Annotated in this window: 100 protein-coding genes (2 of these 100 running past the window's edge); 46 read left to right on the top strand and 54 right to left on the bottom strand. The window is 38.2% G+C overall.

Translation table 11 applies throughout. The annotated features are described in order from the left end of the window. Together FEE95_RS09625 and FEE95_RS09630 are read left to right on the top strand one after the other, a co-directional pair. Positions 1 to 2,096: the 3' portion of a TonB-dependent receptor gene (locus FEE95_RS09625; RefSeq protein ID WP_138657733.1), read on the top strand. It extends 760 nt beyond the left edge of the window; 2,096 of the gene's 2,856 nt are visible here — the last part of the coding sequence; its start codon lies beyond the left edge, outside the window; the stop codon is at positions 2,094 to 2,096. A gap of 175 nt (positions 2,097 to 2,271) precedes the next feature. Continuing rightward, positions 2,272 to 3,204: a 3-keto-disaccharide hydrolase gene (locus FEE95_RS09630; protein WP_138657734.1), complete on the top strand. Its 933-nt coding sequence runs from the start codon at positions 2,272 to 2,274 to the stop codon at positions 3,202 to 3,204. 351 nt (positions 3,205 to 3,555) lie between these two features. Here FEE95_RS09630 and FEE95_RS09635 read toward each other — a convergent pair whose 3' ends face one another. After that, the gene (locus FEE95_RS09635; protein ID WP_138657735.1) at positions 3,556 to 3,822 is read right to left on the bottom strand and encodes a hypothetical protein; all 267 of its coding nucleotides are present in this window, start codon (positions 3,820 to 3,822) and stop codon (positions 3,556 to 3,558) included. Between the two features lie 470 nt (positions 3,823 to 4,292). Here FEE95_RS09635 and FEE95_RS09640 point away from each other — a divergent pair, with 470 nt between their 5' ends. Beyond that, on the top strand, positions 4,293 to 6,398 hold the full coding sequence (locus FEE95_RS09640) for a thioredoxin domain-containing protein (RefSeq protein ID WP_238474546.1): 2,106 nt from the start codon (positions 4,293 to 4,295) through the stop codon (positions 6,396 to 6,398). A gap of 119 nt (positions 6,399 to 6,517) precedes the next feature. Then, entirely contained in the window at positions 6,518 to 8,062 is a 1,545-nt protein-coding gene (locus tag FEE95_RS09645) for an alpha-L-fucosidase (protein WP_138657737.1), read from the top strand. Between the two features lie 56 nt (positions 8,063 to 8,118). On the opposite strand, the gene FEE95_RS09650 is transcribed toward FEE95_RS09645, so the two are convergent. Beyond that, complete coding sequence (locus tag FEE95_RS09650; RefSeq protein WP_238474547.1) at positions 8,119 to 9,282, bottom strand: SMP-30/gluconolactonase/LRE family protein; 1,164 nt, start codon at positions 9,280 to 9,282, stop codon at positions 8,119 to 8,121. Further along, on the bottom strand, positions 9,227 to 10,387 hold the full coding sequence (gene dgoD / locus FEE95_RS09655; RefSeq protein ID WP_138657739.1) for a galactonate dehydratase: 1,161 nt from the start codon (positions 10,385 to 10,387) through the stop codon (positions 9,227 to 9,229). The genes FEE95_RS09650 and dgoD overlap by 56 nt, the downstream gene beginning before the upstream one ends. Positions 10,388 to 10,570: 183 nt before the next feature. Between dgoD and FEE95_RS09660 the strand changes: the two genes are divergently transcribed. Continuing rightward, complete coding sequence (locus FEE95_RS09660; RefSeq protein WP_171037020.1) at positions 10,571 to 11,440, top strand: 3-keto-disaccharide hydrolase; 870 nt, start codon at positions 10,571 to 10,573, stop codon at positions 11,438 to 11,440. 1 nt (position 11,441) lies between these two features. Here FEE95_RS09660 and FEE95_RS09665 read toward each other — a convergent pair whose 3' ends face one another. Continuing rightward, entirely contained in the window at positions 11,442 to 12,326 is an 885-nt protein-coding gene (locus FEE95_RS09665; RefSeq protein WP_138657741.1) for a phytanoyl-CoA dioxygenase family protein, read from the bottom strand. A gap of 149 nt (positions 12,327 to 12,475) precedes the next feature. On the opposite strand from FEE95_RS09665, the gene FEE95_RS09670 reads away from it, so the two are divergent. The 9 genes from FEE95_RS09670 (at position 12,476) to FEE95_RS09710 (ending at position 22,726) form a co-directional block, all read left to right on the top strand. After that, positions 12,476 to 13,339 (top strand): AraC family transcriptional regulator, encoded by an 864-nt coding sequence (locus FEE95_RS09670; protein ID WP_138657742.1) that lies wholly within the window; start codon positions 12,476 to 12,478, stop codon positions 13,337 to 13,339. 163 nt (positions 13,340 to 13,502) lie between these two features. After that, positions 13,503 to 15,056 (top strand): alpha-L-fucosidase, encoded by a 1,554-nt coding sequence (locus FEE95_RS09675; RefSeq protein ID WP_138657743.1) that lies wholly within the window; start codon positions 13,503 to 13,505, stop codon positions 15,054 to 15,056. A gap of 145 nt (positions 15,057 to 15,201) precedes the next feature. Further along, positions 15,202 to 16,215, top strand: coding sequence for a zinc-binding alcohol dehydrogenase family protein (locus tag FEE95_RS09680; RefSeq protein ID WP_138657744.1), 1,014 nt, complete (start codon positions 15,202 to 15,204; stop codon positions 16,213 to 16,215). A gap of 6 nt (positions 16,216 to 16,221) precedes the next feature. Continuing rightward, on the top strand, positions 16,222 to 17,874 hold the full coding sequence (locus tag FEE95_RS09685; protein WP_138657745.1) for a UxaA family hydrolase: 1,653 nt from the start codon (positions 16,222 to 16,224) through the stop codon (positions 17,872 to 17,874). A gap of 9 nt (positions 17,875 to 17,883) precedes the next feature. After that, positions 17,884 to 19,332, top strand: coding sequence for a tagaturonate reductase (locus FEE95_RS09690; RefSeq protein WP_138657746.1), 1,449 nt, complete (start codon positions 17,884 to 17,886; stop codon positions 19,330 to 19,332). 1 nt (position 19,333) lies between these two features. Further along, positions 19,334 to 20,161, top strand: a complete 828-nt coding sequence (locus tag FEE95_RS09695) for an amidohydrolase family protein (RefSeq protein WP_138657747.1) — start codon at positions 19,334 to 19,336, stop codon at positions 20,159 to 20,161. Position 20,162: 1 nt separating this feature from the next. After that, a complete protein-coding gene (locus FEE95_RS09700; protein ID WP_138657748.1) occupies positions 20,163 to 20,954 on the top strand; it encodes an SDR family oxidoreductase in 792 nt (263 codons plus the stop codon). 89 nt (positions 20,955 to 21,043) lie between these two features. Further along, positions 21,044 to 22,375, top strand: a complete 1,332-nt coding sequence (gene fucP / locus FEE95_RS09705; RefSeq protein ID WP_138657749.1) for an L-fucose:H+ symporter permease — start codon at positions 21,044 to 21,046, stop codon at positions 22,373 to 22,375. Next, positions 22,376 to 22,726 (top strand): L-rhamnose mutarotase, encoded by a 351-nt coding sequence (locus FEE95_RS09710; RefSeq protein ID WP_138657750.1) that lies wholly within the window; start codon positions 22,376 to 22,378, stop codon positions 22,724 to 22,726. Here FEE95_RS09710 and FEE95_RS09715 read toward each other — a convergent pair whose 3' ends face one another. The 9 genes from FEE95_RS09715 to FEE95_RS09755 all read right to left on the bottom strand — a co-directional run bounded on the left by FEE95_RS09715 (position 22,727) and on the right by FEE95_RS09755 (position 42,316). Next, on the bottom strand, positions 22,727 to 24,385 hold the full coding sequence (locus FEE95_RS09715) for a sulfatase-like hydrolase/transferase (protein ID WP_138657751.1): 1,659 nt from the start codon (positions 24,383 to 24,385) through the stop codon (positions 22,727 to 22,729). A 10-nt stretch (positions 24,386 to 24,395) separates the two neighbouring features. Next, on the bottom strand, positions 24,396 to 25,502 hold the full coding sequence (locus FEE95_RS09720) for a twin-arginine translocation signal domain-containing protein (protein ID WP_138657752.1): 1,107 nt from the start codon (positions 25,500 to 25,502) through the stop codon (positions 24,396 to 24,398). Between the two features lie 14 nt (positions 25,503 to 25,516). After that, positions 25,517 to 27,043, bottom strand: a complete 1,527-nt coding sequence (locus FEE95_RS09725; protein ID WP_138657753.1) for a DUF1501 domain-containing protein — start codon at positions 27,041 to 27,043, stop codon at positions 25,517 to 25,519. Positions 27,044 to 27,066: 23 nt separating this feature from the next. Then, on the bottom strand, positions 27,067 to 30,309 hold the full coding sequence (locus tag FEE95_RS09730; RefSeq protein WP_138657754.1) for a DUF1553 domain-containing protein: 3,243 nt from the start codon (positions 30,307 to 30,309) through the stop codon (positions 27,067 to 27,069). 16 nt (positions 30,310 to 30,325) lie between these two features. Beyond that, positions 30,326 to 31,633 (bottom strand): Gfo/Idh/MocA family protein, encoded by a 1,308-nt coding sequence (locus tag FEE95_RS09735; protein ID WP_138657755.1) that lies wholly within the window; start codon positions 31,631 to 31,633, stop codon positions 30,326 to 30,328. A gap of 154 nt (positions 31,634 to 31,787) precedes the next feature. After that, on the bottom strand, positions 31,788 to 33,302 hold the full coding sequence (locus FEE95_RS09740) for a sulfatase-like hydrolase/transferase (RefSeq protein ID WP_138657756.1): 1,515 nt from the start codon (positions 33,300 to 33,302) through the stop codon (positions 31,788 to 31,790). Positions 33,303 to 33,305: 3 nt separating this feature from the next. Continuing rightward, positions 33,306 to 35,126 (bottom strand): arylsulfatase, encoded by a 1,821-nt coding sequence (locus tag FEE95_RS09745; protein WP_138657757.1) that lies wholly within the window; start codon positions 35,124 to 35,126, stop codon positions 33,306 to 33,308. A gap of 9 nt (positions 35,127 to 35,135) precedes the next feature. After that, a complete protein-coding gene (locus FEE95_RS09750; RefSeq protein WP_138657758.1) occupies positions 35,136 to 39,404 on the bottom strand; it encodes a hybrid sensor histidine kinase/response regulator transcription factor in 4,269 nt (1,422 codons plus the stop codon). A gap of 83 nt (positions 39,405 to 39,487) precedes the next feature. Beyond that, the gene (locus FEE95_RS09755; RefSeq protein ID WP_138657759.1) at positions 39,488 to 42,316 is read right to left on the bottom strand and encodes a glycoside hydrolase family 2 protein; all 2,829 of its coding nucleotides are present in this window, start codon (positions 42,314 to 42,316) and stop codon (positions 39,488 to 39,490) included. 256 nt (positions 42,317 to 42,572) lie between these two features. Here FEE95_RS09755 and FEE95_RS09760 point away from each other — a divergent pair, with 256 nt between their 5' ends. The 4 genes from FEE95_RS09760 to galK are packed head-to-tail and all read left to right on the top strand — an operon-like array spanning position 42,573 to position 47,839. Next, a complete protein-coding gene (locus tag FEE95_RS09760) occupies positions 42,573 to 43,910 on the top strand; it encodes a Gfo/Idh/MocA family protein (protein WP_138657760.1) in 1,338 nt (445 codons plus the stop codon). 18 nt (positions 43,911 to 43,928) lie between these two features. Continuing rightward, complete coding sequence (locus tag FEE95_RS09765) at positions 43,929 to 45,506, top strand: arylsulfatase (RefSeq protein WP_138657761.1); 1,578 nt, start codon at positions 43,929 to 43,931, stop codon at positions 45,504 to 45,506. A 34-nt stretch (positions 45,507 to 45,540) separates the two neighbouring features. Further along, complete coding sequence (locus tag FEE95_RS09770; protein ID WP_138657762.1) at positions 45,541 to 46,695, top strand: formylglycine-generating enzyme family protein; 1,155 nt, start codon at positions 45,541 to 45,543, stop codon at positions 46,693 to 46,695. Positions 46,696 to 46,714: 19 nt separating this feature from the next. After that, positions 46,715 to 47,839, top strand: a complete 1,125-nt coding sequence (galK, locus tag FEE95_RS09775; RefSeq protein WP_138657763.1) for a galactokinase — start codon at positions 46,715 to 46,717, stop codon at positions 47,837 to 47,839. A gap of 2 nt (positions 47,840 to 47,841) precedes the next feature. Here galK and FEE95_RS09780 read toward each other — a convergent pair whose 3' ends face one another. Continuing rightward, the gene (locus FEE95_RS09780) at positions 47,842 to 48,552 is read right to left on the bottom strand and encodes a LytR/AlgR family response regulator transcription factor (protein ID WP_138657764.1); all 711 of its coding nucleotides are present in this window, start codon (positions 48,550 to 48,552) and stop codon (positions 47,842 to 47,844) included. A gap of 418 nt (positions 48,553 to 48,970) precedes the next feature. Between FEE95_RS09780 and trxB the strand changes: the two genes are divergently transcribed. After that, the gene (trxB, locus tag FEE95_RS09785; RefSeq protein WP_138657765.1) at positions 48,971 to 49,939 is read left to right on the top strand and encodes a thioredoxin-disulfide reductase; all 969 of its coding nucleotides are present in this window, start codon (positions 48,971 to 48,973) and stop codon (positions 49,937 to 49,939) included. A 66-nt stretch (positions 49,940 to 50,005) separates the two neighbouring features. On the opposite strand, the gene FEE95_RS09790 is transcribed toward trxB, so the two are convergent. The 9 genes from FEE95_RS09790 to FEE95_RS09830 form a co-directional block, all read right to left on the bottom strand. After that, positions 50,006 to 50,455, bottom strand: coding sequence for a hypothetical protein (locus tag FEE95_RS09790; RefSeq protein ID WP_138657766.1), 450 nt, complete (start codon positions 50,453 to 50,455; stop codon positions 50,006 to 50,008). Between the two features lie 131 nt (positions 50,456 to 50,586). Then, entirely contained in the window at positions 50,587 to 51,627 is a 1,041-nt protein-coding gene (locus tag FEE95_RS09795; RefSeq protein ID WP_138657767.1) for an aminotransferase class I/II-fold pyridoxal phosphate-dependent enzyme, read from the bottom strand. Beyond that, positions 51,624 to 52,637: a dipeptide epimerase gene (locus FEE95_RS09800; RefSeq protein WP_138657768.1), complete on the bottom strand. Its 1,014-nt coding sequence runs from the start codon at positions 52,635 to 52,637 to the stop codon at positions 51,624 to 51,626. The genes FEE95_RS09795 and FEE95_RS09800 overlap by 4 nt, the downstream gene beginning before the upstream one ends. Before the next feature lie 288 nt (positions 52,638 to 52,925). Then, a complete protein-coding gene (locus FEE95_RS09805) occupies positions 52,926 to 54,026 on the bottom strand; it encodes a serine hydrolase domain-containing protein (protein ID WP_138657769.1) in 1,101 nt (366 codons plus the stop codon). A gap of 104 nt (positions 54,027 to 54,130) precedes the next feature. Continuing rightward, positions 54,131 to 54,862, bottom strand: coding sequence for a head GIN domain-containing protein (locus FEE95_RS09810; protein ID WP_138657770.1), 732 nt, complete (start codon positions 54,860 to 54,862; stop codon positions 54,131 to 54,133). A gap of 149 nt (positions 54,863 to 55,011) precedes the next feature. Next, positions 55,012 to 56,808, bottom strand: a complete 1,797-nt coding sequence (locus FEE95_RS09815; RefSeq protein ID WP_138657771.1) for a PspC domain-containing protein — start codon at positions 56,806 to 56,808, stop codon at positions 55,012 to 55,014. A 61-nt stretch (positions 56,809 to 56,869) separates the two neighbouring features. Next, positions 56,870 to 57,199, bottom strand: coding sequence for a PadR family transcriptional regulator (locus FEE95_RS09820; protein WP_138658582.1), 330 nt, complete (start codon positions 57,197 to 57,199; stop codon positions 56,870 to 56,872). A 179-nt stretch (positions 57,200 to 57,378) separates the two neighbouring features. After that, positions 57,379 to 57,897, bottom strand: a complete 519-nt coding sequence (locus FEE95_RS09825) for a nuclear transport factor 2 family protein (RefSeq protein ID WP_138657772.1) — start codon at positions 57,895 to 57,897, stop codon at positions 57,379 to 57,381. Beyond that, entirely contained in the window at positions 57,897 to 58,370 is a 474-nt protein-coding gene (locus tag FEE95_RS09830; RefSeq protein ID WP_138657773.1) for a DUF4870 domain-containing protein, read from the bottom strand. Before FEE95_RS09830 ends, FEE95_RS09825 begins: the two co-directional genes overlap by 1 nt. Before the next feature lie 189 nt (positions 58,371 to 58,559). Here FEE95_RS09830 and FEE95_RS09835 point away from each other — a divergent pair, with 189 nt between their 5' ends. From FEE95_RS09835 to FEE95_RS09850, 4 genes are all read left to right on the top strand, one after another. Beyond that, positions 58,560 to 59,015: a DUF4442 domain-containing protein gene (locus FEE95_RS09835; protein ID WP_138657774.1), complete on the top strand. Its 456-nt coding sequence runs from the start codon at positions 58,560 to 58,562 to the stop codon at positions 59,013 to 59,015. Between the two features lie 7 nt (positions 59,016 to 59,022). Then, positions 59,023 to 59,559, top strand: coding sequence for a hypothetical protein (locus tag FEE95_RS09840; protein ID WP_138657775.1), 537 nt, complete (start codon positions 59,023 to 59,025; stop codon positions 59,557 to 59,559). Between the two features lie 111 nt (positions 59,560 to 59,670). Next, entirely contained in the window at positions 59,671 to 60,468 is a 798-nt protein-coding gene (locus FEE95_RS09845) for a TIGR00266 family protein (protein WP_138657776.1), read from the top strand. A gap of 140 nt (positions 60,469 to 60,608) precedes the next feature. Further along, complete coding sequence (locus FEE95_RS09850) at positions 60,609 to 61,262, top strand: DUF2461 domain-containing protein (protein WP_138657777.1); 654 nt, start codon at positions 60,609 to 60,611, stop codon at positions 61,260 to 61,262. Positions 61,263 to 61,458: 196 nt separating this feature from the next. Here the strand turns inward: FEE95_RS09850 and FEE95_RS09855 are convergent, their stop codons facing one another. The 15 genes from FEE95_RS09855 to FEE95_RS09925 all read right to left on the bottom strand — a co-directional run bounded on the left by FEE95_RS09855 (position 61,459) and on the right by FEE95_RS09925 (position 77,686). Then, the gene (locus FEE95_RS09855) at positions 61,459 to 61,869 is read right to left on the bottom strand and encodes a GNAT family N-acetyltransferase (RefSeq protein WP_138657778.1); all 411 of its coding nucleotides are present in this window, start codon (positions 61,867 to 61,869) and stop codon (positions 61,459 to 61,461) included. 240 nt (positions 61,870 to 62,109) lie between these two features. Continuing rightward, on the bottom strand, positions 62,110 to 62,688 hold the full coding sequence (locus FEE95_RS09860; RefSeq protein ID WP_138657779.1) for a DUF6434 domain-containing protein: 579 nt from the start codon (positions 62,686 to 62,688) through the stop codon (positions 62,110 to 62,112). 21 nt (positions 62,689 to 62,709) lie between these two features. Next, on the bottom strand, positions 62,710 to 63,441 hold the full coding sequence (locus FEE95_RS09865; protein ID WP_138657780.1) for an NAD-dependent epimerase/dehydratase family protein: 732 nt from the start codon (positions 63,439 to 63,441) through the stop codon (positions 62,710 to 62,712). 123 nt (positions 63,442 to 63,564) lie between these two features. Further along, entirely contained in the window at positions 63,565 to 64,653 is a 1,089-nt protein-coding gene (locus tag FEE95_RS09870; RefSeq protein ID WP_138657781.1) for a serine hydrolase domain-containing protein, read from the bottom strand. A gap of 100 nt (positions 64,654 to 64,753) precedes the next feature. Beyond that, entirely contained in the window at positions 64,754 to 65,968 is a 1,215-nt protein-coding gene (locus FEE95_RS09875) for a serine hydrolase domain-containing protein (RefSeq protein ID WP_138657782.1), read from the bottom strand. Next, positions 65,969 to 67,504: an amidohydrolase family protein gene (locus tag FEE95_RS09880; protein ID WP_138657783.1), complete on the bottom strand. Its 1,536-nt coding sequence runs from the start codon at positions 67,502 to 67,504 to the stop codon at positions 65,969 to 65,971. It abuts the gene before it with no gap. Between the two features lie 27 nt (positions 67,505 to 67,531). Then, complete coding sequence (locus tag FEE95_RS09885) at positions 67,532 to 69,079, bottom strand: amidohydrolase family protein (protein WP_138657784.1); 1,548 nt, start codon at positions 69,077 to 69,079, stop codon at positions 67,532 to 67,534. A gap of 147 nt (positions 69,080 to 69,226) precedes the next feature. Beyond that, complete coding sequence (locus FEE95_RS09890; RefSeq protein WP_238474578.1) at positions 69,227 to 70,054, bottom strand: LytR/AlgR family response regulator transcription factor; 828 nt, start codon at positions 70,052 to 70,054, stop codon at positions 69,227 to 69,229. A gap of 78 nt (positions 70,055 to 70,132) precedes the next feature. Beyond that, on the bottom strand, positions 70,133 to 70,918 hold the full coding sequence (locus FEE95_RS09895) for a LytTR family DNA-binding domain-containing protein (protein ID WP_171037022.1): 786 nt from the start codon (positions 70,916 to 70,918) through the stop codon (positions 70,133 to 70,135). 19 nt (positions 70,919 to 70,937) lie between these two features. After that, positions 70,938 to 71,978, bottom strand: a complete 1,041-nt coding sequence (locus FEE95_RS09900) for a bestrophin family protein (RefSeq protein ID WP_138657787.1) — start codon at positions 71,976 to 71,978, stop codon at positions 70,938 to 70,940. Between the two features lie 3 nt (positions 71,979 to 71,981). Beyond that, positions 71,982 to 73,172 carry an enoyl-ACP reductase FabV gene (fabV, locus tag FEE95_RS09905; RefSeq protein ID WP_138657788.1) on the bottom strand — a complete coding sequence of 397 codons (1,191 nt, stop codon included), beginning with the start codon at positions 73,170 to 73,172 and terminating at the stop codon, positions 71,982 to 71,984. Between the two features lie 71 nt (positions 73,173 to 73,243). Further along, positions 73,244 to 74,812, bottom strand: coding sequence for a M81 family metallopeptidase (locus FEE95_RS09910; protein ID WP_138657789.1), 1,569 nt, complete (start codon positions 74,810 to 74,812; stop codon positions 73,244 to 73,246). Positions 74,813 to 74,827: 15 nt separating this feature from the next. Continuing rightward, positions 74,828 to 75,184, bottom strand: a complete 357-nt coding sequence (locus FEE95_RS09915; protein ID WP_138657790.1) for a TIGR04076 family protein — start codon at positions 75,182 to 75,184, stop codon at positions 74,828 to 74,830. Further along, entirely contained in the window at positions 75,177 to 76,586 is a 1,410-nt protein-coding gene (locus FEE95_RS09920; protein ID WP_138657791.1) for a Na+/H+ antiporter NhaC family protein, read from the bottom strand. The genes FEE95_RS09915 and FEE95_RS09920 overlap by 8 nt, the downstream gene beginning before the upstream one ends. A 2-nt stretch (positions 76,587 to 76,588) precedes the next feature. Next, complete coding sequence (locus FEE95_RS09925) at positions 76,589 to 77,686, bottom strand: aldo/keto reductase (protein WP_238474548.1); 1,098 nt, start codon at positions 77,684 to 77,686, stop codon at positions 76,589 to 76,591. Between the two features lie 54 nt (positions 77,687 to 77,740). Here FEE95_RS09925 and nudK point away from each other — a divergent pair, with 54 nt between their 5' ends. Continuing rightward, the gene (nudK, locus tag FEE95_RS09930) at positions 77,741 to 78,328 is read left to right on the top strand and encodes a GDP-mannose pyrophosphatase NudK (RefSeq protein WP_138657792.1); all 588 of its coding nucleotides are present in this window, start codon (positions 77,741 to 77,743) and stop codon (positions 78,326 to 78,328) included. Here the strand turns inward: nudK and FEE95_RS09935 are convergent. Continuing rightward, positions 78,325 to 79,593, bottom strand: coding sequence for a D-alanyl-D-alanine carboxypeptidase (locus tag FEE95_RS09935; protein WP_138657793.1), 1,269 nt, complete (start codon positions 79,591 to 79,593; stop codon positions 78,325 to 78,327). The two genes, nudK and FEE95_RS09935, sit on opposite strands and share 4 nt — an antisense overlap. Before the next feature lie 164 nt (positions 79,594 to 79,757). Here FEE95_RS09935 and FEE95_RS09940 point away from each other — a divergent pair, with 164 nt between their 5' ends. Next, positions 79,758 to 79,955 carry a hypothetical protein gene (locus tag FEE95_RS09940; protein WP_138657794.1) on the top strand — a complete coding sequence of 66 codons (198 nt, stop codon included), beginning with the start codon at positions 79,758 to 79,760 and terminating at the stop codon, positions 79,953 to 79,955. Positions 79,956 to 79,984: 29 nt separating this feature from the next. Here FEE95_RS09940 and FEE95_RS09945 read toward each other — a convergent pair whose 3' ends face one another. From FEE95_RS09945 to FEE95_RS09990, 10 genes are all read right to left on the bottom strand, one after another. After that, entirely contained in the window at positions 79,985 to 80,926 is a 942-nt protein-coding gene (locus FEE95_RS09945) for a LysR substrate-binding domain-containing protein (RefSeq protein ID WP_138657795.1), read from the bottom strand. A gap of 124 nt (positions 80,927 to 81,050) precedes the next feature. Next, positions 81,051 to 82,016, bottom strand: a complete 966-nt coding sequence (locus FEE95_RS09950; RefSeq protein ID WP_138657796.1) for an SMP-30/gluconolactonase/LRE family protein — start codon at positions 82,014 to 82,016, stop codon at positions 81,051 to 81,053. 74 nt (positions 82,017 to 82,090) lie between these two features. After that, positions 82,091 to 83,551 carry a TolC family protein gene (locus FEE95_RS09955; protein ID WP_138657797.1) on the bottom strand — a complete coding sequence of 487 codons (1,461 nt, stop codon included), beginning with the start codon at positions 83,549 to 83,551 and terminating at the stop codon, positions 82,091 to 82,093. 57 nt (positions 83,552 to 83,608) lie between these two features. Then, positions 83,609 to 84,976, bottom strand: coding sequence for an ABC transporter permease (locus tag FEE95_RS09960; protein WP_138657798.1), 1,368 nt, complete (start codon positions 84,974 to 84,976; stop codon positions 83,609 to 83,611). 4 nt (positions 84,977 to 84,980) lie between these two features. Then, positions 84,981 to 86,225 (bottom strand): efflux RND transporter periplasmic adaptor subunit, encoded by a 1,245-nt coding sequence (locus FEE95_RS09965; RefSeq protein ID WP_138657799.1) that lies wholly within the window; start codon positions 86,223 to 86,225, stop codon positions 84,981 to 84,983. Positions 86,226 to 86,451: 226 nt separating this feature from the next. After that, on the bottom strand, positions 86,452 to 86,640 hold the full coding sequence (locus FEE95_RS09970; RefSeq protein ID WP_138657800.1) for a hypothetical protein: 189 nt from the start codon (positions 86,638 to 86,640) through the stop codon (positions 86,452 to 86,454). A 99-nt stretch (positions 86,641 to 86,739) separates the two neighbouring features. Next, positions 86,740 to 88,062: a hypothetical protein gene (locus tag FEE95_RS09975; RefSeq protein WP_138657801.1), complete on the bottom strand. Its 1,323-nt coding sequence runs from the start codon at positions 88,060 to 88,062 to the stop codon at positions 86,740 to 86,742. A 329-nt stretch (positions 88,063 to 88,391) separates the two neighbouring features. Next, positions 88,392 to 89,135, bottom strand: coding sequence for a LytR/AlgR family response regulator transcription factor (locus tag FEE95_RS09980; RefSeq protein WP_138657802.1), 744 nt, complete (start codon positions 89,133 to 89,135; stop codon positions 88,392 to 88,394). A gap of 7 nt (positions 89,136 to 89,142) precedes the next feature. Beyond that, positions 89,143 to 91,125, bottom strand: a complete 1,983-nt coding sequence (locus FEE95_RS09985; protein WP_138657803.1) for a tetratricopeptide repeat protein — start codon at positions 91,123 to 91,125, stop codon at positions 89,143 to 89,145. Between the two features lie 235 nt (positions 91,126 to 91,360). Then, positions 91,361 to 91,780 carry a DUF2141 domain-containing protein gene (locus FEE95_RS09990; protein ID WP_138657804.1) on the bottom strand — a complete coding sequence of 140 codons (420 nt, stop codon included), beginning with the start codon at positions 91,778 to 91,780 and terminating at the stop codon, positions 91,361 to 91,363. 215 nt (positions 91,781 to 91,995) lie between these two features. Between FEE95_RS09990 and FEE95_RS09995 the strand changes: the two genes are divergently transcribed. Next, the gene (locus tag FEE95_RS09995; protein ID WP_138657805.1) at positions 91,996 to 94,158 is read left to right on the top strand and encodes a TonB-dependent receptor; all 2,163 of its coding nucleotides are present in this window, start codon (positions 91,996 to 91,998) and stop codon (positions 94,156 to 94,158) included. Positions 94,159 to 94,165: 7 nt separating this feature from the next. On the opposite strand, the gene FEE95_RS10000 is transcribed toward FEE95_RS09995, so the two are convergent. After that, positions 94,166 to 94,771, bottom strand: a complete 606-nt coding sequence (locus tag FEE95_RS10000; RefSeq protein ID WP_138657806.1) for a carboxymuconolactone decarboxylase family protein — start codon at positions 94,769 to 94,771, stop codon at positions 94,166 to 94,168. A 114-nt stretch (positions 94,772 to 94,885) separates the two neighbouring features. Here FEE95_RS10000 and FEE95_RS10005 point away from each other — a divergent pair, with 114 nt between their 5' ends. The 13 genes from FEE95_RS10005 to FEE95_RS10065 all read left to right on the top strand — a co-directional run bounded on the left by FEE95_RS10005 (position 94,886) and on the right by FEE95_RS10065 (position 107,137). Next, positions 94,886 to 95,779 (top strand): AAA family ATPase, encoded by an 894-nt coding sequence (locus tag FEE95_RS10005; RefSeq protein ID WP_138657807.1) that lies wholly within the window; start codon positions 94,886 to 94,888, stop codon positions 95,777 to 95,779. A 2-nt stretch (positions 95,780 to 95,781) separates the two neighbouring features. Further along, positions 95,782 to 96,951 (top strand): vWA domain-containing protein, encoded by a 1,170-nt coding sequence (locus FEE95_RS10010; RefSeq protein WP_138657808.1) that lies wholly within the window; start codon positions 95,782 to 95,784, stop codon positions 96,949 to 96,951. A gap of 148 nt (positions 96,952 to 97,099) precedes the next feature. Further along, positions 97,100 to 97,564: a (2Fe-2S)-binding protein gene (locus FEE95_RS10015; protein ID WP_138657809.1), complete on the top strand. Its 465-nt coding sequence runs from the start codon at positions 97,100 to 97,102 to the stop codon at positions 97,562 to 97,564. Between the two features lie 3 nt (positions 97,565 to 97,567). Next, positions 97,568 to 99,934 (top strand): xanthine dehydrogenase family protein molybdopterin-binding subunit, encoded by a 2,367-nt coding sequence (locus tag FEE95_RS10020; protein ID WP_138657810.1) that lies wholly within the window; start codon positions 97,568 to 97,570, stop codon positions 99,932 to 99,934. Between the two features lie 132 nt (positions 99,935 to 100,066). After that, positions 100,067 to 100,870 (top strand): FAD binding domain-containing protein, encoded by an 804-nt coding sequence (locus FEE95_RS10025; protein WP_138657811.1) that lies wholly within the window; start codon positions 100,067 to 100,069, stop codon positions 100,868 to 100,870. Positions 100,871 to 101,143: 273 nt separating this feature from the next. Further along, positions 101,144 to 101,773, top strand: a complete 630-nt coding sequence (locus FEE95_RS10030; protein WP_138657812.1) for a hypothetical protein — start codon at positions 101,144 to 101,146, stop codon at positions 101,771 to 101,773. Positions 101,774 to 101,866: 93 nt separating this feature from the next. Beyond that, complete coding sequence (locus FEE95_RS10035; protein WP_171037023.1) at positions 101,867 to 102,328, top strand: nuclear transport factor 2 family protein; 462 nt, start codon at positions 101,867 to 101,869, stop codon at positions 102,326 to 102,328. 57 nt (positions 102,329 to 102,385) lie between these two features. After that, on the top strand, positions 102,386 to 103,432 hold the full coding sequence (locus FEE95_RS10040; protein ID WP_138657814.1) for a succinylglutamate desuccinylase/aspartoacylase domain-containing protein: 1,047 nt from the start codon (positions 102,386 to 102,388) through the stop codon (positions 103,430 to 103,432). Between the two features lie 7 nt (positions 103,433 to 103,439). After that, on the top strand, positions 103,440 to 104,573 hold the full coding sequence (locus tag FEE95_RS10045) for an amidohydrolase (protein ID WP_138657815.1): 1,134 nt from the start codon (positions 103,440 to 103,442) through the stop codon (positions 104,571 to 104,573). Continuing rightward, positions 104,573 to 104,863, top strand: coding sequence for a hypothetical protein (locus tag FEE95_RS10050; RefSeq protein ID WP_138657816.1), 291 nt, complete (start codon positions 104,573 to 104,575; stop codon positions 104,861 to 104,863). Before FEE95_RS10045 ends, FEE95_RS10050 begins: the two co-directional genes overlap by 1 nt. Positions 104,864 to 104,907: 44 nt before the next feature. Beyond that, on the top strand, positions 104,908 to 105,786 hold the full coding sequence (locus FEE95_RS10055) for a helix-turn-helix domain-containing protein (RefSeq protein WP_138657817.1): 879 nt from the start codon (positions 104,908 to 104,910) through the stop codon (positions 105,784 to 105,786). 95 nt (positions 105,787 to 105,881) lie between these two features. Next, positions 105,882 to 106,760: a nuclear transport factor 2 family protein gene (locus FEE95_RS10060; protein ID WP_138657818.1), complete on the top strand. Its 879-nt coding sequence runs from the start codon at positions 105,882 to 105,884 to the stop codon at positions 106,758 to 106,760. An 11-nt stretch (positions 106,761 to 106,771) separates the two neighbouring features. Then, positions 106,772 to 107,137: a hypothetical protein gene (locus FEE95_RS10065; RefSeq protein ID WP_138657819.1), complete on the top strand. Its 366-nt coding sequence runs from the start codon at positions 106,772 to 106,774 to the stop codon at positions 107,135 to 107,137. A gap of 53 nt (positions 107,138 to 107,190) precedes the next feature. On the opposite strand, the gene FEE95_RS10070 is transcribed toward FEE95_RS10065, so the two are convergent. Further along, positions 107,191 to 107,538, bottom strand: coding sequence for a winged helix-turn-helix transcriptional regulator (locus FEE95_RS10070; RefSeq protein WP_138657820.1), 348 nt, complete (start codon positions 107,536 to 107,538; stop codon positions 107,191 to 107,193). A gap of 115 nt (positions 107,539 to 107,653) precedes the next feature. Here FEE95_RS10070 and FEE95_RS10075 point away from each other — a divergent pair, with 115 nt between their 5' ends. From FEE95_RS10075 to FEE95_RS10095, 5 genes are read left to right on the top strand one after another with little or no spacing between them, the layout of a single operon-like run. Then, entirely contained in the window at positions 107,654 to 108,643 is a 990-nt protein-coding gene (locus FEE95_RS10075; protein WP_138657821.1) for a zinc-dependent alcohol dehydrogenase family protein, read from the top strand. 3 nt (positions 108,644 to 108,646) lie between these two features. After that, complete coding sequence (locus tag FEE95_RS10080) at positions 108,647 to 109,714, top strand: bestrophin family protein (protein WP_138657822.1); 1,068 nt, start codon at positions 108,647 to 108,649, stop codon at positions 109,712 to 109,714. Positions 109,715 to 109,737: 23 nt separating this feature from the next. Next, positions 109,738 to 110,577 (top strand): DUF4437 domain-containing protein, encoded by an 840-nt coding sequence (locus FEE95_RS10085; protein ID WP_138657823.1) that lies wholly within the window; start codon positions 109,738 to 109,740, stop codon positions 110,575 to 110,577. 5 nt (positions 110,578 to 110,582) lie between these two features. After that, on the top strand, positions 110,583 to 111,392 hold the full coding sequence (locus FEE95_RS10090) for an SDR family NAD(P)-dependent oxidoreductase (RefSeq protein ID WP_138657824.1): 810 nt from the start codon (positions 110,583 to 110,585) through the stop codon (positions 111,390 to 111,392). A gap of 11 nt (positions 111,393 to 111,403) precedes the next feature. Next, positions 111,404 to 112,327, top strand: coding sequence for an LLM class oxidoreductase (locus tag FEE95_RS10095; RefSeq protein ID WP_138657825.1), 924 nt, complete (start codon positions 111,404 to 111,406; stop codon positions 112,325 to 112,327). A 204-nt stretch (positions 112,328 to 112,531) separates the two neighbouring features. Here the strand turns inward: FEE95_RS10095 and FEE95_RS10100 are convergent, their stop codons facing one another. Continuing rightward, complete coding sequence (locus FEE95_RS10100; RefSeq protein ID WP_138657826.1) at positions 112,532 to 112,924, bottom strand: hypothetical protein; 393 nt, start codon at positions 112,922 to 112,924, stop codon at positions 112,532 to 112,534. A 42-nt stretch (positions 112,925 to 112,966) separates the two neighbouring features. After that, positions 112,967 to 113,518 carry a CIA30 family protein gene (locus tag FEE95_RS10105; protein ID WP_238474549.1) on the bottom strand — a complete coding sequence of 184 codons (552 nt, stop codon included), beginning with the start codon at positions 113,516 to 113,518 and terminating at the stop codon, positions 112,967 to 112,969. 65 nt (positions 113,519 to 113,583) lie between these two features. Here FEE95_RS10105 and FEE95_RS10110 point away from each other — a divergent pair, with 65 nt between their 5' ends. Next, positions 113,584 to 114,696, top strand: a complete 1,113-nt coding sequence (locus FEE95_RS10110) for a glycosyl hydrolase (protein ID WP_138657827.1) — start codon at positions 113,584 to 113,586, stop codon at positions 114,694 to 114,696. Here the strand turns inward: FEE95_RS10110 and FEE95_RS10115 are convergent. Beyond that, positions 114,683 to 115,060, bottom strand: coding sequence for a TfoX/Sxy family protein (locus FEE95_RS10115; protein ID WP_138657828.1), 378 nt, complete (start codon positions 115,058 to 115,060; stop codon positions 114,683 to 114,685). The genes FEE95_RS10110 and FEE95_RS10115 overlap by 14 nt on opposite strands. Positions 115,061 to 115,180: 120 nt before the next feature. On the opposite strand from FEE95_RS10115, the gene FEE95_RS10120 reads away from it, so the two are divergent. Continuing rightward, positions 115,181 to 115,343 carry the beginning of an adenylate/guanylate cyclase domain-containing protein gene (locus FEE95_RS10120; RefSeq protein WP_138657829.1) on the top strand. 956 nt of this gene lie beyond the right edge of the window, so only the first 163 of its 1,119 coding nucleotides appear in the window; the start codon lies at positions 115,181 to 115,183; the stop codon falls past the right edge of the window.

Below are 115,343 nucleotides of genomic sequence, written 5' to 3' on the forward strand. Positions count from 1 at the left end.
AAGGTGGTTTACAGGGTGAAAGTAATCCATTTTACAGAGCTGACTTAGTATTTAGCGGTCCGCTAAGAAACAACTGGTTCTATTCAGCTGGCGGACATTATCGTCGTGATGAAGGCGCGCGAAATACTGATTTCACCTTTAGTAAAGGCGGACAAGCTAAGTTCAATTTAACCAAGGTCAATGATAAGGGATATTTTAAGTTCTACGGAAAAATATTGGATGATTTCACTAATAGATGGACAGGCGTTGCTGCCACCAATTGGAACGATCCACAAGCTGCTTTCGGTCAAGATTTTAATACAACGTCACTTTTAATGCCAGCCTTTTCAGCAAACATTCCAGATGGAAGGCGTTTGTCAGAAGGTGCCATAAATAATTTTGACCCATCTCAAGGGGTTCATGCGCAGGATCGTGCCTTCGGAGTTGACTTGCTGCAAAGTTTAGGCAATGGGTGGTCAGTTCGAAATAATCTGAAATTCTCCAATAAAAGAGCAAATTGGCAGACTTCGATTAGTAACAATTTCGTTGGTCTTGATGATTTTCTTGTTTCTGCATTAAGTCGTGATTTTGCGACTTTGTTCGGAGGGGATTTTTCCGCTTTTGGAAACTTGGTTTTTCGAGATGCCCAAACCGGAAATGAAATCGCTCAAATCAATAATTTTGGTGCCTTGGGCATTTTTCAAGGTGACCCACCGAGTTTTGATTACTTGACTGATGGTCGACTTCCCAATGATGCGATTATGGGAACAGCCACTTGGTTAAAGGATAATACCGCAAAAGAATGGATGAATCAACTAACCTTTCGAAAGAAATCTGAAAATCATGACTTTAATTTCGGACTGGCCGGCGGCTTTTCCAATTCAGAGATGTTTACTCAAGGTAGTTTTGCTTATGTTACCTATGAACCAAATCCGCGGATGCTTCGTGTAACGGTCGAAAATCCTGGTGCTCCTGTCTTGGAGTTATCTGACGAAAATGGAGTCAGTAATTACGGAGGGCTTTTTTATATAAACTCCCGTGCCAAGGTAAGTCAGATAGCTGCTTTTGCGAATGACCGTTGGAAAATTGCCGAGAAATTCCATCTTGATTTAGGACTTCGATACGAAACAATAAACCATGATGGTAGCAACGACCGTTTTGCCCCATTTGCCCAGGACGGAGGCGTTGATGGAGATGCCACTACAATTTATGATAATGGTGTTTTGGCTCCTACTGGAGAGCAAGATGAATTTGATTATAACTATTCTTATCTATCACATTCTATCGGTTTAAATTATAAATTTCAGGAAGATGCGGCCTTATTTGCTCGATTTACTGGGGGGAATAAAGCTCCGGAATTAAGTTATTATTACAATAACTTTTCAAACGTACCGGTTAACCAAAAAGGAGAGGTACAAAAAATCAATCAATTCGAGATGGGTTTGAAATGGAACTTATCCAACTTTTCCTTTACCACAACCGCTTTTTGGAGTCAACTTCGAAATATTGGTGTAGGTAGTTTTGAATTTGATGGTGCTACAAGCACTGTTTTTTATACACCAATACAACTCAATAGCTCAAGGACAATTGGCTTGGAGTGGGAGAGTGCTTATGCCTTGACAACTGATTTAAGATTGACTTTCAATGGAGCATTACAAAATCCGATTGCGACGGATTGGACGATTTACGATGCCGCTGGTTCTGTCGATACAGCTGACGATTCTATCGTAGATTATTCGGATAATGTGCTTCCGTTTAATCCAAAAGTAATGTTCAATTTAGGCACGGAATATCAGAAAGGAAACTTCGATGCCTTTCTTAGATGGCAATTTATGGGAGAACGTGAGGGGAATATTGCCAATGCCTTTCAACTGCCTTCTTACAATATTTTTAATGGAGGTCTTGGATATTCCATAAACAAGAATTTATCAGCGAACTTAATTGTTACCAACCTTTTCAATTCAGCAGGTTTGGCCAATTTCTTTGGGGCGAATAGTTTTGGGGCCAATGCAAACGGAGTAACCTCCGATTTTATACAGAACAATCCTGATGCTAGTTTTGTAGTTGTTCCTGTTTTGCCCAGAGGTAGTTTATTGAAATTGAGCTATACGTTTTAGAAAGGACAAAATCTACTTCCTAGCAGCAAACCTTGGAGCAGCTAAAGCCGGATTATCGAGTAAAATATTTCATTCTTCTCCGTTTTATTCTTCACCATTTTAGAGGTAGTGGAAAAACTTTTGTTACTTGCGTTTTTTACCAACAAACGCAACAATTCCAAATTAAAATTTTAAAATGATAAATAAAATAACTGGACAAAAGAACGGACTTGCATTCGCAATTTTAAGTATCATCTTCTGTTTCTCTTGTTCTGATAAAACGAATAAAACCAATACAGCCGAGAGTGCCCAAAATGAAGAATATGTATGGACAGATTTGATTGATGAAGATCTTTCAAAATGGGATAACTATTTGAGTTTTAAACATCAGCTTGGCTATGACGGTAGCCACCCTAAGGATTCCCTGGGCAATAAAATAGAACCTATTGGACTAAATCAACCGGGTTATGATGTGTTCACAACAGTTATTGAAGATGGCAAGCCCATCATAAAAGTAGGCGGCGAGTACTATGGGGCCCTGGCCACGAAGGAGGTTTATGAAAATTACCATTTTCAACTTAAATTCAAATGGGGCGATAAGAAATGGGTGCCAAGAGAAAATCGTTTAAAAGATTCTGGTATTTTATATCACTCAAATGGAGAGTTCGGAGTGGAACATTGGCGCTCATGGATGCTTTCACAAGAATTTCAAATTATGGAAGCCCATACAGGGGATTTTTGGAGCCAGGCAACATCCGCCGTAGATATTCGTGCCTATGCATCAGAATCGGGATTAAACCCGATGGCTTCTGAAAGTCAACCCTATTTGAGTTTTGGGGAAGGTGGCGAAGCAGGTAAGTATTGTTTAAGGAGCAATAACTATGAAAATGGACCGGATGAGTGGAACACCTTGGATTTGATTTGTTTTAATGGGAATAGCCTTCATATTGTAAACGGAGAAGTTGTTATGGTATTGCGAAACTCAAGATATGTCAACGAAGAGGGAGTCGTGGTTCCTATGAATAAAGGAAAAATTCAATTACAAAGTGAAGCTGCGGAATTGTTCTTTAAGGATGTAAAGATTAGAATGCTTGATGAGCTTTCTCCTGAGTATTCGAATTACTTCTAATTATTAAAAGTATGAAGTCTAGACCTTATGTTTTTTTTCTATTAAAGTCTATTAAGTGTTTTTTATTTTACTTCGAAATAATTTTATAGAAATTAAAAAAGAGGGCTATATGCCCTCTTTCCTTTGAAATTCAAATATTCTGAATTTCTCCACCAACCAAACTTGAATACAAGTATATTTTTACTTAAAATATAGTATTACCATTTTTTGAATATTAAATGAGACTATGATTTTTAGAGTGCAGTGTTTCTTTCACAGTTAACTTGGTTGTTTCTGATTGTAGTAGCCGCTCAAATTTCAATTCTGAATATTAAGTATATGCTAATTATTAATAATTGAATCCATTAGGTATTATCTATTACTTTTTCTTAAGGCTATCTTCAAAGGAAATTCAGCTATTTTCGGTGTTTTATCTAGCAAGGTGTATGCAAAATGATACCCGTCTTTGAAAGTGATAATTTTATAAATATTTTCATCAAAATCGATATCCAAACTAAAGGTTCCGTCAGGCAATGGATAAATGTCACGTACCTTTTCATTCATGATATTAAATAAGGTGACCTCTGTTTCTTTCAATGGAGTTCCCGTGAAATCATCGAAAATGAGGCCTTTTATCATTTTGTTAAGTTCAAGACTTGGTTGAATCTATGTTAAAACATTCTTTAAATGCCTAATTAGCATCTATAATTGTGTAATTGTACAAATATAATAAATAAGAAAGAACCTACAAAAAAATATGTATTTACGATAATTATGTGAAGGAATAAAGATAGTTTGATAAATAAGTCTATGGGATATAGACGAAAAATATTACAAATAAAAATAATTTCATTATTAGCGGCCAATACATCAGATAGTCAAAGATTGGATGACAAAATATTTGCACGTATCATATGGTTTTCCAATTGAAAACAGTTTGCTTTGAATACCCATGGAAATGGTAAAAATTATTGGTCCTATTCGTACTTTTTTAAATAAATACTTCAAAATAGATATACCATATTCCAAATACTAAATCTCATAGAATATGATTTCAATCTTAACCCATTGTAGTATTTTAGCATACAACTGTTAGATAAATGATTTATATGCTTAAACCACTTAAATTCAACATCAAATTTTTTTTCATTGTATTGGTTATCCTCTTTTATTCTTGTAAAGAAGATAAAAAGACAGATAGTACTTTCGCTTTTACCAATGATTTAATTCATGAGACGAGTCCGTATTTATTGCAGCATGCGCATAACCCGGTTAACTGGCGGGCCTGGAGTCCTGAAATATTTGAGGAAGCGCAAAAAGAAGATAAGTTGGTACTAATTAGCATCGGATATTCTTCTTGCCATTGGTGCCATGTGATGGAAAAAGAGACTTTTGAAGATGAAGAAGTTGCCAAAATAATGAATGAGAATTACATTAGTGTAAAGGTAGATCGTGAGGAACGGCCTGATGTGGATCAGGTATATCAAACGGCGATTCAACTCATTGGTGAGAATGGGGGGTGGCCTTTGAATGCCATAACCCTTCCTAACGGAAAGCCACTTTATTTAGGCACTTACCTTCCAAAAGCACAATGGAATGAAGTGCTTCAAAAAGTGAATGCCCTTTACAGGGAAAATCCGGAGCAGGCAAATTCATATGCGGATGGATTATCCCAAGGAATTCAAGAAACCAATCTTCTAGAGATTTCCTCAGAGTTTGAAAAACTTACTGTAGAATCCTTACAAGCTAGCATAGAAAACTGGAAGCCTCAATGGGATGCTGATTTAGGAGGAGATAAAGGACTCCAAAAATTCATGTCGTTCAATGCACTGAACTTTTTGTTGGATTACGGAGTATTGACCAAAGATGCCGAAACTTTGAAGCATGTTGAAAACACCTTGAATCAAATGGCGAACGGAGGTATCTATGACCATATAGGCGGAGGATTCTACAGATACAGTACTGACCCACAATGGAAAGTGCCTCATTTTGAAAAGATGCTATACGACAATGCCCAAGCCGTTGGTCTTTATTCAAAAGCATACTCGGTTTTTGAAGAACCTATCTTTAAGGATATTGTTTTTGAAACAATTGCTTTTTTGGATAGGGAAATGAAAAACCCTGAAGGCGGATACTATGCAACACTTGATGCCGATAGTGACGGGGAAGAAGGGAAGTTCTACGTTTGGAAACTAAAAGAATTGAATTCTGTATTAGGAAAAGATTTTGACCTTTTTGCCAAATACTTCAATGTACAGGAACAAAATGCTTGGGAAGAGGACAAGTATATTTTATATAAAGGTGGAGACGAGAAAGGATTTCTTGCGGAAAACGGAATGTCCACATCAGATTTTACGAAGCTTAAATCTGAATGGCGAACCAAGCTTTTGAAAGTGCGGGAAACCAGGGTCAGACCGACTACCGATGATAAAATTTTGACCTCATGGAATGCGCTTTTAATTAAAGGTTTGACGAAGGCTTATGAAACCTTTGGAGAGGCTTCCCTCTTGAACAACGCAACGAGCATTTTTGATTTTATTCAATCGAAAAGCTATTCCAATGAAAAACTGTTGCATTCTTTCAAAGAAGGAAGCAAACAGGAAGCCTCTTTTTTAGAGGACTATACTTTTTTGGCAGATGCAAGTTTGGAGTTGTATAGTGCAACCACCGATGATAAATATCTTGACTTTTCAAAAGAACTTACTCAGGTAGTCGAGCGTGATTTTACTGATGCGGCAACGGGAATGTACACCTTTAACAAAAACCAAGAATTAATCTCTAAGATCATTAAAACAAATGACGGGGATATTCCTTCTGCCAATTCTGTTATGGCCCATAATTTATTACGAATTGGCCATATCGATTATAACAAGGAATATCTTAACAAAGCCAAAACCATGCTAACTACTTTGTTACCCAGAGTAAACGAATACCCGAACGGTTATGCACATTGGAATAGTTTGTTGGCAAATGTTACACACCCTTATTTTGAAATTGCAGTTATTGGTAAAAATGCCGAGGAGTTGGTAAAAGAACTTCAGAAAAAAAATATTCCAAATGCCTTGATTGTTGGCAACACCTCCGAGAGTGAAGCTCCTTTGTTTAAGGACCGTTATTTCGAAGCAGAAACATTTATTTATGTCTGTCAGAATAGTACCTGCAAACTACCTGTTAAAACAGTTGCAGAAGCACTTGTTCAGATAAAGAATTTCTAATCACTCTTAGACATTGGTGTAAGAGATTAAACCATTTGTTTACAAATTTCTTTTCGTACCGAATTATCTTCACTACGATTTTAATTGGCACCTAAGAGTGCCTGAAAAAATGGTACAATATGTTATTAAAACTTTCAGCGTTACCCACTTTCACTTCTGTTTTTTTGAGCATTTTATTCTTCTTCTTTACAAGTTGTAATGAAAAAAATATTCCATCAAAAGTAGTTGAAGATGAACAGATTAAATATGAAGCGAATTGGGAATCGCTATCGAAACATATTGAAGCTCCCAATTGGTTTCAAGATGCTAAGTTCGGTATTTACTTTCACTGGGGCGTTTATTCGGTACCAGCCTATGGAAGTGAATGGTATGCTAGCAAAATGTATCACCCAGGTACGTCAGAGTTTGAACATCATAAAAACACCTACGGACCTCAAAGTGAGTTTGGATATAAAGATTTTGTGCCGGACTTTACGGCTGAGCATTTTGATGCTGAGGAATGGGCCGCGCTTTTTAAGAAGTCCGGAGCTAAGTTTGCCGGTCCTGTAGCGCAGCACCACGACGGTTTTGCCATGTGGGATAGCGAGGTCAACCCTTGGAATGCAGCCGACAAGGGTCCAAAACGTGATATCACAGGTGAGTTGACGAAAGCACTTCGAAAGAATGATTTGAAGTTGATTACCACTTTTCATCATGCACGTAACCTGCAGCGGAATAAAGATAACCAAGACAATTGGAGAGGATTTAATAGCCATTTTCCGTATAATCCAGATTATGATACATCATCCGAAGACCCGGTAATTCGTAAGTTGTATGGAAATATTCCCACTGATGAATTTCATCAATATTGGTCTGATCAGATAACGGAAGTTTTAGATCAATACCAGCCAGATATTATCTGGTTCGATTCTTGGTTCAACTTCATTCCAGAAAAACGGGTGCAACAAATGTGCGCGGATTATTTTAATAAGGCCGCTAAAACCAATCAAGAAGTGGTTATTGCTTACAAACAATCCGACCTGCCTCTTGAGGTTGGTGTTCATGATATAGAGCAAGGCGGAAGAAAAGATATTTCTGAACGCACGTGGATGACCGATATCACTTTAAGTTTTAAATCGTGGTGTTTTGTAGAAGGGCAAACCTACAAGCCCACTTCAATGGTTATGCGAAATCTTATTGATGTGGTAAGTAAGAACGGGGTTGTTTTGTTGAATATTTCTCCAAAGGCAGATGGAACCATTTCCGAAGAACAACGTAAGATATTACGAGAAATGGGCTCTTGGTTTTCAAAGTATGGAGAATCGATTTATGCCACAAAGCCTTGGGATTTATTCGGATTTGGAAACGCTAGTGCAGGGGAGGGGTCACATGGGGGACAATCTTCTACTGTAGAATATACTGCTAATGATATTCGTATTACCCAATCTAGGGACGAAAAAAGTCTGTACATGATTTTCTTAGGGAAACCAAAGGTTGGAGATACCATTAAATTGCACCTTATGGCAAAACATCGTTATGCCCCACATTCTCCCATTAAACGTATTTCGCTTTTAGGAACCGATATAGAGCCAGAATTTAATTTAGGCGATACCCATTTTGAACTAACCATACCAGATGCTCCTATGGATGATATAGCGACAGTATTTAAGTTTGAATTAGAATAAGAATAGCGTTCTACCCAAAAGAGGAAGGTTTCTAAATTATTTTCAATACACAGGTGTTATTTCAGGGCAATTGAAATAATATGATCGTGGGCGGTCATATAAAGGGTCTTTTCATCTTTACCTAAAGCGCAATTTGCAGTAAGCTGACCTGTATGAACTCTAGCAAGGAGTTTACCGCTCATATTAAAAATTAATAACCCTTTAGGACCAGTTGCTAATACATAACCTAATTTGGTGATTTTTATGCCGTCAGGTAAACCTTGATACCCTTCTTTACTTAAAAAATGGTCTACATTATAGAAGATTTTTTTGTTTTCTACTTTACCAGGTGAAACGATTTCATATTCATAATAGGCCGCTTTTTCGATGTTAGAAACAGCTACAATTAATTTCTTTCCATCAGGAGAAATACATAGCCCATTTGGGTACTTTAGCGATTTATCCAATAGAACTAATTCCCCTGTTTTCAGTAAGCAGTATACCCCTTGAAAATCAAGTTCCTTATTAGGATCTTCCAGTAAGCCAGGTAGACCATATGGAGGGTCGGTGAAGTATAGATTGCCATCAGCATCAAAAGCACCGTCGTTAGGACTATTCAATCTTTTTCCTTCATAATTGTTTACTAGAATTTCATAGACCTCCTTTGGAGATGCCATCGGATTTTTCATTTTGCTAACAGCCCTATTACCATGTTGCATGAGCACTAGTTCTCCTTCGGCATTGACTAATAAACCATTCGAACCTGGTTCTGCTCCACTGTAAGCATCTCCTGAAAAACCGGAGGGATGCAAATAGGTAACCGTATCTCTTTGAGCATCTAATCTGAAAACCTTATTATTTGGAATATCCGAAAACAACAAATAATTACCATCTTTTACCCAAACAGGTCCCTCGGTCCAGGTGAAACCATTTGCCAATATTTTTATTTCCGTATCCTCATCAATAATATTAAGCGCTTTGTCATCAAGAATTTCAATAGCAAACAATGCCTTCATTTCTTCTTGAGAACGAGGTTGCCAATCCGTTCTTTGTTTTTTTAACTCATCTAGTGAGTATGTTATTTCATTACTCTCCTCATTTGATGCTTCTTCTTTTTTAACCTCTTTGCATGAATTTAAAAAGAGTATTGTAAGTGCTACTAGTACTAAATTCGTTTTCATAAATTTACCATTCATTAAAATTGCCGTCTTGGCCTCGCCAGATGGGGTTGCTCCAGTCATGACCAATCTTAGCACCTTCCTTTAGTTTTTCTTCGTTTATTTCTACACCTAATCCGGGTTTTTTAAATAAATCGACGTAGCCATCTGTAAGATCAAAGACTTCCGGGTTCAATACATAATCCAACAAGTCAAAACCCTGATTATAATGAATTCCAATACTGTTTTCTTGAATGATTGCGTTTGCCGAAACAAAATCTACCTGTAACGCAGATGCCAAAGATATAGGTCCTAAAGGACAATGCGGTGCTAAAGTGACATCATAGGATTCGGCCATAGTTGCTATTCTTCTCACCTCAGAAATACCACCTGCATGACTTAAATCGGGCTGAATGATATCAACAGTACCCTGTTCTAAAAGTGGTTTGAAATCCCATCGGGAGAACATTCGCTCACCCGTAGCAATTGGAATACTAGTGTAACTATAAATGTGCTTTAAGGCCTCATTGTTTTCACTCAATACAGGTTCTTCAATAAATAAGGGTTCAAATGGGGTCAATTCATCAATGAGACGTTTGACCATACCTTTATGTACTCTTCCATGAAAATCAAGCCCGATATCCAAATCATACCCGAATTCTTCTCGTAATAATTTAATATTGTTAGCAACGGTCTTGACATCTTTCATTGATGCTATCCAGTCCATGCCTCCGGTAGCATTCATTTTGACTGCTTTAAAACCCATTTTCACTTTCTCATATGCCTGCTCTAACACCACCTCAGGGTTATCACCGCCAATCCAGCAATACATTTTCATTTTATGACGTACAGCACCGCCAAGAAGCTCGTAAACGGGAACTCCTAAGGCTTTTCCTTTAATATCCCATAAGGCTTGGTCAATTCCTGAAATAGCGCTCATCAAGATTGGACCTCCTCGATAAAACCCACCTCGGTATAGTACTTGCCATATGTCTTCAATGTTATTTGCAGATTTTCCGTTGAGATATTTTCCCATCTCTTTAACACAGGCTTCAACGGTAGATGCCTTGCCTTCTACAACGGGTTCTCCCCATCCAATTATCCCTTCCCTGGTAGTGATTTTTAGAAATAGCCATCGTGGAGGTACTCTAAAAAGTTCAATTTTTTCAATGAGGAGTTCTTGCTTCATTTGTCTTTCGTGAATTCGTAAGGGTTTGAATGTATGAAAAAAGTGTTCTCTCGCAAAAAAACGTATTGCAAAAAGAACATATGTGCTACAAAAACGACTTTATGTTACCGCAGAATCGCTTGAATTATTGCAATTTGAGTTGGAATTAGCTGAGCATACTTCGAACAACATAAACTGTATATATTGAAGACAAAAACCATTTCCTTACTACTATTTCTAATTTTAATATTACCTATTTCAATAATTGCTCAGGATCTCAAATGGGAGTCGCTGCTGGACAAAAATCTTACCCAATGGGATGTTTTTATTGGAGTGCCCCATCATACAGTAAAAGGTTTGGAAGGAGTTCCAAAAGGGGATGGTATGGAGGGAACCCCAATAGGTTTGAACAATGACCCGCTAAATGTATTTTCCACCGTAGAGGAAAAAGGGGAAGTTGTTCTTCATGTAAGTGGCGAAATTTACGGGGGACTCACTTCAAAAACCATTTATGAAAACTATCATCTAAAATTAGACTTCAAATGGGGGGAGAAAAAGTGGGAACCAAGATTGAAAGATAAACGTGATAATGGTCTATTGTACCACTGCAATGGTGAGCATGCTGCTTTTTGGAATGTTTGGATGGAATCACAAGAATTCCAGATTCAAGAGGGAGATATGGGTGATTATTTTGGATTGGCCGGTGGTGTAAATACTATTCTAGTTAAAAAGAACGAAGAGAATTTTTTTGAGTATAACCCTGAAGGAGAAGTAATACGACTTGGTATTGGTTTGGAGGGAAAGAACATGTACCGGGGAGTGCGTAGAGGGAATTTTGAAAAACCAAATGGGGAATGGAATACCCTTGAACTTGTTTGCTACAATGGGAAATCATATCACATTGTGAATGGACAAATCGTAATGGTTCTAGAAAAGGCAGAACGCAAAACGGAAGAAGGTTATGCTCAAGTGACAAGAGGGAAACTACAGTTGCAATCAGAAGCGGCTGAAGCTTTTTATCGTAATATCAAGATTAAAAAAATCATCACCTTGCCTGATTTTTTAAAAGAGTAGTTTACACTCCTTCAAAAAGTAAAGGGAAAAATTTTCCTTCCATTTTATTTCCTTTTGAAATTGGTGGTACCCCAGCTAAAAGTTCATCATTTGTATTACTTACGGTACCATCGGCAAAAACGTTGAGCACAAAAGCCCTTCGGCTCATTTCAGATTTGTTTTCATATGAACCATGAACCATCAGAGGATGGTGAAAAGTTGCGTAGCCTTTATTCAATTCTATGGCAACTGGTTTTTTAAACATCTCTTTTTGTTCATCGTTAAGATATTCCATAAGGCCATCCATATCTCCGGCTAGGGAAGGAGCATCCAGCAACCCCCATTTATGACTTTTAGGTATATAATGTAAACACCCATTTTCAGTGGAGGCATCGTCTAAACCGGTCCAACAAGTCAAGTGTTGCATTGCAATGGTACGTGTCCAGTACGAATAATCTTGGTGCCATGCTACAACACCCCCGTGTTTGGCCGGTTTACAGAACAACTGGTCATGCCAAAAACGCACGGGCTTGTTCTCTAAAAGTTGATGAGCGGCCATCATGAACGCAGGATTCCATAATACATCATGAAAACCAGGAGTGATTCGCCAATGGCCTAAAGAATGGAATAAGACCGAATTCGGGTCTTCTGATTCATTACTATGAAATTCATAGAAAAGCTCATGTGCTGGGTGTTTTGGGTCTATGATTTCCGCTAGATCCTTTCGCAAAACTTCAACTTGATTTTCATTCAAGAGTTTGATACCTGATAAGTAACCAAATTCATGAAAATGAGCCACTTGCTCTTCTGATAATCGGTATTGATTCCATTCTTCTGAAGATTTAGGAAGTTTAAAGAGGTCAGTAACCATTTCATGGGTATCGGCGAAATCTTGTATTGCTGCCATAATGAATTCTTTTCTATGTTTTATATTTCAAAATTAGCTATTGCTTCGCATATTTTTTTATGCAATATTGCATTAATACTATCCTATTTTGACTATTCTAAGAATAAATAGATGTATTTTAATTAAATTTAAGCTATTATCATAAAATTATGAAAGCTCAATTAGAGAAAGTAATAAGTCCACCTCAGGGCTCCTTTAAATGCTTTACTTATAAAGGTGAAACATTTGATGCCCCATGGCATTTTCACCCCGAGTATGAGCTTACCTACATTTCAAAGAGTAATGGTATGCGTTATGTGGGCGATAGTGTTATGGAGTTTGAATCAGGAGATTTGGTACTACTAGGGTCTAACCTACCACATTGTTGGAAAAACACGGAGCATCAAAAAGAACTTGCTGAATCAATAGTTGTACAATGGGGAGAAAATATTTTAGGGACTGGATGGGTGGAAAAAGAGGAGTTTATGGCGATAAAAAACTTGCTTGAGGTATCGTTATTGGGTATTAAGTTTAATAAAAGGACTTCTATCGAGATTGGACCAAGGCTACAAAATATGACAAAGTGCCCTCCTTTTCAAAAAATGATTTCCCTTCTAGAAATCCTGAATATTTTGGCTAAGAAAGAAGATTTTGAGCTATTATCCCGTGATACTTTTAACCAGAAACTGAATCAAGACTCAAATCGAAAAATTGATTTAATCCAAAACTATGTGAATGATAATTTTCAAAACCAAATCACATTAAAAGAAATTTCAAATCTCGTTTTAATGAACGAGGAAACGTTTTGTAGGTTTTTCAAACGCACCTTCGGAAAATCTTTTTTTACTTTTCTGAATGAATATAAAATCAAGTTAGCGAGTAAGCAACTTATCGAAACGAACAAGCAAGTTTCTGAAATTGCTTTCTTATGTGGATACGAAAGTCTTCCTTTTTTCTACAGGCAGTTTAAAAAGTTTATGAATTGCACGCCCCTGGCATATCGAAAGAAATATGTTAGAGCATTTTCTTTTTAAAGACGTACTCGTTTATATATGAGATGACTAGCTTATTTGTTTTTTATGCAATAACCATATGTTGCATCTATAAGAACATTAGACGTTTCTGGTTTCCGATAAAAGTATCAATTTTGCGACAACGATTGGCGCTATATTACTAACATTAACCAACCTTCAATATATGATTTTTGTTAAAAGAATAATTGTTTTCCTTTTAATAGTCTCTGTATTTTCTTCTTGCGGAGATGAGACCAATAAGAAGATTGCAGAAAACAAAACCAATGATTCTATCCCTGTTTTCGAGGCGAATTGGGAATCCATCCTTAAAAATTACAAAGACCCAGAGTGGTTTAATCAGAAAAAATTTGGAATTTTTATCCATTGGGGAGTTTATTCTGTACCTGCCCATGGTTCGGAATGGTACCCGAGAAGAATGTATATGGATACCGCAACTTTTAGTGCACAATTGAAACTACAAAAAGAAGGTCCCAATGAAACTTATTTGTATCACCAAGAAAAGTGGGGTGATCAAAAAGAATTTGGTTATAAAGATTTCATTCCTATGTTCAAGGCCGAGAAGTTCGACCCTGTGGAATGGATTGATCTTTTTAAAAAAGCAGGGGCCAAATACGTTGTACCTGTTGCTGACCATCATGATGGATTTGCCATGTTCGACTCCAAGACTACCAAATGGAACGCTGTAAATATGGGCCCCAAAAGAGATGTTTTAGGAGAGCTTTTTAAAGAAGGTCGAAAGCAAGGTTTAATTATGGGAGCTTCATCTCATTATGCCTTTAATTGGTCTTTTTTCAATAAGAAAGATCACTTTGATACAGTTGATCCCGAGTTTTCGGATTTGTATTCCCCTAAAGGAAAAGATGTTACAGAGCCTGTTTCTGAAGAGTTCAAAAGAATGTGGTGGGATCGCACGACTGACCTAATCGATAACTATAAACCTGAAATTCTCTGGTTTGATTTTTATTTAGATATACCTGAGTATGAGGAATATCGTCCTAAAATAGCTGCTTACTATTACAATAAAGGTTTAGAGTGGGGCAAGGAAGTGGTTATCAATGATAAGAATTTGAATCATGAAGCGTTTCCGGAGGGAAGTGTGATTTATGATTTAGAACGAGGAAAACTACCCGGTATTCGAGAGCTTCCTTGGCAAACGGATACCTCTATTGGAAAGAGATCTTGGGGTTATGTTACGGATGAAGAACCTAAAACGGCCAACGAGTTGGTTGATGATTTAGTGGATATAGTGTCGAAAAACGGGAATCTTCTATTAAACATAGGGCCCAGGCCTGATGGAACAATTCCCGAAGATCAAAAAGAAACCTTATTGCAAATAGGTAGTTGGTTAGATATAAACGGAGAAGCTATTTACGATACCAAATACTGGAAAATTTTCGGCGAAGGACCAACGAAGCAAAAAGGAGGGTACATGTCCGAACACGATGTTCAAGGGTTTTTTACATCAAAAGATATTCGTTTTACACAAAAAGGAGATAAGCTATACGCCACTGTATTAGCTTGGCCTAAAGATGGTAAAGTTGATATACAAGCCCTGGGAAGTGCAAGTGAGCATGCAAAAGATATAGAAATTAAAGGTGTTCGACTATTAGGTAGTGATGCCAAAGTGAATTTTGTTCAAAAAGAAAAGGGATTGTTGATTACAAATATGGGTCCAAAAGTAGGGGACTTTGCCCATGTTCTAGAAATCAGTTTATAACCCCTTTAAAAAATAGTTAGTGCAATTTTAGTGTTTGAAAAGCGTGCCAAGGTCTGTCTACCCAATGGTGCGCTTTTTTATAACGATTTTCTGAAGTAAGGATAAAATCAAATACTTAAATTTAACTGCAATAAAAGAAACTACTGTGAAATATATAGTTTGTGAGAAACCAGGAGAATTCGTTCTTAAAGAAAAAGATTCCCCGAAGCGAAAAGAAGGTGAGGCTTTGTTAAAAGTTACTAAGGTGGGTATCTGTGGAACAGATTTACATGCCTTTGCTGGCAATCAAGCATTTTTTACCTACCCCAGAATTTTGGGTCATGAATTGGCTACCCGAATCGAAGCCATAGGTGAAAATAGCAAGGGACTCAAGCCTGGTGATAATGTGGTTGTTATGCCTTATTTAAGTTGTGGTAAATGTGTTGCTTGCAGAAATAGAAAAACCAATTGTTGTACGAGTTTGCAAGTTTTAGGTATTCACACCGATGGCGGAATGCAAGAATATATCACTGCACCTATCGATATTTTAATTCCCTCGAAAAACCTCACCGATAACCAAATGGCACTGGTTGAACCACTTGCCATTGGTGCTCATGCCGTTAGACGCGCTCAACTGAAACCAGAGGAAACAGTTGTCGTCATAGGTTGCGGACCGATAGGTTTAGGACTTATGAAATTTGTGCAGATTGCGGGTGCTAAGGTTATCGCCGTTGATATGAATCAACAAAGGCTTGATTATGCTAAGAAGACAATTGGTGTTGACCATGTGGTTTTGGCTGGCCATAAAGCGATTCAAAATATAAGCGATATAACTGATGGCGACATGGCTGCTGCTGTGTTTGATGCTACTGGGCATAAGGGAGCTTTGGAATCGGGACCTGATTACATGTCTCACGGAGGCAGATATATTTTAGTTGGGCTGTCAAAAGGAGAATTGACCTTTAAGCATCCGGCAATACATGCAAAAGAGACCTCTATTTTATGCAGCAGAAATGCCGCACTGGAAGATTTCGAACATGTAATTTCAGTTTTGGAAAGTGGTATTTTCCCTGTTGAATCTTTTATTACCCATAATGTAGACTATACTGATATGATTGCTAATTTTAATAGCTGGGTGAATCCCGCTACCGGCGTAATAAAGGCAACAGTGAATTTTTAATAGACCATGTCCAAACAATTTTTACAAATACATCCGAAAGACAATGTTCTGGCTGCTTTGCGCGATATTGATAAAGGAGATGTTGTTGATTTTCAAGGCAATTCTTTTAGTGCTATTGAACGTATTCCAGCAAAGCACAAATTTACTTTTCAAGATTTTTACCAAGGAGACGAAATCATTATGTATGGTGTTCTTGTTGGTGAGGCAACGAAGGCTATTGTCAAAGGTGGGCGAATTTCAATGGAAAATTGTGTTCATGCCTCCATGGAATATGGGGTAAGTTCAGAACAATTTATCTGGGAAGCGCCCAATGTAACAAAATGGAAAGATGCTACTTTCAAAGGCTATCACCGAGCTGATGGTAGCGTAGGTACGGCCAATAATTGGCTCATTATTCCCATGGTTTTTTGTGAAAATCGAAATGTTGAGGTTTTAAAGTCTGCTTTGCAAGAATCATTGGGGTATCATACTACAAACGATTTTGTGGTGGACACGGATGCATTGGTAAGTCAGTATAAAAATGGTGCGTCAACGGAAGATTTAATGAATTCTGAAATCATTCGGTCACCAGAAGAAATTAAGCAAAATAGAACTTTCCCTAATGTAGACGGGATCAAATTTTTGACCCACGATGGTGGCTGTGGCGGTTTTCGGCTTGACTCGGAAACACTTACAAGCCTATTAGCAGGTTATATAACAAACTCCAATGTAGCGGGAGCGACAATTTTGAGTTTGGGCTGTCAAAATGCCGAGGTGAAAAACTTGCTAGAAGGCATAAAGAAAAGGGATTCGAATTTCTCCAAGCCCCTATATGTGCTAGAACAACAAAAGAGTAAAAGCGAACGTCACTTCATTGAAGAAGCGGTCAAAAAGACTTTTTTAGGATTAATTGAGGCCAATAAAGTAGAACGTAAACCAGCTCCATTGTATCACTTGAACCTCGGTCTGGAATGTGGTGGTTCAGATGGTTTTTCGGGAATATCGGCTAATCCAGCTTTGGGCTATGCTTCTGACTTATTAGTTGCTTTAGGTGCTACAACGGTGTTGTCTGAATTTCCGGAGTTGAACGGGGTAGAGCAAGAGTTGATAAATAGATGCGAATCCCAAGAGAACAAGAAGAAATTTGCACGTCTGATGGATACCTATGCGGCCAGAGCGATTGCCCTAGGTTCGGCATTTAAAAACAATCCATCCCCTGGAAATATTAAAGATGGACTTATAACAGACGCAATGAAATCCGCTGGTGCCGCAAAGAAGGGCGGAACCTCTTTGATAACCGATGTTTTGGATTACACCGAAAAGTGCACCAAAAAAGGACTCAATCTTTTATGCACACCTGGCAATGATGTTGAAAGTACCACAGGACTGGCGGGCTCCGGTTGTAACATTATCTGCTTTACTACAGGATTAGGGACACCTACCGGAAATCCGGTTGCACCAGTTATCAAAATGTCTAGTAACAATATTCTGAGCGAAAAGATGAACGACATTATTGATTTCAATACCGGAACCATAATTACTGGTGAAGATACCATTAAGTCCAAAGGGGAGGAGCTTTTGGAGTATATAATTAAAGTGGCGAGTGGAGAAGAAATTCCTGCAGCTGTTCGATTGGGCCAAGACGATTTTATTCCTTGGAAACGTGGTATATCCCTTTAAAAAGAATTTATGCAAGAACTAAACAGACAAACCACAAGCACTCCTAAAAATTTGCCTTTAAAAGTGATGCAATTTGGTGGAGGTAATTTTCTTCGTGCTTTTGTAGATTGGATGGTTCAGGTTCTAAATCAAGAAACAGATTTCAAAGGAGGAGTTGTTGTAATTAAGCCTACTGTACGAGGTGATTACCAAGTTCTAAAATCCCAAGATGGTTTATTTACAGTGGTTTTAGATGGGATTAGAAACGGTGAATTGGTTGCTGAGAGAACCTTGGTTGATTGTGTTCAAGATGTTATCAACCCCTATTCTGAATGGGATACCTATTTGGAACTGGCAAAAAATCCTGAAATCCGATTCATAGTTTCCAATACTACTGAAGCAGGTATCAAATTCGATGTAGCAGATACATTTGAAGATAATCCTCCGAAAGAATTTCCAGCCAAATTGACCATTTGGCTTTACCACCGTTTTCAGCATTTTGGTAATGATAAGACCAAAGGATGCATCTTATTGCCTTGTGAGCTTATCGAGGATAATGGCACAACTTTAAAATCCGTTATATTGAAGTATGCTGAGCATTGGAACCTTGAAAGGGACTTCGTGAATTGGATATATACTGCAAATCACTTTTGCGATACCTTGGTGGATAGAATCGTTTCAGGCTACCCAAATGACAGAGCTGAAGAGATTCGATCGGAAATGGGTTATGAAGATGCTTTGTTGGTGGCTGGTGAATATTATCATAGCTGGGTGATTCGAGGACCTGAGTTGGTGCAGAACGAACTTCCTTTCAAACTTACAGATTTGAATGTTGAATTTGTTAAGGATTTGGTTTCTTACCGAGAGATGAAAGTCCGTATTTTAAATGGAGCACATACAGCAATGGTTCCTGTTGGTTACCTAGGAGGGCTAAGACTGGTAAACGAAGTAATGGATGACACTGTAGTTTGTGATTTCGTGGAATCACTGTTGATGAATGAAGTGGCCAAAACATTAGACTTTCCTGATAGGGTCTTAAACAAGTTCGTCCAAGATGTTCTAGACCGATTTCGCAACCCATTATTGAAGCATCAATTGATTAGCATTTCACTAAATAGCACTTCGAAATTCTTTGCTCGCTTGCTACCGACTTTAACGGATTATTATGTAACTCAAGGAAGTCTTCCCAAGCGAATCGTATTTGGACTTTCAGCACTAATTTGTTTTTATAAGGGGGAGTTCGGGGGAAAGAGAATTAATCTAAAAGACGACCCTAAAGTATTAAATTTCTTCGCTTCGAATTGGAAAGAATACGAAAGTAATAAATTGAAAATAAATATATTAGTTGGAATTATATTGAGTAATACTTCTATATGGGGAAAAGACTTAACTAGGTTCGAAGGCCTCGTTGAGACGGTCTCTGAAAATATTATTTCAATTGAAGATAATGGCGTACTGGCAACCTTAAAAAAATTATAGGATGACAATTGATTCACACCAACATTTTTGGAAATATGAGCCCATCAAGCACGAATGGATTGATGATTCGATGTCTGTAATCAGAAGAGATTTCCTTCCATCTGATTTAATCGAAGTTTACAAGGCAAATGGAATTGATGGTTGTGTGGCGGTGCAAGCTGATCAAACACTCGTTGAAACAGATTTCCTATTGGATTTAGCAAAAGAAAATGCTTTCATCAAAGGAGTTGTAGGTTGGGCGGATTTAAGGTCCGAAAATATAGATGCTTTATTAGAAGAGTACCACTCTAATCAAAAATTGAAAGGATGGCGTCATATTGTTCAAGGTGAAGCGGACCATAATTTTTTGTTGCGCCCAGATTTCTTAAGGGGTATTTCTTATTTGGAGAAATACGATTATGCGTATGATATTTTGATTTTTCCTCATCAATTAGGGGCTACTTTGGAATTTGTAAAACAGTTTCCACATCAAAAATTTGTAATCGACCATATTGCAAAGCCTTGCATCAAAGACGGATTCTTTGAAGGTTGGGCCGTGTTAATGAAAGAAATTGCCAAACACGAGAATGTAAGCTGTAAAATTTCCGGGATGATTACTGAAGCCGATTTTGATTCATGGAAGCCAACGGAAATTACACCGTATATGGATTTGGTTTTGAGTGCTTTCGGTGCTGATAGATTGATGTTTGGCTCCGATTGGCCCGTTTGTTTGGTAGCCGGAAACTATGGCGATGTTAAAGGTTTGGTCACTGACTTTATAAGTGGATTGTCGGAAAACGAGCAAAAAGCAATAATGGGAGATAATGCCCTAAAATTTTATAATTTATAGGATGGATTTAGGATTAAAAGATAAGGTCGTCGTTGTAACGGGAGCTGCCGGTGTCAAAGGTAGTATTGGGGAAACCATCGTACAGTCACTTGCGAATGAAGGAGCTATTCCTGTTATTGTTTGTAGAAATGACCGTGGTTATGGGTATGAAGAAGAACTTCAAAAGCGGGGAATCGATGCTATTTTTGTTAAGACCGATTTGTCTAAGCCAGACGAAATAAAGGCCGCTGCTGAAAGAATAGGTGAGAAGTATGGAAGAATCGATGCTTTAATCAATAATGTAGGTGTTAATGATGGGGCCGGACTTGATGCTTCCATGAAAGATTTTATGTATTCGTTACAACTGAATTTGGTGAGCTTTTTTGCCATGACCAAATATTGTCTTCCTTATATCACAAAAGCTAAAGGTAACATTCTGAATATTGGTTCAAAAGTTGGACTAACCGGACAAGGAGGAACTTCGGGCTATGCCGCATCGAAGGGAGGAGTTCTTGGTTTGACGCGAGAGTGGGCCGTAGATTTGATTAAGGAGGGGATACGTTCAAATGCTATCATCATTGCTGAGAGTTGGACACCATCATACGACACATGGATAAAGTCTATACCCAACGGTGAAGAAAAATTAAAAGCTATTACCAAAAAAATTCCGTTAGGAAATCGAATGACGACCCCAGAGGAAATAGCCGATGTTTGTCTGTTTACAATTTCTGAAAAATCTTCCCATACTACGGGGCAGTTTATTACTGTTGATGGAGGCTATGTTCACTTAGATCGGGCCTTATTGACGGAATAGGCCATATGTTTCTGTTTTTCAAACATTCTGCTCTTATCACGAGCTGTATATTTTATAAATTGTAAGGATAATCCAACCCACTTTAAATTATGAGCAATTCGACTAAAATACCTGTAGTTCGCAAAGAGTTACTCTTTCCATTTATCATTATTACTTCGCTTTTTGCACTTTGGGGAATTGCCAATGATTTGACAAATCCCATGGTGTCTGCGTTCAAGAAAGTAATGCCGGAACTCTCTAATGTTCAGGCTTCTTTAGTGCAATTTGCTTTTTATTTCGGCTATTTTTTTATGGCCTTACCAGCGGCCTTGTTTATTCGAAAGTACAGCTATAAGTCAGGTATCATTTTAGGATTGATATTATATGCTATTGGGGCATTTTTGTTTTATCCAGCAGCGGCTTACGAAGAATATAACTACTTCTTAATTTCACTTTGGGTACTTACTTGTGGTTTAGCGTTTTTGGAGACTACCTCGAACCCCTTAGTATTAGCGCTGGGAGATAAAGAAACTTCTACGAGACGTTTAAATCTTGCCCAGGCCTTCAACCCAATGGGCTCTTTAACTGGAATGATAATAGCTCAGGTTTTTGTAATTGGGGCATTGCGCTCCGATGATTATACAGCAGATGCTTATAATGCACTTACTTCTGATGAGCTAGCTGTTATTCGTGAAAATGACCTTGGTATAATCAGTATTCCCTATATAGGATTGGGAATTCTTGTCCTGGTTATTATGGCAATTATCATTTTTACGAAAATGCCAAAAACCGCAGCGGAAGATAAAATGTCACTATCCGAGTCGTTTAAAAAGTTATTCGCCAACAATAATTACGTTAGGGGAGTAATTGCTCAGGCTTTTTATGTAGGGGCTCAAATCATGTGCTGGACGTATATCTTCCAGTATGTTGATAATATAAATTCATCTTTACCCGAAGGAGAACAGTTGACGGCAACTTGGTTTAATGTTGCGGCTATGATTGTATTCTTGGCCGGAAGGTGGATTGGTACCATATTAATGCGGAGCATCGACCCTTCTAAATTGTTAATGTTATTTGGAATTGGAGGAGTGATAATGTCTGCGGGTGCTATTTTACTTCCGGGTATGGTAGGATTGATTTCCTTGGTTGGTATTTCTGTATTTATGTCAATCATGTTCCCTACAATCTATGGAATTGCATTAAAGGATATGGGTGATGAAGCTAAAATCGGTTCTGCGGGACTCGTTATGGCTATCGTGGGCGGAGCTTTGATGCCCGTATTACAAGGGAGTATTTTAGATTGGGGAGGAAGTGGTTTTGCCGATGTTGAAGTTCTTGGATTTATCCCTGAAGTGAAATTCTCTTTCATCCTTCCTTTGATTTGTTTAGCCGTGGTAGCTTGGTATGGCTATTCTAGCTACAATAACAATAAAGTTTCATAGATGAGCGACCTAAGAAGATTTTGTTTTTCCTGTGATTTAAAAGAAGATTCTCAATTAATCAAAGAGTATAAAGAATATCATGCTCAAGGTAATGCCTGGCCAGAAATCACGAAAAGTATAACCGATGCTGGAATTATTGATCTACAAATATATATTTCAGGCAATCGTATGTTCATGATTATGGATGTTGACCCTAGCTTTGATCCAGTCAAAAAATCAAAAATGGACGCTGCAAATACCAAGGTTCAAGAATGGGAGGACCTCATGTGGAAATATCAACAAGCCTTACCTTGGGCAAAAGAAGGTGAAAAATGGGTCGGGATGGAAAAAATTTTCCAACTCGGATGGTAGTTATTTAGGTTCGATTACCACTCCACGTTCGGATTCGCTATCAGCTGTATAGCGAATTACTTTGGTAGAACCTTTGCCTCTGGCAAATTCGATTTCTTTTTTCCAAACAGAACGCATCTTTTGAAGAATAGCCTGATTCGATTGATTACCAACTAGATTGCCCTTTTCTTGCGGGTCGGTTTTTAGATGATACAGTTCTTCATATACTGCAGTCTCTCCCTCAAGAGGACTTTCTACGAAAGAACGGTATAGCGCCAACTGTTTGTCATATACGTTGTAAAGTAAATTTTTTAAGGGAATACCCATTTCCTTAGCGGTTTTAATCTGTTCAGCTGCGGAAGCGTTTTTATTTTTATAATATCGAATGTATTTCCATTCCTTATCTTGAACCGATTCGCACCTCGGATTTCCAAAAGAAGTCGACCATAGATTTTCAGTGTAGAGATAATCTCGTACTTTTTTCTCTTCTTGTTGTAGAAGCCTTGATAAATCCCTTCCTTGATAACTTTCTGGGATTGGAATTCCAGCTAAGGACAGTAGAGTGGGAGCTATATCAATGGTTTGGACTAAGGCATCTGATGTTCTTCCGCTATGCTTTTTTTTAACCGTTGGGTTATAAACCATCATGGGAACGTGTGTTGTAATTTCATAGCACAAGGCCTTTCCTCCCAAACCAAATTGGCCTGAAAATAGTCCGTGGTCAGAGGTGAAAACGATAATGGTATTTTTATCTAGTTTTTGCTTTTTCAAGGACTCTCTTAATTGTCCAACCAAACGGTCAATACCAGTCATCGTTTGCATCTGACGAATCATGCGATCACGATAAGCTTCAGGAGTATTGACCCAATCATAACTTGCTTGACGGTCTTCCGCGTGATGAATCGCTTCGGGCAGTTTCGGATTTGTTATATCAGCTTTAGCTACATAATTATCGGGTAATGGTATTTCTTTATCGCGATATAAAGTACGATAGATTTCATCATCTGTCTCTCGCATTTCCATAGTTGAAGTTCCTGCTCCATGAGGCAGGTTGAAACTAACCGAAAGTATAAAAGGTTGGTCTTGTGGACGTTGGTCAATAAACTTTACGGCACCTTGAAGTTTTTGTTCATTAGAAAGGAAATCTTTAATGCCTTCCCCAACTATTTCGGCTTGGGTGTCATGCTTTGCATTTTTGAATATTTCATGAACTTCTTTCGGATAAAAACGTAAATGACCATGACCAGCATACCAATAGTCAAAGCTCTTTTCCATGAGTCCGCTTGAATAACCGCCTTCTCCTACAGGCACATGATTTTTACCAATCCAGCCGGTATAATATCCGTTTTCTCTCATGACCATGGGATAGGTAGTGGCCCATCCTTCTTCGGACATACTTGTACCCGAATTGAAATTGATACCGTGCTTCCGTTCAAATTGACTTGTCAAAATACTCGCTCTACTCGGAGTACAAATCGCACTAGTGACATGGGCATTGGTAAAGAGAACTCCGTCGGAGGCTAATTTATCAAGGTTGGGAGTTTGCACAATGGAATTCCCCGTACAACCCATCAAACCGTATTGTTGGTCATCCGTAAGGATAAAAATAAAGTTTGGTTTTTCCTGAGCGAATAAGACGGATTGTGCCAGTAGGCACCAAGCAAGAAGGAAATATCTCATAAAATATATCTTAAATCCGTTCCAGCTTCACCGGAGGCGTATGATGTGCATTCCATTGACAGACATATACATTTTTGTCTTCATCAACAAAAACATCATGTCCATGATTGAAAACCGGCTTTTCAGACTGAAACATTTGCTGAAGCTTTCCATTTTCATATGCTGGAGCTTCTCCTCCAGGATTGGAAACCACTTTGTTGTCGCCATCTAAAATCGTTACAAAACCGGTATCCCGCACATAGTCCTTTCCTTCTCTTGTACGGGACCAACAGACTCCCGCGTAAATATTGGAATCGTCAAGAACAGGTCTACAAACAAAAGCTCCCGGAAGTTCAATCGTCTTCAGATATTTTCCTTCCAATGTAAAAAACTTGAAACTATTAGTGGCTCTAGATGTGATTATCAAAACAGGATTGTCTTTATCACGGTAATCGACCGCCACCCCATGCGCATTTCTTATGTTGAGGTTTTCATCGGAATTGTTATGACCGCCCCATTTGCGAATAAATTCACCACTCGCACTAAATTGCAAAATATAGTCTGAACCATAACCATCAGCGACATAGATATCTCCATTGGGTCCAATAGCCGTCTCTGTGGGCATGTATTCTTCTTCCGAAGTATAAACTCCGATGGTATGCGGGTCGGGAAGCATGAAAAGTAATCGTCCATCTACAGTTGTTTTACTTATCGTACCTGCTTGCTTGTTCCATTTCCCGTTTCGGTCTTGGTACCAGCCACAATCAACAATATATAGCATGTCTTCACCACCTTCGTCATTTAAGGTAAGTCCGTGACCTCCGGGATATCGAGTTCCCCAATAATCTAATAGCTTTCCAGATTTATCGAAAACCAAGATATTATTATCCGTATGGTCGCCCAACATGATTAAACGGCCTTTGCTGTCCATTTGCATTTCATGGCAGTTTAAAATGGGATTGTGACCTACGGTCATTTTCGCCCAATCTTTGACCACCTTGTATTTGAAATCTCCATGGCCAATAATTTCATCTTCCGGCATGGGTTTTTTGAGTATATTAAATCCAAAGGAAGGGACGGTAGTTAGGGCAGCTGCCCCTAAACCTGTTTTTTTAAGGAAGTTTCTTCTAGTACTCATTGTTTTTGGTTGGTTTAGGTCAATATATCTTTAACTACATGGCCGTGTACATCGGTCAGACGATAACGTCTTCCTTGATGTTTGAATGTCAAACGTTCATGGTCAATTCCGAATAGGTGCATTAATGTCGCATGAAAGTCATGAACATGAACTGGGTCTTTCACCACATTATAACTGAAATCGTCGGTTTCGCCGTGAGTGTGTCCTGCTTTTACTCCTGCACCTGCCATCCACATAGTGAAGGCTTTTGGGTGGTGGTCGCGACCATAATTTTCTGGGGTCAATTGCCCTTGGGAATACACGGTTCTACCAAATTCTCCACCCCAAACAACTAAAGTATCCTCAAGCATGCCACGTTGTTTTAAATCTTTTATCAAAGCTGCGTTCGCTTGGTCGGTTCGTAAGCATTGGGACTTAACACCGCCGGGGCAATAGCTATGCTGGTCCCAACCTTGATGATATAACTGAACGAATTTCACGTCCTTTTCCAAAAGCTTTCGAGCCATCAAACAATTGGCTGCATACGTTCCGGGGTCTCTACTATCTTCGCCATACATATCAAAAATATAATCGGGTTCGTCAGACATGTCTGTCACTTCGGGAACTGAGGTCTGCATTCGGAATGCCATTTCATACTGTGCCATTCTCGCTTGAATTTCGGGGTCTCCGTAAGCGTCATGTTGCACTTCGTTGAGTTTTCCTAGATAATCCAACATCTGTCTTCTATCGTGTCCATCATAATTTTCAGGATCGCTCAAGTAGAGCACAGGGTCTTTTCCCGAACGAAATTGAACCCCCTGGTGTTCAGTAGGTAAAAAACCATTGCCCCATAGTCGGGAATACAAAGGTTGACCACCCATGTTTTTTGTAATCAAAGTAATAAAGGTGGGCAAGTTCTCGTTGTCTGAACCCAATCCATAGCTTAACCAAGAACCAATAGATGGCCTTCCCGGAAGCTGATTTCCGGTTTGCATAAAAGTAATGGCAGGGTCATGGTTGATTTGGTCCGTTTGCATCGATTTAATAAAACAGAGCTCATCAACCACCTCCGCGGTGTACGGAAGAAGTTCACTGGCCCAAGTTCCTGATTCCCCATACTGTTGGAAATCAAAAATGGAAGGTGCCATAGGAAACGTGGTCTGCTCAGCACTCATTGCTGTCAGCCGTTGCCCTTGCCGAACCGAATCGGGCAAATCTTGTCCGAACATATTTTTCAACTTCGGTTTATAGTCCCACATTTCTAGTTGTGAAGGTCCACCGCTTTGAAAAAGGTAAACGATACGTTTGGCTTTTGGTAAATGATGCGGAAGCCCTAAACGGTTCTTGTTATATGATTTCAAGAGAGCCTCAGAACTTGAAGTGTCCAATGCACCATTCTTGACAGATGCAAAAGCCTTATCGGTCTTTAGTAAAGAACCTAGAGCAATAGCACCTAAGCCCATAGAGGTCTTTGTTAGGAAGTTACGACGATCCATTTGATGTTCTACTTCCTGTAGGTCTTTGTTGTTTGACCTTAAAATATCATCGTGATTGTGACACATATTAGATGAGTTTAATCAATAATTTATCGCTTTGTAATTGCTGCATCCGAATTGATAATCGTACTTGCGACAACAGCGTTTGCAGCCACTAAGGCTTCGTCATTATCATTTGAAATACGGAATTCACCAGAGTTTAACCATCCTTCTGTCTTGGATTTCTTGGATTTGAATTTTTTATATTCTTCTAGTTGCAAATCAGCCAATAGGTTCAATTCTTTATCTTGAATTGTTCTTCCTGTTAATTTTTTGAAAGTATCAGCGATGCCAGCTTTTGGGTCGGAATATTGCATCATATTATAGCCTAATACACGCGATGCTTCTACATAGGTCGGATCATTCATCAAAACCAAAGCTTGTAATGGCGTATTGGTTTCTTGACGTCTAACGGCACAGAAAGATCTTTCAGGAGCATCGAATGTTGCTATGGTTGGGTGCGGTACCGAACGTTTCCAAATCGTATACATGCTTTTGCGATATAATTTTTCTCCCTGGTCTTCTTCATAGGCTGCTCCGTTGATTTTCCAGAGTCCAGCGGGCTGATAGGGTTTTACGCTTTTTCCACCGACCTTTCGATTCAATAAACCGGAAGCCAACAATGCGTTGTTTCGCAACATTTCACCTGTCAATCTACCGGATGGTCCTCGCGCCAGCAATCGATTTGCTTTGTCCCTAGCCATCAATTCTTCCGTTGGTAAAGAAGATTGCCGGTAGGTTTTGGACATAACCATGAGCTTGTGTAATGCTTTTACATCCCAACCCGATTCCATAAATTGAATGGCCAGCCAATCCAATAAAGCGGGATGGCTTGGCAATTCCCCTTGGTTTCCGAAATCTTCCACAGTCCGGACGATTCCCGTTCCGAATAAATTCTTCCAATAGCGGTTTACCGTGACCCGGGCGGTTAGCGGATTTTCCTTACTGGTTACCCATTTGGCCAATCCCAAGCGATTTTTTTCAAGACTATCAGGAAACGCGAATATTTTATCTGGAGTATTCGGATAAACCTGCTCGCCATATTGGTCGTACAATCCGCGCTCTAAAACAAAAGTTTCACGGGGTTTGTCCATCTCCTTCATTATCATAATCTCCTGAACTCTTTCCGCACTATCCGCCTGTATTTGCCGTGCCTTTCTAAGCTCAGTTAAAGAACTTTTAAAAGATGTGGACCTGTTTGCTAAATAGTAATTCTCTAACTCCTTTTTATCAAGGTCGCTCAATTGATCTTTGTTCTTCGCCACTAATGATTGAACTCTTTTCTGGTTTCCTATTTGACCGACTTCTAAAGAGGTCAGTTCTTTGTTGAATACCAATATGTCATCCACTACGGCACCACCAATACCTTTTCCGCGCCAGCGAGCTCCAATGGCTAATCCAGGTTCGATGGGGTGCTTGTAAATAAAATCCTCGTAGGAATTGAAGATGATGTCCCGATACAGATTATCTACTTCGACCTCGGTTTGCAGTTCTTCCCCATCCATGTAAATTTTTAGGCCATCAGCTTTGCTCGAGCCATCATAGGTCATGGTAAGTTGTATCCACTGGTTTTTTGGAACTTCCTTCGTACTAAGTTCTACAATAGCATTATCAGGCCATACATGTGCCATGATAAGGTCTAATTTATTTTCCTTTAATCCCAAATGATATCCTCTATAACTATGTAATCGTGTACCGAAGTTTTTATGGAATATTACGCCATTTTCTAAATCCTCAGGAATTTTAACACGAATTCCAATGCTAAAAGGTTCATTGCGCCTGAAAACACCAATCGGATTCAAATCCAACCAAGCATCACCATCTAATTCCAATCCCTTTCCGGAATACCCATCAACGATTTTTGCAATTTGTTTTGGCGCGAATTGCCGGTCCATTTTTCCTTTTTGTGATGGATTCAAGGCGTTGTTGAGGCTTCCATTTTTGAAATCTACTTTGGCTACCAGATTACTTGGAGTTCCTTTTGGACTTATTTTCTTATATCCTTCAGATGCTATCCAATCCGTACCTTTTACACCTTCAGACTTTGTAACTTGAGCAACAACCTCTTCCTTTTCATCAATTAGACCGTCGACGTAAGTCATAAATTTTTCCTGTTCATCTGTGGGAAGTTGCATATTAGGAACGGGCATTGACCAGTCCCATGGAATTTGTCCTGATTCGTTCACATTATTGAAGAAACTATACATTTCATAATAGTTCTTTTGGGAGATTGGATCATACTTATGGTCGTGGCATTTGGCACAGGCCATTGTGAGCCCTAAAAAGCCCTCACTCACCACATTTGTGCGATCAGCCACATATTCTGAACGGAATTCTTCATCAACAATACCACCCTCCAAATTTTGTGGGTGTAAGCGATTAAAGGTGGTTGCCAATAGCTGTTCTTTAGTAGGGTTTTTCATCATATCACCGGCCAACTGCCAACGAATAAATTCGTCATAGGGCATATTTTTGTCGAAAGCTTTTATGACCCAGTCGCGATAAGGGGAAACATCGCGGTAACGGTCAACAGTATAACCATGTGTGTCTGCATAGCGTGATAAGTCCATCCAATCCAAAGTCATTTGCTCTGCGTAATGAGAGGAAGCTAAAAGTCTATCTACTTGCTTTTCATAGGCATTTGACGAACTATCCTTTGAAAAGGTTTCAATTTCATTTAGGGTAGGAGGCAATCCGGTTAGATCAAAAGACAATCTTCGCAACAGGGTTTCTTTGTCCGCGGATTCAGATGGTTGTAAACCTTCTACCTCCAATTTAGCTAAGACAAAATTATCTATAGTATTGCCCACTTTGTCCGCTAACTCAACTTTGGGAGGTTCTTGTTTTAAGGGAGGAATAAATGCCCAATGGTCTTTATATTCGGCACCTTCCTCAATCCATCTAACCAACATTGCTTTTTCGTAATCAGTCAAGAAGAGGTGTGTTTCAGGTTCTGGCATCACTAGTTCAGGGTCTTCGGAAAGAATACGGTCGACAAGAAGGCTTTTTCCTGCATTTCCGGGAACTATGGCATATTTGCCAGGGGTATTTTCCGATTCTTTGTAGGCCAAATCCGGAAGATGTAATTGCAAGCCAGCGGATATTTTATTCTTATCAGGTCCGTGACATAAATAGCACTTGTCTGAAAGTATAGGTTTTACATGTTGATTGAAGTCGATTTGCTCGGGAAGCTTTTCATAGGCCAATTGTACATCTTCGGGCATATCAGGGCCTCCGCATGAAATCAAGGTTATTAAACCGACTATTAATATGTAAACAAAATTTTTAGGCATAAAGAACTTTGAACGTTTAAAACTTCCTATACTTTCTTTTCTTCATCTTATTCGCTTCCTTATCACCTATAAATTTTTCCTTTTCAGGGTTCCAATCCAAAGATCTTCCCAGTTGGTAAGCAATATTGCAAATATTTCCAATGGAAGCTGAGCGGTGTCCAATTTCCACATCGCAAATCGGCTGACTTCTATTTTTGATGGCATCAATCCAGTTTTGATAGTGATTCCCACGGGACTCATCAAGTGTGGTATTCGAAGCTTCCAGTTCAGCAGTTAAAATACTTGCAGGGTTTGTTTCAAGGTATTGACGGCTAACATCTAAGGTGCCTTCGCTTCCAATAAAACGAACACCCCAGCCACGACCAAAATCTTCATGAATCATTTCAATTCCGTTTTGGTATACCATTCGCATACCACGAACGGCGTTACGGTCTTTTGGTGGTTCAAAACGAACAGGACCAGACCGGTCCATTCCCAATCCCCATTGTGCAATGTCAAACATATGGGCTCCCCAGTCAGTCAAGATGCCACCACCAGTTTCTTTGAACTTCCGCCAATCCGGGAAAAATTCTTCGCTCGTTGGTGGTGAAAGGCGATAATTGTATGGTAGAAGTGGGGCAGGACCACACCATGCATTCCAGTCCACTTCTTTCGGAACCTCTTCCGAAGGCATATTAAAAGGAATGGCAGGATCTCCAACATTTACCAATACCTTGGTTACTTCTCCAATATATCCTTTACCTACCAAATCAACTGCTTTCTGGAATTTTTGCCATGATCGTTGCATACTGCCCACTTGCAGAACAGCTCCCGTTTTTTTGGTGATATTAACCATGTCTTGCCCTTCTTTGATGGTTAAAGTCATTGGCTTTTCACAGTAAACATCCTTGCCAGATTCCATAGCTGCAATCGCTTGAATCGCATGCCAATGGTCTGGAGTTGCGACTATCACCGCGTCGATATCGGGCCGAGCTAAAAGTTCTTTATACTTCCTAGTGGTAAATACACCTTTGTAACCAGTCTTCTTGCGTTTATCAGCATATACTTTTTCGACATGGCTTTTGAACCATTCATTTTTTGTAGTCCAAACGTCAGATCCAGCTACTATTTGGGCATTTGTGTTTTCGGTAAACGCCCTAGCTAAACCAGCACTTTGCTTCCCCAAACCAATAAACCCTAGGTTGATTTTATCATTTGGAGCAATAAAACCCCTTCCCAAAACGTGTCTTGGAACTATGGTAATTGCCCCAACTACAAGACTAGCTCTCTTGATGAATTTTCGTCTGCTCTCAGATTTGATTTTGCTGTTTTTCAAGGTTTCCATTGTGAATATAAATTTACCTTACTAAAGGTACGATTTTAGGGAGGCAGTATCAATAGTAATTACTGGACAAGATATAGACATTTACTGTATTGAATTTATACGGATGTCTTATTATGAGGTACAAATGATTAAATGAAAATATTAGTTCGAAGTGTTACTTATTAGTAACCGCTTTTTGATATATTTCGCTTAAATCGAGGGGGTCGTTGAGTTCTTTTTGAAGCTGTTGAAGGTCTGCAAAAAGTGACTGAATCTTTTCTTGGTATTCTTGCTTTTCAGACAGGTTATTCATTTCTTCAGGGTCATTTTTCATGTCAAACAATAGTACGGTATTCCCTTTTGGATAAACCATTAACTTAAATCCGTCTTTTCGTATCATGCGTTGGAAATTGATATAACCATTGTAAATACCGTTGTAATGGCTTTCAGTACGACTTCCATATACCAAATCTAGGACACTGTTGAAGTAAACATAATCTGGCTTATCTACTCCCGCCAATTCGAGACTAGTGGCCATTGCGTCTTGTAAATAGATATCTGCATCTACTTTTTTATTAGCAGGAATATCAGGCCCAACAATCATAAACGGGGGTCTTATACTATGGTCAAATTGTGTTTGCTTACCTAATAAGCCATGACGCCCCATAGCTAATCCGTGATCAGAGGTAAATAAGATGTAGGTGTTGTCCATTTTTCCCGTAGCTTCCAACCCATTCAAAATCTCGCCTATTTGGTCATCTAAATGGGTAATAAGTGCATAATATTCCTTGATATGGGTTTTAACGGCGTATTCTGTTCTTGGGAAAGGCGCCAATGCCTCATCCCGTAAATCGGGTCCATTGCCAATGCTATCCTTAAAGGGATACATGGGGAGAAAACTTTCAGGAACACTTATGTTCTCTAACGGATACAGATCCAGATATTTCTGTGGAGCCTGTCTTGGGTCATGAGGCGCATTGAATGCCAAATACATAAAGAAAGGTTTATCGCTTGATTTGGTCTGATCAATAAAACCTAGAGCGTCATCTTTTAAAACTTCACTCCAATGTTTTCCATCTTGCCAAAATCCTCCAAATACCTTGTTTGTGGGTGTCCAAAGTGTGTCGTTTTCATTTAGTGGACGATTGTAACCAATGGCCCGTATCTCTTCTTCTGATTTCCCTTCTTTAAGCATTTTGTTGATATAGGGAATTGTACCTTGATGACTCCACGCATCCCTAGGCATTCCGGGTCGAATATGGACCACATTTTGAAAAACTGAATCTGCGGGAGCATCAACATGCCATTTTCCAGTCATATACGTTTCATAGCCAGCACCCTCCATGAGTTTACCCCAAGTTTTATCAAAATTCTTGTTCTCCTTCCATCCTTGACGGAAATCATCCACATCCCAAACACTTCTTCCTGAAATTATCATTGCTCGGGAAGCAGCACAAACAGCACCGTTCCATGCCCCCATGTTATAGGTATGCGTAAAGGTGGTCCCTTTTTTTACCAATCGATTTAAATTCGGTGTTTGCACTTCATTATTTCCTAGGGCATTAATTGCAGTGTAAGTCAGGTCATCGGCAAAAACAAAAACGATATTAGGTTTTTTGGGTGTTTCTTTTTCTTCGGATTGGCATCCGAGTAGTAGTACGAAGCCCAGCAAGAAAAATACCTTTTTCATATGTTATAGCTTTTCGATTTCGGTATAATAGGCAGATAGCTCTGTGCCATCTTGTGTCAAAAAATTACTTTTCAGTTCATAACTGCCTTTAGATAGGTTGGCCTTAACGACGATAAAATTATCGGATGTATGAGCGTCGGATTTAAACCTGGAGTTTCCTATCTGAATAAAACCAGTGTCTATTTTAAGAGTTTTTCCTTCTGGAAGCCCATCCATAAATGATGTTCCTTCAATTTTCTCGACCGATGTATTCAAACCGAGTCTTGACTCTGGAGAATAACGGTATAGTTTGAACTGATAAGCCCCATCCTCAACTACATTGATACTATAAAACCCATTAGGATGTGCTTCACCTTTTCGAATCTGTACTTGATTCCAAGGCAGATTATCTGCAGTATGCATATCATGAATGGTTATAAGTACGGGATTTGCAGCTTCTTCTCCAACAGGAATTTCAGCATATCGAATATCGGACTCTATACTTTTCCACCAGGTATCGTAAAACTCCTGCATTTTTTTAACTTGATCAGGATATTTTTCGGCGATATCGTTTTGTTGTCCGACATCTTCAAGCGTATTATAAAGCTCTTTGCCATTGACCAAGCGCCATTCGCCTTGCATGACAGATGGGTTTCTGCCTTTTTCGGGAAGTTGATTTCGTTGTGTATCTACTACCAGCATTCGTTCGCTGTCTTTCTCTTCACCTTTCAAAGTGGCGGCCATACTTTTACCGTCTAAAGGTTTTTTTGAAGTATATGGAAGATTGGCTAATTCCGCCAAGGTTGGTAATAAGTCTACATGGGCCACTAAATCATTGCTTTTCCCTTTCTGCTGAATATTTCCATTTGGCCAACTTATAAAGAAAGGAACTTTATGCCCACCATCGTAGTGGCTACCCTTTGTTCCTCTTAATCCTGAATTGTATCCTAGAACTTCGCCACTTTCTTTTAAGGTTGCAATTCCTCTAGCTGTTCCATTATCTGTGGTGAAAATCAGAATAGTATTATCGAATTGGTCCGTTTCTTTGAGATGTGACACTAGTCTTCCGAAGTTATCGTCTATGTTAGAAACCATTCCGTAAAACCTCTTTTGGATAGCGGTCAATGGAGTCGATGCATACATTTGTTCATATTTCTCAGGAACGTTAAAAGGTCCGTGGGCTGCATTCAATGCCAAATACATGAAGAAAGGCTCATCTTTGCGTTCTTTCGTATAATCGATAGCCTCATCGAACCAAACATCCGTGCAGTATCCTTTGGTTTTTTCTGGAACGCCATTTCTAAAATAGGTATCATCAAAGTAATTGTTGTTCCAGTAGTCTGGAGTTTGTTGAACACCTCCACCACCGTGATAAAAAGCTTCTTGAAAACCCCTGTCGTGTGGTCTGAACGGATAATTATCACCTAAATGCCATTTCCCCAGCATTGCGGTTTGGTAACTATTTCGTAAGAACACTTCGGCCATGGTTTCTTCATCTTCCAATAAAATAGAACAGCCTGCAATCGTATGCCACGCATTATTTCTATTGGCGTTTCTTCCCGTCATGATTCCAGCCCTTGTTGGAGCGCAAGTAGTTCCTACATGAAAGTTTGTAAGCTCCATCGACTCTTTTGCAAAGGCATCAAGATGCGGTGTCTTGACAATTGGGTTGCCATGATACCCTAAATCACCATAACCTTGGTCGTCGGTAACTATGACTATTATGTTTGGTTTTTTAGAAGTCTCGGTAGTCTTATTTTGTATTTCGGTTTTTTTCTCGCCACATGAAAGAAGGAGTAGGGAAAATAAAAAAAGAAATGGTTTTAAAAGGCGGGTTTTGGTCATTACCGAAGTTTATATTTTAATGGGTTTTCTTTCTGCCTTTCGTTTGGCTACATATTCACTGGGAATCACTCCAAACTGCTTTTTGAAACATTTTGAAAAATAAGAAGCCGTATTGAACCCCGTCATATACATGATTTCCTTGACTGAAAGGTCACTTTGGTCAAATAACTGTACAGCTCTTTTAAGTCGAATATTGCGAATGAACTCGCTAGATGATAGTCCTGTGATTTCCTTGAACTTTAAATATAGGTTACTTCTACTGTGACCCATTTCCTTTACCATCATCTCTACATTGAAATCCGTATTGGTCATATGTTTTTCAACAATTTCAATTGCATTTTGAAGGAACAATTCATCAGTTGAGGTTACGGTGACTTCTTTGGGTTGCAAGGTAATTTCCCGATTAAAGCGTCTGCGGAGATCTTCTCTCTGCTTGACAATATTGTTCAGCTTTAGTTGTAACAACTCAATATCAAATGGCTTTCGGATGTAATCATCAGCACCATTTTGGAGCCCTTCAACTTCACTCTCTTGAGATGATTTCGCGGTTATCATTATTACCGGAATATGACTGGTGGCCGTTTTTGTCTTAATTTTCTCGCAGAGTTCTAAGCCATCCATAACGGGCATTACAACATCAGTCAATATGATGTTTGGAACAATTGAAATGGCCTTTTCAAGACCTTCTTTTCCATTTTCAGCTTCATATATGGTGTATTGGTCTTCGAGCATATTCTTGATAAACGAGCGGATATCTGGGTTATCATCAACCACTAATAGCACGGGAGATTTAGACCTATTATTCGATAATTCCGTATCTAAAATTTCATCGTTTAAGCTCACTGCGAATGATTCGGCTTCCGACGAACGCATTTTGAAATCACTTTCCGATTCTTCCTTAATTGTTATTTCTTCAATGTTTTCATAGGCCTCTTTTTGAATAGGCAGTGCAATTGTAAAATTAGTCTCTACATTGGGTTCGCTGACAACAGTAATTTTCCCTTGGTGTAGCTCTACCAGATTTTTAACAAAAGAAAGCCCTATTCCGGCCCCATTTAGGTTTTTCTTGCTTTTCTCTTTTTCGACATAAAAACGTTCGAAAATATGTGAAACATTTTCCTTTGGAATACCAGTACCAGAGTCCTTAACCTGAATAAAGACATAGGACGATGGGTTTTTCTCAAGTGGGAGGAGTTCTTTGAGGTCTTCATTAGCGCCTTCACTTATTTCAATGGTTATTTTACCAAATTCTGAAGTGAACTTAAAAGCATTGGATAATAAATTATTCATAACCTTTTCAAGTGCTTCATGGTCAAACCAACTGGTGAGGTTTTTTACTGATGAGGTTACGTTGAAGTCAATTCCTCTTTTATGGGCCGTAAATTGGAAGGGTTCACCAATTTCTTTTATAAAAGAAACAATGTTTGTGTTTCGTACTACTAAATGCAGTTTACCCTGTCCCATCTTTCTGAAGTCAAGAAGTTGGTTCACCAATCGCATTAAATAGTCCGTGTTTTTTTGCATTAGGCTATACTGCTCGTTAGCTTTTTCGGGCGATAGTTTGTGTCCTTTTTTCTTTAGATATTCCAAAGGCCCTTTAATGAGGGTAAGAGGTGTTCTGAATTCATGTGAAATGTTAGTAAAGAACTCCAATTTCATCTGTTGCATGTCCTCGAATTTTTCTTTCTCAAGATGTTCAAGTTGTAGACTGTGTTTTTCGGTGGTCTTTATTATGGTAAACTTTCTATACGCGAAGAGCGCCAGAATACCTAAAATGCCGTATAACAAGTAGGCCCATGTAGTCTGCCAAAACGGTGGTACAATAGTAAGTTTTATTGAAGATGGGGTCTTATCCCATAAACCATCATTATTCGATGCTTTGACTTTTAGGATGTATTCACCAGGTTCGAGATTCGTATAGGTTGCAAAACGTTTGCTAGAACTAGTGTTTATCCAATCCTCATCAAAACCTTCTAACATATAAGCGAAATTGTTTTTTTGCGGCGCAGCGAAATGTAGTGATGCAAATTCAAATGAAAAACTATTTTCCCAGTGTTTCAATTGAATTTCCTCAGTTTCATATAGGGGTTTTTCCAAAATTATACGGTTATTGACTTCGCCACCAACTTTTACGGATGTATTGAAAATCGAAAAATCAGTAATCACCGTTTCAGCGGGATGTGGGTTTTCTATAATTTGATTGGGATAGAATGCGTTAAAGCCGTTAACCCCTCCGAACAGCATTTCGCCATTCCGTCGTTTCAAGGCGGCCAGCTCTTGAAATTCATTGCTTTGCAAACCATCATTAACATCGAAGTTTTTAAATTCACCCGCTTTTGAATCGAAGCGAGTCAATCCTTGGTTTGTTGAAAGCCAGAGATTTTGGTTTTCATCTTCCAGAATACCTTTAATAACATTATTGGGAAGGCCTTGTGATTCCGTGTAGGATATAAAGCTGGGTTTACCATCCTGTGAAACCGAAACGAACTTGTTAATACCACCACCAAATGTACCTATCCAAAAATCCCCCATAGTGCTCTCATAAAGCGCTAATATGTAGTTGTGGCTGAGGGAGTTCTTATTCTGTGGGTCATTTTGAAAAACTTCAAATTGGGGGTTAGGGCTCAAAACTTGATCCGGCGATAACCTGCATAACCCGTTGGCTGTCCCAAACCAGATATTCCCTTCGCTGTCCTCAAAAATGCTTCTAATGATATTGCTCGGAATACTTTGTGTATTACCCTCACTGTATACAAACTGATTTTTAACATAACCTTCTCCATTTTGATTTGGCACCCACCTTTGGACTCCGCCCCCATAAGTGCCTACCCAAACATTTTGATTACTGTCTGTGAGCAAAGCAAAAACGCTATTGCCTACCTCTTCAAATGGAAGGATGTTTTCGTTCTTGATATTTGCTGGGTTGGAAATATCTAAATGATATAATCCCGGAGTATTTTCGACACCTATTAAGAGGCTCTTCTTATTTCCAACATTTGTTTCGGTTATTGCGAAAGGTTTCAAAGTAGCATTGAAAGTTTTAAAGCGGGAGTAGCCCAATGTATTTTCATTATCTAATAAATTTAAGCCGCCACCTTCAGTACCAATCCAAATGTTTCCGTTACTATCCTCAAAAATTGAACGTATTTTGTCATAGCTGAGACTATTAGGATCCAATGTTTTTCTAATGTGTGCAAACTGTTTTCGATCTGGATCGAACTTACTTACACCTCCACCATTTGTTCCAACCCATACAATGCCGGTCTTATCAACCGCAAGTGATTTGATAATATTTTTTTTAATACTGTTAGGTTGAAGTGGATTATAAGTGAATCGTTGTTCGAATGTTGGTAATTCATTTTGGGCCGAGTTATCAAAAAGTAATAACCCGTTGTTGGTTCCGCACCATATATTATGGTTTTGGTCAAGAATGAAATTATTGAAAAGCCCATCAAAAACCTTACTCATTTTGGTATCGACCACTCCTTTTTTGTGCATGTACATCGCATCTATAGTACCAATTATTAGCCTATTATCCCTGTCCTCGGCTATACTCAGAACCGTTGTGTTTTCTAACCCCAATTCCGTATTAATAGATTTGAAATAAAGATTCCCATTTCTATCTCTTGAAAGTTTAAAAATTCCTCCGATACCCCCCACTAATAATTGATTCTTACTATTTTCAAAAATCTTGTAAATACGTCGACCATCGAAATTCGGAAGCAGAGACTCTTGATTAAATGGAATATGCTCAAATACGGCACTATCCAAAGGCTTTTTTAGATCCAGCATATCAACACCTCTATTTGTACCTATCCATAATAATTCATTGTGATCTTTATATAGGGTGGAGATATGATTATTTATTAAACTCTTCGGATCGTCCTTTTTATGCTTGAAAGCTCTAAACTTTTCACTAGACCTATCAAAGAGATTTAGACCGCTACCTGTGGTCCCAATCCATAGGTTTTTATTTTTATCACCTACAATATCAAAAATCAGATTACTATTGATACTTTCAGAATCATTAGGATCAGGATTATAGACGGTAAATTCATAACCGTCATATTTGTTTAGACCATCATGTGTAGCAAACCACATGAAACCTTGGTCATCTTGGTAAATAGAATTGATATCGCTCTGGGAAAGACCATCTTCAGTAGTTAAGTGATCAAAAAATATGTTTTCTTGGGCAAAACAGGAATTGTTACCAAAAATGAATACTAACAACACGATTGCTAGTTTGTAAATAATTATATAGGGGCCTTTCTCCTTCATTCGTATTTTCTCTAAGGTATTTAAATATACCAAATTAAAATTATCGTTGTTACTATGTAAATATTCAATTACCCTTCAAAAAATTAATTCTTGATTTCCTTGATTTTGAACCCATTCAATATAACTGGATTTGTACTTTCATCCGAACCAATGGTAATCAAAACAGGAACATTGCCGTTAGACTGAATTTCATAACTTTTAGAAGCGGGTTTCGAGTTTCCTAAGCGATTGCCTGAAGTAGGTTTAATTGACACCGTTGTGTCCACTCCTGAACTATCTAAAATATGTATGGTGTAGTTTGGTACGTTCTTTTGCTCTTCCATCAGGTGATGATAGGAAGTTATGGAGTAGGTGCCCTTGGCGAGATTGGATAATACAATGGTAATATCTTTATAACTTTCAATTCCATCAGCACCAACATAGGCTAAATCTGCAGATAAACCCCAGCCGTTTCTCCACTCCAATTGCGAATCGCTTTCAATTCCAATACTAAGTTTAGGAAAGTCCTTTAGCTTTGGTTTAAGGGAAGGGTTCCATTCCGACCATCCAAATTGGACCAGGCGTTCCTTGCCTCCTCCAAAGTCAATTTTAGCTTCTTTTAGTTCATAATAAGGTTTTATATCTGTTTTGCTGCGATTCGAATTATATGGAACGGAATTAATCGAAACCTTAGATGATTTTAAACCAACTGCAGAAGCCTCAACTGTTATCATACCTGCTGTGGATTTTGATTTAATGAATGCTGTGGCAACTCCGTGGTATGCCTTAAAGGGATTAGCACCCAATGCGGCATCACCTATGATTTTTCCAGCTCCTTTTATAGTAAAGGTCACGGCTGTGGAATCTTTGGTTACATGATTTCCTGCTTTATCAAGAACATATGCTTTTACTACTTTGATATCCGATGCATTGGCATTAAAAGGTTTGTTGTCATCTTCAATAAGAACTTTCAAACGGTATGGACTTTTACTTTTACCTAAGGAATGGGTTTTGACTATTTTTCCATTGGAAATTCCTTTTGCAGTCAACTCACCCTCTTTCCAATCATAGTCAAATGTAAATGAAGGATGTTCAATGTACGGACGGTCATCATTCTGGTCGGGAAATTGTCGTGCAATTACTTTTCCATCCTTACTAAGTTCTATTTCTTCGGAATTACTAAAAACCAGTACTTGTTTATCTTCAGATGCACGTTCGTCAGCAATATGTACAATCGGCCTTTCAAGCATTTCAGATTGATACCAATAATACACAGGATTTGGCTCGCGATACATCGAAAATATTCTACGTGGATACAATCCTCGATTGGGTTTAAATGCTTGGTAATCATGAGCTGTCCAAACAGCAACACCAAGATGATTCGCGGATGCCCTTGCTTTTGAAACTTCAAATTGGTTTCTTGAAGCATCAGCCGAGCTACCGTGTTCGCAGAGGAAGGTGAATTCGTTGGGATTGATATCCATATTCTGATAATCCATAGGGGTGTAGATATCGGTGACTCCTGAATTTCTAGGGCCACTCCAAGGACTCCCATTTGATGCTGTCATTCTTGTCGGGTCCTCTTGTTTACAAGCATAATGTAATTGAGGCACTGGTCCGCGGTGGTTTAAAGAACCTCCCCACATCAATATTGATGGGTGATTTCTATGATTTCGAATCATTCTTCGCGTGGCCTCTTCGAGATTTGAAAACCAAGCATCATCGCCGATACCGATCCAACTGGGTGGTTCTTCGTAAACCAAGATGCCCAACTCATCACAGGCTTCTATAAAAGAATTATCATGTGGATAATGCGCCAGTCGCACTATATTAAAACCAGCTTGTTTGAACTGCCAAGCGTCTTTCCAATGCAGGGAATTAGGAACAGCATCCCCAATAAATGGATAGGCTTGATGTCTGTTGGCTCCGACTAATTCGACTTCCTTTCCGTTTAGCAGGAATCCCTTGTCCCTGATATACTCAAATTTTCGAATCCCTAATTTGTTTTCAACCACATCAACCGGAACTCCATCTACATACACCGTGGTGTTTACGCGATACAAATAGGGACTTTCAATCGACCATAATCGTAAATTTTCTGAAATACCACCGATTTGCGAAAAGGTGTTATCGGAATTTGGGAGAATTGGTTTGTTGGACACCAACTTACTGATTACTAATTCATTGTCGTCAATTATCCGTGTTATTAGTTTACATTCTTTTGTAGAAGATGTTTCATTTCGAATCGTGGTTCTCACATCAATGGTGGCATTTTGAGGGGTGACTGACGGGGTTGTCATGAACACACCAGCATATTGGTCTTCCCAAGGAAAAGTCACATATACTTCGTTAGTAGTTACTAGATAAACATCACGGTACAATCCGCTGAATTTAATATAGTCATATTGATTTCCGTCTGGCGGAACGGAGGCATTTAGACGATTGTCAGCACTTAAAAGAAATTCGTTTTCTCTACCATCTTTGAAAACGAAATCGGTGATATCAAAATGGAAGGGCGTATATCCACCAATGGAATGTTCTCCAACATGTTTTCCATTGACCCAAAGATTCGTGACCTGATGGACACCTTCAAACTCAATAAATACTTTTAGGTTTGCGCTGATTTTGGTAGAAATCCGTTTTTTATACCACCCGACATTTCGGTGAAATTTGGTTTGATAGGTGGAGTCGAGTCCAGTAACATCGATAGGAACTAATTCCAAGGTATGCGGTACTGAAACACGTTCCCATTTGGCACGATCCGAATGCAGTTCTTGTTGAGTACCCTGATTCTTTTCCAAATAGAAATCCCAGTCTTCGTTGATTTCGAGTTTGACCCTTGTTTTTGTATCAAAGTCTTGAGATGATAACATATGGGAAGTAAAAATGAATAGGGTGAGGATGATAATGTATTGTGTATAAGAAGCTTTCAAAAGATATGGAACAGGTTTTGGTTATTACTTTAATAAACTTAGTTGAAAGTATGGTTGTTTATGAATGTAAATGGTTTTGAAAGCAGAACAAATGGTTATGACCCCAGTATTGTGTGAACTTTTAAGTAATTTATAAGCTTAGGTCTTGAAGAAACGAAATTTCACAAAAGCCGTATTTACTAAATGATTTTTTCTTTTTAACTTACAAACAACTTCATAATCAGATTAATAACCGATACGATATAAATACGCTACGATGAAAAATGATAAAAAAAATGGGGATTCAAAGAAATCTAGAAGGGACTTCGTTAAAAAATCCGCTTTGTTTACGGGAGGAGCGGTGCTCTTGCCTAATGTGCAAATGAGCGGCATGGTAAATCTTTTCAATGATAAAAAATTGAAGATTGCCTTGGTGGGATGTGGAGGACGTGGAACAGGGGCAGCTGTTCAAGCACTAAATGCCGATGATAATGTTGAGTTGGTCGCAATGGCGGATGCCTTTGAAGACAGACTTCAAGGAAGTTTGGCCAACATTTCCAAAGAAATGGGCGAAACTAAGAAGATAAATGTTCCAGAGAAAAATCGTTTTGTTGGTTTTGATGGCGCTCAAAAAGCAATGGATTTGGCTGATGTTGTGATTTTGGCAACACCTCCAGGGTTTAGACCTCAGCATTTTGAGTATGCTATAAATAACGGCAAGCATGTGTTTATGGAGAAACCTGTGGCTACTGATGTTCCTGGGGTTCGAAAGGTTTTGGCAGCTGCGAAGAAGGCCAAGGACAACAAGTTAAATGTAGTTGTTGGTCTACAACGCCACTACCAAGACAATTACCTGGCAGCTCTGGATCAACTAAAACAGGATAAAATCGGGAAAATTGTTTCTGGACAAGTGTATTGGAATAGTGCAGGGGTATGGGTGCGTGAGCGACAAGCAGGTCAAACCGAACTGGAATATCAAATGAGAAACTGGTACTATTTCAATTGGTTGTGTGGAGACCACATTTTAGAACAGCACATTCACAATATTGATGTAGCGAATTGGTTTATAGGCGAATATCCTATTTCTGCTCAAGGAATGGGTGGTCGCCAAGTTCGAACAGGTAAAGACCATGGAGAAATTTTCGATCACCACTTTGTGGAATTCACATACCCTAGTGGTGCGGTAATTGCAAGTCAATGTAGGCATCAACCGGACACCATGCGTCGAGTTTCAGAATTTTTCCAAGGTACAAAAGGAACGGTTTCTACAGCCGGAGATAATGCCACAATAAAAGGCTGGGACGGTAGTACCATTTTTGAACATAGAGGAAAAGATGACCCCAATCCCTATGAAGTGGAGCATGTTAAACTTTTTGAATCCATTCGAAACGGTGGTGTCATTGCCAATGGGGAAAACGGAGCCAAAAGTACTATGACCGCTATTTTAGGAAGAATGGCCACTTATTCTGGAAAAGTTGTGAAATGGGATGAGGCGATGCAATCGAATTTAGCATTGGTGCCTGATAACTTAACTTGGGATTCTCCCGCACCGGTAAAGCCCAATGCGGATGGCTGGTATGATATACCAACACCAGGAAAATGTGTTGTAATATAGTTTTCAAAACCAGATTATATGTTTTTTAAAAAATCAATTTTGTCCCTGCTACTAGCAGGGACATTCTTTTTGTCCTGCAAAGAGCAGGTAAAAGAGACCACCAGCGAAAATCAATCTGTTAAACCGAATATCATCTACATACTTGCAGATGATTTAGGTTATGCTGAAGTTGGCGCATATGCTCAAGAAAAGATAGAAACGCCAAATATTGATGCCTTGGCAAAAGGAGGTATGCTTTTTACACAACATTATAGCAGCGCACCGGTTTGTGCACCCGCAAGAAATATGTTCTTAACGGGAAAACATGCCGGCCATGCCTACATTAGAAGCAATAGTGAATGGAAGGAGCGAGGTGCTGTTTGGGATCATTATGCCATGGCTAAGGATTCCACATTAGAAGGACAAGGACCTATGCCAGCGAACACTGTTACAATGGCCCATAAGCTCAAAGAAGTAGGATATACGACCGCAATAGTTGGTAAATGGGGACTTGGAGCTCCGCATACAAAATCAGTCCCTAACGATATGGGATTTGACTTTTTCTATGGATATAATTGTCAACGACAGGCACACACCTATAATCCATTGTTTTTGTATAAGAATAGAAACAGGGTTCATTTTGCCAATGACACAGTGCCACCGGGAACCAAATTGCCCGAAGGAGCTGACCCAAACGACCAAGAAAGTTATGCTCAATTTGACCAAGAATATTATAGTCCTGAATTGATGTTTAAAGAATTGACTGATTTTGTGGATCGTAGCAAAGAACAACCTTTCTTTTTGTATTGGGCAAGCCCCATACCCCATGTAGCATTGCAAGCTCCCCAAAAATGGGTTGATTATTATATTGAGAAATTTGGAGCAGAGGAACCTTACTTAGGAGATAAGGGTTATTTTCCTCATAAAAACCCCAGAGCTGCATATGCCGCAATGGTTTCCTATTTGGATGAGAATATTGGGAAATTGGTTCAGCAGCTGAAAGACGAAGGCATTTACGACAACACCTTAATTGTTTTTACTTCGGATAACGGACCGAGCTATGCTGGAGGTGCGGACCCTGAATTTTTCGAAAGCGCTAAACCCTTTGCAGGAGAATACGGAAGAGGTAAAGGCTATTTGTATGAAGGAGGAATTCGAGTGCCCATGATTGCATCCTGGCCCGATAAAATAAAAGCTGGCACCAAGAGCGATCACATTTCTGCACATTATGATATGCTCGCTACTTTTGGCGATGTAGCTGGGTATGAAAATACCGAAACTTCGGATGGCATTAGTATACTTCCAGCCATGCTTTCGGATGAAACCCAAAAGGGGCATGATTTCCTGTACTGGGAATTTCCTAGCTATGGAGGCCAAGTTGCAATTCGAATGGGTGATTGGAAGGTGGTACGCCAAAACTTAAAAAATGACAAAGAACCTACCTTGGAACTATATAATTTGAAGGATGACCCAACGGAAACAAAAAACATTGCGGCTTTGCATCCAGAAGTATTAGAAAAAGCTGCTGAAATATTTAAGGCCGAGCGGGAAATTCCAGAATTAGAAAATTTCGAAATTCCTATACTTCAGGAAGGATTGCTTGCCGAAAAAAAGTAAATTAGCCGCTTCCAAAATCTCAATTAAACTTTAAATGAGCCACCCGGTTAAATTATTTGCTTGCCTTTTATTTTTTGGAATACTGATTCAGTGTAAAGAAGATAAGAAGGCGAACATCAAAACGGCTACTTCTGATGAAAAAGAAGTTGTTGCGGATAGTAATGTTGAGAAGACGTTAGATATATTGGTTGAAAAACCGGAAGCGGTAAGCATTCCAGAAGGAATGGTATGGATACCAGGCGGTACCCTTATGCAGGGCGCCGTAATACAAGATGAGATGGCGATGGGACATGAAAAACCTGCTCATAAGGTTGCAGTTGATGGATTCTTTATGGATATCACCGAAGTCACCAATGCCCAGTTTAAAAAATTCGTTGCTGCTACAGGATATAGGACTATAGCGGAAAGAGCGATTGACTGGGAGGAAATGAAAAAACAACTCCCTGTTGGAACGCCAAGACCCCATGACAGTATTATGCAGCCAGGTTCACTGACTTTTAAAAAAACAAAAAGTTCTGTACCAAATCTCTACGATTTTTCGCAGTGGTGGGAATGGAAAATAGGAGCCAATTGGAAGCAACCCAACGGCCCTGGAAGTTCTATAAAAGGAAAAGACAATTATCCTGTAGTGCATATTTCCTATGATGATGCTTTGGCATATTGTAAGTGGTCGGAAAGAAGGCTTCCAACTGAAGCTGAATGGGAGCGTGCTGCTCGCGGAAACCAAGAGAATACCATTTTTTTCTGGGGAGATGATATTTCAGTACTTCCTAGAATGGCGAATACTTGGGAAGGGGAATTTCCTGTAAAGAATACCAAAATAGATGGTTTTGAACGCCTGGCCGCAGTGAAATCCTACCCTTCAAATGATTTTGGTTTGTACGACATGGCAGGAAATGTTTGGGAATGGACGAACGACTGGTATAACACAGGTTATTATAATGAGACGTATCAAAATGGTAAGACCGTTTTGAACCCTCAAGGGGCCAGTGCTCCATATAATGAAAGAGACCGGTATGCCCGTGAAAGAGTAATCAAAGGGGGTTCATTTTTATGTAGTGAATCCTATTGTGCTAGTTATCGTATATCCGCTCGGATGGCGAATAGTTTAGATTCCGCTCAAGAACATTTAGGATTTCGGACGGTAGCCACAATAGCAATGATTGAAGAATCTAAAGAAAAGAAATAGTCCCATATAATTAATACGAATGCAGTTTTTAGAAAATTTCAAACCCGAACTTACGATAGCCTCCCCTGGTAGAATCAATTTTATTGGTGAGCATACTGATTATAATATGGGTTATGTACTTCCTACCGCAATTGGCAATAAAATTACGTTCAAACTTCAAAAGAATGGATCTGGCGACGTATGCAATATATATTCGGTAGGATATGAGGGATTTTCACTGAATCTTAACAACATTTCAATCAGTGCTACGGAATGGGAAAATTATGTTTTAGGAGTACTTAATGAACTTTCAAAACTGACCGATAAAGTAAAAGGTTTTGATTGCACCATTGAGAGCGACCTTCCTTTGGGTTCAGGATTAAGTTCGTCAGCTGCAATGGAATGTGGTTTAGCCTATGGTCTTAATGAACTATTTGATTTAGGACTTTCAAAAATAACGATTGTTGAACTTTCCCAGCGTGCGGAGCATTCTTATGTAGGAACACAATGTGGAATCATGGATCAATTCGCTTCTGTAATGAGCAAAGAAGGAAATGTTATTCTTTTGGATTGTGAATCTCTTGCATACCAGCACATTCCGATTGATATTTATCCATATAAAATTATCATGTTGAACACTAAAGTTGAGCATACTTTAGCTTCTAGTGAATACAATACTCGAAAACAAGAATGTGAAGAAGGTGTTGCCACAATGAAGAAAAGAAATCCGCACATTAAATCCCTTAGAGATGCTACGAGGGATATGTTGGAGGCATCTAAGAACGAAATGACCCAAACAGTTTACAATAGATGCTCTTTTATAATTGATGAGAATAAAAGAGTACTTGAAATGGTCGAAGCCTTTAAGAAGAAAGATTTGAAAGCTATAGGCAATCTGTTATACAAAGCCCATCATGGAATAAGTAAGCTTTATGAAGTAAGTTGTCCGGAGTCTGATTTCTTGGTTGATTTTGCAAAGACCAACGCTGAGGTTTTAGGTGCTCGCCAAACAGGAGGAGGTTTTGGAGGCTGCACGCTGAATATCGTTCATGAAGATGCCGTCGAAGATTTTAGGAAGGAAGCTACTAATGCTTACAAAAAAACATTTAATATTGACTTAGAAGCCTTTGAAGTTCAGCCTAGTGGCGGAACTTCTATTATTTGATATCAATCTTGCTCTTCATTAAGCAATGCTTCTTCCAATTGTAATTTTTTATAACGGCTTAACGGAATTTGTTGTCCGGCTACCTCGACCTGTGCACTACTAAATTTTTCGATTTTCTCAAGATTTACGATATAACTCTTGTGAATTCTCAGAAATTTATCTTGTGGCAATTTTTCTATAAATGCCTTCATAGTCGATAGGACGAGAATATTTGAATCATCGGTCACCAATTTTATATAGTCCCCTAAACCTTCAATCCATTTGATTTCATTAATAACAACCTTGACCTTTTTCAGATTGCTATTCACATAAATATGAGCTTCATCAGCTTTATTTAGGGATGTTTTTTCGCTCTTTAAAAGTGCCTTTTTAATTGAAGCAGCAAAACGTGACTTTGTTATGGGTTTTAAAAGATAGTCAGTGACATCATAATCAAAAGCCTTAAGAGCATAGTCAGGCTTACTGGTTATCAATACGATTTGCGGAATATTAGATAAAGATTCAATGAACTCGAACCCATCTAGAATGGGCATTTCAACATCAAGAAAAATTAAATCTATTTGATTTTTCTCAACATTTTTATAGGCTTCCATACCATTATTGTACTCAGCAACTAAATCAAGATGGGGGTGGTCGTTTATCAGTTTACTAACTGCCATTCGTTGGAGCGAAGAATCATCTACAACAATAGTTCTTAGTTTGTTTGTTTCCATTTGCTAAAAGTCTTTTCACACATCAGTTGGTAATTTCTGATGACTTGCGTTCTAAATACCTTATTAAAGTTCTCGGAGGTATTACTTCAACTTTGATGCCAAAGATAACTGAATTCATTTTTTTAAAAGTGTTAAAACCCCTGTTTTTATTGGAATTACATTTAAATACAAGATTTAAATAGACCGTAACAAAAGGGTGGATTTTGTCTCCGCCTGTTTTTTTAAGGCAACAGGAGTGATACACTGAAGCAAGAATTGTTTTAAAAAAAAATATAAGAAAGATTAATTTTTTGTGCGAAAAAAGTGAATGTTTGCCCGTTTTGGGTGATTTTTTGATGAAAAACTTTTAATAACTTAACTGTAAGGTTTTTGTCAAAAAACCTACTTTTGTTTTATATTATTTTAGAAGAATAGGAATATGTCAGAGCAAATTGAAAGAGTAAAAACATTAATTATTGGTTCAGGCCCTGCGGGTTATACCGCCGCGATTTATGCTGCTAGAGCGGACTTGAAACCCCTATTATATACAGGCATGGAGCCTGGTGGGCAATTGACCACCACTACAGAGGTAGACAACTTTCCTGGATATCCAGAAGGTATTGACGGTCCAACAATGATGGTGCAATTACAGCAGCAGGCCGAACGGTTTGGTACGGAAGTACGAATAGGTATGGTAACTGCAGTGGAACTGAGTAAGGAAGTTGGTGGAATTCACAGAGCAACTATCGATGATTCAGATAAGGTAATTGAAGCGGAAACTATTATTATTTCCACAGGTGCTACAGCCAAATATTTAAACATACCAAGTGAGCAAAAGCTACGCGGTGGTGGTGTTTCCGCCTGCGCCGTTTGTGATGGTTTCTTTTATAAGGGTCAAGATGTAGCGATTGTGGGCGCTGGTGATACTGCTGCAGAAGAGGCTTCGTATTTGGCAAATATTTGTAACAAAGTGACTATGTTAGTGCGTAAAGATTATATGCGAGCTTCTAAGGCGATGCAGCATCGTGTAAACAGCCTCAAGAATATTGAAGTCCGGTATAATACTGAAGTTGATGAGGTTTTAGGTGACCAAGTGGTTGAAGGTTTACGAATGGTAAATAACCAAACAGGTGAGAAAGAAGATATTGCTATTACGGGATTATTTATTGCGATTGGTCACAAGCCTAATACTGATATTTTTAAGGGCCAGTTAGATATGGATGAAACGGGGTATTTGATTACCGAAGGAAAATCTACAAAGACAAACCTTCCTGGTGTGTTCGCCAGCGGGGATGCTCAAGACAAGGAATACCGTCAAGCTGTAACTGCGGCGGGTACTGGTTGTATGGCAGCCTTAGATGCTGAACGCTATCTCGCTTCAGTAGAGACTGCCGAAGAAGTCGTTTAAATAAAAAGATACTTTATAAAAAAGCCGGTATTGTAAATAGCGGCTTTTTTATTGGGATAAATATGATTAATCTATTCGCTTGTAGTTTTCAGAGGATTCAGGACTTCCATTTTCATCTAAAGAAATTTGACTAAAACTATCTTCATATAGATGCAGTTCAAATTTGAAAACTTGAACTGTATCCTGAATAGCCATCATGGTTGCTGAACCATATTCTAGCCTTTCCTCCAATTCGTCAGCTGTATTCGTGTAAGACCCATATCCAAACCACTCGTTAGGATCATCAGGGGAGTGGCGCGTCCACATCACTTTTCCTTTACTATAAATTTTGATTTGTCGATATCCGTTTACATTTAAAAGGGTATCTGTAACATTGCCTTGATCGTAGTTGTAACGATTAACAAGTTCCCACGTGCCTTCTAATGAATTTGCTGTTGTCTGTTGTTTTGAAGATGTGAATTCGGTAAAAGATACAAGAATTAACATCAAAAAAACCAATCCGAGTAGTTTTTTCATAGTAGTAGATTTTAGTGTTATCAGTACTGGGGAACTCTAAAAAGTTACGAAAATTTTAACAAATTATCAATATTTTTGTAAATAATTAAGAATAGTGAAATTAAGGAGTAATTATTTTTAGGAAATGATATTTACAGAGAATTTAAAAGTTCAGCTAGAACAGCGATATCTTCCTTGGTATGAGCTGCTGAAAGTACGATTCGACTCATTAATGGAGAATCTTCATTTGGATAGTTGAAGTTAGTAATCAAGACATTATTTTTTTCAAGGAAAGAAGCAATTTTTGGATTTGAAAAATAGAAAGCTGGATAGTTATCTAAATAGTTCAATAACTTCAGATTTTTCAAAGACTTCACAAACCATTGAATATTTTGATTCAATAGCTTCCTTTTTTCTTCGAATATCTTTTCTCCCTTAAAAAGAGTTGCCATCGCAGCAGGGGGTGCGGGACTGGCTCCACCAAAAAAATCAGTATTTTTAAAATGTTCTATCCGGCTTTTTGTGCCAAAGATTCCTCCAGCTTGTATGCCATATGCCTTGCCTAAAGAACAACAGACAATCACTTCTTTTGCATTGAGTTGTTTAACCCTTTCATAGGCGCCATTTCCATTTTTTCCAACGATACCTATTCCATGAGAATCGTCAATGACAAGAATGATTTCTTCCAATGGAAGCTTTCTAAGTCCCAAAAAATCTGGGTATGCACCTTCCAAAACTAGTATAGAATCTGTAAAAACCACTGGAGTGCTTTTGCTCGACTTAAAATGGGCAGTAATGGCTGTACCTAAATCGCCAAAATTTTGATAAGTTTCCTTACCAGGAATATGAACCGCAGAATGTGATTCTGGAGCATAAAACAATTCATGGGTATCTGAATTCAGACTTTGCGCGACCAATTGTCCTGCCAAATACCCAGAGGACATTGTGATACAACTTTCACTACCCACCAAACCTGCTAAATAAGCTTCTACTTCCTCAAAAACAGAAATTTGCACATTGGCTTTCCGAGAGGCAGCATAGTTCGTGCCGTAATTTTTCAGATTCTCAAGATATATTTCTTGAAAAGCTGCATCTGTTTGAAGTCCCAGATAGGAGGTTCCTCCAAAATACAAATAGGATTTTCCGTTTACGGAAATGGTTCTTCCAGGAAATGCATCAATAGAATAGGTCATGAATTCATAGTTACGCCGCTTCCTCCCAATGCAGGAAAGATTACTTTTCCACCTGAAGAAATGACAACTCCTTGAGCAATATCGTCATTAAGAAGCATAGCCCCGTCCATGTCAACATAATCTAGTTGTGGGAGTAATTGTGCAATTGCCGAGATACCAACTGTAGATTCTGTCATGCAGCCTACCATAACTTTAAGACCTAAAGCTCTGGCCTTTTTAATCATTCGAAGGGCAGGAGTAAGACCCCCGCATTTTGTAAGTTTGATATTAATTCCGGAGAAATGGAGCGCACATTTTTCTACATCAGTTTCTTCAATACAACTCTCATCTGCAATCACCGGCAGTACACTTTGATGCATGACCTGCTCCATGCCTTCCCAGTCATCTGCTTTTAAGGGCTGCTCTAGAAATTCCACACCCAAATCTTTAAGTAAGGGGGCGTTAAAAATAGCTTCTTTTGCTGACCACGCGCAATTCGCATCAATGCGAAAGGTAGCATCTGTATGCTTTCGTAATGCTTTTATAATCGCGACGTCATTATCCGTGCCCAATTTGATTTTATAGATAGGCCAAGGGGTTTCCTTCATTTTGGCCACCATTTCATCAATGGATGCCAAGCCAATAGTATAATTTGTAATAGGGTAGTTGTCTATGTTTGTTTTCCAAATTTTATGGAGCGGTTTGCCCTCTAGTTTTCCATATAAATCATGTGCAGCGAGATCCAAGGCACAAATGGCAAAGTTGCTCAATGCTTTGGAAATTAAAAAGGCATGTAGTACCTCGGGAGTTGTAAAATCGAATGTTGCCAAATCACCTTCAACAGCTGTAATTTCAGCTATCATACTCTCTATGGAAATTTTATAATAGGGATTAGTGGTTGCTTCACCATATCCCGTTTTTCCATTTAAAGAGAGACCAACTACTAGGGTATCTTGCTTATCATGGGCTTCTCTTGAAATGCGGAACGTATGTTTGAGACTGAGTGTATACTTTTTTAATGATAGTTGCATTGGTCAAAATAGATTTCCTCTAAGATATAAAGACCGAATAGGTTTCCAAAATACAATGGCTTTAAAAAGAAAACCCATCAAAATTTGATATATTCATGACCATTGAAGTCCAAAAATATGAATCTAAAAGAGACTGATAACACGACTATATGCGTTGTGCCAACGATGTGCTAATTTATCACCAGAAGTGGCATTAGGGTTGTTTAGAATTACATGATCCCCTAGACTTACCAATGTATTAAATATTAATATATGGTTAGATCTATTTGCCTCTGACTGCCCCGTATTTCAAATAAAAACATAGCCTATTTCGGTTACCGGGTCAAATTGAAATATAGTATTTATGCAGTAATCTCCTCCATTATAACCAGTTAGTTGATAGTTAACACCATATTGATTTCTGTCTATCATCCAAAAAATACCTTGATTGTCAGTATTTTTGCCACTTACGGAACCTTTTAGTCTTTTGCTTAGCATAAGTTCATATGAATCTTTCGTTAGTAGATGAGCATCTATACCTAATATGCTTTGACCATAACGTGTTAAATCTTCAACATTGGTATGCATGTCTCTTGCAGGATATAGAATAACCCCATTGTTTTCTACTTTTTTTATCCCACCAGCTTCCTGGGGTTCATAATAAGAGGAAACATAATTGCTATCTGCTTCGGATGCAAACCAATGCGTACTTTTCATTTCAAGAGGTTTGAAAATGTATTTTTTAGTAAAATCATCGTATGACAGTCCAGATTTATATTCAATAATATAAGCAGCAAGGGCAGCGCCGATGTTAGAGTAGTTCCAGTTATCGCCTGGTTTATTCTTGGTAAATAGAACTTTTCCATAGGATCCATTTACAAAGTAGTTTTCCATAAAGGGTCGTAGTAATTTATTCTTCAAAGAGTCTTCAATGTAAAGTGATTCAACGACGGCTTCATTGTAATTTAAAGATGATGTGTGCGTGGCCAAATGGGCAATAGTAATTTCATCATTTGGAAAACTAAGATTCTTAACTTCAAAAGGTAAGTGCATGTTAATTGCGTCAGTAATCTTCAAAAACCCCAATTCTTGAGCTTTTAGAAGGGCGATACCAATACTTGTTTTGGATACTGAAGCGATATATTGTTGTGTTTTTGTGGTATACGGAATTCCTTTTTCTATATCAGCATACCCGAAGCCTTTACTATACAAAATGCTATCCTTTGTGAATACGGATACAGCAAACCCTCCCATTCGTTCTGAATTATAGAAAGATTCAAGGTGAGCTTCTACGTTATCTGATGTGGCATTGATTTCATCTTTAGTTAGATAAAGAATAACAGAAATCCCAATAAGTAATAAAATGGCAAGTACAAGCGTACAGCGCTTGATTTTTTTCTTTAAAGACATGATTGATTGATTTGATGCCTACAACTAGGTAGGAAGATTGATGAAATTGAAAAGAAGAGGCCCAACCATTTCTGAGTGTGCCCCTTACAACCTAAAAATGTATTTTAGTATTTATGTACACTGCCAGAAACCGATTTCTTTTTTTCGACATTTGGATCACCTGAATATGAAATGTTTCCGCCACTACTTGCGTCAGCTACAAGAGATTTTGAAACTTGTATTTTTACGTTTCCACCACTACTGGCGTCTGCATTGCATGTTCGAGTCTCAAGGTTTTTTGCATTTATGTTGCCGCCACTACTCACGTCAACCACAGCTTCATCTGCGGTACCGGTAACACTAAGATTAGCGCCACTACTAGCATCAATGTCAATTTCATTGGTAGCTACATCTAAATCTAATTGTGCACCACTACTAGCATCTATTTCAAGTTCATTCGTCTTGATGGTGTTTTTTGTGGTCAGATGTGCTCCACTTGAACTTCTAAGTACGGTAACCTTTGGTAAGGAGACGTAAATGTTTTTAGTAGCCCTACCAATATTTTGCTCAGCATGAATGCGAAGCTTACCATCTCTAATATCAGTTTCAATGAGGTCTATCACATTTTCGTCGGCTTCTACCTCAATGCTGAATTCATTTGCTTGGGTCACATAGACCATTAAGCCCTCTGAGGCTGATACTTTTGTGAAATCCTCGGAAACCGTTCGTGTGTCGGTTACTACTACTCCATTTCCTTTTTTACCTGTTCCAAAATTGCCGATTTGAATATCAAATCCACAGGACGATAAAAATAAGCTCATTAAGAGAGCGATTGCGATTCTTACTAATGTTGTCATGACTGATGTTTTTGTGCTGAACCTGTTTCGGTATCTGTAACAAGTTCACTGATTAATTGATTGTTTTTTGTTGATGTAAAATTGTTGTTTTTCTTTCTATTTGTACAATAGGATTAACTGAACTGTCAAAAATTTATGATGAACTGTATTTAAAAGTTGTCATTATCCTTTGCTTTCAGCTTTACGCCATCTTCATTGATTTCGATATCAAGGTTTTCGTTTTCTTCATTCTCATCTTTGGCCTTGATATCAATACCATCTTCTCCTATTTTCATTTTGAAAGATTCTTCACCATCTTTGATATCGATGTCTATACCGTCTTCATTAATGATAATCTTATTATCCTCTTCATCGTTCTCATCATCATCCTTTTCTGGACATTCTTGACATTTTAATTCGCCATCAAAGCCCATTTTCCAAACTGCTTCATCCAATTCAACGTCTCCTCTGTTCCTTTCGCTTCGAACGACCCAATTTCGACTACTTGAAGGTGTATATTTTATAGTTGTTCCTACTGGTAAATAAAGGTTTACCCTTATTTCTTGATCATTGAACCTACTTTTATCCGAAGTAGTCAAAAAATCATTTAAAACTAAATTATTTCCGTTTAGACTATAACTATATTCTATTTTTTCAGCCGTACTTCGAGCATCATCGTACGATGGACCGTTGGCTTCTTTGCGAATTGAAATTCGTATCGTCGAATCTTGCGACTTCTTCAGGTTGAATCTGACATCATCAGAGAGTAAAACAGGAGTTCCATCATTGTCATAGACCATTACCATATCGTTCACTCGCATTTGTTTTTGTTGGTCCCACAATTCCGTTGCTGCCAACTGAATGTTCAAAGGGTCTGATTGATTCTCTAAAAACAGTTCACTTTCTTGTGTTATGCTTCCAGTAAACGCATGCGAGGCTGCCTCACGAACTCCCATAACAATTAATGAAATCAAAGAGATCAACCATAGACCAAGTAAAGAGAATTTGGCAATATTCCCTATGGATTTTAGATTGTTCACTAATATTTTCAATCCTAAATACAAGAGGAAGAAAAATGGGATTCCAATAGCGAAGAAAATTAGCAGGGATACCAACCAAATTGGTGTTCCAGTTAGGTTATTTAAAACGCCATCTAGCCCAGGCAGGTGAAACCAGTCTAAGGTTCCTAAAGTCAGCATGCCAATGAACATTCCTATTATAGTGGCGGCACCTACGATTATCAAAATAATGCCGATGAACTTTCCAAAGATTTTAAAGAAAAACATTATAATGTCTCCAATAGTATCGAAGAAGGTTTTTCCACCATTTTTTACTTTGTTGCCAACTTCGGAATAGTCGACATTTTTTACTTTTTCCGCAACATCATCAAAGCCTTCCTTGACCTTACGCTCTATATTGCTGATGTTGATATCCTCCCCCCGCATATCCAATTTTTGCGAGGTTGTGGTAGCCTCCGGAATTAAAATCCATAGTAAACCATAGAGCAAGATGAAACCACCTCCAGAACCAATGGTTAGTACAATCCATAATAATCGGACCCATAATGGGTCTACACCTACATAGTGAGCAAGACCTGACGAGACACCAGCTACATACTTCATTTCAGTATCTCTGTATAGTTTTTTGCTTCTTCTTTGTACTGACGAGCGTTTTGCTTTTGGTTCATCTTCGAAAATATCCTCGTCAACCATATAATCTTCGGGTTGCCCCATGATGGTTATGACTTCGTCTACTTCTTTATCGGTAATAACCTGTCTTTCGTTTTCCAATTTTTCATGGAATAGTTCTGCGATACGTGCTTCGATATCCGCTAGTATTTCGTCACTACCGGGAGTGTTGGCAAAGGATCGTCTTATCGATTCTAAGTAAAGCCGCATTTTATTGAATGCCCCTTCATCAATGTGAAAGAGGATGTTGGCTAGATTTATGTTGACTGTCTTGTTCATTTTTTGATGTTTTCACCCTGAACTTGTTTCAAGGTTTAGTTATTTAACTGCTAGTTTTAAACTATTTATTTTTAGTTACCAGATTTGTTGCGCTTCGTAATTCGTCCCAGGTAGAATCTAATTCCTTAAGAAAAAGCTTGCCTGTTTCGGTCAAGGTATAATATTTTCGAGGCGGTCCTGAGGTTGATTCTTCCCAACGGTAATTGAGTAGCCCCGCGTTTTTCAACCTTGTTAATAGCGGATAAATGGTTCCCTCGACCACCAGCATTTTTGCGTCTTTGAGGGTACTGAGAATCTCGGAGGCGTACTTGTCATGTCCGTTAAGGATAGATAGTATGCAGTACTCCAACACTCCTTTGCGCATTTGTGCTTTTGTGTTTTCTACGTTCATAACTTCTTTTTGCTTTTTATGCCGAGACTTCCCTTTTGTGTTTGATGTGATTGTCTGCATAGATTAACTGTTCGTTTTTTGAATGATAAATAAACATCCTGATTAATTTTTGATTGATGATGAAAAACTCTTGTTCTTGATTGATGAATAAACTCTTAATGGTATGATTAACACCTTGCTTATTCCGGTTTATATTGATGGTCGTAACTTAGTTCGCGTTTTACTTTCCATATATTGTTTTCTTTTATCCAAACATGAGTGAATTTAGCAACATCTCCTTTTTGGTAATCCTTGTTCTGATCCAGTGATTCGAAACGGTGGATACCGTGCTGAATTGCTCCATAAAGCTCTCCGTTTTTATATAGCGGAAATACTTTCAAACTGTTGGGCATCAGAATTCTTCTGGAAGGTTGTGGCTCTTTGGAATTCCAATTTGCACAATTCACCTTCATTGGGTTAAGAAATGCATCTCTCCCCTCGCTGAATCCACCTTTATCATGATAAAATTCAAAATCTTCGGTAAACATGCCTTCCAATGTATTCGTGTCGCAGGTATTGAATGCCGCGTTGAATAAAATACTATCCTGCTTTTTTAATACCTGGTACAACTCAGAGCTTTCTGCTACTTGAGCCGAGGCAGTAATGATAGTTAATAACATCATTACTATTATGGTGACTATGTGTTTTAGTAGTAGCATTACTTTATAAATTTTATGGTGATAGGGTACTCAAAAGTTTGCCCCTCGTTTGTTCGTATCGTTGCCAAAATGGTATATACAATATTGACGATGAACAAAGCTCCTTGTAGCAATCCAGCTATGCCTACAGGTAATAACCAAGAGCCGAATCGAAAATCATCGCTATCAAAGCTTATATTAAAATCGTTTAGGTGATTAAAACCGAATGGGTCAAAATCAAAAACATCAGGAAAGAAACCTATGAAAAACGGAATGCTGATAATACCCAAAACAATAGAGTAGAGGAGTAGGCTTATTTGAAAGTTCAAAGCTTGCTTTCCGTTATGGTCCACAAACTCATGTTCTTTCTTATTGGCTGTCCATAAAACTAAAGGAAGAATGAAATTCCCAAATGGAATAAAGAACTTGGAAAATGTAGAAGCATGTATTACAGCTGCTAAATTTCTTTCGTGCTTTGTTAATGTTTCAGTCATGATTATTCGTTTTTTGATTGATGCCCTTCGTCTGCGTTCAGGGTGACATTTAGATATACCTAATATCTGTCTATGCAAATATATGTTTAAAAAACAGTACTATGCAACACATAGTACTTAAATTTAACATAATATTAACAAATACTATCTTGATTATTTTAAGTATTTTTAGCCTCTAAATATTTGAAAATGGCAGTATCTGCGGGCAAAGTCAATACTTTTATGTTCTTTAAATTACCCTCCGCGTGGTGGAGTGGGGTTCGCCTGAAATATATGGATGACTCCAAAGCTGTGGCTAGTGTGAAGTATGGATGGCGAAATCAAAATCCGTTTAACTCTATGTTTTGGGCGGTGCAAGGTATGGCGGCAGAGTTAGCCACAGGTGCTATGGTAAGTAGCCAAATCGCAGAGAGCGGACGGAAAATTTCAATGCTTGTACAGAATAACACAGCAAACTTTACGAAAAAGGCGGTCGGCAGAATTACCTTCACCTGTGAAGACGGTCATTTGATAAAAGAAGCTTTAGCAAATACAATTGCTACAGGTGAAGGACAAACCATTTGGATGAAGTCCGTCGGCGTAAATTCAGATGGAGTAGTGGTCTCTACTTTTAAGTTTGAGTGGACGGTTAGGTTGAAGACTTAGATTATTAATGAACATTAAAACCAGATATTTAATATTTAAAATTCTCTTCAAACAAAATTTCCGGGCTTTTGTCAGCAAACTTCCATGGAAAAGAAAGAGATTAACAAAATGGGAAAGAGTTAATTTAATTGACTTCCCTCAATTTTATATAATAACAACAGTACATACTGTGAAAGACAATGGTGGTATTTATTCAGAAAATATTACAAGGTTAGATAAGGATGTAGATTTTTTGAATCTAGAGAATAAGGTTTTAAGACATTTAGATGATTCTATTTGGCATATTAAACAGGACTTCGCAAGAAATTGGTATCGGAAAGTTGGCGAACTAACCAATCAGAAAAATGTCAATCGACTATTAAAAAATTCCAAAATGGTTTCAATAAATAGAAATAATCAATTTTTAGAAATTAATTCGACTATTAATCGTGGTTCAGGAAAGTATGACTTCAAAAAAAAATCTATTCGATTGAATCTACCGATTAACTCAGGAGAATTATACGACGGTATTGAAGAGGCATTATCCGCATGTAATAAATTATAATGTAACAAAAATTGAGATTTTCGCACCAATAGGCATCAATCAATAATAGATTCCCTTCTTTACTGAAATGAATTCAGCACGGGCTTGGGAATGAAATTAAAATCATTATTTATGAACGCACACGAAATAGATTACGAGATTTACGGAGAAGAAATGCAGTATGTTGAAATAGAACTTGACCCGCAAGAGGCTGTTGTAGCTGAAGCCGGAAGTTTTATGATGATGGATTCAGATATTAAAATGGACACCATTTTTGGAGACGGCTCTAATCAAGAAAAAGGAGTTCTCGGAAAGATTTTTTCAGCTGGAAAGCGAATGCTTACAGGGGAGAGTTTATTTATGACCGCTTTCCTGAATATTGGACAAGGAAAAAAGAAAGTAAGCTTCGCTTCTCCGTATCCCGGAAAAATCCTACCTATAGATTTATCTGAAAAGCAAGGCAAGTTCATCTGTCAAAAGGATGCTTTTCTTTGCGCTGCCAAAGGTGTTCAAGTTGGAATCGAATTCTCTAAAAAACTTGGAAGAGGCCTATTTGGGGGTGAAGGTTTTATCATGCAAAAATTAGAGGGTGATGGTATGGCTTTTGTTCACGCCGGCGGAACCATGGCCAAAAAAGAACTTAAAGCTGGAGAAGTTTTAAAAGTAGATACAGGCTGTATTGTAGGATTTAGTCAAACGGTGGATTATGATATCGAGTTTGTTGGAGGAATCAAAAATACCGTCTTTGGAGGCGAAGGACTCTTCTTTGCAACGCTGCGTGGTCCAGGAACAGTATATGTGCAATCATTGCCATTTAGCAGATTAGCCGGTAGGGTACTGGCTTCAATTCCCAGAGGCGGTAAGGACAAAGGTGAAGGAAGTATATTAGGAACCCTTGGTGATATAGTTGGAGGTGATAGAGGGTTTTAAAATTTCTTTTTAACTCTACAGTCAGTTCGAGCGGAGTCGAGAACGGGTTTAGGAACCCAGCAAATCTTGACTCCGCTCGATGTGACTGCCTTTTTGATTTAACTTTGTATTTCTAACCTCGTATTTCGTACTTTCAATTTATGGATTTCCAAAACCAAATCAACTTCCTCAAAGCACTTCAAAAGAACAACAACAAGGAATGGATGGATGCCAATCGAAAGTGGTACAAGGAAGTACGTGATGATTTTATTGGCTGGTTGGATGAAATGAATGTCAAACTAGCGGCTATTGATAACGAATATTACGATACGCCCGGTAAAAAAGGAATCAACCGCATCAATAACAATTTAATGTTCCATCCCAACAAACCTATTTATAAAGACCATTTTGGGGCGGGATTGGACAAACGCCCGAACACGGGAGACTTCTATGTTGAAATCGGAATAGAACGTTGCATGTTTGCTGGTGGACTTTGGCGCCCCGACCCAAAACGACTGCGAAGTATTCGAGATGCTATTGATTACGATGGGGAGGAATTGCAGAAGATCCTGAATAAAAAATCCTTCAAAAAGACCTTTGGCGGTTTGTATGAAGATGTAAAGCTCACAAATGCTCCCAAAGGCTTTTCAAATGACCATCTGCATATTGATTTATTACGAAATAAAACCTTTGCAGTCGCAATGGAGTTTTCTTCAAAAGAAGTACTCAAAAAAGACTTTGGTAAAAAGCTGATTTCGGTTTACAAAGAAATGCTTCCATTTCGTAGGTATTTGAATCAGGCGGTTACGGTTTAGTTTTTTACAGACAGATGCAATTTTGATTCCATACGGCTTTTTTGATTTTTCTTAGTTCTTCTAAAAAGCAACCCCGTAGCGTCGGGGCCAAATATTGAGGGGACTTTATCAACTTGACTGCCTGTAGCAGGAGTGCACAAACCATTCGTTTAAGTCTGAAACCCATATCGTTTGCAGGTTTGGTTGTGTGGTGGTTTTATTTTTTCAATTTGTTTATGTCGTCCAAAAAATAACAAAATTCATATTGTGTCATTCCTATTTTTGGGTAATACGGAATAGCCTCCGGAGCAGCAAGTAAAATGAGTTTTGCTTTTGGTGCATTTAATTTGGTTTGTCGTATTAATTCTTTTCCAATCCCTTGTTTTTGATAATCTTTATTAACTGCTAAATCCGACAAATAGGTGCAGAACATAAAATCAGTCATTGAGCGACTGATTCCAACAAGTTTTCCATTATCCCGTGCAGTTATTATTAAATTTCCATGTTCCAACATTTTGGCAAGTCGGTCAGGATCATTTACGGGTCTTCTATCTCCAAGAGTAGAATTGACTAAAACTTCTTTGAATTCGTCAACACCCAATTTATATTCTATTTTATATTCAATCATTGTTCTTTCTCAACTGACATACAACTGCCTTGTAAACTTACTAGTCTATATACAGTTGCTCATCATAAATTATTAACTATTCTCCTATTTGTAGATTTTATATTGTTTTTAAATAGTGTTATTCAAATTGGTTTTTACCATAATTCCAATGCGCTTTAAACCGAATAGTTAATTTAGTTATGTCTTTGGCATCTGCTTTTGTACTTTTTGATTTTTATTCTGGTATTAGCTTCTTATTTTCTATAATTTTAGGTCAGTTTTAGAATATTTATTGTCTCCTCGTTTTGATTTCTTAATCATCCAAAACTTAATGGCGTCATTTCTGGTCTTATTCGGATTGTCTTTTAAAAAATCCCTTATGTAAGTATTATATTCAAATTGCGGGGCTATTACTTTTAAGAAATTAGGATCTCTTTTTAATCGCTGTTCTTTATGCCATTCATTTATCAAATCTGAATACGTTTTTTTGCCCGTATTCTTTTTGAAATAGTCTAATAGGTGTGTAGTAAAGTGAAATTTATTACCAACAATAGCTTTAAAAAAAGCTTTCTTTTCTCGATAACTTCTATATTCAATACCAATGATAGTTTCCTTTGTTATTGGTTCAGTTGGATTTGGTAGTTTTTGTCTTTTTATAGATTTTGTTTTTGGAATTTTTCCTGTTTCAAGATATGCTATAATTCTATTTGATATTTCTATTTTTCCTCCGTCACTATTAATTCCATTTTTACTGCAAAATTTAGTTAATTCCACTTTTAGCCAATAAAAATCTTTGAAATTTTGAACAGTAATTTTTTTGTCTAAAATAGGTCTTCCCATGTTCGTAATTATATTCAGTTTTTAATCCGCCACAAGTCTGAACAAGGTGAACGAATCATACTTTGGCTGATATCCAACTTTTTCTATAGACTCTGTTATATCTAGTCTTTTGTGTCTATTATTTGAAATTGCGTTTAGCACTTCGTATTGGATATTAGTTGTTTCTATACATCCAATCAATAATTGGTTAAAATCATCAGGATGCAAAAATGCAGATAAATCACGTGCATTCATTTCGGTAAAGTCCTTTGGAAACTCGTAAGCTCCAATTCTCAAGCAAATTGCAGAAATGCCATTATTATTCGCATGGTATGCTGCCAACGCTTCTCCGAAACATTTTGAAACTCCGTAAATGTTTTTCGGTTTTACAAGCATATCCTTGGTAACTTGCACGTCAATCGGATAACTTTCGATTGTCTGGGCACTACTGGCAAAAATTAACCTTTTACACTTTGATTCTACGGCCGCTTTAAAAATATTCTGTGTTGTTTTTATGTTTGTTTCTAGAATTTTTTCTGATTCTGAAACTGGGTCAACTATTCCTGCTAAATGGATAATGGTGTCAATTCCTCGGCATAGTTTTGAGCAAATTCTAAAATCCATTAAATCCGCTCTTTCAATTCGTACATTTTCGGTAAAAGTCTTGTCATCTGTTATAATGTCAGCAAGGGTTATTTCATATTTATGATTGAAATTTTGAACAAAATGTTTTGCTATTTTACCAAACCCTCCAGTTATCAAGATTTTCTTCATCTAATATATTGTGTTTTGAATATGGGTAATAGCAATTGAATAGATTTACGAATGTACTCACACAAATACTAACCATAAAATCGTAAATATTTTTCTATTGTACAGGTTTTAAATCAAAATAGACTATTCATTTATAGTCGTCTTACTTAAAGATAATCGCAATAAATCATTCGCAATGGGATTAACACTAGATTGTGCTCGTGAAGTATTTGAAAGAATAATACTTACCGCTTTTTTCTCTGGAACAATAAAAAGAAACGAAGTACATCCAGTTTGTGCTCCAGAATGTCCTATAATAGCACCTTCATAGGGTTTCGGGTTGTACAAAAACCAACCGAATCCATAGGCATTATTTTCTTTTTCTAAACTGTGATGTTGGCGCATCTCTTTAAGTGTTTCTTTTTTTACTAGTGTGTGGTTGATAACCGCATCGCCAAACTTTAGCATATCACCTATTGTCGTATAAAAACCACCGGCAGGAATTCTATTACTCAAATTATTTTCTTTGGCAGGTTTTGCCTTTCCCTTACCATTATTTCGAGTGTATAGTTTTGATTCGTTTTCCAATACTTCTCCAAATTTTTCAACGCCCGTATGGGTCATTCCCGCTTTAACGAAAATATTTTGGTGCATATAGGCTTCAAAAGTTTGCTCAGTAACTTTTTCCAGGATTGCACCCAATACCGTATAGCCATAGGTAGTATACGAATATTGAGTGCCCGGCTCAAACAACAAGTCACGGTCTTTAAATAGGCTCAGTGCATCATACAAAGTTGGGTACTCTGTGGTTGTATTTGACTCCCGACCATCTTTATACCCCGAAATACCAGAGGTATGTGATAATAGGTGTCTTATGGTTATTTGTGTTTTTTTATGTTTGGGATAATCGGGTAAATAAGTTTGTATAGGAGCATCTAAGTCAATTTTCTCTCGTTCAACCAATTGCATAACCGCCAAAGCCGTCATTGTTTTAGCTATGGAACCCATTCGCATTTTAGTATTGGAGTCCAAAAGCTTTCCTGTATCTTTATCTGTATAACCGGCTGTAGCTTGTTCAATAATTTCACCATCTACAGCATAAGCTGCAGCAACACCCATCACCATTTTATCTTCAACTATTTTATCAAGTTGGCTCTGAATATTATTGTTTTTTTCTTGTGCGATGCCATTAAAAGCAACGAGTAGTAGAATTAAAATACTATATCTTTTCATTTCGAATGGATTTAAAAGTTGAAACAAATTTAGAGAGACATTTTAAGTTAGCTATTGATTTTATTGGGTTTGGGACGAATGACTTCCTTTTAGGGGCGAATTAATTGTCAATTGATTTTACAATTGCGCGTAAGAACGCTATTGATTCTTTTTCTCTAAAACTACTTTCATCATTTGTGATACCATAATTATTATTTGCTGCCGATTTTACAATGATAATATTGCGTTTTGGATTAATATATATTAATTGATTGTATATACCCATAGCTGCATACTCTCCTTCGCCCCCTTCAAAGACCCACCATTGAAATCCATAACCGAAATCATTATTTGAATTTTCATTTTCACCAGGAAGGAGATGGGGTGCATCGGGAGTAATGGATTGCGACACCCATTTTTTTGGAATTAGTTGTTTACCATTCCAGTTACCTTCATGTAGAAATAACAATCCGAATTTAGCGTAATCCACAAGGGAAGCACTTAAACCGGCTGCTGCGAATTCATTGCCCTGATTGTCAATAACCCAATATCCTTTTCGCTCCATTCCCAATGGTTGCCATAATTTTTTCTCTAGATAGTTGGATACTGTAGTACCTGTTGCCCTCGAGACTATCATACCTAAAACCTGCGTATCAGAACTATTATAGCGGTTGAAAGTGCCTTGCGGTTTGTCGTATTTTAAGGTTTTTACAAAGGATTCAAACGAACGCCCTAATGCCAGAGTTCTACCAAACCGATTGATGTCGGAATCGCTATCACTATAATCTTCATTCCAACTCACACCTGATGACATTTGCAAAAGATTCTTTATGGTGACATGCTCGTAGGCTGAACCCTTTAATTCTGGTAAATACTGATTTACGGAATCATTGACACCTTTTATATGACCTTCTTTAAGAGCAATGCCTACTAGTGCTGAAACAATTGATTTGGTTACAGACCATCCTATAGTGTGGTCTTCCGGTGTATTTTCTTGATAATACTTTTCAAAAAGAATAGTGTCATTTTTTAGCACCATTAATCCCGTAATATCTGTTTCTTGAATTAAATCTTCAGTTTTATGAGACTTACCATTGAATATATAAGTCTCAGGTAAATCAATCAAATTCTTTTTGAGAATGCTAACTGGATTGCCACTAGGCATGATTTCTCTGGTTGGGAAATAGTCTTCAATAGCCCGAAAGCGTTCCACTTGTTCCTTTCCGGAGAACATATTCATAGCAAATTGAAGACGAGCTATTTTATTTCGGTTAATTATAAGTATGATAATAATAACCCCAACAACAGCAATTGAAATTTTTATAGATTTTTTCATTTAGTCTATTTGCATGTAAGAGGTTATATCAACAGTTCTGCTAGTATCATTCGCGTCTTTTACGGCGTTGAGCATACTGTCTAACAATTTTCTATCAAAGACTTGACCTCTTACAATTACTGTATTAATGGTCTTCGTATTCATAATATTTTCTAACGGATTTTTATTCAGCAGTACTAAATTCGCTTTATAGCCCGAATCAATGATGCCAGCATTGTTGTTCAACCATACAGCTGGTGCGGAAGTCGCAGAACGAATTACTTCTGAAGTAGACATTCCCATTTTATGTAATGATTGCAGTTCTTGATGTAAAGAAAACCCGGGTACTTTAACGGATAAATTATTATCTGTTCCTGCAAGTATTTTTACACCCCTATCGTGCAGATTTTTACCGACCCGTTCGCAGGCTTCGGCATAGATGCTCCAAAATAGTCTGCGTTTATTCTTTGATTCCTCACTAAGTCCCTCAGGGTATTTAACTCTATTAAATTGAGGTAACCAACCCAAACCTCCTTCCGGAATATATTTAATTCCTTCACTAATCCCTGGGTTAACATATTCAATTTCTACCTCGCTTAATAAACCATCTAAATCTTCCTTTTGTCTGAGATGTGTATGCCATCCCCATAAAACCGAAGTGACTGCGATATCATTTTTCAGTAAAGCTTCAGAAACAGCATCGCTACGCTCATCAATAAAATTGAAAAAAGTTTCCTTGTTTTCTCTAAGTTGAGGATTACCAAACTCACGAAACAGACCATTCATTATTTCCTCAAAATGGGCTACTTCGCGTTGATTTCCATTCCAGACATCTTTTAAATCCAGATGAATTGGAATGTGCCCAACAACATCAATTTCTTTTATTTCTGAAATGGCTAAGTAGCTTTCCCTATTCAATTGGCTGTATATTTTTATGCCATCATATCCTTGTTCAATGTATTTGACTACTTTTTCTTTTGCATCTGAAGCATTAGTCACATTGCTGTAGCCTTGTGTGTATGACATGAACAATCCCTCCCAAAAATCAAAACTGGCTAATCGGGGAGAAGCTACATATAAGTCAGGACCAATGCCCCCTTTTTTAATTTCTTCGCGCCAGCTGAGATGTTCTTCTGTACCAATCATTTCACGTACATGCGTAACACCATTGGCCAAATAAAGCAATAAATCATTTGGGCTTTGAAACATATGTACATGGGAGTCTATCAATCCGGGAATCAAGTATTTTCCGTTCCCATCTATTGTTTTGGTTTGTTTCGGGATATTTGATATGGTGTCAATAGTTGTAATGAGTCCTTTTTCGATTACAATGGTTCGATTAGGAAGTAGACTATCCCCTTCGGGGGATAAAATAGTTACATTCTTAATGGCAAATGAACCTTCATAGGGTGTGAACTGCCTCGTATCTACAACCTCAGTAAGACCACCATACATACGCGAACGTTCTCGATTTGCTAAAAAGGCAAAGATGATTAGTAAAACTATATTTAATAGAAAGAAGTATTTAAGCCATTTGAAGATTTTCTTTTTGCTCATGGGTATTGATTTTATGGTTGTATGGTACTATTCTTGAAACTGTGAAATATCTACCTTTCTGCTCGTATCATTGGCTTCTTTTACACCATTGAGAATACTATCTAATAAATCCCTGTCAAAGACTTGACCTTTTTTAATTACAGTATTAATAGTCTTGGTATTTGTGATATTTTCTAATGGATTTTTATCAAGTAATATCAAATTCGCTTCATAACCCAAAGCTATTTTTCCAGTTTTACTTTTCAGATATGCGGCTGGGATAGTTGTAGCAGATTGTAATGCTTGTACATTTGACATACCAGCATTATGAAGACTTATTAATTCATCATGAAGTGAGAAACCCGGAACCACAGGAGGCAAATTCGCATCTGTACCGGCCATAATTTTGACACCATTTTTAATACAAGCACTTGCAATGAGTTGACAGCCCCGAGCATATGCATTCCAGAATTTTTTATACCCCTTTTGCTTTTCTTCACTTAGGCCTTCTGGAAGTTTATAGCGGTTGATTTCTGGTAACCAACCTATAGCTTGTGGAATATAAGAAACGCCTTCACTTATGCCTGGGTTTTCATATTCCAGTTCAACTTCTTTGAGTATTTGTTTGATTTCAAAAGGCTGTCTCGCAAAACTTTCGTTCAGCCATAATGTGGAGCTCAGTAGAATTTGGTTTTCTACCAGTTTACGGGTTAATTCAGTAATGCGCAGCTGTACAAATTTTAAGAACTCTTCTTCTTCACCGAAAAAACCGCCCAATTCTCTATCAGGCTTAAACTCTCTGCTCAAGGCATTCATCAACTCTTCAAAGTGTACAATGTTTTTTTGATTGCTGACCCATATATCAGTTAGCTTTAACTTCCATGGAATATGACCCACGACAGGCATTTTTAAATCAGTAGCCGTTTCGTTCACAGCATCATAAACTTCTGGGGTTATTTGACTGTAAATTTTGATTCCGTCATAACCTTCATCATGAAATTTCTTTACCATTTCTTTCGCTTCGGTTGTATTTTGAATGTTAGCATAACCCTGTGAATATTCCATAAACCAACCTTCTATGGGTTCAAAGCTTGCTATTCTAGGGGAATAGACGTGCATTTTAGGGCCAATTCTGCCATTTTCAATTTCATCTCTCCATTTCAAATGGTCACTTTCACCAATAAGTTCTCGTATTTCAGTAACCCCATTGGCGAGATATAACAATAAATCATTCGGACTTTGAAGCAGATGTACATGGGTATCTATCAATCCAGGAATCAAATATTTTCCTGTGCCGTCAATTATAATGGCTTCTAATGAGGTATTTATGATACTATCAATAGAGGTAATTAACCCATTTTCAATTAAGATATTTTGATTGGCTTTTAAGCTATCTCCTTCCTGGGAAAGTAGATGTACATTTTTAATAACTACAGTTCCCGTTTTCGGTTTAAACAGATTGTATTCAACATGGTCGGTAAGTCCCCCGTACATGCGCATTCCATCTCTGTGTAGCAGTATTCCCCCTATGATTAAAAGCACAGTAAAAAATAGGCCAATATATTTAAGCCATTTGAAAAATTTTTTCCAGTTCATGGTTTGGTGGTTTAATGGTTTGCCTAAATCTATTCAAGCCAGTATTCAAAACCAATCATAATGTGACGAATGGTTACATTGGGACGAAATGCAAGCCCAAAGTGATAATTAACGAGGCTCGTGATTCGCCAATTGAAAAGAAAAATCTTAGCTTTTTCGAAATAAGGGAACCCAAGTTCTCGAAACGGGAATTACCTTATTACAATCAGATAGTGTAAGTAATAAACCTTGCGAATTCCCCTTATAATCTATAATATAATTAGTATTCACTAGATACGAACGATGGCATTTCACGACTGGTCCTCCTTCAATTTTGGCTTGAATTTCTTTGAGGGTTACACGTTCGGTTTGAATTTTCAATTGCCCCTCGGTATTGATGTAAGCTATTTTAACATAGTTCTGCAATGCTTCAATATATTTAACTTGATGTAATGGAATCTCAAAGAGAAAAATACTTTCACCTTTTGAGTAATCTCCAGATGGATTAATTTCTGTTGTTGTATTTTGATTCTTTTTTTCTTGGGTCAATAAAACGAATCCCCCAATCATAGTTAGTGGAATGATGCCTATCATAAAGGTCGCATACAACATCGTTGGAAAAAGGCTCCATTCAAAATATCCGAAATACACGAGTCGGGCAAAAACGAAGTTCGCCAAACTTATACAAAACATGACACCAAGGTTGTTCAAAGACCAAGTACCAAACGTATAGTTTTTGTAGGTTTTTTTAAAACTTCTAAGTTGATGGATACTGATTTCGTATAGTGCAGCCCCCAGAAAGGTCATGGCGCCAAAACCCAAACACATTAAAAATGGATTGGTTGGAAGTCTATGTATTCCAAAAGGCTTAAAAATATAGAGGAATACGACTACAAAGAGACTTAAGAAACTCATCGCCCCATAATACCAAGATCTATTTTCTCCTTGAGGGAAAGGTTTATTAAGAAATTCTATTACTTTTTTAAAAATCGGCATGCTCAAAAGGGATTCTTTTAATGAAACAGTATTTGCTGTTCTCAAAAATAAAAACCAAAATGAGCTTCAAGTATTATTCTAATGTGATTGTGGCGAATTACTAGCTTTTAGGGACGAATGATTAAGTGACTCAAATACATCTTTTTTATAGTTCTTGGAAACGGGTACTTCAAGTTGTGTTAAGCGTATCAAACTCGAATTTTTCCAATCTTTAAAATGTAGCGGATTAATTAGATACGAACGGTGTGTTTTTAGCAAACTAGGAACTTGCGGATGTACATTCTTCAACGTAATTCGCAATAGCTTTTTGTGTAATTCATTTTTAATCAGATAAGCTATTTCTACGTAATTATCAGCACTTGAGATACAAACCAAATCGGAAAGGTGTATTTGCAATACGTCCAACTTGTTCTCACCGGTCAAAATAATTTTATCAGAATTTTGTTCAACTGCCTTTTTGCTTAAAAACCATCGAGTAAATAGAAGAATGGGTAGTATAATCAAGAAAATAGGGTAGTAGACTTCAAACGTGAATTTCGTAAAAGGAAATTCACCATTAATTATACCCGACTTATAGTAGGTATAACTGCCCATTAAAACAATGACATTGAATAATACAATTACTACTATTTCCAAGAATAGTGTCCATTTGCCTAACTTTTTAAAAATGAAATTTTGGATGGGTATCAGCATCATGTAGGAAATGAAAGAAATTAATCCGTAGAGTGGCATAATTTCTAATCGCACGGAAAAGGGTACTTCTGCGATATCAAAAGGAGCAATAAGAACTAAAAAAAGTACTAGCCAAACAGCTATTATAAGAGCTACTAAAAGGTGATGTTTGTATGATGTATTTAACTTCAATGCCAACATTTTAAAGGAATTACATCAGAACATCATTTTTAGGCTTGATAGGCTCTGGCAAATCAGTTTCCCCAAGCATTTCTTTTAAATCGATTTCAATTGTTCTACATAATGAGAGCATGGGAATATCGTTTCCTAATCCTTCGAAGGGGTTTTCAGAGTAATCTCCTACCAATTCCATCATAACATAAACCCAGCCTACCAAAACGGTAAAAGGGATAGATAGCCAAACCCCAAACTCCCCGAGCTTTGCAAATTCGGAAACCATCCCTAAGGGTAGTAAAAAAATAAAGATTCCGACGAAAACTAAACTCATACTTCCGTATTGTCTTGGCAGGGGGAATTTTTTAATGCGTTCACATTGCCCTTGAAAAGTGTAGAAGTCATTGAGTAATTTTTGCAATTCCATATGACGGAAATCATCGATAATATTCTCCTCTCGCAATTGTTTCAAATCTTGACTCTGTTGATCTATGATTTGCGTTGCGGTATTTTTGTAATTGATAAGTCTGTTGTATTCGTCGTGAGGCAAGAATTTTTTAAGCTCCAATTCACTCACTTCATCACCCAACAAGCCAACCCCAAAATCCTTCATTCGTTTTTCTATCATTCGCTTAAAGTGTCTGCCCTGACTAACATGTTCCCATGGCGTGGGTATAAGCAATTGACTACGTAATGCGTATAGCCAACCTATATGGCGGTAAATAAGTTTTTTTCGATAAGTGTTTAATTCACTTTCATTGTGTTTTACCGAGCTAAATTGGTTGCTTAGAAAGGCCTTTGAACTAGCACCCCATGAACGGCTGCCATTGATAATGGCGCCCCATATTTTACGGGCCTCCCACAAACGGTCATAAGCGCTATTATTTTTGAAACCCACATAAAACGCGACTGCCGTACCAATTACAGATAATGGCAACCATGGTATTACCAACCAAGCCTTTAAAGAAGTATACTGGTAAACAAGAGCCACTAGTGCTGCCCAAAGCGAAATCCATATGATATGCACTCCACTGAATCTTAATATTGACTTTAGGCCAAAGTTCTTTTTAACGTACATGGTTTATTCCTTTAATCCAGGAATTCGAACTATTTCGTTCGTGTCTTCCTTATAATCAACTCCCTCGACATGAAAACCGAACAGGTTGAAAAAATCCGTTCGATAACCTTCTAAATCCCCTATTTTAGAAAGATTTTCAGTAGTGGCTTCTTGCCATAGTTTTGCAACTTGTTCTTGCACATCAGCTCTCATTTCCCAGTCGTCAATTCGTATTCTTCCTTGCTCATCAGTTGGAACAGCATCCAGAAACAAACGATCTTGGTAAAGCCGATGAATTTGCTCAATACACCCTTCGTGAATGCCTTCTCTCTTCATTATTTTATAAAGTAATGAAATATACAAAGGAATCACAGGGATAGCAGCGCTAGACTGTGTTACAAGTGCCTTATTTACAGAAATATAAGCCTTACCGTTGATTTGTTTTAAGGATTCGGTAATGGTAAAGGCCGTTTCTTCCAAATGGTCTTTTGCCATTCCTATGGTCCCTTTTCTGTATACCGGTTCTGTTAGCTTTGGGCCGATATAAGAGTAGGCAACTGTTTTAAAATTTTCAGAAAGTAAATCCGCTTCCTGCAAAGCGTCAATCCATAGTTGCCAATCTTCACCACCCATAACGGTCACGGTATTCGCAACATCATCACCCTCAGCAGGTGCGATAGTAATATCTTTTACTTCCCCCGTGTGAAAATCCACTGTTTTATTAGTGTATGAGTTTCCAATGGGCTTTAAAGTTGATTTATAACGAACACCAGTCTCTGGATGCGTTCGAACTGGTGAAGCAAGGCTGTAGACTACCATATCTATTTTTCCTAAATCCGTTTTTATCAGTTCTAAAGTCTTCGCTTTGATTTCATTAGAAAAAGCATCGCCGTTAATGCTTTTAGCATAAAGCCCTTCTTTATGAGCTTCCGTTTCAAAAGCAGCAGTATTGTACCAACCCGTGGATGCGGTTCTTCCTTCAGAAGGTGGTTTTTCAAAAAACACCCCAATGGTAGAAGCATTGGAACCAAAAGCACTTGTTATTCTTGATGCCAGACCGAAGCCCGTTGAAGCACCAATTACCAGTACTTTTTTGGGGCCTTTATTTAGGCCTTTCGATTTTATATATCCAATTTGTGCTTTTACATTTTCTGCACAACCTGTCGGATGTGCTGTTGTGCAGATAAATCCGCGGGTTCTAGGTTCTATTATCATATGTTTTCTAGTGTAATCGTTTGTGGAGTACTAAATTAAGTTTATCCTAGATATTTTTGGGTTTCATTTGATTATTTCAATTTATTAGATGCAGGAAGTAGTCGGGCACTTAAATCAGGGTTGCTCATATCAGAATCTAAAGGAAACATAGGTCTTTTGATGTTCTTATATCCCAATCGCTCTAGATCTTGGTCGACACCTCCTGGCGTTAGCGCCATAATCCATCCTTTTCGCATATCGTAAAGTTCAGGGACTAAATACCCTATTTTGATTACTAAGATATCTGATTCACGGGGATTCAATCCTAAATCTGTAAAGTCTTTTTCATGATGGTATGGTTTCCGCTTTTTAGTCACAATCACATTGATGCTTCCAATTTTTACAACAACTTCGACTTCCGCATCACGGTCACCTTCTTTTATGGCAGTAACGGTTCCCGTTAATTTTAGTGGAGGGGCATAACGGTCATCGACCATTGCTCCGGCCATTGCAGATACTTTTCCGCCCACACCTACTTTCAAAGCTTCATCAATTAATTCTGGCCCGGGAATGGAAGCATAAATCAAAGATTTGCCGTTTTCAGATTTAAATTCCGGTCTAGCTAAAAGTTGTTGTAAAGTCCAAGTGACATCACCGGCACCCCCAGCTGTAGGGTTATCCCCCATATCGCTTATAATATAAGGCTGTTCTTTATGTACTATCGCCATTTTCAGACTTTCTTCTAGTGTGGCAACAGGAGCAACAAATTCGAATTCGTTTCGGACATCCCAGAAAGCATTAGCCAATTTTTCTGCTCCGGCCGTAACTTGTTTCTCGTCATCTCCGGTAACCATAACGACGGCATGATTACGCGCTTCATCGGCCCAAGCATAGCCAATCCAGATTGCTGCATCGATGACACCTTCCAGATTTTCAACTGATGGTATTTTGGCATAAAGACTCTTGCCGGGTTCAATGCGCGTACTTGTTTTTTCCCCAGGTAAAAGTATGGGAACCGGAATCCATGCTTTGTATTTGGGTTTACCTTTTCCACTTTCAAGACGCTCTAACATATTCGTTATAGCTCTTGCTTTTGATTCTAAAGCATCTTCATGGGGTGCCATACGGTAACAGGTAATCAAATCACTATGTTCGGCCAAACGTTTTGATACATTGCCATGTAAATCCATGGAAGTAGAAACCAAAACTTCTGAACCGATAACTTCCCGAATACGTTTGATTAAATCTCCTTCGGCATCTTCTAATCCCACGACACTCATGGCACCATGGATGTCAAAAAACAATCCGTCGTACGGGCCATTTTCTTTAAGCATCGTTAAAGTCTTGGCTACCATGGACTCATACGCTTCTCGAGTAACGATTCCGCCAGGTAATGACTTTCCTAATAATGTAGGAACCCAATCAGCACGTTTTCTAATTTTGCTACTGTCGGCGAAAAAAGGATAGCGCTTGAAAATCGAATCCCCAATTCTCGCATGAAACGCTTCTTCATGAGTTTGAGCAGGGGAGAAGGTGCTTGATTCGATGCCTATTCCTGCAATAGCAATACGCGGCAATTCTTGTTTGGACGGACTATTTTCAGTTTTACATCCTGAAAACAAGAAAACAAATAGGATTAGATTTAAGAGGATTTTTTTCATTTCATACCATATTAATTAGTCTTTTTTCCATTTCACAGGACTCACATCATCATGATTTAAAACGCGAACTTCATCACGGTCAATACGCATCACAAGTTTACATTCGGGATCTGGGCATACCACTCTTGCATCAGTTTCCATCCAATCGGCAGGATGATTTTTACGTTGTTTGGTTGGAAGCAGAGGCAGTGTTGATTGCAAAGCGTACAAACAGAAATCTGACTTTTCTGGCATGGATAGCTTTCCGCCTTTTAGGTGGAACTTATCACCAACAGTCATATTACAAGTACAATTGCCTCCAATCTTTTCAACTACAATTGTCAAATCATACAGTTCAAATTGGTCATCTCTGAGTTCTTTTTCTTTATCCATGTTCTTCTTTTCTATTTTTAGGTCTTCCCAAACCAAATAACAAGGTAATGATTGCCATGATAAGTAATCCCCATGACATAAAATTGTACAATCCTACCTCTAATAGGCTTACCTGAGCAATATCAAATTCTTTTCCGGTGTTTGTCATATTCGCCATTAAAATTACTGGAATAAAATAAGGCAATACAAAAGGGAATATGCAGGCAATTAAACTTAATAAATTAGCTCGCCTGATTTTTGAAACACCCAGATGTGTTCCCGTTTTTTTAGTAAAATCTGTAACCATTAAAATAGCTACTATACTATGAGTGGTTAATAAAACAGCGATACTCATTACGGTCGCAATCCAACCTTCTGCATGTTTTTGGGTTTGGGCACGAGCTGCTGCAAAACCTACTAAACGATTCATAAGTCCGCTTGCTTTTAATGTCGCTACTAACCCCATCAAGAGGATAGTAAAAAAACTAAGTCCAACAGCTCTATTGATACCATCGATGATAAAACTTTTGGCTGCAAAATTTTCCAAGTCCAAAGAAATGATTTGATTCAAAGGAAGGAGTCCTAAGACAAAACCTAAAATTGTTCCGAACAGTAGGCCAAAGAGGAGTCCATGTAGTAGGTGTTTTCCCTTTAGGAAGAGATAGATGATAAACGAAGGTACTAGCAACATAGGTAAGCCCTTAGGACTACCCAGCGTTCCCGTCTCACTAATTTCCATTTCTGTACCGTTTCTAAATGCAACAATCGAATAACAAACCAGTGCGAACAAAGCAGCCGGAAAAACGTATTTCAATCTACTTTTTATGGTCGCTCCAATCTCCGCATTTTGACTTAAAGCACTGGCAATAGTGGTATCGGAGATCGGAGCAATAAAATCGCCAAAGGTAGCTCCTCCAATAATAGCTCCGGCAAGTACGGGTAAATGCGCACCCAGAATTCCTCCCGTAGGATAGAGTAGCGGACTACAAATCAAAATTGTGGCAAAACTCGATCCTGTGGATAATGAAACAATACAACAGATTATAAATGTGGCAATTACAAAGCCTTTACCTGAAAGGTTTATCTGGTCAGATAACCAAATAAGAGCTTCTACAAAACCTGTGAGCGTCATTAGTATGCCTATGATGGAGGCTAAAATCCAGGCAGTAATCATAATCATGACTATTTTCTGTGACATCCCTGAAATAACTGCTTCTGAAAAAGCAGTACGGTCCTTGCAAAGGATAAGACCTAGGCCTAAAGCTAAAATAAGAACAGGCCAAAATCCACGTTCATCTGGAGCACCTGAAAGCGCAATGGTAATTACTCCCGTTACGAAAACAAAAAAAGGAAGCAATGCACCAAAGGCACCACCATGAAATTTGATTTGTGGGAGTTTTTCCTCTGTTTCTTCCAGTTTCAAGATTAATCTTCGTTTAGGTTATATTTCATTATTGAGCCATGTTTGCCCGTCTTATCACGTTCCAATTCGTAAAAAGGGCCATTGGGACCTCGACTTTGGGTGACGATAGTTTCTATTTTACTTAGGTCTTTTTCGTCCAAAGAAAATCCATTTAGCCTTTGTAAACTTTCCAAATGATTTCGGTTACGGGCACCAATGATGATTCCACCCACCATAGGCTTTTGCAGAATGTATTTACAGGCTACTTCTGCAATGCCGACCTCATATCGATTTGCGACATCGCGGAGTGTTTCCAATGCTTTTTGAAATAACTCATATCCACCAAACTCGTCGATTATTAACCTGTATTTGGTCAGCGAGCGGTTCTCAAAGGGAGGAAGTGGGTCGGGAGCTTCCAAATAACGGTCACTAAGAAACCCGCCTGCTACTGTTCCATAACAGAGATAAGGTATATAGTGTTTTTTAGCAATTGCCGTCATGTTGTTTTCTACACGTTGGTCGAGAACAGAATATTGTACTTGATTCGAAGCGATGTTGACTCCTGCATCAATCATTTCCTGTATCCGTTGTGCGTCGAAATTGGTAATACCTAAAAATCTGATTTTGCCAGCTTTCTGTAATTCAGATAAGTGCAGCGCGGTTTCCAAGTATTTAGGAAATTGATAATCCCACCAGGCGAATTGAACTAAATCAAGTTGTTCAACACCCAAACGTTTTAAAGAACGGTCAATGATACCAGTCGTTTGTTCATTTGTAAGTGTTGCTAGAGCTCCGTAATCAGGCACATATTTCGTATGGACTTGAATCGGAGGCAATTCTCCAGAGCAAAATTCATCTTGATACTTTTTTCTAAACTTACCAATAAGCTCTTCCACACCAGTATAAATATCGGCACAGTCGAAAGTAGTTATTCCAGCTTTTACAAAATGGAGCATATCTTCTAAAGCTTGCTCTTCAGATATGCTTCCGTGGCCTCCTGCCAAATGCCACCCCCCTTTTATGACCCTGGAAATAGAATAACCAGGTTGTAACTCTATTCGCTCCATAAATAATTTTAGAATCAATTTATCTCCTGCCCTAGTGGTTATGAGCTTTGTCAAGAAAGATAGGAATTTACAAGGAGATTTTATCTTCGGAGTTCTTAACTTTGTAATGTGAAAAACGGAAAAATAAAAAACATTGAAAAAACCCTCTTGTCAGACAATTGGTATACGCTTAACAAGTTCAAGTTTGACTACCAAAGAGAAGATGGAACTTGGGAAACCCAGGAACGTGAAGCATACGATAGGGGTAATGGAGCAGCCATTCTCTTGTACAATAAAGAGAAAGGTACGGTGGTATTGACACGACAATTTCGTATGCCTACTTACGTCAATGGCAACGAAGATGGAATGATGATTGAAGCCTGCGCAGGTCTTCTGGACGGAGACAATCCTGAGGATTGCATTCGCAAAGAAACCGAAGAAGAAACAGGTTATCGCATTGATAATGTTGAAAAAGTAATTGAGACTTATATGAGTCCAGGTTCGGTTACCGAAATCTTGTATTTGTTCATTGGGGAATACGAAGATCGAATGAGGGTAAGTGAGGGCGGAGGTTCAGAACATGAAACCGAAAATATAGAGGTTCTTGAATATTCTTTTGAAACGGCAGTACAAATGATAAAAACTGGTGAAATTCGAGACGCAAAAACTATCATGTTGCTGCAGTATGCTCAGGTAAATGGGTTATTTAGCAACTAATAATTATCTCTGATTTCTTCGAAAATCCGTTGCATTTGTATTTTGATTTCGGAAGAAGGTCGCATGAAATGATTGTTCATAAAGCTAAAAATCAAGGTTTCGCCTGATTTCGTGATGAGGTACCCGCTTATATTATGGTTGTTACCTACGCTTCCGGTTTTGGCAAATAGATAGGGCTCTGGGTCACCAGGATACCAATCTTCTAAAGTTCCTGCAACCCCGCCAGCTGGAAAAAAACTCAGCAAGCGATTTCTAGGAATATCACGATACATTTTACTCAAAACATGAACCATAGATTCAGGGGTAAAGAGATTGTATCTTGAAAGCCCTGAACCGTCGACCCATCTGGGTTGTTGCTTTAAGTCGGCCAATTCCTTTTCTAGCATATATTCCCTAACTCTGGAACTACTTAATGTATCTGAAAGTGTTGAAGAACATAGCAACAGTAATTGTTCCGCTAAAAAATTGTCACTTTCAATCATCATACGTTTATATACAGAATCTACTGGGACACTATATTTGATTCTTTTCTCTCCTTCTGGCATTTTCATGGCGATTTTCACATCCTTGCCGAGGACCCTTCCAAGTAATTTTTTGGTTAAAGCAGAGTCAGTTTTAAATGGGACTTCTAAAGTGTCTTTTCGCGAAGGTCCGTAGTAGAAAGTATTCTTTTGCAATTCTCGATTTCTGCTAAAATTCATCTGAACAACACTGTCTTGAAAGTAGGAAGGAGTTACTTGTAAGGGGCTAAGGGACCATAATGTTGTAACATTTCCATACAAGGGCAAAGGTCCTTTTTCAGGTTGGAAATAATATTGGTAATCTTCCCAAGCCCAACCCGGACCAAATTTTTCATCTTGAAAATTGTTGAGGTGAACTGATATGTTGTCATATCCCTTTAAAAAATCTAGCGTATTATTATGCTCAAAATACGAATGTAAAAGAGTGGGATCCCCTGTACCTTCTACATATAGCGTATCTTTTCGCTCGATATACTTTAAAGCAGGAATGCTATCCGGTAATAATTTTAAAACGGTGAACAAAGTGAAGATTTTGGTGTTACTGGCGGGTGTAAAGTACTTTTCACCGTTAAAATTCAACAACGTGTCCCTATTTTGTTGATTTACTACTAAAAACCCTGTAAATTGATTGTCGTAAAATGCTGATTTAAAGACCTTTTGGGTGCTTTTCTGGATACTGCGTTTAGCACCCGAACACCCCACGAATAGGGAGATTAACAAAAAGTAATGGGCTACTCTTTTCATGAAGTTAAAAGTAAGAAAATAAGCGATTTAAATAGACCAAATTAGATTAACATGAATTTATCTAATTTTTAACAAAATCGGAGCAATAACATATATACTTTTCTGTTTAACTTTAGGAAGCTGAAATGCCCAAAGAACTACTAATTAATTAAACATTTTGAAATATGGCTAGAGCAATGCTTGAGTACACGAAAACTGTACTCAAAAAAGTGAGCTTCGACACGAAGCTTTTTTGCAAAGAATTAAAAAAAGCAATTTCAAATTTACTCCCCGAAGAAATTGAGGAACTCAAACTCTGGTTAAAACAGTTCATTAATGACAAACCAGAATTACAAGAAAGTCTAATTTATTTAAAAGCATAAGTTCAAACCCAGCCTAGCAGCTGGGTTTTTTAATTTTTATTAATTGGGCTTATAATTTTCACATCCTGAAATGCGATAGCCCCTCTTACAATTCCTGAAATTACATCACGCAGGGCTTCTGTGATTTGTATTTTCAATTCACTCTTATGATATATAAGACTTACTTCACGCGCTGGTGAAGGATTGTCAAAATATTTCAGATTTTTCTTCTTGACATCATCCAATTCCAAAGTGTTCAAATAGGGGAGTAGCGTCATGCCCATACCTTCATCGGCCAAGTTTACTAAGGTTTCAAAACTTCCACTTTGAAGTTGAAAGTGTTCTTTTGATAAGTCCTTAGGAGCTTTACAAATATTAATTACTCCATCGCGAAAGCAATGTCCATCTTGTAAAAGAAGCACATCAGAAACATCTAGATCTTCAGGTTTTAAATTTTCATAAGCCCCTAATCGATGTGTTCTGGGCACATAGCCAACAAATGGCTCATAATACAAAGGACGCTCTTTGATGAATTCGATTTCAAGCGGTGTTGCGGCAATGGCCGCATCAATGTGGCCGTCTTGAATATTTCGAATTAGGCTTTCAGTACTTTGCTCCTTAATAATGAGATTTACCTTCGGATACTTCTTAATAAAGGTTTTCAAGAACATGGGTAGCAAAGTGGGCATTACCGTTGGAATTATTCCCAAAATAAAATCTCCTCCTATATAACCTTTGTCCTGATCTACGATATCTGAGATTCGAGAAGCCTCGTTAACAATGTTTTTCGCCTGTGCTACTATTTTTTCACCTACTTCTGTTATTCCTATAGGTTTTTTACTTCTATCAAAAATAAGTACATCCAATTCATCCTCTAGCTTTTGAACCTGCATGCTGAGCGTGGGTTGGGTGACGAAGCTTTTCTGGGCAGCCAGCGTGAAATTTCGGTATTCTGCAACAGCTAGGACATACTGTAATTGGGTGATAGTCATCGCAATAGTTTTGAGAGATAAAAATACAAAAAACCATCAATAAAACTTATGGCTTGAAATTTTGTTTTTTATATGAATAAGAGTCTATAAAATATAATTTGAGTCTTTAAAGTATTTTACTACTTCAATCAATTTCGTAGACTAATAACTTTGTCTTTGGAATTGTATCTGATTTAGAAAACTCCATCGTTTCTTGATTCAAGTGACCCAAATTGGAATTTCCTATCACCACTGCTCTGTTTTCAGCAAAACAAAAGGTAAGTGGTACGTACAGTTCTGGGTTACCACCATCGATGATTTCAGCACCGATAATTTGGTTTTGCGCGTCATTCAAAAGCAGCTTTCTAAAGTTGAAGCCATTCGCACTTACACCGTTTTGAATTCCATATAAATGACCTTTACGAAACTCCAAACCATCGATACCAGTCGAAATGTCAAGGGTATCTGTTTCATTGAGTATTTTTTTCGAGGAAATATCAATTACTTTAATGCCTAATGGCATAGAAGCAACATATAACTTGGAATTATCATCTGAAATCGCAATACCATTGGGAAATTCAATTTCTTCAGACTTGTAAAATAGCTCTAGAGAATCGGAACCTTGCTTCAAAATAAATACCGAGGCATCTTTGGTGTCTGTCAAATACATATCTCCTTTCGTATCTACAACCATATCGTTCAGAAAATGCTCGTCTGATAAATTATATCGTTTTAGTAGTTTTTTTGTGTTTAGGTCAAAAGTGTATAGAGAAGAAAGTGAATCCGGTAACCTATAATATCCGCCCAAAGCATGTAGTTGGTTTCGTTTATCATCGACCCAAATACCGACACCAGGCTGGTAGCCAAACTTGTTCTCCGTGATAAAATCGGTTTGTTTGCCTGTTGTCCTATCCACGGCTATGATTTTCGATTTGGTGACACTGGTAAGGTAAAAGGCATCTATTTTTGCTGAATATGTTATACCCTCGGGTACCAAATCTTTTTCATCAAGTACATATTCATAAGGTGCTTTATGATTGCACGCCAGAAGAAATAGAAAAACAAGAATGGTTGTTACGTATTTCATTTCAGGTAGTTGCTTCTTATCCATTTCAAAGATGTTAGAATTGATTTAGAAACCTCGACTGGCACTTTTTCTATGCTTAGGTCTGAAAATCAAATATTTTAATCAAAAATAATGTCCTCGATCGCTATTTTTTGGTCAGCTGCAAAATCATATAGTGTCAACCTTCTCAAGGTATAGTAATCAACCCAAAACTTTTCCAAAGAATTGAGATAATCAACCACTGCCTTATCTTTTTCTTCTTGGGCTATGTTTAAATCGGTAATCGTAATTTTGCCCAGTACATATCTCTTTTTTGTTATTTCGTAGCGTTTAAGGGCGATTTCTTGTGCTTTTTCAGCTGTTGTTAAGAAATCCCGCTGACTTGACCAGTTTAATGTATGCAAGTAAATTTCCTGTTCAAACTCTTGTTTTTCTTGGCTGATATCATTTTCTATTAAACTTAAATTGGCTTCCGCCATTTTGCGTCTTGATTTTGAAACGCCCCAATCAAAAATCGGAATTCCCAGTCGTAGTGTGACATTTTGTTGTTGGTCATAGTCTTGAAAAAGGGCATCGTACTCATCGGCGCGTCTATTCAAACCAAAATTTGCACTTAAATTCATTTGCAATCGATTGCTACCTTTGACCTCGGCCAATTCTTGCTCAGCTTCTAATCGTCTTCTTCTGAATTCAATTACCGATTTTCTATTGTTTTCTGCTTCTGCCAAAGCCTTAGTGACTTCGACTCCAAATTCTTGTAGTTTTTCTGGGACTTCTAATTCAATGGACTCTGTATCCAGTTCTAAAAAACGGGCTAAATCTTGTGAAGTCTTTTTTAACAAAATCGTGTTTGTAGTAACATTGTTTTTTGATATTAAGTGACTCAACTCTATTTGCAACAATTCATTTTCAGCAATCTTTCCTATTTTGTATCGACCTTTGGTTATTTGCAGCAAGGTATCTTGATTCGAAAGATTCTTTTTCGCTATTTCTAAACTTACCTGTGCTTTTAAAAGTCCAAAATACCGCATACAAGTGCTCAAAGAGATACGTTCCATATTCTCAATAATAGTACGTTTCGATTCTTCGTATCGAAGGGGCTCAATCTTCCTATTCCATTTATAAGGGTTGTAGAACAACGAATTTTGAAAATAGTTAACGGAGAATGGAATCAAAGAATAATTCGTAGCTGAGTCATCTCCAAAGCGGTCAACCCGTTCCAATTGGCTACTCACAAAAAATTGACCTCCCGTAAAAGGTACTTTTTGGTTTATTGATAGTCCAGCTTCGATACGAGATTGATTTTGCCTCACAAAAATATCTTGTCCAAGGTCATTAGTTATTCTTTGAGTTGAATTGGAATATTGGGGTAATACAGCATCTAACCTTACTTGTGGCAAAAAATCAGCCTTAAAATTTCTATACCTCCAATAACCACTTTGATATGTATTTACCGCCCTAACGTATTCCGGTGATTTCTTTTGAGCAATCTTAATAGCTTCGCTTAGTTTTATTTTTTGTGATTGTGCATGGGTTGTAATATGCGATATTAGAATTAGGAAAAACAGAACTCTTCTCATTTGGTATGTTTTGATCAATAAAAAATTGTAGGTCCTTTTGATTGTAATTACATCGAGCTACTCATGCCTGATGGCCTCGATTGGATTTTTATTGGCGGCGGATTTGGCCGGTAAAACACCAAAAATGAGTCCGATAAACGTAGCAACCAAAAAGGACAACAGAATAGAACCCATAGATACTATGGTTTCGATGTCAGTTGCTAGTTCAAGTATATATGAAGCTATTACCCCCAAAATGCAACCAATGATCCCTCCACTTAAACTTATTAGAATAGATTCAGATAAAAATTGTAAAATAATATCTTGCTTAGTAGCGCCTATAGCTTTCATAATGCCAATCTCTTTTGTTCGCTCTAAAATTGAGGCCAACATAATATTCATTATTCCTATACCGCCAATTAATAAGGAGATACCAGCAATTATACTAAGCACTATATTGAAGATTTGTTTTGTCTTTTGTTGCTGTTTGAGCAAATTAATAGGAATGGTTATCTCAAAATCCAACATGCCATTATGCTTACGTTTGAGCATTTTGCTGATGACCTCCGCAGTTGCCTTGAGCTCGTTTGAATTGTTCACTTGAACTGTTAGCTTATCAATTTGATGATAGTTGCCGCGGGGAGTTCTTTTCTTAGGGCCATTGTCACCACCGAAAATCATGAAATTGCCTTGTGGTAAGGGCTGGTCAACAATAATTTTTCGGTCTTTGTAGCGTACCAAGAACGTTTTTATGGGAATGTATATATCTTGATTTAAATCCCGTATACCTAAATTTTCTTGAGCAGTTTGAGAAATTAGTTTTTCTTCTATTATACCAATTACCTTAAGCCAAACATCTTTGACTTTTATTTGTTTACCCAAAGCACTTTCCCCTGTAAAAAGTTTTTTCTCTACTTTTTCACCAATAATGCATACAGGTAAGGCATTCACAGATTGTATTTCCGTAAAGTTTTTCCCTTGTCCAATATGGACATTCGAAGTTTCGAAAAAGGAGTTCGTAACCCCTATCAATTTAACAGGGCTTTGCCTTCCCTTTTTAATCATATAGGTTTCCAGAATAATTTCCGGGCTGAGCTGTTTTATAGTAGGAATATTGTCTCGAATACTTTGAACGTCCAATAAATCAAGTCCCTTTGAAAATCGAATCGTTTCAGTTGCTCCTCCTTCTTCCTCATCTTCAGAAGCGTTTTCATCAGCTTCATCTGGTATTGGGGTAACTACGATGTTATTTACACCAACCAATTCCAATTGTGAGAGAATTTCTTGCTCAGCTCCTTTCCCAATGGCCAACATGGTAATTACCGCGGCTACTCCAAAAATGATTCCCAAAGCGGTTAAAAATGTCCGTACTTTATTCGCTAATATCACGCGAATTGCCTCGGCCAGATTGGATTTTAAGGTTTCTAAAAGTATTTTGTCAATCATGGGACTACTTTATCTGAGCAATACTTTTTTCTTCTAGCCCCTCCGGTTTACTCAGATAAACCACATCTTTTTCATTTAGCCCTTTGGTTACAATGACAACATCTTCATTTGAATCACCTAACTCCACTTGTTTTTTATTAATGGAGAAACCAGAATCCAAATAAACATAACTTAGGGAGTCTTTTGAGAATACCGCCTCTAAGGGAATCATCAAAACATCTTCCTCTTTTTGAATTAAAATCCGATTTGAAGTAGTCATGCCCGGTCTGATATTTTCGTTTGAATCTTTCAGTTTTATCAACACTTGAAAAAGCTTGATATCAGAACCCCTCTTATTCTCACCAACATTGGCAACACTGGTAACAACCCCATCCATAGTGATATCAGGGAAAGCATCGAAACCAACTGCAACCGTTTGGTCTTTCTTTAGTTTTCGTATATCCACCTCGTTAGAATAGGTTTTGGATTCCATTTTGGTTAAATCTGGTAAGGTAGCAATGGTGAGGTCCCAAGGGTTGATATCTGACCCAACCTTCTTTTTACTGCCATCCCAGTTCTTGGCATAGGTAACCATACCGCTCGCATCAGAATGAATTGTGAAGGAAGCTTGAAGGGCGACTAGGTCTGCTAGTTTGGTCCGTATTTTAGAAACCTCCGTACCAACTTCGACCATTTTGGCAATAGCTTTTCTCTTTTTTATCGAATAGTCTTCTTTTTTCTCTTTCAAATCCCGTTTGGCTCTTTCAATTTTAATCTCTAATTGTTTGATGGTTACGGGCGATTCATAGATTGATTGCTCTAGTTCTAGCTTGTCTTCTTGCATATTGAACTGAATATCTTTTATAGCAGTTCGTTCTTGTTTTAGCGTTAAGGTCGTATCAAGCTGTTCTTGTAAGTATTTAGATTCGGCACTTTCTAAACTTAAACGTGCATCTATAATTTGCTCATTAACTGAAGATGGGTCTAGCCTTCCCACATAATCCCCCTTATTTATTACCGTACCTTCAGGAATCAAATCTTGTATTTTGATATTGTTCAATCTAAATTTGCGGAGATTGGCGGGACCATCTATATTCTTGAGGCTTGTGGACTGTGCTTCGCCAGATATTATGACTTCATTTAGGAATTCTCCTCGCACTACCTCGGCTGTTATTGACGCATCTTCTTCTGTATCAGAGCTAAAAAAAGTATAACCAAGGATAAGGAGTAAAATAGGAATTCCTATGAGAAGGAGTCTCTTTTTGTTCATGGCGGTTTGGTTTTTAATGTGTTTAAATCTACTTAATAAGTGGTATCAAAAATTATACCCGATGTTATTTTTTTCTTAATATTTGAGAGAAAAAAGATACAGCTAGAATTTTTTAATGCAAACAAAAAGAGGCTTGCCCAATGGCAAGCCTCTTTTCTTCTTTATGGATGTTTAGTTTAGAAGCGTTTTATAATTTGTTGGTCTTTCAACCTTTGAAGTCTTAAATTTAAGGCGTCAGATAATCTACATATGCAATGGTAGGTTGAGCAGGGTCAACTTTTCCGTCAGGATTATCAGGATTTTCTTCTTCTTTCTTCACTTCTTCAGGAGGCGGCAAATCATCTTTGCTACAAGCGGTTTGTAAGATGAGCACTGAAAAAATGAACATTGTAAATAGAAATAACTTGTTTTTCATGACTTTAATTTTTGAAATTTGAGTGAAACCATTTTTTTGAGGTTTAAGGATGCCTCTAGACCTTTTTATTTGAATTCTATGGTATTCACAACTGACTTTTTAAACGGTCGGAAGACCATCACCTTTGGCTGGATCGTATTTTCTGGCCTCTGTAAACCAGTGATCTGAATCTACGTTGTAAGCATTTAACCAAACTCTCTGGCGCAGAGTTTGGCCAGTTTCTGGATCATCATTATATTCATAGAGATAATCATTCTTGTCAAATACATATATTCCTAGTTCAGGAAACTCCAGGATGAAATGATCAACTTTATAGGTTGTTCTAGGCCCAGAACCGGCACCGATAAATTTGGGCCAATCTCCAAGATATTCACCTGTAAACTCGCTGTATACCGGTTCTACCTGTCCGGTTAATTGGTCGATGGTAATGGTACAATCGTTGGGATTGAAGGTATACGTTCCGCTATATATATTATCGACTCTTGCTTCGGGTAAATATGCAGGTATGCCATTGCAATAATCAGATTCGAGTTGGTCGATATTTCTACTGCCTTTATTCTGTAAATATCCTGTAAGCGTGCCGTCGGGATAAAAAGTAATAGATTCTAATTCAGGATCCCATGTTTTGAACTCGGCATGAATTGTTACTGCTTGTAAGCCTTTCGGATCACAGCCGTGAAAATAGCTCCCGTTCGGGCCACAACATCCTGTAGGGGTAATAGGATAAGTAATCACTTGGCCATTGTAGGTTAATTCATTTGTATTGAGATTTTTAGTATAACGCCAAAAGAATTGCAAAGGACCATCTTCAAAAGGGTTTGTACATCCATTACTGTTGTCTGTGGGTTCAACTACAACAACCGGTACAACAAATGCATCAACGGGTGTGCCATTGCTGTCAATGGGTGCCATTGCAAGTTCAAACGCTACGGGTAGTTCCCAATCGCTTGAATCGAATTCGAAGTTAAAATACACCATAGTATCATTTTCAACCTCCATTTCAAATTCAGCTTCTTGATAAGAATCACTGCCAGGTACATAGCTATACATTGTTTGTAATACCATTCCAGAAGGCTTTCGAAAAAGTATTGCGGGTTTTACGCCTTCTACTAAAACAATGTGCTCTCGATCAATTGCAATATCAGCTATGTTTGCAGAAATTGGCATCTCCCCGTCATGCTTTATTCCGTTTCTAAAAACTAAACTCTCACTGATTTTATTGGCATCAGGGTTTATGGTACCTATCGGGTCAGGGTCAGGGTCAGGGTCGGGGTCGGGGTCGGGATCATTTTGACCAACAGGGTCTGGGTCTTCTACTTCAATACCAATATCGTCTTCGTTGCATGAATACATCACTGCCAACACAAGCACTACTAATAAGACGAACGGATAATAGAGTTTACTTTTCTTTAGATTTTTCATCACATAAAATTTTAGTTACACATTACAGTTTGATGGAATACTCTTAAAAAGGAGGCGCTGCCTAATCACTGTGTCAACCCTTATTTGTCATTTTTTGGGTGTATGCACATAGCGCTTAACTAGCAGGGGAGGGCCTCCCTTAGATTTCTCTTGTTTGTGTTAGGGGGAGATGGCTATTGTGTGAATCAGTATAGTAGTTTTGGTCAAAACTGCACATACCTTCGCGATTCTGATGGTAAAAGTAGGTCGTGTACTTAAGACCTTTTAGCCCAAACTAGTATGTGGTAGAAATAATGAAGTAAGTGATTATTGAATGCGAATAAGTGGAATTACCCTTGATACAACTTTTGCAGAAAACTGTCTTTTTTTCTGCGGGATACGTTGAGGTGCTGCTCATTTGAAATGATGACATAACCACCTTCACCTTTAATGTATTTGACTACATGGTTTAGGTTTACCAAGGTACCGTGATGTATACGAAAGAAATCATCAGAGGGTAAGATGTTCTCGAATTCCTTAAGGGTTTTGGATACCGTTATTTTTTTTCCCTTGTTTAAGTAAAGGGTCGTGTAACTGCTATCAGCTTCACAATAAACAATGTCCGCAATGGGTTGCATAATAATCTCATTGTCAGAAGGAATGGCTAAACGCTTTAGTTTTTCTGTATCAGATTTTATGTTATTGAATAATGACTTGTACTGAACTGATTTATCTCTTCTTTTTTTTGAAATTTTATTGACGGCAGTCACTAATTCGTCTACATCTATTGGCTTTAAAAGATAATCCAAAGCACTGAATTTTATGGCCTTAATGGCATAGCGATCATACGCCGTAACGAAAATGACCTCGAAGTCTATTTCTGGAATACTTTCCAATAGGTCGAACCCTGACATTTTTGGCATTTGCACATCAAGAAAAACCAATTCGGGTTGTAGCGATTTTATTTTTTCTAATCCGATTTCCGGCGATTCACAAAGAGCAAGTATTTCAACCTCAGGACAATACTTTTCCAACACCAGCCTAAGCCCTTGTCGGGCTTTAGCTTCATCGTCTATCAGTAGTGCTTTAATCATAGTTTCGCTATGCAATGGGAATTTGAAGGTTCACCTGCGTACCCACTGCATTTTGGTTTTCGTCTTTTAAATCTATGATCTTTATGACCTCTTGAATTTTCTGTTTGGTCAAAAGTTTAAGTCTGTCGGCAGTTATTTTGATGCCCATCGATTTCTTTTTAAGTCCACCTTTTTGTTTAAGGGTTACCGATTTTTCACGCCCCACTCCATTATCGATGATACTGCAATGGAGTTTATGGTCATCTTCCGTTATGGAAATGGTCAAGAGCCCTTTATTGTCTTTATGCAGTAACCCGTGCCAAATGGCATTTTCGACAAATGGTTGTATGACCATTGAGGGTAGCAATGTACTTTCTTGTTCAATGTCCGTATCGATATTGATTTGATACTCCAATTTGTTATTGAAGCGAATTGCTTCGAGTTGAATGTAAGTCTCTAACATATCCATTTCATCCTTTAGGGAAACCATCGGTTGCTCCGAGTTTTCTAAAAGCATGCGAACAAGTTTCGCAAATTTTGAGAGGTATCGGCTCGCATTTTCGTTTTCATCATTAAGAATCATGGTATTTATCGAATTCAAGCTATTGAACAAAAAGTGCGGATTCATTTGTGCGCGAAGAGCTTTCATTTCTAAGGTCTGCAGTTCTTCTGCAAGTTTGGCCTTGTTGATTTGCTCATTTTTTGCAGCAATCATTTTTTGATTTTTCAGTCGTTGTCGCATCGTATAGAACAAAAGCAAACCTATTATTGCGAATGAAACAAGCCCACCAATAAGTGCTTTTCTTATAGTAGCTTCCTTTTCTGCATTAGCTTCCTGTACCTCATTTTCTTTGGTTAGAATCGCTATATCCTTATCTTTTTGAGAAACTTCGTATTTGGTTTCCAATTCGACCAATTGTTTGTTCTTTTCCTTATTAAAAATTGAATCCTTAAGTTCTGAATGTATTTTCTGAAAATAATATGCTCCCTTATAATTTCTTGTCTCAGAAAGCAGCTTACCTAATACTTCGTAATTTCGTAGTGTTATTGGTTTTGCATCTATGTTTTTTGAAATGGCAAGACTTCTTTCAAGATAGTTTTTTGATTTTTCATATTCCTTTAACTTAAAATAGCTTCCCCCAATTGAATTTAAACTACTAGCTAAATCTTTATTGGACGGAAGATTTTTTCTTATTTCATAGGCTTCGAGATGATATTTCAACGCTTTAGAATGTTCTTCGGTTTTTCCATAAAGACTACCAAGATTATCAGATACAGAGGCAGATAAAAAGGGAACTTTTAAAATATGTGCCAGCTCATAGGCTTTTATTAAGGGAATTAGGGCCAAATTATACTGCTCCATTTCTCCATAGGCATTACCAAGACTAGTGAGACTCATAACTATGCCTTCATTATCACCAAGTTTCTCCTTAATATTTATAGATTTTTGATAACTTTCTATGGCTTCCTTCTGTTTGTCCATTTTTCGCTGAATATGACCAATAGAGTGCAAGGTTGTTGCGATACTCTTTTCACTGCCATTCTCTTCATAGATCTTGAGGATACGAAAATAATTTTTCAAACATTCCTCATAGTTGCCCATTTCATGTTGAATAACCCCAATTTGAAATAATCCAGCGGCAACGTTTAAACTATCTTTTGAGAATTTCAAATATTTCTCCAAATGACTTAGGCCCCTAGAATAGTCGCCTTTAAATCTTCCTATAAGGCCGTGATAAAAGTGGGATAATGCAATTCCACTTTGGTGATTAATTTTAGAAGAAAATCTATTTAGGCTATCTGCGTAAAATGTGGCGGAATCCAATTTACTTCTGGTGGTTGCATAATACCAACTGAGGTTCTTTAGAATTGTAATGGTAGTCGAATCAGAATGTACATCAGCTAATGACTTTCGAAGACTATCTATTTTCGCCTCATTTTGTGCTTGAAGTATCGTACAACATAAAGTATTGGCAGCAAGAAGCCAATACAAAAAATGTTTCGGTTTCATATGATTTTCTTTAAAAAGAGGGAGTCAACATAAATTTAACGAATATTTATTCAATCGAGGGTTTTAATATTTATCTCGTTTACTGAATATCAACAATTTAAAAAGTCAAGAAACATGTAATTTAGTAAATGGCAGACTTCAATTAGTAAGTGGTTATAAAGTCAGGTTGGTAGGTAAAAAAAAGACCTCCATGCTTGGAGGTCTTTCTACTTTTGATCGATGAATTTTTGATTTTCTAGAAGCGTATTCTAATTTCTTGGTCTTCATCCGTAACCTCAAACTTCGAACTTTCAAAGTTTGGAGGACCGAACATATTCATTTCGCCTGAAGTACCATAGCTTTCTTGAGGCATCCCATTTGCATCCATATCCATTTGTTTATTGTCATTTTTGTCATGCATTACCATAATGGCAAATGTGCCTGGTTCAACATTTTCAAAAGTTAAGGTTACTTCTCCAGCTTTTGCTGGCTCCGTGGCGTTGAGAACTCCAGCACCTTTCATAAAAGTTTCGGCAGTGTGAAGTCCACCTAAGATGGTACCACCATCTGATAAAACATTTTCAATAGTTACTTTTACGGTAACCCCTTTGCTGTCTTGTGCAATTCCTGTAAATCCAATTACTAATGTTGCGATAAATAGTCCTAATTTTTTCATGATGTTTTGTTTTAGTGATTAATTATGACCCAAAGATGCAATCATACTTTTCTCTTTTGAAATGCTTCTTACCGAACTGTTGATTTTTGCATCCGAATTGTAAATGGAAATTCGAACTTCAATTCAGTCCCGAAAAATTACAATTCGGTCATTTGGTTTTCTCAATGCCTTTTTATGTGTCCATTTTTGCTTCATCAATTAAAAAGCGAACAGCCATGCTAAAATCAATCTTTACATTTATCTTACTTTGCTACTCTTTGGTTAGCATTGCCCAATCGACTATTTCCGGTGCGGTCACCGATGCTAAAGGTAACCCCATAGAGGGAGCCAATATTTATCTGGAAGGCACTTATGATGGGGCATCCTCCGATGCAAATGGAAAATTCAATTTTGAGACTTCGGAAACAGGAACCCAGAACCTTGTTGTTTCCATGATTTCATTTGACACCTATATGCAAGCAGGAGATGTTTCTTATTTAAAGGATTTAGACATTCAATTGCAAGAAGCGATCAATCAACTGACGGGAGTAACCTTAACTGCCGGAAGCTTTCAAGCTGGGGATAATTCTAAAGTATCTGTCTTAAAACCTTTAGATATTGTAACCACCGCGGGCGCAGCAGGAGATTTTGTTGGAGCTTTACAAACGCTACCAGGAACTTCAAATGTCAGCGAAGATGGTAGACTTTTCGTTCGTGGAGGGCAAGCTGGAGAGACGCAGGTTTTTATTGACGGACTCCGTGTATTTCAACCTTTCAATGCTACGGCGAATAATATTCCAACCCGAGGGCGTTTTTCACCTTTCCTGTTTAAAGGAATCACATTCAGTACAGGTGGCTATTCTGCGGAATACGGCCAAGCACTTTCTAGTGTTTTACTCTTAAATACTACCGACGAACCCGACCAAGAGAAAACCGATATCTCTGTACTTTCTGTTGGGGCAGGACTCGGTAAGACTGAAATTTGGGGTAATCAATCCCTTAGTGTCAATGCTCAGTATATCAATCTAGCGCCTTATCAATGGCTTATTCCGAATGAGCAGGGAGCACGTTGGAACAAACCTTATGAATCCATCTCTGGGGAGGCTGTTTTTAGAAGCAAGTCTGATAAGGGTATGTTCAAGTTTTATACAGGATTTAATCAAGCAAATCTCGATTTGGACCAAGAGGATATCAATTTTGATGATTTCGTCAACTTCAGATTGAAAAATAGTAATCTTTATGCGAATACTTCTTACAAACATTTTTTTGATAATGAATGGACAATGACAGCTGGTGCCAGCATTTCTTCCGATAGAAATGATATTGGTTTTGCCACCAATTCAATAGACGCTAATGAAACGGCAGGCCATTTAAAATTGAAGGTCAAGAAATCGTTTAGTAGCCGATTTCAATTGAATTTTGGTGCAGAACATTTTATTACCGATTATCAAGAAAATTTTCTGGCTCCCGATGGATTTACATTTGATTCGGGTTTTCAAGATAATCTTTCAGCAGGTTTTGCAGAAGCGGATATATTTTTTAGCAACAAATTCGCCATGAAACTAGGGGTAAGGGGTGAGCACTCCAGTTTTCTAGAAGATTCGAATATAGCTCCTAGGGTTTCCTTAGCATATAAGAGCAGTGATAAAGGACAATTCTCTTTAGCCTATGGTGATTTCTATCAGAACCCTTTGAGTGAATCTTTAAAGTTTGACCAAAGTTTGAATTTTGAGAAAACCTCTCATTATATTTTCAATTATCAATATTTATCCGATGGAAAAACTTTTCGAGCAGAGGCATTTTACAAAGACTATGACAAACTTGTAAAGTTCGATACGCAAATGCCACAATTTAACTCACAATTCAATAATCTAGGAAGTGGGTACGCCAGTGGTATTGACCTTTTTTGGAGAGACAATAAGAGTATCAAAAATCTTGATTATTGGGCATCTTACAGCTATTTGAACACCGAGAGGGACTTTCGAGACTTTCCTGAAAGAGCAACACCGAATTTCGCCCCGACCCATGGTCTTTCGTTAGTGACCAAATATTGGGTAGAAGATTGGCGTTCTCAGATTGGGGTATCTTATAATTACAGTTCAGGTAGACCTTATGACAACCCAAATACACCTGAGTTTTTAGCAGAAAAAACCAAATCGTTCAACAGCTTGAACGTAAACTGGGCCTATCTCATATCACAACAAAAAATACTGTTTTTCTCCGTTAGTAATGTCACCGGATTTAAAAACGTTAACGGATATCAATATGCAAATACTCCAAATATGGATGGTATTTTTGAACGCCGTGCTATTCGACCGACCGCCGATGCTTTCTTCGTTGTAGGTTTCTTTTGGACTATCAGTGACGATAAGAGCAGCAATCAACTAGATAATTTATAATATTGATTTACGAATGACCCCAATTATCGGGGTCATCGTTTTGATTAGGCGAGAGTCCTAATATATCACCCTTGGTATTGGCACCTAATCCAATGACACTTCGATTTACATAATTGAAATAGCTCACAACTTGATTGATTTCCAATATTTCACCTTCTGAGAATCCTGATTTATTGAGTTTTGAAAAATCTTCTTTAATAATACTCTGAACATTCATTGTTAGCTTTTTAGCATAGTTCGCTCCCTTGGTGAATTTTACATCAAGGAAGGAATCTAGAGCGTCATTCTTGACAGCTTCCAAAAATTGATTTGATTTTGCATCATCATTAAGAAGACGTTGGAGACCAGCAAAATGGTGGTCAAAACAATAGTCACAATTGTTTAGGTTGCTTACATAACACCCTAGGGCTTCCAAATACCATTTAGGCAAGGTGTTTGCCGAGTGGTGCAGTACCGCTTTATATAAAACCATGTGTCCCTCAAGTGTGTGCGGACGAAGACTATGTATTTTTAAAACATTATCGACATTATTATTTGGTCCTTTGACCCTTTTGTAAAGACTTTTTAGTTTGCCTTCTGCCTTATCGAAATCGATTGTTTTTATCCAGCTCATTCATAAAGATTTATATAGAATTGTATCCTTGGGAAATATACCAATTTAGAATGCAAAATTTGTGACAGCAACTGAATTTAGGTATCTTAAACCCTTAGGACTAATTTATACTTTATGAAGAGCGAGGAACTATCCCAAATCAAAAAAATGCTGCAAGAGCAAGGTTATATTGACGATGGAGCCATAGCCATGTCAGTGTTTTTGGCAATGAAATTGGAGAAACCTTTACTGGTTGAAGGTCCGGCTGGGGTAGGGAAAACTGAAATCGCTAAAGTGATGGCCAAAGCTATGCAAACGGAATTAATTCGATTGCAGTGCTATGAAGGCTTAGATAGTACCCATGCCTTATACGAATGGAATTACCAACACCAATTACTTTACCTAAAGATGCATGAAAGCAAAGACCAAGATGTCAAAGCGCTGGAAGAAACCATTTTCTCTGATAAATTTCTTTTAAAGCGACCTGTTTTGAATGCCATTACCCATGAAAATAAAACCGTCTTGCTGATTGACGAAATTGACCGAGCTGATGAGGAATTTGAAAGTTTTCTATTGGAAGTCCTTTCGGATTGGCAAGTAACCATTCCTGAAATCGGTACCATTAAGGCAACCAACAAACCGCAAATTATCCTAACCGGTAACAGAACCAGAGAACTTTCAGAAGCTCTCCGAAGAAGATGCCTATACCTATGGATTGATTACCCAACATTCGAAAAAGAACTCGCGATTGTAAAGTCCAAAGTACCAGAAATCGACCAAAAACTAGGGACTGAAATCTGCTCCTTTATGAAGGAATTGCGAGAAATGAAACTCGAAAAGACTCCTGGTATTTCCGAAACCATTGATTGGGCTAGAGCATTGGCTAGCATGCACTTAAAGCACTTAGACAAACAAATAGTTGAAGATACCTTAGGAGTTGTATTGAAAGATTGGCAAGATATGCGACATACACAGGATTCACTTTCTGAGTTGTTGGAGCGAACTGGAGTAACTTCAAGAATAGGGTAATTGTGAAAACAACAACGCATCAAACCGAGCTCTCTGCAAATGTAGTTTTACTTTGTCGTTTTCTGCGCAAGAAGAGTTTCAATTTGACTGCGACCGAAGAAGCTGACGCCCTAAACGCAGTTTCCTATTTGCCTATTCATTCCGAAAACTATTTTAAGGAAGCCTTACGTTCAGTCCTGACCAAAAGCCAATTTCAACAATCAAAATTCGACGAATACTACCACGAATTCAAAGACCAATTAAAAAAAGCCTCAGATTCCAAGGTCAAAGAACTTCCTGAAAAAAAACCACAACCCGAAAAAAAAACCAAAGCTGAACAATTCGATGCTTTAAAAGATTGGTTGAATTTGAGTCCCTCCGAAGAAGAGAAAGAAATTGCTGCTTTTAGTGATTTGGAAGTGCTTACACGAAAGGATTTCCTCGATTTAAGCGAAAATGAAATGCAGCTGATGATGCGTGTTTTGCAAAAACTAGCGCGCAAAATGGCGCATCAAAAAAGTAGGCTTAGAAAGAAATCCAAAAGAAGACAACAGCTGGACTTAAAACAAACCATACGAGCGAACATGCGAAAAGGAGGAGAGATTCAGCAATTGGTTTTTTCCGAAAAGAAAAACCGGAAACTAAAGCTGGTACTCCTATGTGATGTAAGCCGTTCGATGGATTTATATAGTCGTTTTTTCATCCACCTTATATATGCCTTTCAAAATGCCTATGATAAAATAGAGACACTTGTCTTTAGCACGGCTTTGCATAAGGTAAGCGAAATATTAGATAATAATGAGTTCGACAAAGCTTTCCGAACCATTTCAGAGCGCGTTCCTCATTGGTCTGGTGGCACAACCATTGGTTCATGCTTACAGGATTTTACAGAAAATTACGGCCACGGTATGTTGGATAAGAAAACCATGGTTTTGATTTTATCCGATGGATGGGATACCGGTGAACCTGAGGTCATGAAGGAAGCTATGAAGACTATCTACAAAAAATCGAAAAAGGTCATCTGGCTAAATCCCTTGGCTGGGAATCGCGATTTTTCCCCTGAATCCATCGGAATGCAAACCGCTTTGCCTTATATCGATGTTTTAGCATCAGCGCACAATCTTGAAAGTTTGAAAGGTGTTTTGCAGCAACTTCGAAGCAAACGCAATTTATTGAATAGACAGTTTAATTGAACTGTATTGATTTGATAATCAAACAAATTCCCAATTAATTGAGAAATTGTTAAAATTCTTTGAGAAATATTCATGAAAAACCAACACTTCTTTTTATCTTGATAAACCCACTTTTTAATTTATCGAGAAACACTTTAAATCGTATTATATGCAAATTTCAATGACAATCAATGGGAAAGAATATTCCCATGATATTGAGCCGCGTATTAGTTTGGCCCAATATTTACGAGAGAACTTAAACCTCACAGGAACACATATCGGTTGCGATACTAGTGGCTGTGGCGCATGTACAGTCACAGTAGATGGTGCTGCCGCAAAAGCCTGTACACTTTTAGCGGTCCAGGTAGATGGAAGTGAAATTACCACTATAGAGGGTATGGCGAATGGGAACGAAATGCATCCCATTCAAGAAGCCTTTAAAGAAAATCACGGATTGCAATGTGGCTTTTGTACGCCGGGCATGGTGATGACAGCCGCCGATATCCTCAAAAACAACCCGAATCCGACCGATGAGGAAATCAGACACGGACTCGAAGGCAACTTCTGTCGTTGTACCGGCTATCACAATATTGTCAAATCGATACAGCATGCCGCTGAAAAAATAAATGCATAAACTATGGAAACATTTATAGGAAAACCGATTAAGAGAAGAGAAGACGCCCGTTTTCTAAAAGGTGCCGGAAAATATACCGATGATATCAAGCTGATGGGAATGACCCATTCAGCCTTTGTACGTAGCCCTTATGCCCACGCAAAAATTTTAAGTATAGATACCGCTGCTGCTGAAAAAGCTGAAGGTGTTGTTGCAGTTTATACCGGAAGTGATGCCTGTGGAACTTTTGGTGTCCCTTGCGGATGGCAGGTGGATTTTAAGAATGGTGAAACCATGCGTGAACCTTTGCATCCTCTTTTAGCCAAGGATAAAATTCTTCATGTTGGCGAAGCCGTTGCCATTGTAATTGCTGAAACTTTGGAATTGGCGCGAGACGCTGCCGAATTGGTTCAGGTGAGTTACGAAGCCCTACCCGCAGTTACTTGTCCTAAAAAAGCAATGGAGGCGGGTGCACCGAAAGTCCATGACCAATGGGAAGACAATGCGGCCTTTGACTGGTGTATTGGTAATGACCGTACGGAGGTTGAAGCGGCTTTGGAAAGTGCCCATCACGTTACTGAAATGACATATAAGAACCATCGTTTGGCACCAAATGCCATAGAACCAAGAAGCTACATTTCGGACTATGATGTAAATGCCGACAAATGGACTTTATATACAAGTACCCAAAATCCACATTTAATTCGCTTATTGCTTTGTGCTTTTGTTTTGGGAATTCCCGAGCATAAAGTCAGAGTGCTTTCATATGATGTAGGTGGTGGATTTGGAAGTAAAATATATCATTATACCGAGGAAGCTTTGCTCACTTGGGTATCTAAAGAAATCGGAAGGCCAGTAAAATGGACATCCGATAGAACGGAAGCCTTTTTGACTGATGCACATGGTCGTGACCATATCGTACATTCCAAAATGGGCTTTGATGAAGATGGAAAAATCGTTGCCCACCTGACGGATGAATACTGTGCCATGGGTGCTTATCTTTCGACCTTTGCTCCGGCAGTACCGACCTATTTACATGGAACGCTTTTTCAGGGCGTATATACGACGCCATTAATTCACTTGAATGTTGTGGCACCATTTACGCATACTGTAGCTGTTGATGCCTATCGCGGTGCAGGACGACCTGAAGCTACCTATTTGCTGGAACGCATCATTTCGAAAGCTGCCAAGGAAATGGATATCGACCCGGCGGAATTAAGGTATAAAAATTTCATCCCTCCCTTTAACGGAACTTCAGAACCCGGGTTTCAAACTCAGGTTGCGCTGCAATATGATAGTGGGAATTACCATGGCGTTCTCAAAAGAGGACTTGAAATGTTAGGCTATGAGGATTTTAGAAAAGAACAAGCCGAAGCCCGCAAGAATGGAAAATTAATAGGTGTTGGAATATCAACTTATATTGAAGGTTGCGGAATTGCGCCGTCTGCTGTAGTAGGTTCCTTGGGTGCTCGTGCGGGACTCTATGAGGTAGGACATGTACGTGTACAACCAACTGGAAAAGTTTCAGTGTTTACGGGAGCACATTCTCACGGACAAGGCCATGAAACTGTTTTCGCTCAGTTTGTAGCCGATAAATTGGGTATCCATATGGATGATGTGGATATCGTACATGGCGATACCGACCAAGTTGCCTTTGGAATGGGAACTTACGGTTCTCGAAGTTTGGCCGTTGGAGGAAGCGCGATTATCAAAAGTGTTGAAAAAGTGCTGGAAAAAGGTGCTAAGATTGCTGCCCACAAACTTGAAGCAGCGGAAAGCGACCTTGAATATGCCGAAGGCAAATGGACGGTCAAAGGAACTGACAAATCCATTTCCTTTGGAGATGTTTCCCTGACCGCCTATGTACCACATGATTATCCAGAAGGTGTAGAACCTGGATTGGATTTCTCTAGTTTCTATGACCCAACAAATTTCACCTATCCCTTCGGAACGCATATAGCCGTTGTTGAGGTTGATCCAGATACAGGTAAGGTAGACCTGCAACGTTTTGTTGCCTGTGATGATGTTGGGAATGTCATGAATCCGATGATTGTAGATGGACAAATTCACGGTGGAGTAGTGCAAGGCGTTGGCCAAGCACTATTGGAAGAAGTCATCTATGATGGTGAAGGACAGATGGTCACAGGATCCTATATGGATTATGCCATGCCACGTGCAGATGATGTGCCGAATATAGAAACCGATAGAACTACAACGCCTTGTCCACATAACCCATTGGGTGTAAAAGGAGCAGGGGAGGCTGGAGCCATTGGCTCTACACCTGCTGTTGTAAATGCCGTAGTCGATGCCCTTTCTCATTTAGGCGTAACCGACATTCAAATGCCAGTCACGCCAAAACGTGTTTGGAAGGCAATGCAGACGCAAGCTTGAAGCACGAAGTTTGAAGCGAGGAGTACGAAGTTAGAAGTCTTAAGTCTTGGCTCTAGTTTCTTGTTTCTGTCTAATAGATTAAAAAATAGATAAAGATTCCCGCCTTCGCGGGAATTACAAAAAACAACAATTATGATACCAGCAAAATTTGATTATATAAAAGCTTCTTCCGTTAGTGAAGCGATTGGATTGCTCGAGAAGCACGGTGATGATGCAAAACTCCTTTCCGGGGGACATAGTTTGATTCCTGCAATGAAATTGCGATTGAGTCGACCGGAGGTATTGATTGATATCGGTGGAATTTCCGGATTGAATTCCATTTCTGAAGATGGAAATGAAATCGTCATTGGTGCGAATTGTACCCATGCGGATATTGTAAACTCCGATAGGATAAATTCCGATTTGAATATTCTGGCACAGACTGCCAAACATATTGGTGACATACAAGTCCGTAATCGCGGAACCATTGGTGGAAGTCTCGCTCATGCGGACCCAGCAGCCGATTACCCGGCGGTGGTTTTAGCCTGTGATGCAAAAATCGAGGTGGAAGGAAAAGGAGGAAAAAGAACTATTCCCGCAACGGAATTCTTCTTAGGTATTTTCACTACCGCCCTGGCCGAAGATGAAATCATTACCGCGATTCGTTTTCCAAAGGTTGCCAATGGTAACTATCAAAAATTCTTTCAGTCTGCTTCGCGTTTTGCCGTAGTGGGAGTAGCCGCAGTAAAAGATGGTGATTCGGTAAAAGTTGGGGTAACCGGTGTCTCCGGAACACCTTACCGCGCAACGGCCGTTGAAAATGCTTATTCTGGAAGTTCAGATGCAGCATCACATGCGGTCGATGGTATTGACGATTTGATGAGTGACCATTTTGCCGATGAGGAGTATCGTGCCCATTTGGCCAAAGTGATGGTCAAAAAGGCTCTCGAGGCCTAAATCTAGTGGAATGTCATCCTAAGCTTGTCGAAGCACTTGACGTAATTAATATTCCATGATATAAACCTCAATGTAAAACACATTGGGGTTTTCAATTTTGAATATCCTTGGTATGAATTGTAAAATTTAGTTCTGATTTGGTAGTGCAAAGATGAATATGGCGTTTGGATAGGCAACAGAATGACATTTATTTCGTGGTTATATCAAAAAAAGAGAAAAATTGTTTAGATTAAAATAGTTAAAATCAATCTTGAAATTGAAACAAAACAAATAATGAATAATGAAAATCAACATTTAAATGACAAAGATCCTGATGAATTGATTTCAAAAGCTGAAAATAATTCAGGTAAGGACTTGTATGATACAAAAAAGGAACCGAGAAAATCAATGGGAGTCTATTTGAAAAATCAAAATAGACTTATAATGAGTTCAATTGCGATTGCAGATAAGAAAGCAGCAATTTTAATTCGAATAAATACGGCGATAATTTCTGCTCTAATAGTATTTGAAAGTTACTTTGAAGGAAACTCATCGTTTAATAATCAGATTATTCCAATACTTATTATTGGACTATCTATTTCATTGATTTTTGCCATTCTTGCAGCAAAACCTTTCAGCTTTATTATGTATAAGGTCTTTAATAAAATCATCAAAAAGAAATATCCCAATTTAGAGGAGAATAACTTTATGATTTTTGAAGTTCCAGAATTTGAGAAATACGAATTATCAATGCAAAAGGTTTTAAAGAGTCAAAACTTGCAGATTGGTAACCTTACAAGATTTAATTATTTTATGAGCAAGAGCATATCGAGGAATTACTTACAACTAGAAATAGCATACACTGCTTTTTTAATTACATTCTTAATAGTTACCATATTTTATATAAGTTCAAACTACTTTTGAATTTTATGAAGTAATTAAATCGATAGGTGAGATAGACTACAAAAAAATATGATTAAAAGACCAATACTATTTCTTACATGCCTAATTCTTGTAATGGCTTGCAAAGAACAGCTACCACAAAAAGCAGAAGTAGCTGCAGTGACTGAGGTAAATTTCCAAGAAGAAAAAGCGGCCATTCTAAATACTTTGAACGGCGAAACCGAAGCTGCCTTCAGCCGGAATTATGAAGCTTGGCAAGACAAATGGGTACATGACCCGGATATGACTAAAGTCTATCTCAACTTTGCAGACAGCACCTTTTCTGAGTCCATCGGCTGGGAGGAGGTCGACCAATTCGTTAAGGACTATTTTGTTGCCCACCCTGAACCAGAGCCGCTACCCGAATTGGTAGATGACATCGATGTGCGTTTGTATGGCACTGGTGCATGGGTCACATACGAATCCGTAGATTCCCTACGTGGCCGTAAGCGCGAAACCCGCCTTATGGAAAAAGTGGATGGCCAATGGAAAATCGCAGGTATGCAAACCACCATTTATGGTGTGGAGGAAAAATGAGGAATGCTTCTATTCTTCTTGTATCTTAGCTCAGTACTCTAATGAAAAATGAAGAACATGGTATCTAAAATTTTCACATTACTTGTGATTTTATTTTCGACCCTATCCCTAATAGGGCAGAGTTCCTTTGAAACGGCCTATTCCGAAGGTAGCTGGCCTTCGGTAAAAAACCTTCAAATTGACTTTTATGACAATCAGGAAAATGAAACCTTTCTGCCTATTTCCATTATCAAAGGTAATACGGAAGGTCCTGTTTTTACGATGGTTGCTGGGGTACATGGGTATGAATATCCCCCTATTGTTGCCGTACAAGAATTGTTGCAAGAAATCAAGGCGTCAGCATTGACAGGTACGCTGATTGTGATTCCTATTGCCAGTACGAATTCCTTTTTCACACGTACGCCTTTTAAGAATGCGAACGATGGCGTTAATTTGAATGGTGCTTTTCCAGGAGAAGTAGAAGGAACCGTGACCCAACAGATTGCGCATTTTATTACAAAGGAAGTCATTCCTAAAACCAATGTGTTTTTGGATATCCATGGGGGAGATGCCAGTGAGGATTTGTTACCCTTCATTTGCTATTACAACAACGAGCAAAAACCCGAACAAACCCAATTGGCGAAGGAGCTTTCTGAGGTTAGTGGTTTTGAATATATCGTTTCCTATCCGTACACTTTAAAAGATAATGACCCTGCCAAATATGTTTTTAAACAAGCCGTACAAGATGGAAAAACGGGACTGAGTATTGAATCGGGAAAGTTGGGCAATGTGCAAAAAGATGCAGTGGATTTGATTAAAGTGGGTGTTTATAATATGCTCGATAAAATGGGGATGTACGACAATGCTAAGAGAACTGATATAACCCATAAGCATTTTAATAGTCAAGATTATATCCGCTCGCCAAACCAAGGCATATTTTACAGCGACTACAAAGCAGGAGATTCTGTAGAAGACGGCGCTGTGGTGGGAGTCATTAAAGATGTATTCGGGAAAGTGACGGCTGATATCAAGGCGCCCAAATCTGGAATTATCTTATACAAAATTGGTACACCTCCTGTCAGTAAAGATGAAACACTAATCTGTATTAGTAGCTTCGATAAATAGCACATTGATGAACCCTGAAATCTTAAGTTTAAGAAAAGAAATTCATGAAAACCCTGAATTGTCAGGGTTTGAATATGAAACCGCGAAGCGAATCCGGAATTTTATCGTGGAGCATCACCCGACAACTATGCTCGAGAATTTGGGTGGAACTGGAGTAGCCGCCATTTATAAATTCCCTAAAAAAGGACCATCGATTACCATTCGCTGCGAGTTGGATGCGTTGCCTATTCAAGAGGTTAATGATTTTGAGCATCAATCAAAAAACAAAGGCGTTTCCCATAAATGTGGGCATGATGGTCATATGGCCATCGTTTCAGGTTTAATATTTTGGTTGAAGGAACAATCTTTTGATTCTGGAGAAGTCATTCTATTGTTTCAACCTGCAGAGGAAAATGGAGAAGGGGCCTATCGCGTTCTACAAGATGAACGGTTCAAGAAACTGAAAACCGATTACATCTTTGCATTGCACAACATTCCCAAAGAACCACTTCATAGTGTCATACTCATGAAAAAAGGCTTTTCCGCGGAGGTTCAAAGTCTTATCATACGACTAAAAGGAAAAGAGTCTCATGCTGCGGAACCAGAGAACGGAATAAATCCGGCATTGGGCCTATCAGAGCTAGTAACCACCTTTTCAAGTCTTGAAGTCATTAATCCCGAAGATGAAAATTTTACCTTACTCACTCCCGTACATCTTAATATGGGGCAAAAGGCATACGGAGTCTCACCTGCTAATGGCGAATTACATTATACCATGCGTGCATGGAGTAGCGAGAACATGTCTGCTTTAAAAACGCAGATAAAATCGAGCGTGGAGAAAATATGCCAAACACAAAGACTTGCATACGAATTAGAATGGTTAGAACATTTTCCTGCTGCAGCCAATGATGTCGAAAGCAACATTTATGTTTCCAAAGCAGCGAAAGAAAATAATTTTCAAATCATAGAAAGGCCTTATCCATTTAAATTTGGCGAAGATTTTGGCTGGTTTTCAAAGGAATACAAAACAGCCATGTTTGGACTGGGGGCAGGGGAGGATATGCCTGCCTTGCACAATGCGGATTATGACTTTCCTGATGAGCTATTGGACACAGGAATTGCGATGTTCAAATTCATTATTTCAAGCATCTTGAAAGCGTAATGAAACTTTTTGGTAAAAGACTTTTAGTTTTTTTGGCAATCATCGTCCTTATTTTACTGATTCCACTAGTTGCTATGCAGTTTACAGATAAGGTCAACTGGGGTTTGGGTGATTTTTTGATTGCAGGATTCTTACTTTTCACAACGGCTATATTAATAGAACTTCTTACCCAAGGAATTCCGAATAGAACGCACCGACTTGTGCTCATCAGTTTAGTCTTTCTAGGATTTTTATTACTTTGGGCGGAGTTGGCGGTTGGCATCTTCGGAAGTGGAATTGCAGGAGATTAGGAATAAAAGTGTATTTTTCAAAGAACGTTAGTTCTATCGCTTTTATGAAAAATGAGCTTCCGCAAATACAGTTTGAATCCAGTTTCTTTCAAGTAGAAGGAATCGAGATTATTACACTTGAGGGTCTAATGCAACGACGTGAAAGTCTGAACCACTTTCCTGAAAAGCCACATCAACTTGAATTTTACGCTTTGGCCTACTATACGGCTGGAAGAACCAAACATTTGGTTGATTTTGTATGGCATGAAGTCAAAGCAAATACCCTATTATACTTGTCTAAAGGGCAGGTAAATGCTTTTAATTTCAAGGCTGATATCAAAGGCTACTTGATACTATTTACGGAGGACTATTTTATAAAGCAACTGAACAGATTACCGAATACGGAGGTGGTGCGTTTATTCAATTCTCATTTATTCTCGCCTAAACTTCAGATACCTGACAATTCTAAAGTTCAAAATTATATTGAACTGTTGTTCGCCGAGTTTTACGATGAGAAGGAATCTTATAACAAGGCCAATACTATTGATGCCCTCTTTACAGTACTTTTTTCAAAATTGGAACAGCTCAAAAAGTTTCAGACTTTTCATATAAAAGAATCCGAAAAGCTTTCTCAGTTTTTACAGTTTAAATCTTTGGTAGAACAGCACTTTACCCAAAGTAGAAACGCCGATTTCTATGCAGACAAAATGCATATGAGTTATAAGCATTTGAATAGTATATGCAAAGAAATTATCGATAGTACGGCAAAGCAATTTATTGATGCTTTTATAATACTAGAGTCGAAAAGGCGATTAATAAATTCCTCTGTAAAAAGCACCGAATTGGCCTTCAATATGGGTTTTGAAGAACCCACAAATTTTGTCAAGTACTTTAAGAAAAAGACTGGATTAACCCCAAATATGTTCAAAAATACTCATAAATAGAGTTGTAGGTTCGATATTTACCATTTTTGAATTCATTTTCACCTTTCTTTCGGTGTATCCTAATTTTAGATTTGTACCAACAAAATATCTAAAATATGAAATACACACTTATCGCAATTACCATGACCATGGCAATATGGTCTTGCAAATCACAGAAGAAAGAAGAAGTACCTATTGAAAATCAAAAAGAAGAAAAAATGGAAGTATCAAACAAAGAAAAAGCAATTGACGTTTTAAGTAGTTTAGAAACAGGTGACCAAAGTGCCATTGGGTATATCAACCCAGAAAAGTATACACAACACAACTTGGGCGTTGCTGATGGATTGGAAGGTTTCGGGGCTGTTCTACAGAATGCGCCCGAAGGTGGATTCAAGGCTAAAGTTGTGCGTGCCTATAAAGATGGTGACTATGTATTTACCCACACCATTTACGACTTTTTCGGACCGAAAATCGGTTTTGATGTATTTCGATTTGAAAACGGAAAAATTGTTGAACACTGGGATAACTTAATAGCTGTTGCACCTGCCAACTCTAGTGGGCGAACCCAAACAGATGGACCTTACGAAGCAACTGACCTTGAAAAGACCGCCGCTAACAAACAATTGGTAAGCGATTTTGTATCCACGATTCTGGTAAGAGGTGAAATGGACAAAATTGCCAATTTTATTGATGGAGCCGACGAGGCTTATTTACAACATAATCCTGCCGTGGCTGATGGTTTGTCGGGATTAGGAAAAGCATTGGAAGGAATGGCCAAACAAGGCATTTCTATGGTGTACAACACTACTCATAAAGTATTAGGAGAAGGTAATTTTGTCCTTGCCATTAGTGAAGGTACTCTTGGAGATGCTCCAACCTCTTACTACGATTTGTTTCGAGTTGCCGATGGTAAAATTGTTGAGCACTGGGATGTTATTGAGACGATAGCTCCAGAATCTGAATGGAAGAATAGCAATGGTAAGTTTAATTTTTAAAATTCTGCAGTATGAAACTTACTGTTATCTTTTTAATTAGCACCCTCGTTTTAACGAGTCAAAAGAAAACTGAGCCTGTAAAACCTTATGTTATAGAAGTAACAACTTTTAAGTATATAGCAACAGTTAATGCTGAGACATTTTGGGTAGCAGATGCTGAATTAGAAGCAGATTACACTAGTGTTCAACCCGGATTTATAAGTCGTGAAAGTGGTTTTTCACAAACAACTGGTGAAGTAGTCGTAGTGGTTCGCTGGAAGACTATGGCAGACGCAGAAGCCTCAATGCAGAAGTTTATAACGGATAAATCAGTTACAACCTATGCAAAGATGATTGATGTAAAAACGATGAAAATGAATCGTTACAGTGTGCATTAAGTTCCCCAATTCTTGCGTTTAAAGCGGGTTGGATGGTTATTCAATCCGCTTTTTTATGGCGTGGCTATTACATTTTGTTTTGCTACCAGTTGATCTCCCCATTCCGCAATAGCTTTGAGTAAGGGAATAAGTGTTTTGCCCAAATCGGTTAGGGAGTACTCTACTTTTAATGGAGGTTTCGAGGTATAGACCTTTCTTTTCACGATTCCGTCTTCTTCGAGATTCTTTAATTGTAAACTCAGCGTACGTTCGGTTACTGATATCATCTGTTTACGTAATTCATTATAGCGCAAAGGGCTATTTATCAAATGATATAAAATAACCGTTTTCCACTTGCCACCAATGATACCCATGGTGATACTTGTGCAACACGGGTATGTTTTGCCATTTACCTTGTACATAATACTTAAAATTTTGCTAAAATCGCTACTATACTTTTTGACCGTTATTGCAAAGATAAATCGCTATACTTAGTTTTGCAACTATATTTTTTATAGTTTAATAAAATACACTCGTATGAAAGCAATGATTATTAATGAATATGGTGAAAGTTCAGTATTCGCAAAAGAAGAAATAGCAATACCTTCCTTAAAGTCTGGGGAAGCACTCATTAAAATAGGGGCGTCTAGTGTTAATACGGTAGATACCATGATTCGAAAAATGGGTAAAGACCTGCCCTTATCACCAGATGCGCCTGCCATACTGGGTATGGACTTTGCCGGAACCATTGAATCTATTTCTGGGGACGTTACTGGGTTTTCAGTCGGAGATGAAGTATATGGTTGTGTTGGTGGTCTTGCTGAATTGCCGGGTACTTTGGCGGAGTATGTTGCGGCTGACGTCAAGCTTATAGCTAAAAAACCCAAAAATATAACTATGAAAGAAGCGGCCGCCATTCCGTTAGTAGGTATTACGGCTTACGAGGGTCTTGTGCGTGCTGGCATCACAGCAGGTCAAAGGGTATTGGTTCATGGAGGGTCCGGTGGTGTTGGTCATATAGCATTACAATTAGCAAAGCACTTTGGGGCAAATGTTTACTCCACAGGAGGAGGTGAAAAACAATTGGCACTCATTGAGGAACTTGGGGCAACCCCCATTAACTATAAAACGGAAACCGTTGAAGACTACGTTCAAAAACACACTAATGGTAATGGTTTTGATATTGTATATGATTCCGTTGGAGGAGGAAACCTGATCAATTCGTTTAATGCAGCGACGCTGAACGGTCATATTGCTACGACGGTTTCGCTATGCGAACTAGACCTCACATTAGCACATTTTAAAGGACTTTCGTTGCATGTAGTGTTTATGTTGATTCCCATGTTGCATGATCATAAACGCGAAGAGCACGGAAAAATATTGCAACATATCGCTGAAATAGTTGAAGGAGGAGGTCTACAAGTTGTACTAGACGAACAGTCTTTTTCACTGGAAGATGCCGGAAAGGCCCATGCACGTTTAGAGAGTGGGCAGGCCATTGGAAAAGTAGTCGTAGTAAATGAATAGCACATGTATACCAAAAAGCAATATCGCATATCGATTGTTCTGAGTTGGACAAAGCGTTATATTTTAATTTTTTTCCTACTTGCCATCATACCGGTTATTTTTTATGAACTGGCCGAATGGAAGTGGCTGCAATTACCTTGGTTGCCCATCGGACTTATTGGTACTGCCTTGGCTTTTATCAGCGGTTTTAAGAATAATGCCGCTTATGATAGACTCTGGGAAGCACGTAAAATCTATGGTGGCATTGTGAATGCATCAAGAACCTTGACTACTATGGTCAATGACTTTATTACGGACGAGTTTGCAGCTAAAAAATATTTGGACAGCGATCTTTTTAAAATTCGAAAGGAGATTATTATGAGACATGTTGCATGGATGACGGCCTTAAGATATTCCTTGAGGAAACCCAAAGAATGGGAATCTTCGTTTAGCAATAAATCGGATAAAGAGTTTATGAAAAGTATTGAGGTCGATGAATATAAATATTCGTTGAAAGAGCAGTTGGAAGGTTATTTATCAGATGCCGAACTAGAAGAGGTTCTCAGTAAAACGAACAAGCAAACGGGCTGTTTAAAACTCCAGTCGAATCATTTTAAAAAACTGAAAATAAGCGGTTTGATTGAAGACTTTCGACATATGGAATTCAAAAATAGTATTGAGGAGCTCTTTACATTACAGGGAAAAGCGGAGAGAATCAAAAATTTTCCATATCCCAGACAATTTGCGACCTTAAACATCATCTTTGTCTGGATTTTTATAATCCTAATTCCTTTTGGTTTAATGAATGAATTTGAAAACATTGGGGATAGGCTAATGCAGAGTCATGCCAATCTGATTACCAACAACTTTGTTTGGCTTTCTGTCCCGTTTAGTATGGTAATCTCTTGGATATTTATGTTGATGGAACGTGTTGGCGACACTTCAGAAAACCCTTTTGACGGAGGAATGAATAACGGAGTGCCCATAACCACAATGAGCAGAGGTATTGAAATCGATATCCGAGAGATGATCGATGACGACAAACAAGAAATACCCCAACCTTATCCAAAGACCAGAGATTCTCAAATGTAATGTTGAAAATTGTTCTAGGGAAAATGAAAAAAATAAGCTTTGTAGTTATGACAATCGGATTGTTGCACGCTTGCTCCAGTCCAAAGAAAAACAAGCCGGAAAGAATCCCGAAAATTGAAAACCCAACGAACAAAGTCCTATTAAGCTCCGAAATCGTTTGGGAAAAATTGAATCCGGCGAGAGGTGACCAAAGCCCCCAAGCTGGGACTATTTGGGGTGATAGAAAAGGAGAAGTGCCCACTGGGTTTTTAGCCAAATTTGTTGACGGCTTTTCGTCACCACCCCATATTCATAATGTAACCTACAGAGCAGTGGTTATCAAAGGGCGTATACATAATGACGACCCGGAAGCAGCAATGATATGGATGCCACATGGAAGTTTTTGGGCGCAGCCTGCCGGGGAATCACATATTACCGCTGCCAAAGGAGAAGAAAATATTGCCTTGGTAGAAATAGATAAGGGGCCATATTTGGTTAAGCCGATAGAAGAATCTTTTGACAATGGAGAGCGGCCTATAAATATCGATGCCACAAATGTGGTTTGGTTAAATAGCAAAAAAACAAATTGGATAGCTGCCGAAAGTAAAGCGGAAATAAGTTTTCTTTGGGATGATTCGAGTTCTAGAGGACTTTTTGTGAAACTTCCAAAAGGATTTAAAGGCACTTTAAGAACCAATGGGTCTGTCTTATATGCTGTGGTGATACAAGGCGAATTGAAGTATACCTTACCTCAAAATCAAGAAACCAAAACCCTAGATGTAGGAAGCTCTTTTAGTGCTACCGACAAGGCTATCCACGCAATAGCTAACACAAATAATGGAGTTATGCTATACATAAGAACAAATGGAAGTATTAAAATTTAGTAAAGATGAAAACGATTTTTATCACAGGAAGTACCGATGGCATTGGAAAAATTGCCGCATTTAGGTTTGCTGAAGCGGGTTGCGAAGTTGTTTTGCACGGCAGAAAACCTGAGAAGCTAGCCCAAACTGTCAATGAATTGAAATCTACTACGGGCAATGAAAACATAAAAGGATATCTCTCTGACTTCTCAGATTTGGAGAGTGTCAAAAAAATGGCAGATACCATAAGACAAGAAGTACCTAAAATAGATGTACTTATAAATAATGCAGGAATCTTTAAGAGTCCGGTTTCAACAACATCCAAGGGCCTAGATATCCGATTTGCCGTGAATTATTTGGCTCCTTATGTATTGACCAAAAGTCTTTTGCCAGTTCTTAAGGAAGGAAAGTCCCCTAGGATTATCAATTTGAGTTCGGCGGCACAGTCTTCGGTTTCATTGAATGCATTGAAGGGGAATAGTGAATTTTCTGCTCAGGAAGCGTATGCACAGAGTAAGTTAGCTTTAACGATGTGGAGTTTTGAATTGGCTAAAAACCATCAAGATATAGTTGTTATAGCAGTCAACCCCGGTTCTTTGTTAAATACCAAAATGGTAAAAGAAGCTTACGGGAATCACTGGTCTCCGGCAGAAAAGGGTTCCAATATCTTATACGATTTGGCCATTTCTGATGAATATCAAAATAGTACAGGGCAGTATTTTGATAATGATAAGGGAGAAACAAAAGGGTTTTTCGCCCCTGCTCACCCTGATACTGAGGATACTTCAAAAATCGAAAATTTGATTACTACAACGGAAAATCTTCTTACGGATTAATTCCAGAGCTTATGCAAAAACTAGATAAAATAGCAACAAGGGGAAAGCTTACGCTAGGACTGGTATTTCCGTTGGAATCCTATAGCGGTTCCATCGCAAAAATGGAAAATCAGGAAAAGCTTGCCCAAAGAGCGGAAGAACTGGGTTTTAAGGCGCTCTGGTTTAGGGATGTACCTTTTAATGATCCCAATTTTGGTGATGCGGGTCAATTGTATGACCCATGGGTATATATGACCCACATAATGAACCATACCAAAGAGATCGCTCTGGCAACGGGAAGTATCATTCTACCGCTGCGACATCCAGTACATACGGCAAAATCGATTCTAAGTTTACAAAAATTGTCGGGAGGAAGATTGATAATTGGCACTGCATCGGGTGACCGTCCTGTTGAGTATCCCGCTTTTAACCAAAATATTGAAAAAAGAGGGGAGTTGTTCAGGGATAGTTTTTTCTACATCAAGGCGTTACAAAAAGATTTTCCCACATATGAATCAGCTCACTATGGAGTAACAAACGGAGGTATTGATTTACTTCCGAAATACAAGCAAGAAACCCCGATGCTCGTCACAGGTCATTCCGGACAATCCCTTGAATGGATTGCCGAGCATGGCGATGGGTGGATTTATTACCCTAGGAACTTTAGTTTCCTTCAACATACCTTGACGGACTGGAATAATGCTTTAGAATCGACGGGACAATACTGGAAACCTTATATGCAATCCCTATATATTGACTTGTTGGAAGGCAAGAACGCCGCCCCTCAAGGAATTCATCTTGGATTTAAATCCGGTACGGACTATGCCCTTGAACACGTAAAGACCTTGGAAACCTATGGTGTAAATCATGTAATCATCAATCTTAAATATGGCTCAAGGCCTGCAGAGGAAGTTTTGGAAGAATTGGGAGCGGACATCGTGCCCCATTTCACCTAAATGTGGAAGGTTTATCAAAATAAAAGGACTTTAAGTCTGTCAATTTTGTAAGTTCATCAAACTCCTATGCAAATTATTTTCCAATTGTTAGTTGAACCGCACTTCAATAAAAGCTCGAACATTTTCTACGAAAAAGTTTCTCCAAATTTTATAAACTTCGATAGTATCGATAAGTTTTCCGTAGACATCATAGCTAGGTTTTTTTCATTGCTCAGAACCTTGTGTAATGACATCTTTTCGTTTTCCTAAAATTTCTACTATCCAATAAATAAGTTTCCCTATTCCGCCAACGAAAACAAATAAAAGAATCCAAACAAGAAGGGTATTACCTTGTTTTAAATTCGGATTCTGAACGGCATGCATGATATAGAAAATTAGACTACCAAGACTTGTAAATAGCATTAATAGTATAAAGACAAAGAAAATGCCCATACCAGCGAACATAGAGCTTGGTGGCATACCATTATTTGAATTTTCCAGCTCTGGAATTTGATTTACCATTGAAAAGATGAAAAAGAAGTATGCGATAAAAAAGAGAATAAACATGACAATAGGGCCAATTGCAAAAAAGCCTTGCCAGAATTTGTTGTGTAACATGATTTTAATTTTTTATGTAACGTTAATAGGGGTCATGGTATTTTAAAGAAGTTCTATATAGTCTATTTCCAAAGCAAAATTTTCTTCCTTTTTGTTTCCAATCAAAAAAGCGATTTCTGTCATTTCTATTCCTGAGTAATTCGGAAGGTCTAATAATCGTCCGCGAAAAGCGGGGTACATTTCTGAGAATTCAATGGACAGGATTTCCCAATCTCCCGAAGTCTTGATGTTTGCAATATAAGAATAGCGCTGCCGGTCATCCGCTTTTACCCGAAACTGATACGGTTTACCATCGCCTTTCAAACGGATTTGAATTTGGCTAAATTTCGAAGTGTCTTTTGTTTCGAAGCGATAACGGACTGATGAAAATCCGCCGTAGTTCTCTAAGGAGACGTTCCCACGAAAAAATCCATGCCCTTCTGAGTTGATAGAAAATATTCCTTGCGATAAACCTCCCATGACGCCATCATTGACGACTCTCCAATCTTCAGTACTTACTTTATCATTGAAATCAAATAGGGGAGTTCCGTCCATAAAAGCGAGAATAAATAAAATATTAAAAACTAAATGCATTGTATTTGAAAGATACGACATATTCGAATTAACTTTCGGAATGATTCTTGTGACTGGAAGCTAAGACCACAAAATCCCATCAAGATATGCAAAGAATACTTCCTTTATTTGGTTTGCTCGTGGTTTTTGCCTGTAGCCCGGAAGACAACTTAAAGAGTATTGAAACTATCGAGAATACTGATATGATAGAAGAATCTGAATCTTCAAATATTCCGGAAGGTCCTGTTTTTGATGGTCGAAATAAAGAAACAATACTCGACTATTTAGAGACGTTAATTGCGAATAAGCAACTTATTGTAGGGCAACAGTGTGGTGACGCCCCTGATTCAACTTGGTGGTATTACAATACCTATGTAGACCAATTGGCCGATGAAACCGGGAAACACGTAGGCTTGATAGGAGCTGATTTTGGCTGGTTTAATGGTGATAATTACCCAGTTCAAACACTAATCGACCACTGGCGTGATGGTGGTTTAGTTACCGTAAGTTGGCATGCTGATAATCCGTTTGTCGACAAGGTAGATGTGTACTGGGATACGGTAAATGATAAAGACCAAATCAATTTAAAATCACTATTAAAAGGAGCATCAGAAACAAAAGCACGGGCGAGCTATCGTACAGAACTAGATAAAGTTGCTGGTGCTTTGCAAAAACTAAGAGATGCCGGAGTTACTGTAATTTGGAGGCCTTTCCACGAGATGAATGGGGATTTCTTTTGGTGGGGAACCAATGCGAATGGAAACCGACAAACGAATGAAGAAGATTATAAAGCGCTGTGGATTGACTTGTACAATACGTTCAAATGGGATTACGGATTGGACAATTTAATATGGGCCTACTCCGTGGTGCCTAGTGAGACTTGGTATGCTGCAGTAACGGTATATTACCCCGGGGATGAATATGTTGATTTGGTAGGAATGGATTACTACGGTAACCAGCCTGATTTTCCACATTATGAAGAACTAATAACGCTGGGAAAACCTATTGTCATGTCAGAATCGGGTCCGAGAGAAACAGGTTATGGTAATTGGAATATGATGGATTTCGCCAATCTGTTAAAGGGTAAAGCTGCGTATTTTCTACAATGGCACAGCTGGAACGGAGCGAAAGTCGCAATCAAAGACAACAAAAATTTTATGGAAATGATGGATAGTGATTTTGTTATTACCAGAGATGAGTTGCTACCTACTTCATTTTAGGCTTTCGCTTCTTACTGGATTTGGCGAGTGGGTTAAAATCTAAACACATCTGAATCCAACTTTCCAGGTCCTTGTCCGTATCAATACCCTCTTCTGTAACAAAAACATAACCTTTCATTACTCGACCAGTAAAGTTCATTACAGAACAATGGGGTTTTGCCAGCGCACTCTTATATTGCTCTAGACCAACTCTTGCCATAAGAAAAGACGAATTGGATTCCTTATCGATATGCATTCCAAAACACATTTTGCCATCCACCATAAAACAAAGTCCGCCCATCATTTTCTTTTCTTCAATTGCAGTGATTGATTTTCCTTTTAAAATTTGTCGCGCCCGGTCGGCTAAAAATTCATCGTATGCCATGAGTTATATAGATTTAGCCTTTTGACGTTACCGTTCAAAATTTACGGAACATTCCCTTAAAAAAGCCTACTGTGTAATCAAGATACTATTAAAAATGTACTTTTTTGATAATTGACTATCATGAAACTTTTATATTTAGGGTATATGGTACATCCTAAAAATATACGTCGTGTAAAACAGATTTTACCGTTTGTGGCATTTTGGCTTATTTTTTCTCTAGTGTATTCATTAATTGAATATGGAATCATAGGAGACTTGGGACATTACCCTTCTACTGGAAATC

This window comes from Maribacter algarum (ex Zhang et al. 2020) (genome assembly GCF_005885635.1).
Taxonomy (GTDB): domain Bacteria; phylum Bacteroidota; class Bacteroidia; order Flavobacteriales; family Flavobacteriaceae; genus Maribacter_C; species Maribacter_C algarum.

Excerpts from the sequence above, each read along its gene's own strand:
- FEE95_RS09630 (WP_138657734.1), top strand. The coding sequence starts at position 2,272 with ATGATAAATAAAATAACTGGACAAAAGAACGGACTTGCATTCGCAATT.
- FEE95_RS09635 (WP_138657735.1), bottom strand. The coding sequence starts at position 3,822 with ATGATAAAAGGCCTCATTTTCGATGATTTCACGGGAACTCCATTGAAA.
- FEE95_RS09640 (WP_238474546.1), top strand. The coding sequence starts at position 4,293 with ATGCTTAAACCACTTAAATTCAACATCAAATTTTTTTTCATTGTATTG.
- FEE95_RS09645 (WP_138657737.1), top strand. The coding sequence starts at position 6,518 with ATGTTATTAAAACTTTCAGCGTTACCCACTTTCACTTCTGTTTTTTTG.
- FEE95_RS09650 (WP_238474547.1), bottom strand. The coding sequence starts at position 9,282 with ATGACTGGAGCAACCCCATCTGGCGAGGCCAAGACGGCAATTTTAATG.
- dgoD (WP_138657739.1), bottom strand. The coding sequence starts at position 10,387 with ATGAAGCAAGAACTCCTCATTGAAAAAATTGAACTTTTTAGAGTACCT.
- FEE95_RS09665 (WP_138657741.1), bottom strand. The coding sequence starts at position 12,326 with ATGGCAGCAATACAAGATTTCGCCGATACCCATGAAATGGTTACTGAC.
- FEE95_RS09670 (WP_138657742.1), top strand. The coding sequence starts at position 12,476 with ATGAAAGCTCAATTAGAGAAAGTAATAAGTCCACCTCAGGGCTCCTTT.
- FEE95_RS09675 (WP_138657743.1), top strand. The coding sequence starts at position 13,503 with ATGATTTTTGTTAAAAGAATAATTGTTTTCCTTTTAATAGTCTCTGTA.
- FEE95_RS09685 (WP_138657745.1), top strand. The coding sequence starts at position 16,222 with ATGTCCAAACAATTTTTACAAATACATCCGAAAGACAATGTTCTGGCT.
- FEE95_RS09690 (WP_138657746.1), top strand. The coding sequence starts at position 17,884 with ATGCAAGAACTAAACAGACAAACCACAAGCACTCCTAAAAATTTGCCT.
- FEE95_RS09695 (WP_138657747.1), top strand. The coding sequence starts at position 19,334 with ATGACAATTGATTCACACCAACATTTTTGGAAATATGAGCCCATCAAG.
- FEE95_RS09700 (WP_138657748.1), top strand. The coding sequence starts at position 20,163 with ATGGATTTAGGATTAAAAGATAAGGTCGTCGTTGTAACGGGAGCTGCC.
- fucP (WP_138657749.1), top strand. The coding sequence starts at position 21,044 with ATGAGCAATTCGACTAAAATACCTGTAGTTCGCAAAGAGTTACTCTTT.
- FEE95_RS09710 (WP_138657750.1), top strand. The coding sequence starts at position 22,376 with ATGAGCGACCTAAGAAGATTTTGTTTTTCCTGTGATTTAAAAGAAGAT.
- FEE95_RS09715 (WP_138657751.1), bottom strand. The coding sequence starts at position 24,385 with ATGAGATATTTCCTTCTTGCTTGGTGCCTACTGGCACAATCCGTCTTA.
- FEE95_RS09720 (WP_138657752.1), bottom strand. The coding sequence starts at position 25,502 with ATGAGTACTAGAAGAAACTTCCTTAAAAAAACAGGTTTAGGGGCAGCT.
- FEE95_RS09725 (WP_138657753.1), bottom strand. The coding sequence starts at position 27,043 with ATGTGTCACAATCACGATGATATTTTAAGGTCAAACAACAAAGACCTA.
- FEE95_RS09730 (WP_138657754.1), bottom strand. The coding sequence starts at position 30,309 with ATGCCTAAAAATTTTGTTTACATATTAATAGTCGGTTTAATAACCTTG.
- FEE95_RS09735 (WP_138657755.1), bottom strand. The coding sequence starts at position 31,633 with ATGGAAACCTTGAAAAACAGCAAAATCAAATCTGAGAGCAGACGAAAA.
- FEE95_RS09740 (WP_138657756.1), bottom strand. The coding sequence starts at position 33,302 with ATGAAAAAGGTATTTTTCTTGCTGGGCTTCGTACTACTACTCGGATGC.
- FEE95_RS09745 (WP_138657757.1), bottom strand. The coding sequence starts at position 35,126 with ATGACCAAAACCCGCCTTTTAAAACCATTTCTTTTTTTATTTTCCCTA.
- FEE95_RS09750 (WP_138657758.1), bottom strand. The coding sequence starts at position 39,404 with ATGAAGGAGAAAGGCCCCTATATAATTATTTACAAACTAGCAATCGTG.
- FEE95_RS09760 (WP_138657760.1), top strand. The coding sequence starts at position 42,573 with ATGAAAAATGATAAAAAAAATGGGGATTCAAAGAAATCTAGAAGGGAC.
- FEE95_RS09765 (WP_138657761.1), top strand. The coding sequence starts at position 43,929 with ATGTTTTTTAAAAAATCAATTTTGTCCCTGCTACTAGCAGGGACATTC.
- FEE95_RS09770 (WP_138657762.1), top strand. The coding sequence starts at position 45,541 with ATGAGCCACCCGGTTAAATTATTTGCTTGCCTTTTATTTTTTGGAATA.
- galK (WP_138657763.1), top strand. The coding sequence starts at position 46,715 with ATGCAGTTTTTAGAAAATTTCAAACCCGAACTTACGATAGCCTCCCCT.
- FEE95_RS09780 (WP_138657764.1), bottom strand. The coding sequence starts at position 48,552 with ATGGAAACAAACAAACTAAGAACTATTGTTGTAGATGATTCTTCGCTC.
- trxB (WP_138657765.1), top strand. The coding sequence starts at position 48,971 with ATGTCAGAGCAAATTGAAAGAGTAAAAACATTAATTATTGGTTCAGGC.
- FEE95_RS09790 (WP_138657766.1), bottom strand. The coding sequence starts at position 50,455 with ATGAAAAAACTACTCGGATTGGTTTTTTTGATGTTAATTCTTGTATCT.
- FEE95_RS09795 (WP_138657767.1), bottom strand. The coding sequence starts at position 51,627 with ATGACCTATTCTATTGATGCATTTCCTGGAAGAACCATTTCCGTAAAC.
- FEE95_RS09800 (WP_138657768.1), bottom strand. The coding sequence starts at position 52,637 with ATGCAACTATCATTAAAAAAGTATACACTCAGTCTCAAACATACGTTC.
- FEE95_RS09805 (WP_138657769.1), bottom strand. The coding sequence starts at position 54,026 with ATGTCTTTAAAGAAAAAAATCAAGCGCTGTACGCTTGTACTTGCCATT.
- FEE95_RS09810 (WP_138657770.1), bottom strand. The coding sequence starts at position 54,862 with ATGACAACATTAGTAAGAATCGCAATCGCTCTCTTAATGAGCTTATTT.
- FEE95_RS09815 (WP_138657771.1), bottom strand. The coding sequence starts at position 56,808 with ATGAACAAGACAGTCAACATAAATCTAGCCAACATCCTCTTTCACATT.
- FEE95_RS09820 (WP_138658582.1), bottom strand. The coding sequence starts at position 57,199 with ATGAACGTAGAAAACACAAAAGCACAAATGCGCAAAGGAGTGTTGGAG.
- FEE95_RS09825 (WP_138657772.1), bottom strand. The coding sequence starts at position 57,897 with ATGCTACTACTAAAACACATAGTCACCATAATAGTAATGATGTTATTA.
- FEE95_RS09830 (WP_138657773.1), bottom strand. The coding sequence starts at position 58,370 with ATGACTGAAACATTAACAAAGCACGAAAGAAATTTAGCAGCTGTAATA.
- FEE95_RS09835 (WP_138657774.1), top strand. The coding sequence starts at position 58,560 with ATGGCAGTATCTGCGGGCAAAGTCAATACTTTTATGTTCTTTAAATTA.
- FEE95_RS09840 (WP_138657775.1), top strand. The coding sequence starts at position 59,023 with ATGAACATTAAAACCAGATATTTAATATTTAAAATTCTCTTCAAACAA.
- FEE95_RS09845 (WP_138657776.1), top strand. The coding sequence starts at position 59,671 with ATGAACGCACACGAAATAGATTACGAGATTTACGGAGAAGAAATGCAG.
- FEE95_RS09850 (WP_138657777.1), top strand. The coding sequence starts at position 60,609 with ATGGATTTCCAAAACCAAATCAACTTCCTCAAAGCACTTCAAAAGAAC.
- FEE95_RS09855 (WP_138657778.1), bottom strand. The coding sequence starts at position 61,869 with ATGATTGAATATAAAATAGAATATAAATTGGGTGTTGACGAATTCAAA.
- FEE95_RS09860 (WP_138657779.1), bottom strand. The coding sequence starts at position 62,688 with ATGGGAAGACCTATTTTAGACAAAAAAATTACTGTTCAAAATTTCAAA.
- FEE95_RS09865 (WP_138657780.1), bottom strand. The coding sequence starts at position 63,441 with ATGAAGAAAATCTTGATAACTGGAGGGTTTGGTAAAATAGCAAAACAT.
- FEE95_RS09870 (WP_138657781.1), bottom strand. The coding sequence starts at position 64,653 with ATGAAAAGATATAGTATTTTAATTCTACTACTCGTTGCTTTTAATGGC.
- FEE95_RS09875 (WP_138657782.1), bottom strand. The coding sequence starts at position 65,968 with ATGAAAAAATCTATAAAAATTTCAATTGCTGTTGTTGGGGTTATTATT.
- FEE95_RS09880 (WP_138657783.1), bottom strand. The coding sequence starts at position 67,504 with ATGAGCAAAAAGAAAATCTTCAAATGGCTTAAATACTTCTTTCTATTA.
- FEE95_RS09885 (WP_138657784.1), bottom strand. The coding sequence starts at position 69,079 with ATGAACTGGAAAAAATTTTTCAAATGGCTTAAATATATTGGCCTATTT.
- FEE95_RS09890 (WP_238474578.1), bottom strand. The coding sequence starts at position 70,054 with ATGCCGATTTTTAAAAAAGTAATAGAATTTCTTAATAAACCTTTCCCT.
- FEE95_RS09900 (WP_138657787.1), bottom strand. The coding sequence starts at position 71,978 with ATGTACGTTAAAAAGAACTTTGGCCTAAAGTCAATATTAAGATTCAGT.
- fabV (WP_138657788.1), bottom strand. The coding sequence starts at position 73,172 with ATGATAATAGAACCTAGAACCCGCGGATTTATCTGCACAACAGCACAT.
- FEE95_RS09910 (WP_138657789.1), bottom strand. The coding sequence starts at position 74,812 with ATGAAAAAAATCCTCTTAAATCTAATCCTATTTGTTTTCTTGTTTTCA.
- FEE95_RS09915 (WP_138657790.1), bottom strand. The coding sequence starts at position 75,184 with ATGGATAAAGAAAAAGAACTCAGAGATGACCAATTTGAACTGTATGAT.
- FEE95_RS09935 (WP_138657793.1), bottom strand. The coding sequence starts at position 79,593 with ATGAAAAGAGTAGCCCATTACTTTTTGTTAATCTCCCTATTCGTGGGG.
- FEE95_RS09940 (WP_138657794.1), top strand. The coding sequence starts at position 79,758 with ATGGCTAGAGCAATGCTTGAGTACACGAAAACTGTACTCAAAAAAGTG.
- FEE95_RS09945 (WP_138657795.1), bottom strand. The coding sequence starts at position 80,926 with ATGACTATCACCCAATTACAGTATGTCCTAGCTGTTGCAGAATACCGA.
- FEE95_RS09950 (WP_138657796.1), bottom strand. The coding sequence starts at position 82,016 with ATGGATAAGAAGCAACTACCTGAAATGAAATACGTAACAACCATTCTT.
- FEE95_RS09955 (WP_138657797.1), bottom strand. The coding sequence starts at position 83,551 with ATGAGAAGAGTTCTGTTTTTCCTAATTCTAATATCGCATATTACAACC.
- FEE95_RS09960 (WP_138657798.1), bottom strand. The coding sequence starts at position 84,976 with ATGATTGACAAAATACTTTTAGAAACCTTAAAATCCAATCTGGCCGAG.
- FEE95_RS09965 (WP_138657799.1), bottom strand. The coding sequence starts at position 86,225 with ATGAACAAAAAGAGACTCCTTCTCATAGGAATTCCTATTTTACTCCTT.
- FEE95_RS09970 (WP_138657800.1), bottom strand. The coding sequence starts at position 86,640 with ATGAAAAACAAGTTATTTCTATTTACAATGTTCATTTTTTCAGTGCTC.
- FEE95_RS09975 (WP_138657801.1), bottom strand. The coding sequence starts at position 88,062 with ATGAAAAATCTAAAGAAAAGTAAACTCTATTATCCGTTCGTCTTATTA.
- FEE95_RS09980 (WP_138657802.1), bottom strand. The coding sequence starts at position 89,135 with ATGATTAAAGCACTACTGATAGACGATGAAGCTAAAGCCCGACAAGGG.
- FEE95_RS09985 (WP_138657803.1), bottom strand. The coding sequence starts at position 91,125 with ATGAAACCGAAACATTTTTTGTATTGGCTTCTTGCTGCCAATACTTTA.
- FEE95_RS09990 (WP_138657804.1), bottom strand. The coding sequence starts at position 91,780 with ATGAAAAAATTAGGACTATTTATCGCAACATTAGTAATTGGATTTACA.
- FEE95_RS09995 (WP_138657805.1), top strand. The coding sequence starts at position 91,996 with ATGCTAAAATCAATCTTTACATTTATCTTACTTTGCTACTCTTTGGTT.
- FEE95_RS10000 (WP_138657806.1), bottom strand. The coding sequence starts at position 94,771 with ATGAGCTGGATAAAAACAATCGATTTCGATAAGGCAGAAGGCAAACTA.
- FEE95_RS10005 (WP_138657807.1), top strand. The coding sequence starts at position 94,886 with ATGAAGAGCGAGGAACTATCCCAAATCAAAAAAATGCTGCAAGAGCAA.
- FEE95_RS10015 (WP_138657809.1), top strand. The coding sequence starts at position 97,100 with ATGCAAATTTCAATGACAATCAATGGGAAAGAATATTCCCATGATATT.
- FEE95_RS10020 (WP_138657810.1), top strand. The coding sequence starts at position 97,568 with ATGGAAACATTTATAGGAAAACCGATTAAGAGAAGAGAAGACGCCCGT.
- FEE95_RS10025 (WP_138657811.1), top strand. The coding sequence starts at position 100,067 with ATGATACCAGCAAAATTTGATTATATAAAAGCTTCTTCCGTTAGTGAA.
- FEE95_RS10030 (WP_138657812.1), top strand. The coding sequence starts at position 101,144 with ATGAATAATGAAAATCAACATTTAAATGACAAAGATCCTGATGAATTG.
- FEE95_RS10035 (WP_171037023.1), top strand. The coding sequence starts at position 101,867 with ATGGCTTGCAAAGAACAGCTACCACAAAAAGCAGAAGTAGCTGCAGTG.
- FEE95_RS10040 (WP_138657814.1), top strand. The coding sequence starts at position 102,386 with ATGGTATCTAAAATTTTCACATTACTTGTGATTTTATTTTCGACCCTA.
- FEE95_RS10045 (WP_138657815.1), top strand. The coding sequence starts at position 103,440 with ATGAACCCTGAAATCTTAAGTTTAAGAAAAGAAATTCATGAAAACCCT.
- FEE95_RS10050 (WP_138657816.1), top strand. The coding sequence starts at position 104,573 with ATGAAACTTTTTGGTAAAAGACTTTTAGTTTTTTTGGCAATCATCGTC.
- FEE95_RS10055 (WP_138657817.1), top strand. The coding sequence starts at position 104,908 with ATGAAAAATGAGCTTCCGCAAATACAGTTTGAATCCAGTTTCTTTCAA.
- FEE95_RS10060 (WP_138657818.1), top strand. The coding sequence starts at position 105,882 with ATGAAATACACACTTATCGCAATTACCATGACCATGGCAATATGGTCT.
- FEE95_RS10065 (WP_138657819.1), top strand. The coding sequence starts at position 106,772 with ATGAAACTTACTGTTATCTTTTTAATTAGCACCCTCGTTTTAACGAGT.
- FEE95_RS10070 (WP_138657820.1), bottom strand. The coding sequence starts at position 107,538 with ATGTACAAGGTAAATGGCAAAACATACCCGTGTTGCACAAGTATCACC.
- FEE95_RS10075 (WP_138657821.1), top strand. The coding sequence starts at position 107,654 with ATGAAAGCAATGATTATTAATGAATATGGTGAAAGTTCAGTATTCGCA.
- FEE95_RS10080 (WP_138657822.1), top strand. The coding sequence starts at position 108,647 with ATGTATACCAAAAAGCAATATCGCATATCGATTGTTCTGAGTTGGACA.
- FEE95_RS10085 (WP_138657823.1), top strand. The coding sequence starts at position 109,738 with ATGAAAAAAATAAGCTTTGTAGTTATGACAATCGGATTGTTGCACGCT.
- FEE95_RS10090 (WP_138657824.1), top strand. The coding sequence starts at position 110,583 with ATGAAAACGATTTTTATCACAGGAAGTACCGATGGCATTGGAAAAATT.
- FEE95_RS10095 (WP_138657825.1), top strand. The coding sequence starts at position 111,404 with ATGCAAAAACTAGATAAAATAGCAACAAGGGGAAAGCTTACGCTAGGA.
- FEE95_RS10100 (WP_138657826.1), bottom strand. The coding sequence starts at position 112,924 with ATGTTACACAACAAATTCTGGCAAGGCTTTTTTGCAATTGGCCCTATT.
- FEE95_RS10105 (WP_238474549.1), bottom strand. The coding sequence starts at position 113,518 with ATGTCGTATCTTTCAAATACAATGCATTTAGTTTTTAATATTTTATTT.
- FEE95_RS10110 (WP_138657827.1), top strand. The coding sequence starts at position 113,584 with ATGCAAAGAATACTTCCTTTATTTGGTTTGCTCGTGGTTTTTGCCTGT.
- FEE95_RS10115 (WP_138657828.1), bottom strand. The coding sequence starts at position 115,060 with ATGGCATACGATGAATTTTTAGCCGACCGGGCGCGACAAATTTTAAAA.